Source organism: Arthrobacter sp. (assembly GCF_031179385.1).
Lineage (GTDB): Bacteria > Actinomycetota > Actinomycetes > Actinomycetales > Micrococcaceae > Arthrobacter_D.
In genome coordinates this window covers 1-100,671 of the sequence record NZ_JAPSHV010000002.1, presented here as the reverse complement: position 1 = coordinate 100,671, position 100,671 = coordinate 1, and the positions used below count along the sequence as shown (strand labels likewise).

The 100,671-nt window shown below is 64.1% G+C and carries 87 protein-coding genes, 4 tRNA genes and 1 riboswitch; of the genes, 28 read left to right on the top strand and 63 right to left on the bottom strand.

Going from position 1 to position 100,671, the window contains the following annotated elements; translation table 11 throughout:
- The 5 genes from RIF85_RS01010 to RIF85_RS00990 form a co-directional block, all read right to left on the bottom strand.
- Window positions 1–524, bottom strand: a 524-nt coding sequence (locus RIF85_RS01010; protein WP_309070034.1) for an LCP family protein, incomplete at its 3' end; no start/stop codon positions are given.
- Window positions 525–639: 115 nt separating this feature from the next.
- A complete protein-coding gene (gene era, locus RIF85_RS01005) occupies window positions 640–1,569 on the bottom strand; it encodes a GTPase Era (protein WP_309070033.1) in 930 nt (309 codons plus the stop codon).
- On the bottom strand, window positions 1,566–2,885 hold the full coding sequence (locus tag RIF85_RS01000; protein WP_309070032.1) for a hemolysin family protein: 1,320 nt from the start codon (window positions 2,883–2,885) through the stop codon (window positions 1,566–1,568). Before RIF85_RS01000 ends, era begins: the two co-directional genes overlap by 4 nt.
- Window positions 2,886–2,916: 31 nt before the next feature.
- Complete coding sequence (ybeY, locus tag RIF85_RS00995) at window positions 2,917–3,390, bottom strand: rRNA maturation RNase YbeY (protein ID WP_309070031.1); 474 nt, start codon at window positions 3,388–3,390, stop codon at window positions 2,917–2,919.
- Window positions 3,380–4,426, bottom strand: a complete 1,047-nt coding sequence (locus tag RIF85_RS00990) for a PhoH family protein (RefSeq protein ID WP_309070030.1) — start codon at window positions 4,424–4,426, stop codon at window positions 3,380–3,382. Before RIF85_RS00990 ends, ybeY begins: the two co-directional genes overlap by 11 nt.
- A gap of 374 nt (window positions 4,427–4,800) precedes the next feature.
- Between RIF85_RS00990 and RIF85_RS00985 the strand changes: the two genes are divergently transcribed.
- Complete coding sequence (locus RIF85_RS00985) at window positions 4,801–5,763, top strand: GerMN domain-containing protein (RefSeq protein WP_309070029.1); 963 nt, start codon at window positions 4,801–4,803, stop codon at window positions 5,761–5,763.
- A gap of 37 nt (window positions 5,764–5,800) precedes the next feature.
- Here the strand turns inward: RIF85_RS00985 and RIF85_RS00980 are convergent, their stop codons facing one another.
- From RIF85_RS00980 to hrcA, 3 genes are all read right to left on the bottom strand, one after another.
- On the bottom strand, window positions 5,801–6,556 hold the full coding sequence (locus RIF85_RS00980; protein WP_309070028.1) for a 16S rRNA (uracil(1498)-N(3))-methyltransferase: 756 nt from the start codon (window positions 6,554–6,556) through the stop codon (window positions 5,801–5,803).
- Window positions 6,557–6,569: 13 nt separating this feature from the next.
- Window positions 6,570–7,697, bottom strand: a complete 1,128-nt coding sequence (gene dnaJ, locus RIF85_RS00975) for a molecular chaperone DnaJ (protein WP_309070027.1) — start codon at window positions 7,695–7,697, stop codon at window positions 6,570–6,572.
- A 66-nt stretch (window positions 7,698–7,763) separates the two neighbouring features.
- Entirely contained in the window at window positions 7,764–8,780 is a 1,017-nt protein-coding gene (gene hrcA / locus RIF85_RS00970) for a heat-inducible transcriptional repressor HrcA (RefSeq protein ID WP_309070026.1), read from the bottom strand.
- Between the two features lie 145 nt (window positions 8,781–8,925).
- Between hrcA and RIF85_RS00965 the strand changes: the two genes are divergently transcribed.
- Both RIF85_RS00965 and RIF85_RS00960 read left to right on the top strand, forming a co-directional pair.
- Window positions 8,926–9,777, top strand: a complete 852-nt coding sequence (locus tag RIF85_RS00965; RefSeq protein ID WP_309070025.1) for a DUF3097 domain-containing protein — start codon at window positions 8,926–8,928, stop codon at window positions 9,775–9,777.
- Window positions 9,778–9,893: 116 nt separating this feature from the next.
- Window positions 9,894–10,325 carry a DUF4870 domain-containing protein gene (locus RIF85_RS00960; RefSeq protein WP_309070024.1) on the top strand — a complete coding sequence of 144 codons (432 nt, stop codon included), beginning with the start codon at window positions 9,894–9,896 and terminating at the stop codon, window positions 10,323–10,325.
- 4 nt (window positions 10,326–10,329) lie between these two features.
- Here RIF85_RS00960 and hemW read toward each other — a convergent pair whose 3' ends face one another.
- On the bottom strand, window positions 10,330–11,559 hold the full coding sequence (hemW, locus tag RIF85_RS00955; RefSeq protein WP_309070023.1) for a radical SAM family heme chaperone HemW: 1,230 nt from the start codon (window positions 11,557–11,559) through the stop codon (window positions 10,330–10,332).
- A 27-nt stretch (window positions 11,560–11,586) separates the two neighbouring features.
- A complete protein-coding gene (lepA, locus tag RIF85_RS00950; protein WP_309070022.1) occupies window positions 11,587–13,440 on the bottom strand; it encodes a translation elongation factor 4 in 1,854 nt (617 codons plus the stop codon).
- Between the two features lie 141 nt (window positions 13,441–13,581).
- Between lepA and RIF85_RS00945 the strand changes: the two genes are divergently transcribed.
- Window positions 13,582–14,124: a type II toxin-antitoxin system PemK/MazF family toxin gene (locus RIF85_RS00945; RefSeq protein ID WP_309070021.1), complete on the top strand. Its 543-nt coding sequence runs from the start codon at window positions 13,582–13,584 to the stop codon at window positions 14,122–14,124.
- Window positions 14,125–14,326: 202 nt separating this feature from the next.
- Window positions 14,327–14,590, top strand: coding sequence for a 30S ribosomal protein S20 (gene rpsT / locus RIF85_RS00940; RefSeq protein WP_309070020.1), 264 nt, complete (start codon window positions 14,327–14,329; stop codon window positions 14,588–14,590).
- A gap of 104 nt (window positions 14,591–14,694) precedes the next feature.
- On the opposite strand, the gene holA is transcribed toward rpsT, so the two are convergent.
- From holA to leuS, 5 genes are all read right to left on the bottom strand, one after another.
- Window positions 14,695–15,747 (bottom strand): DNA polymerase III subunit delta, encoded by a 1,053-nt coding sequence (gene holA, locus RIF85_RS00935; protein ID WP_375164372.1) that lies wholly within the window; start codon window positions 15,745–15,747, stop codon window positions 14,695–14,697.
- 21 nt (window positions 15,748–15,768) lie between these two features.
- Window positions 15,769–18,147 carry a ComEC/Rec2 family competence protein gene (locus RIF85_RS00930; protein WP_309070018.1) on the bottom strand — a complete coding sequence of 793 codons (2,379 nt, stop codon included), beginning with the start codon at window positions 18,145–18,147 and terminating at the stop codon, window positions 15,769–15,771.
- A gap of 223 nt (window positions 18,148–18,370) precedes the next feature.
- Window positions 18,371–19,246 carry a ComEA family DNA-binding protein gene (locus RIF85_RS00925; protein WP_309070017.1) on the bottom strand — a complete coding sequence of 292 codons (876 nt, stop codon included), beginning with the start codon at window positions 19,244–19,246 and terminating at the stop codon, window positions 18,371–18,373.
- Between the two features lie 94 nt (window positions 19,247–19,340).
- Complete coding sequence (locus RIF85_RS00920; RefSeq protein ID WP_309070016.1) at window positions 19,341–20,261, bottom strand: DegV family protein; 921 nt, start codon at window positions 20,259–20,261, stop codon at window positions 19,341–19,343.
- A gap of 22 nt (window positions 20,262–20,283) precedes the next feature.
- Window positions 20,284–22,830 carry a leucine--tRNA ligase gene (leuS, locus tag RIF85_RS00915; RefSeq protein ID WP_375164816.1) on the bottom strand — a complete coding sequence of 849 codons (2,547 nt, stop codon included), beginning with the start codon at window positions 22,828–22,830 and terminating at the stop codon, window positions 20,284–20,286.
- Window positions 22,831–23,145: 315 nt separating this feature from the next.
- Here leuS and RIF85_RS00910 point away from each other — a divergent pair, with 315 nt between their 5' ends.
- Entirely contained in the window at window positions 23,146–26,616 is a 3,471-nt protein-coding gene (locus RIF85_RS00910) for a bifunctional proline dehydrogenase/L-glutamate gamma-semialdehyde dehydrogenase (RefSeq protein ID WP_309070015.1), read from the top strand.
- 376 nt (window positions 26,617–26,992) lie between these two features.
- Here RIF85_RS00910 and glpK read toward each other — a convergent pair whose 3' ends face one another.
- From glpK to RIF85_RS00895, 3 genes are all read right to left on the bottom strand, one after another.
- Window positions 26,993–28,507, bottom strand: a complete 1,515-nt coding sequence (glpK, locus tag RIF85_RS00905) for a glycerol kinase GlpK (RefSeq protein ID WP_309070014.1) — start codon at window positions 28,505–28,507, stop codon at window positions 26,993–26,995.
- 76 nt (window positions 28,508–28,583) lie between these two features.
- Window positions 28,584–29,327 carry an MIP/aquaporin family protein gene (locus tag RIF85_RS00900; RefSeq protein WP_309070013.1) on the bottom strand — a complete coding sequence of 248 codons (744 nt, stop codon included), beginning with the start codon at window positions 29,325–29,327 and terminating at the stop codon, window positions 28,584–28,586.
- 134 nt (window positions 29,328–29,461) lie between these two features.
- On the bottom strand, window positions 29,462–31,177 hold the full coding sequence (locus RIF85_RS00895) for a glycerol-3-phosphate dehydrogenase/oxidase (RefSeq protein WP_309070043.1): 1,716 nt from the start codon (window positions 31,175–31,177) through the stop codon (window positions 29,462–29,464).
- A 234-nt stretch (window positions 31,178–31,411) separates the two neighbouring features.
- On the opposite strand from RIF85_RS00895, the gene RIF85_RS00890 reads away from it, so the two are divergent.
- The 4 genes from RIF85_RS00890 to RIF85_RS00875 are packed head-to-tail and all read left to right on the top strand — an operon-like array spanning window position 31,412 to window position 35,230.
- Window positions 31,412–32,323, top strand: a complete 912-nt coding sequence (locus tag RIF85_RS00890; RefSeq protein WP_309070042.1) for a sugar-binding domain-containing protein — start codon at window positions 31,412–31,414, stop codon at window positions 32,321–32,323.
- Window positions 32,324–32,380: 57 nt separating this feature from the next.
- Window positions 32,381–33,217, top strand: a complete 837-nt coding sequence (locus RIF85_RS00885; protein ID WP_309070012.1) for an aldo/keto reductase — start codon at window positions 32,381–32,383, stop codon at window positions 33,215–33,217.
- Complete coding sequence (locus RIF85_RS00880) at window positions 33,186–34,097, top strand: alpha/beta hydrolase (RefSeq protein ID WP_309070011.1); 912 nt, start codon at window positions 33,186–33,188, stop codon at window positions 34,095–34,097. Before RIF85_RS00885 ends, RIF85_RS00880 begins: the two co-directional genes overlap by 32 nt.
- Window positions 34,097–35,230, top strand: a complete 1,134-nt coding sequence (locus RIF85_RS00875; protein ID WP_309070010.1) for a glycosyltransferase family 1 protein — start codon at window positions 34,097–34,099, stop codon at window positions 35,228–35,230. The genes RIF85_RS00880 and RIF85_RS00875 overlap by 1 nt, the downstream gene beginning before the upstream one ends.
- On the opposite strand, the gene RIF85_RS00870 is transcribed toward RIF85_RS00875, so the two are convergent.
- The 13 genes from RIF85_RS00870 to pyrR all read right to left on the bottom strand — a co-directional run bounded on the left by RIF85_RS00870 (window position 35,202) and on the right by pyrR (window position 50,029).
- Window positions 35,202–37,286, bottom strand: a complete 2,085-nt coding sequence (locus tag RIF85_RS00870; protein ID WP_309070009.1) for a primosomal protein N' — start codon at window positions 37,284–37,286, stop codon at window positions 35,202–35,204. The two genes, RIF85_RS00875 and RIF85_RS00870, sit on opposite strands and share 29 nt — an antisense overlap.
- A 16-nt stretch (window positions 37,287–37,302) precedes the next feature.
- A complete protein-coding gene (gene metK, locus RIF85_RS00865; RefSeq protein WP_309070008.1) occupies window positions 37,303–38,517 on the bottom strand; it encodes a methionine adenosyltransferase in 1,215 nt (404 codons plus the stop codon).
- A gap of 96 nt (window positions 38,518–38,613) precedes the next feature.
- Window positions 38,614–39,849, bottom strand: a complete 1,236-nt coding sequence (coaBC, locus tag RIF85_RS00860; protein WP_309070007.1) for a bifunctional phosphopantothenoylcysteine decarboxylase/phosphopantothenate--cysteine ligase CoaBC — start codon at window positions 39,847–39,849, stop codon at window positions 38,614–38,616.
- 30 nt (window positions 39,850–39,879) lie between these two features.
- Window positions 39,880–40,140, bottom strand: coding sequence for a DNA-directed RNA polymerase subunit omega (gene rpoZ / locus RIF85_RS00855; protein ID WP_309070006.1), 261 nt, complete (start codon window positions 40,138–40,140; stop codon window positions 39,880–39,882).
- Window positions 40,141–40,186: 46 nt separating this feature from the next.
- Window positions 40,187–40,756 carry a guanylate kinase gene (gene gmk / locus RIF85_RS00850; RefSeq protein WP_309070005.1) on the bottom strand — a complete coding sequence of 190 codons (570 nt, stop codon included), beginning with the start codon at window positions 40,754–40,756 and terminating at the stop codon, window positions 40,187–40,189.
- Between the two features lie 14 nt (window positions 40,757–40,770).
- Window positions 40,771–41,106 (bottom strand): integration host factor, actinobacterial type, encoded by a 336-nt coding sequence (mihF, locus tag RIF85_RS00845; RefSeq protein ID WP_309070004.1) that lies wholly within the window; start codon window positions 41,104–41,106, stop codon window positions 40,771–40,773.
- Window positions 41,107–41,204: 98 nt separating this feature from the next.
- Complete coding sequence (gene pyrF, locus RIF85_RS00840) at window positions 41,205–42,065, bottom strand: orotidine-5'-phosphate decarboxylase (protein ID WP_309070041.1); 861 nt, start codon at window positions 42,063–42,065, stop codon at window positions 41,205–41,207.
- Window positions 42,062–45,373: a carbamoyl-phosphate synthase large subunit gene (carB, locus tag RIF85_RS00835; RefSeq protein ID WP_309070003.1), complete on the bottom strand. Its 3,312-nt coding sequence runs from the start codon at window positions 45,371–45,373 to the stop codon at window positions 42,062–42,064. The genes pyrF and carB overlap by 4 nt, the downstream gene beginning before the upstream one ends.
- Entirely contained in the window at window positions 45,374–46,612 is a 1,239-nt protein-coding gene (carA, locus tag RIF85_RS00830; RefSeq protein WP_309070002.1) for a glutamine-hydrolyzing carbamoyl-phosphate synthase small subunit, read from the bottom strand.
- Entirely contained in the window at window positions 46,609–47,139 is a 531-nt protein-coding gene (locus RIF85_RS00825) for a hypothetical protein (RefSeq protein ID WP_309070001.1), read from the bottom strand. Before RIF85_RS00825 ends, carA begins: the two co-directional genes overlap by 4 nt.
- Window positions 47,140–47,142: 3 nt before the next feature.
- Window positions 47,143–48,462, bottom strand: a complete 1,320-nt coding sequence (locus RIF85_RS00820; RefSeq protein WP_309070000.1) for a dihydroorotase — start codon at window positions 48,460–48,462, stop codon at window positions 47,143–47,145.
- The gene (locus RIF85_RS00815; protein WP_309069999.1) at window positions 48,459–49,457 is read right to left on the bottom strand and encodes an aspartate carbamoyltransferase catalytic subunit; all 999 of its coding nucleotides are present in this window, start codon (window positions 49,455–49,457) and stop codon (window positions 48,459–48,461) included. Before RIF85_RS00815 ends, RIF85_RS00820 begins: the two co-directional genes overlap by 4 nt.
- The gene (pyrR, locus tag RIF85_RS00810; RefSeq protein WP_309069998.1) at window positions 49,454–50,029 is read right to left on the bottom strand and encodes a bifunctional pyr operon transcriptional regulator/uracil phosphoribosyltransferase PyrR; all 576 of its coding nucleotides are present in this window, start codon (window positions 50,027–50,029) and stop codon (window positions 49,454–49,456) included. The genes RIF85_RS00815 and pyrR overlap by 4 nt, the downstream gene beginning before the upstream one ends.
- A 98-nt stretch (window positions 50,030–50,127) precedes the next feature.
- On the opposite strand from pyrR, the gene RIF85_RS00805 reads away from it, so the two are divergent.
- The gene (locus tag RIF85_RS00805) at window positions 50,128–51,396 is read left to right on the top strand and encodes a PrsW family intramembrane metalloprotease (RefSeq protein ID WP_309069997.1); all 1,269 of its coding nucleotides are present in this window, start codon (window positions 50,128–50,130) and stop codon (window positions 51,394–51,396) included.
- Between the two features lie 31 nt (window positions 51,397–51,427).
- Here the strand turns inward: RIF85_RS00805 and nusB are convergent, their stop codons facing one another.
- The 13 genes from nusB to RIF85_RS00740 all read right to left on the bottom strand — a co-directional run bounded on the left by nusB (window position 51,428) and on the right by RIF85_RS00740 (window position 63,963).
- A complete protein-coding gene (gene nusB, locus RIF85_RS00800; protein ID WP_309069996.1) occupies window positions 51,428–51,838 on the bottom strand; it encodes a transcription antitermination factor NusB in 411 nt (136 codons plus the stop codon).
- A complete protein-coding gene (gene efp / locus RIF85_RS00795; RefSeq protein ID WP_309069995.1) occupies window positions 51,835–52,398 on the bottom strand; it encodes an elongation factor P in 564 nt (187 codons plus the stop codon). Before efp ends, nusB begins: the two co-directional genes overlap by 4 nt.
- Before the next feature lie 122 nt (window positions 52,399–52,520).
- A complete protein-coding gene (aroB, locus tag RIF85_RS00790) occupies window positions 52,521–53,612 on the bottom strand; it encodes a 3-dehydroquinate synthase (RefSeq protein WP_309069994.1) in 1,092 nt (363 codons plus the stop codon).
- Entirely contained in the window at window positions 53,602–54,129 is a 528-nt protein-coding gene (locus RIF85_RS00785; RefSeq protein ID WP_309069993.1) for a shikimate kinase, read from the bottom strand. Before RIF85_RS00785 ends, aroB begins: the two co-directional genes overlap by 11 nt.
- Window positions 54,130–54,170: 41 nt before the next feature.
- The gene (gene aroC / locus RIF85_RS00780) at window positions 54,171–55,370 is read right to left on the bottom strand and encodes a chorismate synthase (protein ID WP_309070040.1); all 1,200 of its coding nucleotides are present in this window, start codon (window positions 55,368–55,370) and stop codon (window positions 54,171–54,173) included.
- A gap of 32 nt (window positions 55,371–55,402) precedes the next feature.
- Window positions 55,403–56,299: a shikimate dehydrogenase gene (locus RIF85_RS00775; protein WP_309069992.1), complete on the bottom strand. Its 897-nt coding sequence runs from the start codon at window positions 56,297–56,299 to the stop codon at window positions 55,403–55,405.
- Window positions 56,300–57,523, bottom strand: coding sequence for an endolytic transglycosylase MltG (gene mltG / locus RIF85_RS00770; protein WP_309069991.1), 1,224 nt, complete (start codon window positions 57,521–57,523; stop codon window positions 56,300–56,302). It abuts the gene before it with no gap.
- On the bottom strand, window positions 57,520–58,098 hold the full coding sequence (ruvX, locus tag RIF85_RS00765) for a Holliday junction resolvase RuvX (RefSeq protein ID WP_309069990.1): 579 nt from the start codon (window positions 58,096–58,098) through the stop codon (window positions 57,520–57,522). Before ruvX ends, mltG begins: the two co-directional genes overlap by 4 nt.
- Window positions 58,099–58,114: 16 nt before the next feature.
- Entirely contained in the window at window positions 58,115–60,793 is a 2,679-nt protein-coding gene (alaS, locus tag RIF85_RS00760) for an alanine--tRNA ligase (RefSeq protein WP_309069989.1), read from the bottom strand.
- Window positions 60,794–60,863: 70 nt separating this feature from the next.
- Window positions 60,864–61,091, bottom strand: a complete 228-nt coding sequence (locus RIF85_RS00755) for a DUF6167 family protein (protein ID WP_309069988.1) — start codon at window positions 61,089–61,091, stop codon at window positions 60,864–60,866.
- Between the two features lie 49 nt (window positions 61,092–61,140).
- Entirely contained in the window at window positions 61,141–61,515 is a 375-nt protein-coding gene (locus RIF85_RS00750) for a DUF948 domain-containing protein (protein WP_309069987.1), read from the bottom strand.
- A gap of 153 nt (window positions 61,516–61,668) precedes the next feature.
- Window positions 61,669–62,295: a 30S ribosomal protein S4 gene (gene rpsD, locus RIF85_RS00745; RefSeq protein ID WP_309069986.1), complete on the bottom strand. Its 627-nt coding sequence runs from the start codon at window positions 62,293–62,295 to the stop codon at window positions 61,669–61,671.
- Window positions 62,296–62,538: 243 nt separating this feature from the next.
- Window positions 62,539–63,963 (bottom strand): replication-associated recombination protein A, encoded by a 1,425-nt coding sequence (locus RIF85_RS00740; RefSeq protein WP_309069985.1) that lies wholly within the window; start codon window positions 63,961–63,963, stop codon window positions 62,539–62,541.
- A 56-nt stretch (window positions 63,964–64,019) separates the two neighbouring features.
- On the opposite strand from RIF85_RS00740, the gene RIF85_RS00735 reads away from it, so the two are divergent.
- Window positions 64,020–64,694: an acVLRF1 family peptidyl-tRNA hydrolase gene (locus RIF85_RS00735; RefSeq protein WP_309069984.1), complete on the top strand. Its 675-nt coding sequence runs from the start codon at window positions 64,020–64,022 to the stop codon at window positions 64,692–64,694.
- 33 nt (window positions 64,695–64,727) lie between these two features.
- Here RIF85_RS00735 and rpe read toward each other — a convergent pair whose 3' ends face one another.
- The 5 genes from rpe to RIF85_RS00710 form a co-directional block, all read right to left on the bottom strand.
- Window positions 64,728–65,381 carry a ribulose-phosphate 3-epimerase gene (rpe, locus tag RIF85_RS00730; RefSeq protein WP_309069983.1) on the bottom strand — a complete coding sequence of 218 codons (654 nt, stop codon included), beginning with the start codon at window positions 65,379–65,381 and terminating at the stop codon, window positions 64,728–64,730.
- Between the two features lie 36 nt (window positions 65,382–65,417).
- Window positions 65,418–66,917 (bottom strand): transcription antitermination factor NusB, encoded by a 1,500-nt coding sequence (locus tag RIF85_RS00725; protein ID WP_309069982.1) that lies wholly within the window; start codon window positions 66,915–66,917, stop codon window positions 65,418–65,420.
- Complete coding sequence (gene fmt / locus RIF85_RS00720) at window positions 66,914–67,831, bottom strand: methionyl-tRNA formyltransferase (protein WP_309069981.1); 918 nt, start codon at window positions 67,829–67,831, stop codon at window positions 66,914–66,916. Before fmt ends, RIF85_RS00725 begins: the two co-directional genes overlap by 4 nt.
- On the bottom strand, window positions 67,828–68,415 hold the full coding sequence (def, locus tag RIF85_RS00715; RefSeq protein ID WP_309069980.1) for a peptide deformylase: 588 nt from the start codon (window positions 68,413–68,415) through the stop codon (window positions 67,828–67,830). The genes fmt and def overlap by 4 nt, the downstream gene beginning before the upstream one ends.
- 118 nt (window positions 68,416–68,533) lie before the next feature.
- On the bottom strand, window positions 68,534–69,511 hold the full coding sequence (locus tag RIF85_RS00710; RefSeq protein ID WP_309069979.1) for a cytochrome: 978 nt from the start codon (window positions 69,509–69,511) through the stop codon (window positions 68,534–68,536).
- Window positions 69,512–69,722: 211 nt separating this feature from the next.
- Here RIF85_RS00710 and RIF85_RS00705 point away from each other — a divergent pair.
- From RIF85_RS00705 to RIF85_RS00690, 4 genes are all read left to right on the top strand, one after another.
- Window positions 69,723–69,796 (top strand) — tRNA-Gly (locus RIF85_RS00705).
- Window positions 69,797–69,850: 54 nt separating this feature from the next.
- Window positions 69,851–69,924 (top strand) — tRNA-Cys (locus tag RIF85_RS00700).
- 20 nt (window positions 69,925–69,944) lie between these two features.
- Window positions 69,945–70,016: transfer RNA gene (locus RIF85_RS00695), tRNA-Val, on the top strand.
- Window positions 70,017–70,047: 31 nt separating this feature from the next.
- Window positions 70,048–70,121: transfer RNA gene (locus RIF85_RS00690), tRNA-Gly, on the top strand.
- A gap of 64 nt (window positions 70,122–70,185) precedes the next feature.
- On the opposite strand, the gene RIF85_RS00685 is transcribed toward RIF85_RS00690, so the two are convergent.
- A complete protein-coding gene (locus RIF85_RS00685; RefSeq protein WP_309070039.1) occupies window positions 70,186–70,500 on the bottom strand; it encodes a multidrug efflux SMR transporter in 315 nt (104 codons plus the stop codon).
- Window positions 70,501–70,514: 14 nt separating this feature from the next.
- Window positions 70,515–70,577: riboswitch (guanidine-III (ykkC-III) riboswitch) on the bottom strand.
- Between the two features lie 439 nt (window positions 70,578–71,016).
- Window positions 71,017–72,051 (bottom strand): cell division protein ZapE, encoded by a 1,035-nt coding sequence (gene zapE, locus RIF85_RS00680; RefSeq protein WP_309069978.1) that lies wholly within the window; start codon window positions 72,049–72,051, stop codon window positions 71,017–71,019.
- A 213-nt stretch (window positions 72,052–72,264) separates the two neighbouring features.
- Here zapE and RIF85_RS00675 point away from each other — a divergent pair, with 213 nt between their 5' ends.
- Both RIF85_RS00675 and RIF85_RS00670 read left to right on the top strand, forming a co-directional pair.
- Window positions 72,265–73,176, top strand: a complete 912-nt coding sequence (locus RIF85_RS00675; protein WP_309069977.1) for a sulfurtransferase — start codon at window positions 72,265–72,267, stop codon at window positions 73,174–73,176.
- A 48-nt stretch (window positions 73,177–73,224) separates the two neighbouring features.
- Window positions 73,225–73,677, top strand: coding sequence for a SufE family protein (locus RIF85_RS00670; RefSeq protein ID WP_375164390.1), 453 nt, complete (start codon window positions 73,225–73,227; stop codon window positions 73,675–73,677).
- Here the strand turns inward: RIF85_RS00670 and RIF85_RS00665 are convergent.
- Window positions 73,663–74,904: an alpha/beta fold hydrolase gene (locus RIF85_RS00665; protein WP_309069975.1), complete on the bottom strand. Its 1,242-nt coding sequence runs from the start codon at window positions 74,902–74,904 to the stop codon at window positions 73,663–73,665. The genes RIF85_RS00670 and RIF85_RS00665 overlap by 15 nt on opposite strands.
- Window positions 74,905–75,010: 106 nt before the next feature.
- Between RIF85_RS00665 and RIF85_RS00660 the strand changes: the two genes are divergently transcribed.
- From RIF85_RS00660 to RIF85_RS00620, 9 genes are all read left to right on the top strand, one after another.
- Window positions 75,011–75,499 (top strand): hypothetical protein, encoded by a 489-nt coding sequence (locus RIF85_RS00660; protein ID WP_309069974.1) that lies wholly within the window; start codon window positions 75,011–75,013, stop codon window positions 75,497–75,499.
- A 14-nt stretch (window positions 75,500–75,513) separates the two neighbouring features.
- Complete coding sequence (msrB, locus tag RIF85_RS00655; RefSeq protein ID WP_309069973.1) at window positions 75,514–75,948, top strand: peptide-methionine (R)-S-oxide reductase MsrB; 435 nt, start codon at window positions 75,514–75,516, stop codon at window positions 75,946–75,948.
- 183 nt (window positions 75,949–76,131) lie between these two features.
- On the top strand, window positions 76,132–77,505 hold the full coding sequence (locus RIF85_RS00650) for a DUF6421 family protein (protein WP_375164815.1): 1,374 nt from the start codon (window positions 76,132–76,134) through the stop codon (window positions 77,503–77,505).
- Window positions 77,502–78,227: an SDR family NAD(P)-dependent oxidoreductase gene (locus tag RIF85_RS00645; protein WP_309069972.1), complete on the top strand. Its 726-nt coding sequence runs from the start codon at window positions 77,502–77,504 to the stop codon at window positions 78,225–78,227. Before RIF85_RS00650 ends, RIF85_RS00645 begins: the two co-directional genes overlap by 4 nt.
- Window positions 78,227–79,342 (top strand): low specificity L-threonine aldolase, encoded by a 1,116-nt coding sequence (locus RIF85_RS00640; protein ID WP_309069971.1) that lies wholly within the window; start codon window positions 78,227–78,229, stop codon window positions 79,340–79,342. The genes RIF85_RS00645 and RIF85_RS00640 overlap by 1 nt, the downstream gene beginning before the upstream one ends.
- Before the next feature lie 110 nt (window positions 79,343–79,452).
- On the top strand, window positions 79,453–80,085 hold the full coding sequence (locus RIF85_RS00635) for a DUF3000 domain-containing protein (protein ID WP_309070037.1): 633 nt from the start codon (window positions 79,453–79,455) through the stop codon (window positions 80,083–80,085).
- A 91-nt stretch (window positions 80,086–80,176) separates the two neighbouring features.
- Complete coding sequence (locus RIF85_RS00630; RefSeq protein WP_309069970.1) at window positions 80,177–81,469, top strand: ribonuclease D; 1,293 nt, start codon at window positions 80,177–80,179, stop codon at window positions 81,467–81,469.
- A gap of 78 nt (window positions 81,470–81,547) precedes the next feature.
- Window positions 81,548–82,795 (top strand): acetyl-CoA C-acyltransferase, encoded by a 1,248-nt coding sequence (locus RIF85_RS00625; RefSeq protein ID WP_309069969.1) that lies wholly within the window; start codon window positions 81,548–81,550, stop codon window positions 82,793–82,795.
- Window positions 82,792–84,903 carry a 3-hydroxyacyl-CoA dehydrogenase NAD-binding domain-containing protein gene (locus RIF85_RS00620; protein WP_309069968.1) on the top strand — a complete coding sequence of 704 codons (2,112 nt, stop codon included), beginning with the start codon at window positions 82,792–82,794 and terminating at the stop codon, window positions 84,901–84,903. The genes RIF85_RS00625 and RIF85_RS00620 overlap by 4 nt, the downstream gene beginning before the upstream one ends.
- A gap of 30 nt (window positions 84,904–84,933) precedes the next feature.
- Here the strand turns inward: RIF85_RS00620 and RIF85_RS00615 are convergent, their stop codons facing one another.
- From RIF85_RS00615 to RIF85_RS00590, 6 genes are all read right to left on the bottom strand, one after another.
- Window positions 84,934–85,896 carry an aldo/keto reductase gene (locus RIF85_RS00615; RefSeq protein WP_309070036.1) on the bottom strand — a complete coding sequence of 321 codons (963 nt, stop codon included), beginning with the start codon at window positions 85,894–85,896 and terminating at the stop codon, window positions 84,934–84,936.
- A gap of 60 nt (window positions 85,897–85,956) precedes the next feature.
- Window positions 85,957–86,373 carry a nucleoside-diphosphate kinase gene (gene ndk / locus RIF85_RS00610; RefSeq protein ID WP_309069967.1) on the bottom strand — a complete coding sequence of 139 codons (417 nt, stop codon included), beginning with the start codon at window positions 86,371–86,373 and terminating at the stop codon, window positions 85,957–85,959.
- Window positions 86,374–86,436: 63 nt separating this feature from the next.
- The gene (locus RIF85_RS00605; RefSeq protein ID WP_309069966.1) at window positions 86,437–86,892 is read right to left on the bottom strand and encodes a DUF4233 domain-containing protein; all 456 of its coding nucleotides are present in this window, start codon (window positions 86,890–86,892) and stop codon (window positions 86,437–86,439) included.
- Between the two features lie 9 nt (window positions 86,893–86,901).
- Window positions 86,902–88,293: a glutamate ligase domain-containing protein gene (locus RIF85_RS00600; protein ID WP_309069965.1), complete on the bottom strand. Its 1,392-nt coding sequence runs from the start codon at window positions 88,291–88,293 to the stop codon at window positions 86,902–86,904.
- Window positions 88,294–88,301: 8 nt separating this feature from the next.
- On the bottom strand, window positions 88,302–91,598 hold the full coding sequence (gene ileS / locus RIF85_RS00595) for an isoleucine--tRNA ligase (protein ID WP_309069964.1): 3,297 nt from the start codon (window positions 91,596–91,598) through the stop codon (window positions 88,302–88,304).
- Window positions 91,599–91,934: 336 nt separating this feature from the next.
- Window positions 91,935–92,690: an SDR family oxidoreductase gene (locus tag RIF85_RS00590; RefSeq protein ID WP_309069963.1), complete on the bottom strand. Its 756-nt coding sequence runs from the start codon at window positions 92,688–92,690 to the stop codon at window positions 91,935–91,937.
- Window positions 92,691–92,757: 67 nt separating this feature from the next.
- Between RIF85_RS00590 and valS the strand changes: the two genes are divergently transcribed.
- The gene (gene valS / locus RIF85_RS00585; RefSeq protein ID WP_309069962.1) at window positions 92,758–95,394 is read left to right on the top strand and encodes a valine--tRNA ligase; all 2,637 of its coding nucleotides are present in this window, start codon (window positions 92,758–92,760) and stop codon (window positions 95,392–95,394) included.
- Between the two features lie 88 nt (window positions 95,395–95,482).
- Here valS and RIF85_RS00580 read toward each other — a convergent pair whose 3' ends face one another.
- The 5 genes from RIF85_RS00580 to tig form a co-directional block, all read right to left on the bottom strand.
- Window positions 95,483–96,103, bottom strand: a complete 621-nt coding sequence (locus RIF85_RS00580; RefSeq protein WP_309069961.1) for a disulfide bond formation protein DsbA — start codon at window positions 96,101–96,103, stop codon at window positions 95,483–95,485.
- 127 nt (window positions 96,104–96,230) lie between these two features.
- A complete protein-coding gene (gene clpX, locus RIF85_RS00575) occupies window positions 96,231–97,523 on the bottom strand; it encodes an ATP-dependent Clp protease ATP-binding subunit ClpX (protein ID WP_309069960.1) in 1,293 nt (430 codons plus the stop codon).
- Window positions 97,524–97,710: 187 nt separating this feature from the next.
- Complete coding sequence (locus tag RIF85_RS00570) at window positions 97,711–98,385, bottom strand: ATP-dependent Clp protease proteolytic subunit (RefSeq protein ID WP_309069959.1); 675 nt, start codon at window positions 98,383–98,385, stop codon at window positions 97,711–97,713.
- A 43-nt stretch (window positions 98,386–98,428) separates the two neighbouring features.
- A complete protein-coding gene (locus RIF85_RS00565) occupies window positions 98,429–99,025 on the bottom strand; it encodes an ATP-dependent Clp protease proteolytic subunit (RefSeq protein ID WP_309070035.1) in 597 nt (198 codons plus the stop codon).
- Window positions 99,026–99,220: 195 nt separating this feature from the next.
- The gene (tig, locus tag RIF85_RS00560; protein ID WP_309069958.1) at window positions 99,221–100,651 is read right to left on the bottom strand and encodes a trigger factor; all 1,431 of its coding nucleotides are present in this window, start codon (window positions 100,649–100,651) and stop codon (window positions 99,221–99,223) included.
- Between the last annotated feature and the right edge of the window lie 20 nt (window positions 100,652–100,671).

The window sequence follows — 100,671 nt, the reverse complement described above, 5'->3', positions numbered from 1 at the left end:
ATGGCTGCAACGGTGCAACCCGGTCCACCGTTGGCCAGTGAACTGTTCAGCTGCCCCAACGCCATGGCATCGCTAGCGGCACCGGTCTCCGGGTTGTGGCACCCCGGCAGCGGCACCAGCAGGTCGCGCGGGAAGGAGACCATCGTTACGTTGCTGCGGTCTGCGGACATGGTCATGAGCATCATGACATCCGCCTGACCTTCGGCATCCTCCGGCTCCGTATCCCCGCCTTGACCCGTTCGGGTATCGCTGCCGATGATGAGGATCTGCACAGGGTCGCGGCTCAGGTCGACCGGCAGCTGCGTCTCGCCGTCCGTCGACAGATTGAGCGGCTCGGTAGCAACGTTCCCCTGAAGGCGAACCACCGAAAAAGCCACGAATCCTACGACCGCCACAAGCGCGGCGACGAGGGAGATCGCGACGATCTGCAGGACACGCGGACGTCCCCTGCCGAGGTGCCGGCCGCCCGTCCCCAGACGTATGCCATCCGGAGAGCCAGGACGCCCGCCGCCGGATTCACTCATGACCCTCGGCCCTTTCGAGTTGGTTCGATCTCTTGCCGCCCCCAGGGAGGCATCTGTAGGTCAACGAGCAGCGGTCGCCCGTAGTGCCCGAAAATACTGCAACCACTACGGACGGCTAAAAGCCGAGCTTAACGAGTTGCTTCGGGTCGCGCTGCCAGTCCTTCGCGATCTTCACGTGCAAGTCGAGGTATACCCTCGTGCCGAGCAGCGCTTCGATCCCCTTCCGTGCGGCCGTCCCAACCTCGCGCAGGCGCGCGCCTCCCTTGCCGATCACAATGGCCTTCTGTGAGGGGCGCTCGACATACAGGTTCACGCGCACATCAAGCAGTGGGTTGTCCTCCGGCCGGCCTTCGCGCGGAACGATCTCCTCAACAACGACGGCGAGAGAATGCGGGAGCTCATCGCGCACTCCCTCAAGGGCTGCTTCCCGGACGAGTTCGGCGACCATGACGGCCTCCGGCTCGTCGGTCAGCTCACCATCGGGGTACAGCGGCGGAGATTCCGGCATGTGGGTCGCGAAAACGTCGGCAACGGTGGACACCTGGTACCCGTCGACGGCGGACACAGGCACCACATCCGCCCAACCGTCCTCGCCAAGCACCTCGCGGCCGAGCTCAGCCACCGCAAGCAGTTGGCGTGCCAGCGCCTCCTTGCTGACGAGGTCAGCTTTTGTAACGACGGCGATAACGGGCTTGCGCTTGAGCTGCGCCAGTTGGGCTGAGATATAGCGGTCACCGGGACCGATCTGCTCATTGGCAGGAAGGCAGAATCCGATGGCGTCAACCTCGGCGAGAGTGTCGGCAACAAGATCGTTGAGGCGCTGTCCCAAAAGCGTGCGGGGCCGGTGCAGGCCCGGCGTGTCGACAAGGATGAGCTGGGCATCCTCACGGTGCACAATGCCGCGAATGGTGTGGCGCGTTGTCTGGGGTTTGGCCGAGGTGATGGCCACCTTGTGGCCGACGAGCGCATTGGTCAGGGTCGACTTGCCTGCATTGGGACGGCCTACCAGCGAGATGAATCCCGCGCGGTATTGCTGGGTGCTCATTTGTTATCCACCGTTTCCCTCGAACCTTCATTGAACTGGTCTGCGTGGTCGTCGCTTTCCGACTGCCGCTCGACCTTCCATGCGAGTAGATGCGAGACACGGTTACGCCGTCCTTCGACGCGTTCCGCGCGCAGAGCAATGTCGCCCACCCGCACTTCACTGCCGACGATCGGCACACGACCAAGCGTTTTTGCGAGCAGGCCACCGACAGTGTCCACCTCGTCATCCTCGAGATCTATGTCGAAGAGTTCGCCAAGGTCATCGATGCTCATCCGCGCGCTGACGCGGAACCCGCCCTCTGGAAGCTCCTCCATCTCGGGGACTTCCGAATCGTACTCGTCGACGATCTCGCCCACGATTTCCTCGATGAGGTCCTCGAGAGTCACGAGACCCGCCGTACCCCCGTACTCGTCAATGACAATCGCAACGTGGGTCGACTCACGCTGCAGTTCCTGCAGGAAGTCGCTGACCGGCTTGGACTCGGGAACGTACCGGACATCGCGGCAAACGTCATCGACAGGATCCTGATCATCGTGGTTCTGGGCGTTCAGTACCGCAACGACGTCCTTGAGGTACAAAATGCCCCGAACGTCGTCAGCGTTGTCCCCAATGACCGGCACACGGGAGTATCCCGAACGCAGGAACAGCGACATCGCCTGGCGAAGGGTCGATCCAGCTTCGATCGAGACCATGTCCGTACGGGGCACCATCACCGAGCGCACCTTGGTGTCACCGAGCTCGAAAACCGAGTGAATGAGTTCAGCTTCGCTGTCTTCGATCATCTCCGCCTCATTCGCCCGCGAGAGGAGCGCGCGGAATTCTTCCTCGGTGAAGAATGCAGCCTCGGCACGCGCCGAACCGGGAGAAAGTGCGCTTCCGACACCGACGAGCCAGCGAGGGATGGGTCCAAGCACGACCCGCAGCACACCTACGAGATGTGCGGTCACCGGTACGAGCGTCGCAGCGTGTGTCCTGCCGAGCTGGCGGGGTGAAACCCCCACGAGGACAAAACCCAGGCCCGCCATTGTGACGGTAGCCAGGAGCCCGGCAATCCAGATGTTGTCCAGCACGTCGGCGAACAGGAGCGCCACCGCTACAGCGGCAGCCATCTCGAACCAGACACGCCAGAACCGCAGCGCGTGCATATGCGACACGGGCGAGTCGAGGATGCGCTGGACGTACTTGCCTCTCGGCCCGTGGAGATGCGCTTCCGCTTCCTGGCGGGAAAGAAAACTGAAGGCCGCTTCAGCAGCGGTGACCAGCGCTGCAATCAGCACAAATACGATTGCCATCAGCGCCAGCAGGAAGACGATCATGGTCGGAACTGCTTCATCGCTCTGTGCGCGGTCACCGCGTGGTTTCCCGCGGGGCGGCACCGCCAAGGAAGTCGGCCAGAAGCTGCCGCTGGAGACCGAACATCTCTTTCTCCTCTTCGGGTTCCGCGTGGTCGAAACCCAGCAGGTGGAGCATGCCGTGTGTGGTGAGCAGGAGAAGCTCCTCATTCATGCTGTGCCCGGCGTTGTCCGCCTGAGTGCGGGCCACTTCAGGACAGAGGACGACGTCGCCGAGGATGCCTGACGCAGTTGGCCGCGCGGCGGTGCCGGGACGCAGCTCGTCCATGGGAAAGGACAAAACGTCCGTGGGTCCCGGCTCGTCCATCCATTCGATGTGGAGCTTCTCCATGGCCTCGATGTCGACCAGGATGATCGACAGCTCTGATTCGGGGTGCACGAAAAGACGCTCCAGCACGTGGCGACCGAGCCGGACCAGTGCCTCGTCGTCGACCTCGACTCCGGACTCGTTATTGACCTCAATGCTCATTGCGGCCAGCCTTTCCGGTATTCCGGCGGCCGTTCAGCGACGCGCGTTGCGACTCGTCCCATTTGCTGTAGGCGGAGACGATGTCGCCGACCAGACGATGCCTTACGACGTCGGTGGCATCCAGGCGGGAAAATGCGACGTCGTCGACACCCTGCAGGATCTCACTGACTACCCGGAGGCCCGAGCTGGTGCCGCCCGGCAGGTCAACCTGGGTCACGTCGCCCGTGACTACCATGCGCGATCCGAAACCAAGCCGCGTCAGGAACATCTTCATCTGCTCAGGCGTGGTGTTCTGCGCCTCGTCGAGAATGATGAACGCGTCATTCAAAGTCCGGCCACGCATGTAGGCAAGGGGTGCCACTTCGATGGTTCCGGCAGCCATGAGGCGGGGAATCGAGTCCGGATCCATCATGTCGTGGAGCGCGTCATAGAGCGGACGCAAGTAGGGGTCGATCTTGTCGTTGAGCGTGCCCGGCAGGAAGCCCAATCGTTCCCCGGCCTCCACTGCGGGACGGGTGAGGATGATTCGGTTGACTTCTTTGTGCTGCAAGGCCTGAACAGCCTTGGCCATTGCCAGGTAGGTCTTGCCTGTACCCGCCGGGCCGATGCCGAAGACGATGGTGTGCGCGTCGATCGCTTCGACATAATTCTTCTGGTTGACTGTCTTGGGCCGGATGGTGCGGCCGCGCGACGAGAGAATGTTCATTGACAGGATCTCGGCCGGCTTCGCTGCACCCTGCGTCTTCAGCATGAACAGCAGCTGCTCGAGCACCTGCGCGGTTACCGGCGTCTGGTTTGCAGCAAGAGTGCGTACCTCACCGATCAGGCGCTCGGTGCGCCCAACGTCGGTCGCGGGACCCGTGATGGACAGTTCATTGCCGCGGACGTGCAGCTTGACGCCGGGAAACGCCCCTTCGATCATGGCAAGGGCCTCGTCGTTGGCGCCCAGGGCCTGCACCATCTGGTCGGCGGAATCGAATTGAATGACCCGGCTGTCCAGGCCGGCGGCCCCCATACCCACTGCGGAATCGGTCATAGTAGCGGCCCTTGAGCCTTCCATCTCTCCTTGTGTATGCCGGATCTTCCGGTGATCTACTGGTCCAGGCCTGCGAATAAGCCTCCTACAAGCGTACCGCCGCAGCCCTGCCACCGCTTGCGTGATGCAGGCCGATCATTCCCGGGGGTCCGAAAGGGTGAAGATCTCAGGAACGCAACGGCCCGATATCAATCGCGTTTCAGTCAGGCGGCGATTCGGGAAAACCGCACAGTAGCGGCCAGCACCTATGCCAAGCTGGATTGTGCTGCTCGCTGCGGCACCGGATGCTTCCGCGGCATTGCCGATTGTTGAAACAACAGCGGTGCTGCACCTATGCATTTTCATAACTTTGGATGAGAGGAGACGCCGAACACATGGCCGCCACTCCTCCTTCCGGAAACCGAACTCCAGGCCGCCATTGGAAGGGATCCATCGTCGTTGCAGCGGCGCTCTGCCTCCAGGCCTGCACCATCGGAGGACCGGCAGAGCCCACCTCGGAGCTGGGGACAGAGGCGGAGTTGCTCCTGGAATCGACTGCCAGCATGCCCGAGTTGGACGTGCAGAGCCCGACAGCCACCGACTCCGACGAACTCCTTCCCGTCTACTGGTTGGGAAGTGCGAACGGACTCCTCTACCGCGAGTTCCTGCCCGGTGAGTCCTCCGGGGATCCGATCGCTGACGCAGTCTGGGCAATGACAAGTTCGGAACCGCTCGACGACGACTACTACAGCCCCTGGCTGGAAGCATCTGCGGTCAATACATCGATCTCGCCTGACAACGTCATCACCGTCGACATCTCGTCAGACTCATTCGCCGCTGGAATCGGTGCTGATGTTGCCGGACGTGCTGTGCAGCAGCTTGTGTACACCGCGACAGCCGCGGCAGCCAACTCAGGGCTGATCATCAGTGGCAGTCCCAGCAGCGTGCGGCTGCTGGTGGACGGGAAGGCCGGCTACAAGGCGTTCGGCCATATCGAGCTGGGGTCTGTTCTTCAACGCGACGTGAGTGCTATTGCTCCCGTTTGGATCATCAATCCGCAGGACAGTTCCCTCAAAAACGACCGGACGGTCATCGTCCAAGGGAGCACCACGACAACTGATCCGAGCCTCGATTGGCGGATCCGCCGGGTGAATGCAGGCGGTGTTTTCACGGAGGATGTGGTCGCTGGATCCGTTCCCGTCGAGGCGGGCACGGGTGCCGTCGGACTCTATGAATTCAGCGTCTCCCTGGAGGAGGGGACATACCTTGTCGAGGTGTACGAATCGACGGGAGCCGACCCGGGCGAAGGGCCTGCCGCTGACACCATTGCAGATGACAAGCTGGTCAGCATCCGCTGACCAGCTTCAACAGCAGTGGCCCTTTGCCAGCGGCCTATTACCAGCGGCCCAGGAGCTGATTCAGGACGGCAATCGCCGCAGGTCCGGCGGTCGAGGCTCGCAGGACGTTGGTTCCCAACTGCACGGGAACGGCCCCGTGTTCCTCGAACAGGGTCACCTCCTGCGGGCTCACACCCCCTTCGGGCCCCACGATCACCGCCACTGTTCCCGTGTGATCCTCGGACCGGCGGTTCCAATAGCTCGCAAGGGAAATTCGCCCTTCCTCATGCAGCAGGACCGGGTGCGCTACATCGGCGAGCCAACGCCCCAGGCCCCTGCTGTCCACTGTGTCGAGGACCTCGGGCACACGGGTACGCCGGCTTTGCTTCGACGCTGCACGGACGACGGATTCCCACTTCGCCTGCCCTTTCACTGCTTTGTCTGCGCGCCACCTCACGATGCTTCGGTCCGCTTGCCACGGAACGACCGCGTCGACGCCAAGCTCGGTTGCGGCCTCGACTGCCATCTCGGCCCGATCACCCTTGGCAAGAGCCTGCACCAGGACGATGCGGGTCGCCGGCAGCGGTTCGAAGGAAACCGTATCCACTGTCATGACGACGGCCGCGCCGGACACATCGACGACGGTACAGCCCAGGCGGTTTCCCTCGCCGTCCAAGAGGTCCACCGTCTCACCGGCCACCACGCGTTTCACGGTGGCTGCATGGTGCGCTTCCGTTCCTCGCAGTGTGATGCTGCCGCCGGCAACGGCGGCCTGAACCTCCGCAGGATCGCCGAAGTATGCCTGGTTGGTCATGGTTCTCTACCGGTCAGAGGTTGCCGAGGCGCTCGCGCAGCCGGGCGAAGACTCCTGATCCGCTGCTTGCCAGCTGCCCCTCGGTGAACTGCTCACCACGCATTTCCGCGAGGCGTCGAAGCAGCTCTTCCTGGGCTGCATCAAGGTTCCGTGGAGTTTCGACGCTCAGGTGCACGAGAAGGTCTCCCCTGCCGTATCCCCGCAGATGTGTGACGCCGAGGCCCTTGAGCGTGATCACTTCTCCGGATTGGGTTCCCGGTTTGATGGTCAGTTCCTGGTCCCCGTCGAAGCTGGTCATCGTCACGGTGGTGCCAAGCGCCGCCGCTGTCATTGGCACGCTCAGGGTCGCGTGCAGGTCATCTCCTTCGCGGAGGAAGGTGGGATCGCTGTTGACCCGGATCTCGACGTACAGATCACCCTGCGGTCCTCCTGCAGTGCCCGCTTCACCCTGTCCGGCAAGCTGGATCCGCGTACCGGTGGCTACACCTGCGGGAACCTTGATGGTAAGACTGCGGCGGGAACGGATGCGCCCGTCGCCATTGCATTCGTTGCACGGATGGGGAATGACGGTGCCGTAGCCCTGGCAAGTGCCGCAGGTCGCCGTCGTCATGACCTGGCCCAGGATCGACCGGACCGCGCGCTGCACCTGCCCGGAGCCACCACAGATATCGCAAGTCTTCGGAGATGTGCCCGGCTGGGTGCACGATCCGTCGCAGGTGGGGCACACCGCAGCGGAGTCCACCTCGATCTTCTTGTTGGTGCCGAAGACGGCGTCCTTGAGATCAATGCGGACGGCTATGAGTGCGTCCTGTCCGCGCTGGGTCCGCGACGGCGGACCGCTGGGGCCGCCGCCTCCGAAGAAGGTCTCGAAGATGTCCTGGAATGCGAATCCGGGGCCGGCATAACCGCCGCCGAAGCCGTTATCCGTTCCGTTCTCGTTTCCGGTGGTGTCATAGACGCGCCGCTTCTGCGGATCAGAGAGAACTTCATAGGCGCGGGTCACCAGCTTGAATTCCTCAGCTGCTTCCGGCCCGGAGTTGACGTCCGGATGAAGTTTGCGGGCCAGCTTCCGGTAAGCCTTCTTGATCTCTTCGCCACTGGCGTCGCGTGCAACACCTAGGACCTCGTAGTGATTACTCACTCCTGCACATCACTTCCTGTAATCTCACCGCGCGAGCGGCTCTGGTTCAAGGGGTCCGTCATCCGTTCATGACTCATCGAGGATGCGGGAAAGGTAACGGGCCACCGCCCTGACGGCGGCCATGGTGGTGGGGTAGTCCATTCTGGTGGGTCCGAGGACTCCCACCTTGGCAAGGGCGTCCGGCCCGTATCCCGTGGCGATCACCGAGGCCTCTGCAAGGCCACCGTACGGGTTTTCACGACCAATGCGGACGGAAACGCCGAGGGCATCCTGCTCCATTTCGGAGAGCAGCCGAAGCATGACCACCTGTTCCTCGAGGGCCTCCAGCACAGGGCCGATGGTCAACGGGAAGTCCAGTGTTGAGCGGGCAAGGTTGGCCGTTCCGGCCATGACGATCCGATCTTCCCGGTTCGCGGCGGAGAGATGTTCCAGGCCGTGCGCCAGTGCCTGGCCCAGCGACTGGAGTGCGGGCGGCAGCTCTGCCACACAGGACGCCAGTTCCGAGGGAAGCGACGGTAGGCGCACTCCCGACACTTTGGTCAGGAAGCGCTGACGCAGATCGGCCAATTCATTCTCATTTGCGTCGGCAGGGACGGGCACGACCCGCTGCTGCACCGCCCCGTTGGTGGAAATGAGCACCACCAGCACGCGACCAGGCGCGAGCAGTACCAGCTCGATGTGGCGGACGGACGCTGCGCCCAGATGTGGGTATTGAACGACGGCGACCTGATTGGTCAGCTGTGCGAGGAGCCTTACCGTGCGGTCCAGGACGTCGTCCAGGTCATCGGCACTTTCCAGAAGGGCACGGATGGCACGCTTCTCAGGCGCGGACAACGGCTTCACTTCAGCGATGCGGTCGACGAACAGCCGGTAACCCTTGTCAGTGGGAATGCGGCCGGAACTGGTGTGCGGGGCGGTAATGAGGCCTTCCTCTTCGAGGAGCGCCATATCATTGCGGATGGTGGCCGAGGACACGCCGAGCTGGTGCCGCTCAACCAGGGCCTTGGACCCTACCGGCTCACGGGAATGGACGTAATCCTCGACGATGGCACGCAGGACTTCAAGCCGCCTGGGCTCGCTCATATTCACCTCCGATATACCGCATTGCCCACTCAACGAGTTAGCACTCAACACGCCTAAGTGCCAAGTCTAATACGATCGCTGCGATTGTTAGCATTGGCACTGCCTGTTCCAGCGGGCAGGGATTTGCGGAAGCGAGCGAAATCACATGTCGTATCACCAGTGGGGCGCACAGGACATTTCCCGGCCCCGACGCGTCGTCCTTGAGAAGGTTGAGGCGCGTCCGGGCATCGTTTTAGAGGACGTTCAAAGCGGGTTCGTCGGCGAGATACTTCGTACTGAGAAGTCCGGCGGTATGCATGTCATGATCCTCGAGGACCGCCGCGGCAAACGGCGGACCTTTCCCCTGGGATTCGGTTTTCACCACGAGGGCTCCCCCGTCGAGATGGTTCCCGCGCTGCAGCGCACCGCAACGCCCCAGCGCACAGCCTCGGGCTCGGTCCGCGTCACCGGCCAGCGTGCCCGAACAGCCCGCGCGAGCAGAATCTGGGTCGAGGGCAAACACGATGCGGAGCTGGTCGAGAAGGTGTGGGGCGATGATCTGCGGGTTGAGGGCATCGTCGTCGAGCCCTTGCACGGGGTCGATGACCTGGCAGGGGCGGTCCGTGACTTCGCTCCCTCACCCGGAAGGCGCCTCGGTATCCTCGTTGATCACCTTCTGCCCGGAACCAAGGAAGCTCGAATCGCCGAACAGGCCATGAAAGTGAGCGGTGCAGCGCTCAATGTGTTGATTGTGGGGCACCCCTACGTCGATGTGTGGCAGGCAGTGAAACCGCGTGCTCTCGGATTGGAGGCGTGGCCCGTCATTCCCCGCGGAGAGGACTGGAAAACAGGGATACTGACGCGGCTGAACTGGCCGTGCTCCTCCCAGGCGGATATCGCCAACGGCTGGAAGCGCATTCTGAGCGGCGTAAACACCTACGCGGACCTCGAACCCTCTCTGCTGGCCCGGGTCGAAGAGGTCATCGACTTCCTTACCGCGCCGGGGCCGAACGCGTAGCCCCAGCATCGCTGTAAGTCGTGAGAACTGCACGGGCACGCTTCACCCAGTACCCTTAGACAGTAAGTTCTGCGCGGAATGCGCGGTGAAGCCCTATCAGTCCGAAGGAATTTTCGTTGTCCAACAGCGCTAATCGGCGCGGTGTCGCACAGACTCCTCCCGCCTCCCAGGACAGAACTACGGCCTTCCAGGGTGCCAGTCCAAGCGCTCCCGCGCTGACTCCCTCCGAGGATCGCCAGTGGGCGACCCTCGCCCATTTTCTCGGGATCCTGGGGTTTGTGCCGTCTCTGGTTATCTTCCTCATCTATCGGGACCGGGGGCCCTTCACGGAGCAGGAATCGAAGGAAGCCTTCAACTTCACTTTCCCGCCGAGCATCCTCGCAGCCGTATGCCTGCTGCTGTCCCTGCTCCCGGGCATTGGGGGGCTTTTCGCCGTCCTGAACGCCCTCATCTGGGTTACGCTCGCGGCCTTCTCGGTGGCAGCCGGCATCCATGTGAACCGCGGCAGGCCTTACCAGTACCCCTTCAATCTCCGGATCTTCCACTAGGACGTCAGTCCGGCAACAGGCGACGGACCACGCCATCGGCTAGTAGCCGCCCGCGATCACTCAGGATTACGGCGCCCTTGAACGCCGCCACAGGGTCGATGAGACCATCAGCTATCAGCCCTGCTACAGCCCTGCGTCCCGGGGATTGCAGGTTCTCCGTCGGGTAACCATCAGCAAGCCGGATGCGAAGCAGAACGTCCTCAACGTAGCGGGCGTCCTTGTCCAGAACTTCACGTCCGGCCGCGGGCGACTCGCCTGCCGCAAGTCTCTGAGCATAAGCGGCAGGATGCTTGACGTTCCACCAACGGGTCCCCCCGATATGTGAATGCGCGCCCGGCCCTGCTCCCCACCAGTCATGGCCTTTCCAGTACGCGATGTTGTGGCGGCACTGATCCTCACCGGAGCGGGCCCAGTTACTTACCTCGTACCACGCCATTCCGGCCGACTTGAGCAGGGTGTCGGCGAGTTCGTACTTGTCGGCGTGGTCGTCGTCGTCGACCATGGGCACCTGACTGCGCCGGATACGGCGGGCCAGCGCGGTGCCGTCCTCGATGATGAGGGCATAAGCGGACAGATGATCCGGTTCGAGGGCAAGCGCCGCTTCCAGGGACGTCCGCCAGTCCTGAAGGTCCTCGCCCGGTGTGCCGTAGATCAGATCCAGGCTCACCTTGAGCCCGGCAGCACGCGCCCACTCGACGGCAAGGGGGACCCGCGCCGGCGAGTGGGTTCGGTCCAGCACCGCGAGAACGTGGGGCACAGCGGATTGCATGCCGAATGACACGCGGGTGAAACCTGCACGCGCCAGTTCCTCGAGGGATTCAGGCGTGACGGAGTCGGGATTGGCCTCGATCGTCACCTCGGCTCCCGGTGCCAGGCCCCAGATGTCGACGGCGGTGCGGAGTACCCGTGCCAGGTCCGCCGAGGGCAGGAGCGTGGGTGTCCCTCCGCCGAAGAAGACTGTGCTCAGCGGGCGGTCGGCAACACCTGAAGCGGCAAGCGCTCCGGCCGCAAACTGGAGCTCCTGCTGCACCGTGAACGCGTAATTGGCCTGCGACGCTCCCCCACCGAGTTCAGCGGCGGTGTACGTGTTGAAATCGCAGTACCCGCAGCGAACAGCGCAGAAGGGGATGTGAACGTACAGGCCGAAATCACGCTCGGCGGAGCCGGCTGCCGCGGTGGGCGGCAGAGCGCCGTCGGATGGAGCGGGGTCGCCGAGAGGCAGCGCGCTAGGCATTGGCGCTCCGGAAACCAGATACTGCTGTCACTTCTTCGCTTTGTCCTTGGACTCATCCGACGACAACGCGGCAATGAACGCTTCCTGGGGGACTTCCACGCGCCCCACCATCTTCATGCGCTTCTTACCCTCTTTCTGCTTTTCGAGCAGTTTGCGCTTTCGGGTGATGTCACCGCCGTAGCACTTGGCCAAGACGTCCTTCCGGATAGCCCGGATGTTCTCCCTCGCGATGATGCGCGCGCCGATGGCCGCCTGAATGGGAACCTCAAACTGCTGACGCGGGATCAGTTCACGCAGTTTCCCCGTCATCATGACGCCGTAGGCATATGCCTTGTCCCGGTGGGTGATGGCGGAGAAGGCATCAACCTGCTCGCCTTGGAGCATGATGTCCACTTTGACCAGGTCGGCCACCTGGTCGCCGTCGGCCTTCCAATCCAGAGAGGCGTACCCGCGGGTCCTGGACTTCAGCATGTCGAAGAAGTCGAAGACGATCTCCGCCAGCGGGAGCCGGTACCGGATTTCCACCCGGTCTTCGGAGAGGTAATCCATTCCGCCCATGACACCACGCCTGCTCTGGCACAGTTCCATAATGGTGCCCACGAATTCGTTGGGCGCAAGGATGGTCGCCGAAACCATCGGCTCCCGGACTTCGGCGATCTTGCCGACGGGGTATTCGCTCGGGTTGGTGACGTGAACTACGTTCTTGTCCTCGAGCGTGACCTCGTATTCCACGTTCGGTGCCGTCGAGATCAGGCTGAGGTTGTACTCGCGTTCGAGTCGCTCACGGGTAATTTCCAGGTGAAGCAGGCCGAGGAAACCCACTCGGAAACCGAAGCCCAGAGCAGCGGAGGTCTCCGGTTCATAGACCAGGGCGGCATCATTGAGCATCAGCTTTTCCAGAGCGTCACGAAGCACTGGATAATCCGCCCCTTCGAGGGGGTACAGACCCGAGAAGACCATAGGCTTTGCGTCCGCGTAACCGGCCAGCGACTCCGTCGCGGGCTTCGCGAAATTGGTGACGGTGTCGCCGACCTTGGACTGGCGAACGTCCTTCACGCCGGTGATGAGATAGCCCACCTCACCTACGCCCAGGCCCTTGGACGGTGTGGGCTCCGGCGAGCTGACTCCGATCTCAAGGAGTTCGTGAGTAGCACGGGTGGACATCATCTGAATGCGTTCACGGGGGCTGAGCTGTCCATCGACGACCCGGACATACGTCACGACGCCCCGGTAGGTGTCATATACAGAATCAAAGATCATGGCCCGGGCAGGCGCGCTTGCGTCTCCGACGGGAGAGGGAAGATCCCTGACGATCTTGTCCAGCAACGCCTCTACGCCGACGCCTGTCTTGCCGGACACCAGCAACACATCCTCCGGATCCCCGCCGATCAGGTTGGCCAGTTCCGCAGCATACTTCTCCGGCTGGGCGGCCGGAAGGTCGATCTTGTTGAGCACCGGAATGATTGTGAGGTCGTTCTCCATGGCGAGGTACAGGTTCGCCAGTGTCTGGGCCTCAATCCCCTGGGCAGCATCAACCAGCAGGATTGCTCCCTCACACGCTGCAAGGGACCGCGACACCTCGTATGTGAAGTCAACGTGTCCAGGAGTGTCAATCATGTTGAGCGCATAGCTCACGCCGTCGAGTTCCCAGGGCAGCCTGACCGCCTGGGATTTGATGGTGATGCCGCGCTCCCGCTCAATGTCCATGCGGTCCAGATACTGTGCCTTCATATCGCGCTGCTCCACCACGCCGGTGAGCTGAAGCATGCGGTCCGCCAGTGTGGACTTGCCGTGGTCAATATGGGCGATGATGCAGAAGTTCCTGATGATCGCGGGATCCGTGGCAGCGGGCACCGGAGCGGTGCGGGCCATGGGAGACACTCGGTACCTCTTACTTTGTGGGACTGTTCGGGGAATTCCGTGCAGGGACGAGGACGCTGGGTCCGGACCCCTGGGAATGTGCAGCTTCCATTGTCCCATGGGGAACTCTCGAGCCCGCAATCTGGCGGGTACGCTGGCCCTATGGCTTCCCTTGGACCCTCCCTGATGCGTTTGGCCGGGGCCGCATTGAAGGCGCTGGCTGCCCGTTCGACGCATTCACCCCGTCCGGCCCGAAGCGGACATCCTGCCGGGCGTGACCGTGCTCCTCAGCGTGAGCCACTGCGGGACCGCCCACGGAAGAAAGCCGCACCCGCTTCGATTGGCGCTTACAACCCGCAGCCCGGTGACACTGCCGATCCCGGCGAAATCGTCTGGACGTGGGTGCCGTATGAGGACGATCCTCAGCAGGGCAAGGACCGGCCGGTGCTGGTCATCGGGCACGACGGCGCCACGCTGCTCGCACTCATGCTCACCTCACGAGACCGGAATAATGCCGAAAGCAGGCATGAAGGGTACGTGGATATCGGAAGCGGGCCCTGGGACAGCAAGGGCAGACCGAGTGAGGTGTACCTGGAGCGTCTGCTGAAGATCCGTCCTGAGGATGTCCGGCGCATCGGTGCAACCCTCGACCGCCCGCTCTTCGACCGCGTCATGTCCCGATTGGATGGATCACCCAATCAGTGACAGTCTCAGGTAGAGATGAGCGAACCGCCGATGACGGCTGGGGCGCGAGGGGGGCGCGAGTTCTGGTAGCCTATATAGCTGTGTGTCCGCGCAGGTCGACGGGCACTTCGGCTCGGTCGCCACGGTATCCCCACGCCGCTCAGTCTTAGGCCGCACCGAAAATCCCTCACGACCAGTCCGCAATACAAAGAGAGTCTTATACGTGGCAAATATCAAGTCCCAGAAGAAGCGCATTCTCACCAATGAGAAGGCTCGTCAGCGCAACAACTCGGTCAAGTCCGAGCTGAAGACCGCTATCCGCGCCGTCAACACCGCGGTGGAGTCCACCGACAAGGACGCCGCAGTGGCCGCGCTCGCCGTTGCCAGCCGCAAGCTGGATAAGGCTGTGAGCAAGGGTGTTCTTCACAAGAACAACGCAGCGAACCGCAAGTCGGGAATTGCCAAGCGGGTTAACAACCTCGGCTAATTGCCTTCAGAGCTTCATACGGTGATGGTCGGTCCCACGGGACCGGCCATCACCCTTTAACCGACGGGCACTTCGACCGGGGATCGGAAGGGGCAGGATCAGCGTCACCGGCCGGTTGCGGTTCCTCCCAGCGCGATAGCTGTGACCGCCCGCTCCACAGCGTAGATCGGATCGCGTGCCTCCCCCTTGACCTGGGCATCAGCCTCGGCCAGGACTTGGATGCAGTGATTGAGCCCCTCGGGTGACCAGCGCTGGGCTTCCCGCCTTGCCTGGTCTACCTGCCACGGTGCCATACCCAATTCTTTAGCGAGCTGTGCAGAGCTACCCCTGACTCCATAGACCTTCGCCACCGCTCGGAGTTTCATCGCGAGTGCGGCTAGCAGCGGCACGGGGTCTGCTCCGCTCGAGAGCGCGTGCCGGAGCATCGCCAATGCCTGTCCCCCGCGTCCTGCAAGGGCAGCATCGGCTACCTTGAAGCCGGTGGCTTCGATCCGGCCACCATAGTATTTCTCCACCGTTTCAGTGGAGATCACGCCATCCGAATCTGAGGCAAGCTGATGGCATGCTGCTGCCAGCTCCGACAGGCTCGATCCCACTGCGGCGACGAGGGCCCGCACCGCATCAGGTTCGATCCGGCGCCGCGCATTGCGGAACTCCGCGGTAGCGAAGTCGACCTTGTCAGAGTCCTTTTTCAGCGGCTGGCACTCAACGACGACAGCTTTCCCACTCTTCAGCGAGTCGAGCAGCTTTTTGCCGCGCGTACCACCCGCATGGTGCATGACCAGCACCACGTCCGGCGCCGGGTTGGAGACATACTCGAGCGCGTCCTGCAGGAACGCATCGTTCATCTGCGCCAGGCCGCGAGCTTCAATGATCTGCGTGCCGCCGAACAGCGACGGGCTCCCCAGCATGATCAACGATCCGGGCTCGTACTGCGCCGCATCCAGGCGGACGGTCTCGGCATCGGGTTCCGTCTCGCGCGTGCGCCGGCGCACCGACTCAAAGCCGCGGGCGGCAAGGTATTCCTCTGGACCGAGCAAGAGAACAACGGGAGCCGGACCGACGTCGCGCCAGCTCGAAGTAGCCGAACCTGCAGGGCTTGGGGACACGGACGGGGCTCCTGATCGACGAGGAATGGGCAGGGTCAACTCTGCCATGGGGGTGATGAGCATCCAAGCTCATCGTGACCCACGGACCTGAAGGGAATCACCGTCGGTCCTGATGAGTATGGTTCCGGCCAGGTCTGTCCTGGCGACATATGCGCCGGAGCCCTCCAGTGCCGCGAGCGTTTCCTGGTGGGGGTGCCCGTAATCGTTCCGGCGCCCGGCGGAGATGAGTGCAACGCGAGGGCTCAGGGACTCGATGATCGCCGTGCCGCCGTTCCTGGCGCCATGGTGCGCAACCTTTAGGACGTCAATTCCCTCGGCACTGAGCGCGGGCTGATCCCGGAGGAGGCGATTGGCCGCGTCTTCCTCAAGGTCGCCGGTGAACAGGATGCGAAGGTCGCTGGTTCCGGAGCGTCCATGCACCGTGGCCAGTACGACGGCGGAGGCATCGTTTTCGGATGCTGCAAAGTTTCCGGGTGCCGGCCACAGGACCGACCATTCCACATCTCCCGTAGTTCCTGCGGTTCCGGCGGTCGCGGGCGCGACCGTGGTTCCGGCGTGCGCGCTCACCTGCTGCACGCTCTCGGGCAGCGTCTCCTCAGTTGTGGAGTAGAGCAGCCGAGACACCGAGCGGTCCGCGAATACTCCTGCCACTCCGCCGTAGTGGTCCTCATGGAGGTGTGTGAGCACCAGCAGGTCCACAGTGTCCACCCGGAGATGATCAAGGCAGGCGTCCATGGGACCCGCTTCCGGGCCGGCGTCGAATACTATGGCGCTACCAGGCCCCGTCCGCACCGCCAGTCCGTCACCCTGGCCGACGTCGCATGCAGCGACCGTCCAATCTTCCGGCCCGTGGCCGCGCACACCATTCCACACCAGGATGCCCACGACGCCGGCGATACACCCGGCGGCGACCCAGGCTACTGGCGTCAGCTGCGGGATCAGCCTTCCTCCCCTCCTGCCGGACTTCATCGGGGGTGCCCCGCGCGCACGGATTCTCGCATGCGTGCTGTGGCACGTCGCGCGCACCCACGTGAGCATGTCCGGTCCCCGCACCACGACCGCCAGCACGACGGCGCTCCCCAGTGCAGACAGGAGCGCTCCCCCGGTGCCGGACGGCCATGGTATGGACGCGTGCGGGGCGGCGGCGAAGAACCTGGCGATCTGCGCCACCCCGGCGGCCGCCCACGCAGCGCCGAGGGCAAACGGCAGAGCCGCCCCTGGTGCCAGGGCCACCAGGACAACGGAGACCATGCCGGCGATGGTGATGAACGGCACAAGCGGTGACGCCGCGATATTCGCCGGCAGCGAGTACGTCGGCAGGCTCGGCTGGATGAGGGCCAGGACCGGCGAGCAGAAAAGCTGGGCAGCCAGGGGAACAGCGACGAGCTGGGCAACCGAGGGCGCCAGAAACGCTCCCAGCTGCGACGCCAGGAGAGGGCCGACCAGCACGAGCCCGCAGGTCGCCGCGACCGACAGGATGAACGCGTACTCCACGCTGAGCCAGGGGTCCACTGTGAGGAGGGCCGCTATCGACAGGAACAGCAGCGTCATCGACAGGCGTCCACGGCCCGTCAAGACAGCCAACACTCCGATGGCTCCCATGACAGCCGCCCTGAGAACGCTGGGCTCGGGCCTGACCAGCAGGACGAATCCTACGAGGGCTGTAATACCGGCAACCGCGGCTGTCCATCGCGGCAGCCTGCATGCCCGGCAGAGGATAAAAACGAACGCCAGCACGTAGCTGCAGTTAGCCCCGGAGACTGCCGTGAGATGAGTCAGCCCGGTCGCTTTCATCGTATCGACGAGTTGCTGGCTCACGGACGCCCGGGCTCCTATCACCATGCCCGGCATCAATCCGTCGTCGGGTGCTCCGGTGGAGGCGGAGAGCGCGAGAAAACGCTCCCTCAGCTCTTCGATGAGCGACTCCGCTCCGGGCTGCTCCGGGATCAGGTCAGGGCTGGTCGAGGCAATGAGCAGCGCCCCTGCCCGATCTCCCGGGTCTGTTGCCAGCGGCTTTCCTGCCGTACGCAGCTGATCCCCATGCTTGACGGAGCTCCATTCATTGCCGCCCAGCACTATTACGGGCGTATCTGCCGTGAACCGGAATCCCCCGGACGTGCCTTCGAGAAGGTCGGCTTCAAGGATCCAGCGGGGTGCGCCGTCCTGGGCATCGGCGGATATTTCCTGTGCATCAGAGGTGGCACGGAGGTTTACGGTGATGTGGGTCTGAGCCGCAATGGCAGCGGCCAGCGGGGCAGAGGAGCGATGTGCAACGTGCGCGGCTGTGGGGATGCTCACCATTGCGGCCGCTGCAAGGGCGACAAGCGGCATCAGTACAACCGGGCTGTTGTTTCGACTGCAGACGGCGATGGTGACGAACGTGAGGGCGCCGAGCGCAAGCATGAGGCCCAGCAGAAGGCCCGCCTGCGCGTCGAGCCTGATGGCCACGGCCGCAGCGGCCCATGCGCAGCCAGCGGCGGGTAGGAGTCGAAGGTCCCGAGCGGGACTCTTGGCGGCTTCGTGGCGGACCGGCCTGCGGCAGACAGTTACGCCGATGCGACGCCCGCCGTTCCGTTTCAGGGGTGCGGCTGGTACGGGCGGTGATGGTTTCCCAGCCGCGGCAGCCGACCGTACTAGATGCGCCCATCCTGCGGAAGTTGTACCGGGCATATCAGACTGTCACCAGGGGAAGCAATGACTCAAGCATCGCCGGTCCAATACCGGGAACCGCGTCAAGGTCCTCTGCACGCGCGAAGGGCCCGTGCTGGGCGCGCCATTCCACGATGCGCTCAGCCAGGACCGGCCCGACCCTGGGGAGTTCCTCGAGGTCAGTGGCGCCGGCCGTATTGAGGTTGACAAGCCCGCCGGCGGTTTCAGCGTCCGGTGCCGGAAGCGCGCCGACCGGCGGCGCCTCCCCCACGCGAGGAATCATGATCTGCTGCCCGTCCTGCACCACGGCGGCCAGATTGACAGCCGCCAGCTCAGCTTCGGGCACCGCGCCGCCCGCCTTCTCGAGTACTTCGAAAACCCTTGCACCCGCTGCGATTTCCACCACGCCGGGCGTCCGGACTGCACCGGCAACATGAACAACGACAGTTGCGGTCTGCGCGCCCTGTGCATGAGGCGTCGACGGCTTATCCGCCCGCTCAACGGCGGGAGCGGTGCCTTCCTCCGCGACGGGAACACCCGGCTCGGCGGCAGTACTTGAGGAGGCGGGGGGATCGATCGGGACAACCTCGCCGGGAGTCCGGTCAGCGCTCACAAACTGCCAGCCTCCGACCGCGAGGGCGCAGCCTGCCGCCAGCAACGCGGCCCGTCGCGTGGCTGCCCAACGTCTACCGCTTGGCGGTCGCCGGCGTGCCGCGGTGGCGTCCGGGTCAGGCGGACCACTGTCGCTGAGTTCGACGCTGTGCAGGTCCCCGTCGTCATCACCGTTGACCGCCTCGATCCCCGCCGGCTGTGACCCTGCACGCTTGAGGTTGAGGACGCGTTCCAACCGGTCCGAGCCCTGGAGATGCTCCCCCGTCGCCCAGCGGTGCCTTGCCATGCAACCAGCGTATGAACGCCCGGCTGGGCGGGGGTGGGGCAGCAATGGCTATGTGCGTAAGCCGCCCCTGGCCCAGCGGATGTGGAGCGGAAGATCAGGCTGGCGGCACCAGTGGGTCGGATATCGCGACCGCCAGAACGCCCAGCCCGGTGTGAGCGGCAAGCACCGCCGGCAACTGCGTCAGGACGGCTTCGGCCCCCTCAGGCACCCGCGCCGCAGCAGCTTCGGCTTCCGCCATGTTCCCGAAATAGTGGAATGCCGCGATGCCGCCGCGGGGACGCCGCCGAAGGTCTTCGATGACAAGTTCGTCAAGGCGCTGCTTGGCACGGGCTGCTGTCCGCACCCGCTCAAGGGGCTCAATGGCGCCGTCGCGAACGGTCAGGAGTGGCTTGACAGCGAGCAGGGAACCCAGGAAGCCTGCGGCAGCACCGATGCGGCCGCCGCGCCGCAACTGGTCCAGGCTGGGGAGGTAGAACAGCAGGCTGGTGCGCGAACAGGTAGCTGCGGCGCGCTCGGCCGCGCGGGAGGCGCTCGCGCCGCCCTGTAGTGCCCGGACGGCCGCCACCACCCCACAGCCCTGCGCCATTCCTACCGTTCCGCTGTCCACTACGTGTACCGGAACCGAGACTGATCGCGCTGCCCAGCGTGCCGCCTCTACCGTTCCCGACAACTTGCCGGAGAGGTGAATAGACACGATCTCGCTCGCACCTTCGCGCTCCAACCGGCGATAGACACTTTGGAAGTGGCCGGGCGCCGGGCGGGAGGTGCGTACCTCCCGTCCCTCGACCAGCGCCAGCGAAAGCGGCTTCAGGAGGCTGTCCGCGCCCTCGCCGTAGTGCCGGTCATCAATGATGACCGGCATCGGCACAATGGTCACGCCGGCGGCCGGACCATCGCCCGCAATCCATGACTGAGGGAACGCTGCGGCCGAATCCGTGACGACCGCCGTCGTCGTATCCGGCTCGCCGGCGCCTCCAACGCCGATACGTTCTGCACGGCGATCAAACCATGCCACGGTGGTCCTTCTTTCCCGGCCCTCAGGCCGGAACGATGTTCACCAGTTTGGGCGCCCGGACGATGACCGTCCGGATATCTCTGCCCGCAAGCGTGCGCTGCACCTGGGCGGTGCCGAGGGCCAGCTCACGCAGTTCGTCCTCGCTGATGTCAGCGGGAACTTCCAGCCTGTCGCGCACCTTTCCCTGTACCTGCACGACGGCGGTGACCGTGTCCTGGACGAGAAGCGACTCATCGACGGCGGGCCAACCCGCTGCCGCGACGGAAGCAGGGTGACCGAGCCGCTCCCACAGGTCCTCCGCGGTGTACGGTGCGAACAGGCTCAGGATGACGGCCGTAGCCTCTGCCGCTTCGCGGACAGCTGGGTCAGCGCCTCCGGCACCTGAGTCGATTGCCTTGCGGGTGGCGTTGACAAGTTCCATCACCTTGGCGATGACCACGTTGAACTTGTTGTTCTTCAACAGGTCTGCGGCATCGGCGAGCGTACGGTGCGTCACCGAACGCAGCGAACGGTCTCCAGACGCGGGGTCAACTCCCGGCTCGGACACGACGTCGGCGCCAAGGCGCCAGGCACGGGCGAGGAACTTCGCAGACCCCGACGGCGATACATCGGCCCAGTCGACGTCGTCCTCCGGCGGGGAGGCGAAGACCATGGTGAGACGAATGGCATCCACACCGTAACGGTCGAGCTGTTCACCGAGATTGACGCCGTTGCCCAGCGACTTGCTCATGGCCTTTCCGCCGTTGAGCACCTGACCCTGGTTGAGCAACGCCGCGAAGGGCTCAGTGAAGTTGACCAGCCCAAGGTCGAACAGGACCTTGGTGAAGAAGCGGCTGTAGAGCAGGTGCAGGATGGCGTGCTCGACGCCGCCGACATACTGGCCGACGGGAAGCCACTCGTTGACTTTCTGCGAGTCGAACGGAGCTTCTGTCGACTCCGGATCGACGAATCGCAGGTAGTACCAGGATGAGTCGACGAAGGTGTCCATCGTGTCGGTGTCCCGTGTGGCCGGCCCGGAGCACTGGGGGCACTCGACGTTGACCCAGTCAGTTGCGGCAGCCAGCGGCGAGGTGCCCTTCGGCGCCAGGTCTTCTCCCCGGAGATTACTGGGCAAACGGACGGGCAGTTGCTCGTCGGGTACGGGGACCTCTCCGCAGGAAGGGCAGTGGATGATGGGGATGGGTGTACCCCAGAATCGCTGACGCGACAGCAGCCAGTCCCTGAGCCGGTAGTTGACCGTGCGCTCGCCGGTGCCCTGTTCGGAGACCAGTTCGATCGCGCGCTGGATCGCCTGCTCCTTGCCCAGACCATTCAACTCGCCCGAGTTGACCAGCGTCCCTTCGCCGGTTGTGGCTTTGCCCGTCAGCGCCGGGTCTTCCTCCCCTGTGTCCACCACCATGCGAACCGGCAGGTTGAAGGCACGGGCGAAGTCGAGGTCGCGCTGGTCATGCGCGGGAACGGCCATGATGGCGCCCGTTCCGTAGTCCGCAAGGACGTAGTCGGCTGCCCACACAGGCAGCTTCTCGCCGTTGAGCGGGTTCACTGCGTAACGTCCCGTGAAGACACCGGTTTTCTCGCGCTCCGTCGACTGGCGCTCGATGTCGCTGAGCGCGTTCACGCTCTCGCGGTAGTCGGCCAGCGCGGACGCGTGCTCAGGCGTGACCAGGTCAGCAGCAAGATCCGCGTCTGCGGCGACAACGAAGAACGTTGCGCCGTGCAGGGTGTCCGGCCTGGTTGTGAAGACCGTGACATCGGCGGCAGGCAGGTCGCCGTCGGCCTCTATGGTGAAGGTGACGTGTGCGCCTTCCGATCGGCCGATCCAGTTCCGCTGCATTGCCAGCACGCGTTCAGGCCAGTGGCCGGCCAGGGGTTCCATGTCTTCGAGCAGCCGGTCGGCGTACTCGGTGATGCGGAAGTACCACTGGTTCAGGCTTTTCTTGGTGACGGGGCTTCCGCACCGCTCGCATGCCCCGTTGACCACCTGTTCGTTCGCGAGAACCGTCTGGTCCTTGGGGCACCAGTTGACGGGGTGGTCCTTGCGGTAGGCAAGACCCTTCTCGAAAAACCGCAGGAACAGCCACTGAGTCCAGCGGTAGTACTCCGGATCCGAGGTGTGCAGCCGGCGGGACCAGTCTGCACTGATCGCGTAACGCTTGAAGGACGCGGCCTGGGTATCGATATTCGCGTACGTCCACTCACTGGGGTGAGCGTTGTGCTTGATGGCCGCGTTCTCGGCGGGCAGCCCGAAGGAGTCCCAGCCGATGGGATGCAGAACGTCGTAACCGAGCTGGCGCCAGTACCGGGCGACGACGTCGCCCATCGCGAAAGCTTCCGCATGCCCCATGTGAAGGTCGCCGGACGGGTAAGGGAACATGTCCAGCACGTAGCGGCGTTCCCTGCTGCCGTCGTCCACGGGAGTGAAGGTGTCGAGCTTCTCCCATACCGGAAGCCACTTCGCCTCGATGTCCGCGAAACTGTAGGTGCCGGCGTCCGACTCTTCGGTTGTGGGGTTGATGCTCACTGTTACTTGCCCTGTCTGTTGATCACTGGTGACCGTCTTACCAGTCACGCCACCGCTCCCGGATGAACACTGCCGGCACCCGAATCAGCCCCGGACATACAAAAGCCCCTCAACTCAGGAGGGGCGGCCGCGCAGGGGTGCGCGGCTAGGTAAGGAGCAGTTGCGCGAACATGCTCCAACCTTAGCGCAGTTTGGTGCCGCCGCTGTTTTCCAGGCGTTACCATATTTCCACTGGGCGCACTTATCTGTTATTGCACCCAGCATGCCGAGGCGGAATGCGCCCGCGGCTGATCGGCCAGCCACCCCTTGAAGTGGACTGCTTCGCAGGTCCCCTGGCCCGTCGTCGTTAGGTAGACGAGAACAATGACACAAACCATCCCCACCGCAGAGCCATTGCCCCAAACCCTGGGCGATGATGCGGTTGCCCTAGTCCGGCGGTGGCTCCACCTGGACGAATCCGGCAGCACACCACCCCGTGCGTCCGGTTCGGGCACTACCCGCGGATCGAAGTCCGCGCAGCTCCTCGCCGAGGTCCTCAAGGACCAGAACGGGCTCGACTTCACGATCGGCTTCGTGGACCGGGTGATCCGCCCGGAGGATCCCGCCGTAGCGGCTCGGAATCTGTCCCGGCTTGCCCGGAAGGCGCCTTCCTTCCTGCCCTGGTACATGAAGGGTGCAGTGCGCCTAGGCGGCGTCATGGCCCCGATTCTGCCGCAGGTTGTGGTTCCCGTTGCGCAGCGGGTGCTGCGCGAGATGGTCGGCCACCTCATCGTCGACGCCCGTCCTGCGCAGCTGGGCAAGTCGATCGCCGCCTTGCGCGGAGAAGGCGTCAGGCTCAACATCAATCTCCTCGGCGAGGCCGTCCTCGGGGACAAGGAGGCGGACGCCCGGCTCAGTGGAACCAGGGAGCTGCTGGCGCGCGACGACGTCGACTACGTGTCCATCAAGGTTTCCTCCGTGGTCAGTACGCTCAACCTGTGGGACTTCGACGGAACGGTCGAGCGGGTCGTCGAGCGACTCCTTCCGCTGTATCACCTGGCTGCCTCATCGCCGGCTCCGAAGTTCATCAATCTCGACATGGAGGAATACCACGATCTTGACCTCACCGTCGCGGTATTCAAGCGGATTCTCGAGACACCCGAACTGCGCAACCTTGAGGCCGGCATCGTGCTCCAGGCCTACCTTCCGGACGCCCTGGCGACGCTGCAGGACCTCACCCGCTGGGCTCAGGACCGGCGCGCTGCCGGCGGGTCAGCCATCAAGGTGCGTCTGGTCAAGGGCGCGAACCTGGCGATGGAACTCGTCGATGCCGCCGTACACGGCTGGGAACCTGCCACGCTGCCCAGCAAGCAGGCGAGCGACACCAACTACAAGCGGTGCCTCGACTGGGCACTCCGCCCTGAGAACGCGGCCGCCGTGCGACTGGGTGTCGCCGGACACAACCTGTTCGACATTGCTTTGGCGAGGACCCTCGCCGTGGCCCGAGGTGTCGAGGACCGTATCGAGTTCGAGATGCTGCTCGGCATGGCAGAGGACCAGGCCGCCGAAGTCCGGAAGGACGTCGGGTCGCTGCTGCTCTACACCCCCGTGGTGAAGCCCGCCCAGTTCGACGTGGCTATCAGCTACCTGATCCGCCGGCTCGAGGAGAACGCGAGCCAGGAAAACTTCATGAGCGCCGTCTTCGAACTCACCAAGAGCGAGGAGCTCTTCGAGCGCGAGAAGTCCCGGTTCCTCGCTTCCCTCGAAGAACTCGACTTCACGGTTCCCGAGCCCAACCGTTCACAGACGCCGGACCGCTTCACGGCCACGGCTCCGGGGAACTTCCGGAATCAGTCCGATTCCGATCCCTCGCTTCCCGTCATCCGGGAATGGGCATCGGAGGTCCTGCAGCGGGTGCCGCATTCCACTCTCGGAATCGCACTGGTGGAGGCTTCCCGACTGGACACAGAGGACGACGTCGACGCCGCCATCCGGTCCGCACGCGCCGCACAGCGCGATTGGGGATCACGTTCGGGAGCAGAGCGGGCGACGGTCCTGCGAAGCGCCGCGGCCGAGCTTGCCGCCCGGCGCGGTGACCTGGTGGAAGTATCCGCCAGTGAAACCGGCAAGACAATCGCTGAATCCGATCCGGAAATCTCGGAAGCGATCGACTTCGCCAACTACTACGCACTGCTCGCAGAAGAACTCGACACGATCGAGGGAGCGCGCTTCGTGCCCGCCACGCTCACCGTCGCAACTCCGCCGTGGAACTTTCCCGTTGCCATTGCGGCCGGCTCCGCCCTTGCCCCGCTGGCGGCGGGCAGCGCCGTCATCCTCAAGCCGGCTCCGCAGGCAAAGCGTTGTGCTGCCGTGATGGTTCAGGCCCTCTGGGATGCCGGTGTTCCCCGGGAAGTTCTGAAGTTCGCCGATGTTGAGGAAGGTCCGGTCGGGCAGCACCTCATCTCGCATCCCGACGTCGACAGGGTGATCCTCACGGGTGCCTACGACACCGCGAAGCTGTTCCGGTCGTGGCGCAACGACCTCCCGCTGCTGGCCGAGACAAGCGGGAAGAACTCGCTCATCGTCACCCCCAGTTCCGACCTGGATCTGGCTGCGGCCGACGTCGTTCGGTCCGCTTTCGGGCACGCGGGGCAGAAATGTTCGGCAGCATCGCTGGCGATCCTGGTCGGCTCGGCAGGGACTTCGGCGCGCTTCCGCAACCAGCTGACCGATGCAGCCGCCTCGCTCCGGGTCGGTTACCCGGAGGATCCGGCAACGGAAGTGGGGCCGATCATCGAGCCGGCTGACGGAAAGCTCAAGGACGCCCTGACTACTCTCGGCGAGGGTGAATCGTGGCTTGTCGAGCCAAAGCAGCTGGACGACACCGGACGACTGTGGAGTCCGGGGGTGCGCACCGGGGTCAAGCCGGGCAGCTACTTCCACATGACGGAGTTCTTCGGACCGGTGCTGGGCATCATGCATGCCGAGTCGCTTGAGCAGGCCATAGAGTGGCAGAACGCCAGCGCGTACGGCCTGACCGGCGGTATCCACACCCTAAATCCCGACGAGGTGTCGCAGTGGCTCGAGTCGGTGGAGGCAGGCAACCTGTACGTGAACCGTGGGATCACCGGCGCCATCGTGCGGCGTCAGCCGTTCGGCGGGTGGAAGCAATCGGCCGTTGGACCCGGCGCCAAGGCCGGCGGACCGAACTATCTCATCCACCTCGGAAGCTGGGAGCGCGAGGAACTGCATCCCGGCAACGTCCACGCCCCGCTGAGTGAGCCCGTACGCGCACTCCTGCATGCAGCCGACGTGTCTGACGCCGAGCGCGGCTTCCTCGCCCGCTCGGCCGCAGATGACCAGCGTCACTGGGTGCGTACTTTCGGAGTCCATGAGGATGTCTCCGGCCTGCGCGTTGAGCGGAACGAGTTCCGCTACCTGCCGGCACCTGTGACAGTACGACTGAACGAAGCCGGGTCACTGGCCGACTTTCTGCGTGTCGTTGCGGCCGGACTGCGTAGCGGTGCGCCTATGTCGGTCTCGACGGCCGAACCGCTTGCGCCGGCGCTCGCCGCTGTGCTGTCGGCCAATGATGTGCGTCACCGCGTGGAGGACGACGCCGCGTGGCTGGCTGCCGCGCCGTCGGCGAAGCTCGGCAGGGTACGACTGGTCGGCGGCGGCTACTCCGAGCTATGCGCTGCAACGGACGGCGACCCGGACGTCGCAATCTACAGCGGTCCGGTGACGGAAGCAGGACGGATCGAGTTGCTGCCGTTCCTGCGCGAGCAGGCAGTGACCATCACGGCACACCGGTTCGGAAACCCGGACAACGTTTCAGGCGAAGTCCTCCGCTGAACCCGCACCGCTCCCTCAACCCATACCCATAACCAGTGGGCGTCTGAAGATCTCAGGCGCCCACTGGCGTTATTGGCCTGCCTCGCGGACACGGGCACGAAGGCTCGATGGAACTGGAAGGGTGCCCACCATCCGCAGAAGGTACCGGCGGCGCGAACCAGCGTTTGGGCGGCCACCGCGATGCCCCGGGGTGGTTGGGCATCGCGGAGCGGGCAGGGCCCGCGGTGGCCGTCCGAACGCGGGCTCACCGTCCGAACGCGAACACCGCCAGGACGCGGACACCCGCCGGGACGCACCCATGTCGTACGCAGCCAGTGCTGAACAGAGAAGGCGGAGCAGACAGCTCGTCCGCTCCGCCTCCTGCTTTTCTTAGCGACTACTTGATGTCCTCATCCACCCAGTCGAACGTCTTGGTGACGGCCTTCCTCCAGTTGCGCAGCTGCCGGTCGCGTTCGGCATCGTCCATGGTTGGAGTCCAGCGCTTGTCCTCGGACCAGTTTGCGGCCAGTTCGTCGGTGTCCTTCCAGAAGTCGACGGCCAGCCCGGCCGCGTAGGCAGCACCCAGCGCGGTGGTTTCGGTGACTTTCGGACGGATGACGGGGATACCGAGGATGTCCGCCTGGAACTGCATCAACGCGTCGTTGGCGACCATTCCGCCGTCGACCCGGAGATCTTCCATATTGACGCCGGAGTCAGCGTTGGCAGCGTCGAGTACTTCGCGTGTCTGGAACGCTGTCGCTTCGAGCGCCGCCCGCGCGATGTGTCCCTTGTTCACGAATCGCGTCAGGCCCACAATCGCACCGCGGGCATCGGATCGCCAGTACGGGGCAAAGAGACCCGAGAATGCCGGCACGATGTAGACGCCGCCGTTATCCTCGACAGTCTTGGCAAGCTGTTCGACCTCGGGAGCACTTTTGATGATGCCGAGGTTGTCACGAAGCCACTGAACAAGGGACCCGGTCACGGCGATCGAACCTTCGAGCGCATAGACGGGCCTCGCATCGCCGAGTTTGTAGCAGACCGTTGTGAGCAGTCCGTTCTTTGAGTGAACGATCTCCTCACCGGTGTTGACGATCATGAAGTTGCCGGTGCCGTAGGTGTTCTTCGCGCCGCCCTTCTCGAACGCCGCCTGGCCGAAGGTGGCTGCCTGCTGGTCGCCGAGGATCCCCGCCACGGGAACCTCACGGAGCAACTGGGAGCTGTGCACCTTTCCGTAGACCTCGGAGGAGGAACGAATTTCCGGCATCATCGATGCTGGAACACCGAACGTTTCCAGGATCGATGGGTCCCAGCTCAGCGTCTCAAGATCCATGAAGAGTGTCCGGGAGGCGTTGGTGACGTCGGTGATGTGCACACCGCCGTCAGTGCCGCCGGTGAGGTTCCAGGTCACCCAGGAGTCGGTGTTGCCGAAGAGCAGGTCGCCGGCCTCTGCCTTCTCCCGGGCACCGTCGACATTGTCAAGGATCCATTTGATCTTGGTTCCGGAGAAGTAGGTTGCCAGCGGCAGGCCAACCTGCTGCTTGAACCTTTCCACCCCTCCGTCCGCTGCGAGCTCGTCCACGATCGGCTGTGTGCGGGTGTCCTGCCAGACGATCGCGTTATACACGGGCTGGCCCGTGTTCTTGTCCCAGACCACCGCAGTTTCGCGCTGGTTGGTGATGCCCACCGCCGCGATGTCGTGGCGGGTCAAATTCGCCTTGGAGAGTGCGTTGCCGATGACCTCACGGGTGTTGTCCCAGATTTCGACCGGATTGTGCTCGACCCAGCCAGCCTTGGGAAAGATTTGCTCATGCTCTTTCTGCCCGGAGGAAACGATGTTTCCCTGGTGGTCGAAGATGATTGCGCGGCTTGAAGTGGTTCCCTGGTCAATGGCGATGACGTACTGCGGCATTGCTGCTCCTCATTGAGTGTGTTGCTGATATATGGGCGGAGTGGTCCGGAGTCCGGACCTCCGGTTCGTCGTATCTCTAGGCCGCAGACGGGAAGGTGATCAGCATGGCTGCCAGCCCTCCGAGCACGCCTCCGATGATCGGTCCGACTACCGGCACCCATGCGTAGCTCCAATCGCTGCTTCCCTTGCCCTTGATCGGTAGGAATGCGTGGGCAATACGCGGGCCGAGGTCGCGGTTGGGGTTGATGGCGTACCCGGTGGGTCCGCCGAGGGACGCTCCGATGCCGACGACGAGAAGTGCAACGGCAAGCGGGCCCAGTCCCGAGGGGGTTGAAGCGAACGCAAGGATGACGAACACGAGAACGAACGTACCGATGATCTCGGTCACCAGGTTCCACGCACTTGACCGAATAGCCGGGCCGGTTGAGAACACACCCAGCTTGTTCGCGGGGTCCGGTTCGAGATCGAAGTGCTGCTTGTAGGCCAGCCAGCAGCCCACAGCTCCGAGAATCGAGCCGAGCATCTGTGCGGCCAGATAGCCGAGGGCGTTGACGAAGTTCTTGTCGACGCCGGGGGCGAATTCCGCAACGTTGCCGTTGGCCCACAGACCCGCGGTCACCGCGAAGTTCAGGTGGGCCCCGGAAAGCGCGGCGACGTAAACGCCGGCAAAGACCGCGAGGCCCCAACCGAAGTTGACCATCAGGAACCCGCCGTTATTACCCTTGGTGCCCGCGAGCGCTACGTTGGCCACGACTCCCGTGCCAAGCAACAACAGCATGAATGTGCCGAATGTTTCGGCGACGAATACTTCCAGAGACATCTTTGACTCCTCCATTTATTCAACGGTGGGCCGTGTGGCCCCGGCGCCGTGATGGTCGCGGCACCGCGCTACTCCCCCGGCAAAGGCTGCCGTTGGTTCCCAGCTGTCGGTGGACTGCTGGAGGTTGCTCATACCTACGCAACCAAACTATTCACACTCACCTTGTGGTGTTCCTGCAATACCCGGCGCGTTTCTTCTACCTGATTCTTCCGCTCCGTGGCGGACCAGCCGAGGTGTTCGCCAAGAATGTCCGCAAACTCGTCGATCAGCTCAGCGCTCACGAGCCCGTTGAAGGCAAGCGCTGTGCGCCGGATGAGGACATCGGAGACATGCTGAACCTGTTCGTGCCGGATCATGTACTCCAGTTCCCTGGTGCTTACTTCATGTGTGGTCTGCAGGGGCGAATCGGCACCGGCCGCGAGGAACGCGGCGACGTCAGAGGCGCGGGTTCCGTAGCGGTCGAGCAGCTGCGCGACCCGTTCCGCCGGCAGGCCGGCCCCGTTGGACTCAATCCACGCGGCGACGTCGCCCGGTTCCTTTGGGAAGCCGAGGCCGCCGCCGATGGGCAGTGCGGAGGTCGAGACCGTCCTTGGCCTCTTCAGGAGAGCGAGGACCTCGTTCGCGAGATGTTCCGAGAGCGCCCGGAAGGTGGTCCACTTGCCGCCGACGAGGCTTAGTGCCGGCCGGCCGGCAGTCTCTCCGCGTTCGATGCGGTAATCGCGGGATACAAACCCGGGTTGCGTGTCATCGTGGCGCGGCAATGGCCGCACTCCCGAGAAGCTGTAGACGATACTGTCGCGGCCGACTTTGACCGTCGGGAACACGTGGTGGATCAGCTCGAAGAAGTAGTCAATCTCCGCCTCGGTGCAGACCGCCGGAGTGTCCATGTCTGTATCGATATCCGTCGTGCCGACGAGTACCCGGTCGCCCATGGGATAGATCAGGACGATGCGCCCGTCGGAGTGTTCGAAGAAGATTTCCCTGCCGGCGCAGGCGGCGAGCAGTTCGGGATGGTCGAGGACGATATGTGAGCCCTTTGTTCCACCCATGAAGCGGCTGGGCTGTCCCAGTGAACTGTTGGTGCCGTCGACCCACGCCCCCGTTGCATTGACGACGATATCCGCCTGGACCGGAAATACCTCGCCCGTCAGTTCGTCGCGGAGCACAACGCCCTTTGCGTCGCTTCCCACTGCGGTGACGTAGTTGATAGCGCGCGACCTGGGGTTGGCGTCGAGGCCGTCGCGGAGCACGTCGAGTGTCAGCCGTTCGGGGTTGTGAACGGAGGCATCGAAATAGGTGGCCGTGTACTTCACATCCGGACGAAGCTCCGGCAGCTGCGCCAGTGACGCTTTGCGCCCCAGGAACTTGTGTCGCGGCACGGCGGAACCCGCGCGGGAGAACGCGTCGTACAGGGTTAATCCCGCCTTGATGAGGACCGCGCCGCGCTCCCGTGGCGGCCCCTGCCGATGGCTCAGGAACCGCAGCGGTGCAGCCAGGATTCCGGAGAACGTGCTGAAGATCGGAATGGTCGTCTGCAGCGGCTTGACGTAGTGCGGCGCCAGTTTGAGCAGGGCATTGCGTTCGACGACGGACTCCCGGACCAGCCGGAACTCGCCATTCTCCAGGTAGCGGATGCCGCCGTGGATCATGTGCGAGGATGCGCCCGAGGCGCCCTGGCAGTAGTCGCCGCGCTCGATGAGCGTGACGTCAATGCCCTGGAGTGACAGGTCCCGGAACGTACCGACGCCGTTGATGCCGCCCCCGATAATCAGTACCGAAGTGCGGGGATTGTCCTTCAGTTCTTTCACGCTGTCACGGGCTGGACGGTTGGGATTGGCCGACGGCGTCATCACTCCGGTGCTGTTCCTCACGAGTGGCGGGGCTCCTTGACTAGTGGCGGGATCTTGGACCTGCACCCTATTCTTTGGAGGGTTGGGAATATTCGTCAATGCCCATGCACAAACGTGCACTTGACCCCGGAGAATCCAGTGAACACCGCAGCCAGAAGTGCACCTGAACGCGCAGATGCCCGAAATATCGACCCCACCCCTCCGCGGAGCCGGGATGCGCTGCGGGCAGCGCAGATGTACTACCTGCAGGACCTGACGATGAACGCCATTGCACGGGAACTTCGGACATCGAGGTCAACGGTGTCCCGGTTGCTGTCCATGGCGCGAGATACCGGCCTCGTACAGATTCAGATCAACAACCCCCTGGACAGGGCGCCTGCCCTCGAAAGGGAAGTACGGAGCCGCTTTGGAGTGGAAGCGCACGTCGTCCCGGTGACCGATCTCGTCAGTGATTCAGATGTTCTTGACCGGGTTGCGATTCAGGCTGCGCGTACGCTCGGCCCTCTCGTCGATTCCAACGCCATCATCGGAGTTGCCTGGGGTTCGACCATCAGTGCAGTGAGCCACCACTTGACGCGGAAGACCACGCATGACAGCACCATTGTGCAGTTGAACGGTGCCGGCAATACTCAAACGACCGGCATCACGTATGCCAGTGAGATCCTTCGTCGGTTTGGGGCGGCTTACGGCGCTCGGGTGGAGCAGTTTCCCGTCCCCGCCTTCTTCGACCATGCCGAGACCAAAACCGCCATGTGGGCAGAGCGCAGCGTCAAGCGCATCCTCGACCTGCAGGAGCGCATGACCATGGCAATCTTCGGTGTGGGGTCCACCGGATCAGGCATTCCGAGCCACGTCTATGCCGGCGGCTACCTCGACGAGGACGACCTCGCGATCCTTCGCGAGCACCATGTGGTGGGCGATGTGGCAACCGTATTCTTCCGGGCCGACGGCTCGCACAGCGACATCGTGCTGAACGAGCGCAGTACCGGCCCTGATCTGGAGATGCTCGGACAGGTGGGCCGCCGCATCTGTGTTGTTTCCGGCGAGTCCAAGATCAACGGTTTGCGGGGCGCTCTCGCGGCGGGCCTGGTCACCGACCTCATCCTCGATGAACGCTCTGCCCGGACTCTGGTTCGCCAGGGCTGAATCAACTCACACCTGATGCGACCGGATCCGTCTGCGCACCCTCGGTAGAGTCAGGGTATGCATAAACCGGGAAAGGTATCGATCTCCAACGGCGTCATGATGGACCGGTTGGGTTACGGGCTCTACAAGGTTCCCGCCGATGATGCCCACGGACTCTGCACCCTCGCGCTTGAGGCAGGCTACCGGCTGCTCGACACGGCGGCGATGTACGGCAATGAGGAGGGCGTGGGACGTGCCGTTCTCGACGCAGTCTCCGCCGGGTACGTTGAGCGGGGCGATGTATTCGTCACGTCGAAGGTGTGGAACGAGAACCACGGTTACCGTGCCACCCGCGAGGCGTTCGACGAGTCGATCCGCCGGCTCGGGCTCGACTACGTGGACCTCTACCTGATCCACTGGCCCTGCCCCGCGAAGGACCTCTATGTCGAATCGTGGCGGGCGCTCGAGGAGCTCTATGCCGGCGGGAGGGTGCGCGCCATCGGCGTGTCCAACTTCCAGCGCCATCACCTTGAGAAGCTTCTCTCCCAGACCGAGGTGGTGCCCGCAGTCAACCAGATCGAGCTCCATCCGTTCCTGCAGCAGCAGGGGCTGAGGGAGTTCAACGCTGAGCACGGCATCCTCACCCAGGCCTGGAGCCCGCTGGGCCGTGGTTCGCTGCTGACCAACACCACGATTACGCACATAGCGGCAAAGCATTCGCGGTCGCCGGCCCAGGTCATCCTGCGCTGGCACATGCAGATCGGTGTAGCCGCTGTTGTGAAGGCAAGCTCCCGCGGGCGTATCGAGGAGAACCTCCGCATCGACGACTTCACTCTCGATGCCGTGGACATGGCTGCGATCGAGCAGCTCAACTCGGACACCCGTGTCGGTTCACACCCGGACCTGGTCAACTGACGTGGTGCTCCTGATGCGCACGGGGACCGTGCGGACGCTCAACTTCGACGGAAAACTGCAGCGGTTCTGGGACTTTCCCGCAGTGCAGACGACCCCCGGCACGCGTTCGATCTTCATGGTGCATGGTTTTCGCGGCGACCATCACGGGCTGCTGCGCATCATCGAGGCGCTCCCAACCCACCGTGTCATAGCACCGGATCTACCCGGGTTCGGGCGCTCCGACCCGCTGGACGGGGAGCACGACGTCGAGGCCTACGCCGCGTTCGTCCGGAACAGTCTCGACCGCCTCGCCCTCGGGCCGGAGACCGTCCTCCTGGGTCATTCCTTCGGATCAATCATCGCCGCAAAGGCAGCAGCTGACGCTCCCGAAGCTTTCTCTGCTCTGGTGCTGATCAACCCCATCAGTGCGCCGGCACTTGAGGGTTCGAGCCGCGTTGCGACCCGCCTGGCTGCTCTGTATTACCGGGTGGGCGCCGCGCTGCCCGAAACGGCCGGGCACGCGCTGCTGAGCAATCGGATGATCGTCCGTGCCATGAGCGAGCTGATGGCCAAGACGCGCGACCGTCCCTTGCGCCGGTGGATCCATGGGCAACACCGCGCGTACTTCAGCGCCTTCGCCTCACGGGACGTCGTGCTGCAGGCATTCACCGCATCGATCAGCACAACCGTCCGGGACAGCGCCGCGCGCCTCCGGCTTCCCGTACTCCTGATCGCCGCGGCGAAAGACGACCTGGGAACGGTGCAGACCCAACAGGAACTTGCTTCGCTCATCCCCGATTCAAAGCTGGTGGTCCTTCCCGAGGTGGGGCACCTGATCCACTATGAGACACCCGAGGCCGCTGCGGAACACATCATCGACTTCCTGGGAAACAGAACCTGATGAGAATACTGATCGATGCCCGCTTCACGCGGACGGACCACCACGACGGAATCAGCCGGTACGGCGCCAGCCTCGTCGAAGCGCTCTCCCAGCGGGCTGATGTGACAATGCTGATTCACGACGACCGCCAGCTGGCACTCCTGCCCGAGGTGCCGCATGTGAAGATCAACAGCCCGTTCTCCCCCGCCGAGCTGTTCGTTGCCGCGCGCATCAACAGGCTTGAACCCGACGCGGTGTTCTGTCCCATGCAGACCATGGGCTCCTTCGGCCGTCGCTACCCGTTGGTGCTCACCCTGCACGACCTCATCTACTACCAGAACCGGACGCCCCCCAGGTTCCTGCCACTGCCCGTCCGGATACTCTGGCGGCTGTACCACCTTGCCTACTGGCCGCAGCGGTTGCTCCTGAATCGTGCCGACGTCGTTGCCACCATCTCGGAGACCACCCGGGCGCTGATGCAACAGCACCGGTTGACCCGGCGTCCGATCCGCATCGTCGGCAACGCGCCGCAGCCGGGTTCCAGGCCGCGCCCGCCGGGAGCGCAACCGGAGAAGTCACTGCTGTACATGGGATCGTTCATGCCCTACAAGAATGTCGAGACACTGCTGGCAGGGATGGCGGGTCTGCCGGACTACACCCTGCATCTCCTGAGCCGGATCACTCCCGAGCGGCAGCGCGAACTGGAAGCGCTGGTCCCGGCAGGTGCCGCCGTGGTCTTTCACAACGGCGTGACCGACGGCGAATACGAGCAGCTGCTGCGCTCCGGCACGGCCCTGGTGACGCTTTCACGAGCGGAAGGCTACGGACTCCCGGTCATTGAAGCGATGGCGCTTGGAACACCAGTGATAGCTGCGGATACGCCGATCTTCCGCGAGGTCGGAGGGAACGCGGCGCTGTATGTCGATCCGGACTCGCCTGAGGAGTTCGGCCGCGCTGTCCGCACGCTTGACGACCCGCTGCATTGGAGGGACGCTTCGGCGTCCGGCCGTGCCCAGGCGGATACCTACTCCTGGGAGACGTCAGCAGATTCTCTGATTGCCGCGCTCGAGGAAGCCGCCGAGCTCCATGCCAGGAGCCGTGCAACCAGCACTTCAAACCTAGGCGCTAGAGAACGTCGACGGCGTCGACCCTGACGTGCACGGGCTCTGTGGTGCGCCTGGCCGAGAGTGATACCCGGCGGGCGCGCAACGCGCTGACCACCTCCGCCGCGTCTCGGTAGCGGAAGAACAACAGGGTGCGGTGTGAGCCTGCCGCGGACTGCTGTCCCGGTTTCTGGACAGCCGGCGGCCCCGCTGGAGGACGCAGGGCCGTGGGACCCACGATCCTGCACGACGGCGGCAGGTGCAGTCCATCGATGAACGCTGCCAGTGCCTCCAATGACCCGCTCAGAGCCGCATAACGCACCGCCGGCGGCAACCCCAGCTCGGTGCGAAGCACCAGTTCACGTGTTGCCGCACCGGCTGGGTCCCAACGCACGAGGTGTCCGGCTGCGGCGTCGTCGTCGGCGGTGACGACCACGACCCCACCGGCCGACGCAGGCCTGGCGAGCACCGCCGCATTGAACCAGCGCTGCAGCGTGCTTTCCAGGGCGCGCAGCGATTCCCGTCCCAGCAGGGCGTTTCCGTCGAGCAGGAGTACGGCGGCATAGCCGGCGGCGGCCACCGGCTCGGCACCCGGCGTCGCGACCACCACGCGCGGGGAGTCGTCGACCTCATCGAGGATGTGATCGCCCGAAGAGGAGACTACAACTGCCCCCGGGAAGGCACGCCCCAGCTCCTCAGCGGTACGGGCCGCCCCACTCACTGTCGAGCGCAACCTGCCGCCCGAACAGTGCGGACAGCGCCAGGAATGCTCCGGCCTTCCGCACCAGCGGCAGGTGACCGCCGATCCGCGGCCCGACTGGGCCAGAGGCCCGGCACACTGGCGGCATCGTGCCGGCTCCCGGCAATCCTCGCAGGCCAGCGCCGGTGAGAAGCCCGTCCGTGCCACCTGGATCAGGACCGGCCCACGCTGCAGTCCATCCCTGGCTGCCCGCCAGGCGACCGGGGGTATGCGCACCTGGTGGGTGAGAGGTTCCCGCTCGGCATGATAGGTATCCGCTGAATGAAGCACCCTCGGAGCCAGCTGCCGGACAACAGCCCGGTCCGCCTGCATGGATTGCGCCCACCCGCTGTCCACCAGCCGCTGCGACTCGACACTCCGCGACGGTGCTGCGAAGAGCAGCGCGCAATCCTGAAGTTCGCTGCGCAGCAGGAGCACGTCGCGGGCATGGTGGTACGGTGCACGCGGTTCGCTGTGGGACTCGTCATTGTCGTCCCAGAGGATCACCAGCCCCAGATCCTTCACTGGAGCAAATGCCGCGGACCTCGTCCCCACGGCCACCCGGACCTGCCCATGCAAGAGCCTCAGGAAGTTGCGGTAACGAGGCGTCGGGCCGTCCTCGGCAGTCAGCCGGACGAAGGACTCCGTGCCGATGCGCTCCCCCAGCGCCCTTTCAACCCTCGCGAGATCGCGCTGGTCCGGCACGACGACGACGGCACCGCGTCCTGCCGCCCAGACGGCGTGGACGGCGTCGGCCAATTCAGCAGGCCAACCGTGTGGTCCATACCCGGCAACAGTGGTGAGCACGGCTCGTGGACTCTCACCCGCCGCGAGGCGCGACAGATAGGAGGCGCCGTTCAAGTACCGGACCAGCAGCGGAGACCTGTCTGGTTCGTCTGGACCACGCTGAGCGGCGCCCCTGGCCGGATCCGAAGGGAAGTCCTTCTCCACGCGCGCCACGCGCGGAGGCACCGCTGAGCGGAGGACATCACTGGTGGAACCGGCGTAACGGGCTGCGACGGCCGCTGCCAGCGCCACGACCTCCGGGCTGGCGACCGGCTGCCCGGACACCACCTTGCCCAACGGCAGCAGGCGGGCGGGACTGTCAGATTCCGCGAGCCGTTCCACTAGGAATGCCGCATGTTCCCGCCCGGCGAACCGCACCTTGACGCGGGCACCGGGGACGGCGTCGTCGTCGTACTCAGCGGGCACAAGGTAATCGAACGGCCGGTCCAGGTGCGGCAGCGGCGAGTCGATGATGACGCGGGCGACCGGGAGCTTCGAAGCAACCGGCGACTTCCCGCGGGGAGCCGCCGGTGCGGAAAAGCCCTGCAGCAGTGAAAGCTGCTGCCCCTCTTCGGAACTCATCGGCTCGGGACGGTTCCTAGGCGTTGAAGTAGCTCTTGAGTTCGTCAGTGCGGTCGGTGAGTTCCCAGTTGAAACCCTCGCCCTCGCGTCCGAAGTGCCCGTGTGCGGCGGTCTTCTGATAGATCGGGCGCAGCAGGTCCAGGGAGTTGATGATGGCCAGGGGGCGGAGATCGAAGATCTCATTGATCGCCGATCCGATGGCAGCGGGATCGACCTGTTCCGTGCCGAAGGTCTCGACGTAAATCCCAACGGGGTGCGCCATTCCGATGGCGTAGGCGATCTGGATCTCCGCGCGGCGGGCAAGTCCCGAAGCCACAACGTTCTTGGCCACCCAGCGCATCGCGTATGCGGCTGACCGGTCCACCTTCGAGGGATCCTTGCCGCTGAAGGCACCGCCGCCGTGGCGAGCCATTCCCCCGTACGTGTCGACGATGATCTTCCGTCCGGTCAGACCGGCGTCACCCACGGGTCCGCCGATCACGAATTCGCCGCCAGGGTTCAGGATGTGACGGACGTTCGAGACGTCCAGGTGCGAGGTGGCCAGAACCGGCGTGATGACGTGTTCCACCAGGTCGGCGCGCAGCGTCTCGAGGTCGACCTCCTGTGCGTGCTGCGACGAGATCACGACCGAGTCGACGCTGACGGGCTTGTCGCCGTCGTAGCCCACGGTGACCTGCGTCTTGCCGTCGGGCCGCAGATAGGGCAGCGTGCCGTCCTTCCGGACGTCCGTGAGCTGCTCTGACAACCGGTGCGCCAGCCAGATCGGCGTAGGCATCAGAACCGGCGTCTCATCGCTGGCATAGCCGAACATGATGCCCTGGTCACCGGCGCCCTGGGCATCGTACGGATCAGTGCTGGTGCCCTCGCGGCTCTCAAGGGAGGTGAAAACGCCTGAAGCGATCTCGGGCGACTGCTGGCCGATGGATACTGATACGCCGCAGCGCGCACCGTCGAAACCATTCGCCGAGGAGTCATAACCAATGCCGAGGATGGTCTTGCGGACGATCTCGGGGATCTCCACATAGGCTTCCGTGGTCACTTCGCCGGCCACATGGACCAGTCCTGTAGTGACGAGGGTCTCCACCGCCACGCGGGAGCGTGGATCCGCTTCCAGCAACGCATCGAGGATGCCGTCACTGATCTGGTCGCAGATCTTGTCCGGATGGCCCTCCGTCACCGATTCCGAGGTGAACAATCGCAAGGAAGGGCTAGGCGTATGGGGTGAATTCACGTGATCACTCTACTTGGTCAGGCGATGTAACTGGCGGGTTGTGTGACCGGGTGCTACGGCGGAAGCACTCCCCCGATGGTCACGCCGAAGGAGGTTTCAGGCGGGCTTTCCCGCTGCGCTCAGGGCTTCGGCGACTCGTTGCACGACGACCTGGGCCACGCTGACTTTCGTTCCCTTGACCGTTTCCGGCTCGGCACCGCCGGCATCCAGAAGGGTTATCTCGGTCGAGTCCTGACCGAAGACCAGCGAGCGGCCGACACGGTTCAAGACGAGCAGGTCACAGCCCTTGCGTTGAAGCTTTCGCAGCCCGTGCGCGAGCGGGGTGGCGTCCTCATCTCCGGTTTCCGCCGCGAACCCTACAATCACTGCCGGCGAGCCGAGGGTGCGCCGCTGCTGCACGGTTTCCACCAGGATGTCCGGGTTGCGGGTAAGCGTGATGACCGGGTTCTCGCCGTCGTCGCGCTTCTTGACCTTGGTCTCGGAGACCGACTCAGGCCGGAAATCGGCAACGGCAGCCGCCATGATGAGGGCGTCCGAGTGCTGGGCGAGCTTCAGGGTCGCTTCCCGCAGTTCTTCAGCGGTCTCGACGAGTGTCAGCTCGACTCCCGCCGGTGGCGGTACATCCATATGGGCCGCGATGAAATGGACCGTCGCGCCCGCTTCCAAGGCGGCTGCGGCCAGCGCCACGCCCTGCTTTCCCGATGACCTGTTCCCGAGGAACCGGACCGGGTCCAGCGGCTCGCGTGTGCCGCCCGCCGTGATGGTGAGCGTGCGTCCTGCCAGTGGGCGGGCGCCAGGCGCGGCCTGCCCGGAGAAGACCTTGAGCGCTGCGGCATAGATGATTTCGGGATCGGGCAGTCTTCCCGGCCCGGTATCAGTCCCCGTGAGACGCCCAACGGCCGGTTCAAGCACGACGGCGCCGCGTCGCCTCAGGGTCTCGACATTCGCCGCAGTGGCCGGGTGCTGCCACATCTCGGTATGCATGGCAGGCGCGAAAACCACCGGGGCGCGCGTCACCAGAAGGGAGCCTGTGAGCAGGTCATCCGCCATTCCGGCGGCTGCCCTGGCCAGCAGATCCGCGGTGGCCGGCGCGATGACCACCAGGTCCGCCTCCTGGCCAAGACGCACATGGCGGACCTGGTCGACGGCCTCGAACACACTGTTGCTGACGGGGTTTCCCGAGAGCGCCTCCCAGGTGGCAGTGCCCACGAACCGCTGGGCCGCTTCGGTGGGTATGACCGTTACGTTGTGGCCGGCCTCAGTGAACAAACGCAGGAGGGACGCCACCTTGTAGGCGGCGATCCCTCCTCCAACTCCCAGGATGATACGCACGTCGGTACCTTTGACTGACCGGCGGCGCGCTTACTCCGACGCTTCGGCGGGAGCAGCGACGAGCATGCCCTCGTTGATCTCGCGCAGTGCGATGGACAGCGGCTTCTCGTTCAGCTTGGTTTCCACCAGCGGACCAACATACTCGAAAAGGCCCTCATGGAGCTGCGAGTAGTAAGCGTTGATCTGGCGTGCGCGCTTGGCACCGTAGATCACGAGGGCGTACTTCGAGTCCGACGCTTCCAGCAGGGAGTCGATCGGCGGGTTGATGATGCCTTCGGGGTGAGTAGACACAAAATCTCCAATAGTCGCTGGGCCGTAGAGCTGGTGCGCGTGCTTTTCAGTGCGAGTGCGCGGTCAGGCCCATCAATGAAACAAGCTCATCTGCTGCGCGCTGAACGTCGTCATTGACCACGGTGTGGTCGAATTCCGGTTCGGCAGCAAGTTCCAGTTTAGCGGTTGCAAGGCGCTGCTGCTGTTCCTCGGGTGTTTCGGTGCCCCGACCGATCAATCGTCGCACCATTTCCTCCCAGCTGGGAGGCGCCAGGAAGACGAAGTTGGCATCCGGCATACTCTCCTTCACCTGACGCGCGCCCTGCAGATCGATCTCCAGCAATACGGTCTTACCGGCGTCCATGGCGGCTTTCACCGTGCGCCGGAGCGTGCCGTAGCGGTTCCGCCCGTGGACGACTGCCCACTCCAGCATCTGCCCGGTCGCCACAAGGTCGTCGAACTCCTCGGGTGAGACGAAGTGGTAGTGCACACCGTCTGTCTCACCCGGCCGGGGAGGACGCGTCGTGGCCGAAACGGACAACTCCACTTCGGGGTAGTTGTCACGGATGTAAGTGGAAACGGTGCCTTTGCCCACAGCCGTGGGGCCCGCGAGTACGGTCAGCCGCGGCTGATTCACGAATACTTCCTTCTCTAGTGGCGATTGTTCACCGGATGGTGCGTCAAGTGCTCAACGAGAGCCTTGCGCTGGTGGATGCCGAGGCCCCGCACCCTGCGGGTGGCTGCGATTCCCACGGCGTCCATGATGCCTGCAGCCCTTTTCTCCCCCACCCCGGGCAAGGCTTTCAACAGGTCCAGCACCCGGAGGCGGCCGATCGCTTCCTCCTGGCCTGAACCATTGATCACCTCGGCCACCGTAATCTCACCGGACTTCAGCCGGGACTTCAGCTCCGCCCGGACAGCCCGCGCCGCCGTCGCTTTTTCCCGCGCCAGTGTTCGTTCGCTATCGGTGAGAGGCTTGAGGCTCACTCGGGCTCCCTAGGCAGTTGAACCGTCGGTCGAACACCGGCAGTCACGGGTCTGGAGATTGGGCTTGCACTGAACCTATCTGCTCGGCTGACCGAAAATCAATCCGTCCCGGAACCGGTGCCGCGGGACAGGTCCACCGCTCGTTGGGTGGCGGCTGCCGCCTTGCGAAGACCCTCCACTGTGGGACCCGCGCTCAGGATTTCCCTGCTCGAGTTCGGGAGGACAAGGCCCGTTGCACCCCGGAAAGTGTCACGAAGCTCACGCTGCCCAGCCCCCTGTGCTCCCACTCCGGGCGCAAGAATCGGACCGTTGAGCGTGGAGAGGTCCAGTCCAAGGCGACGCACGGCCTCCCCGGCAGTGGCACCGATCACCAGTCCTACTGAGCCGGGTGCGCCGTCGCGGTTCTCTGCTGCGGCTGCCTCGACGATCCGTCGGGCGACCGAGTCCTCCCCTCCCACGTGCTGTACCGATGCGCCCTCCGGATTTGAGGTCAGAGCAAGGACGAACACGCCGCGGTTGGTTTCCCGGGCCGCGTCCAACGCAGGACGCAACGACTCGAAGCCCAGGTACGGACTCAGCGTGAGCGCGTCCGCCGCGAGGGCGGATCCATCGCGCAACCAGGCATCAGCGTAGCCTGCCATCGTGGAACCGATGTCGCCCCGCTTGGCGTCGGCGATCGTCAGCACGCCGGCCTCCGCGCTGCGGGACAACAACCGCTCCAACGCGGCCATACCCTGCGAACCGAGGCGCTCGAAAAGGGCGACCTGCGGCTTGATGACCGCCACCTGTCCCGCGACGGCCTCAAGGACCGTCGCGGAAAAGCGCTCGACGCCGTCCGGCGTATCGGGAAGCCCCCACGCACTCAGCAGCGCTGGGTGCGGGTCGACGCCCACACAGAGATTCCCGAGACGTTCGACGGCGGCCGCCAGTCGCTGCCCGAAGGTCGCCGTCACCGTCAGGCTCCGACCGGGTCCGGCACAGTTTCGCCGCGGACGGCGCGGGCGTGGTCCTGCAAACTGGTCACGGACCACTGGTAGGTACGAAGCGCCTCGATTGCCTGCACCGCGGCATTGAACTCCGCAACGGTGGTGATGCACGGGATGCCGATCGAGGTCGCTGCGGCGCGCAGCTGGTACCCGTCGCTGCGCGCTTCCCCGCCCGAAGGTGTGTTGAAGACCATATCGATCTCCCCTGCCACCACCAGGTCCGCGATCGTGCCCTCGCCTTCGGCGCTGCTGCCTTCGGCAACCTTGCGGACGGGCGTTGCCTGGATGCCGTTGCGGCGCAGGACGTCGGCGGTGCCGCCCGTTGAGACGATCTCGAAACCGAGGTCCGAGAGCCGCTTGACGCCCATGATGATCGAGCGCTTGTCGCGGTTGGCGACGGAGACAAAGACCTTGCCCTGGGTCGGCAGCGCGTTGTTGGCAGCAGCCTGGCTCTTCGCGAATGCCGTGTCGAAGTGCTTGTCGATGCCCATGACTTCACCCGTGGACCGCATCTCGGGGCCGAGCAGCGAATCGACCACTGTCCCCTCGGGTGTGCGGAATCGGCTGAACGGCAGCACAGCTTCCTTCACGGACACCGGGGCGGACAGCGGCAGGCGTGAACCGTCACCGGTTTCGGGCAGCATCTTGTACGCACTGCGGAGCTGGTGGATAGTGACGCCGGTTCCGATGAGGGCTGCCGCCTTGGCCATCTGCACACCTGTCGCCTTGGAGACGAACGGTACGGTGCGTGAAGCACGCGGATTCGCCTCGAGCACATAGAGCACATCGGAAGCCAGCGCGAACTGGATGTTGATCAGGCCGCGGACACCGACGCCCTCGGCGATCGCGTGGGTTGCCACGCGTACCCGCTCCAGGACATCGGTACCCAGGGTGATCGGCGGCAGGACGCAGGCGGAGTCGCCGGAGTGGATACCGGCTTCCTCGATGTGCTCCATGATGCCGCCCAGATACAGATCCTTACCGTCATAGAGCGCATCAACGTCGATCTCAACTGCGTCTTCAAGGAATCTGTCGATCAGAACCGGGTGGTCCGGTGTGATCTCGGTGGCGTTGAGGATGTAGCGCGACAGGTGCGCCTCGTCGTACACGATCTCCATGCCGCGCCCGCCCAGAACATACGAGGGGCGGACCAGGACCGGGTAACCGATCTCGTCCGCGATTGCGCGTGCGTCCTCGAAGGAAACCGCTGTGCCGTTCTTCGGGGCGATGAGTCCGGCTTCGGCCAGTACCCGTGCAAACTCTCCGCGGTGTTCCGCGAGATCGATAGCCTCCGGCGAGGTGCCGAGGATCGGGATCCCTGCGTCAGCGAGCTCCTGTGCCAGCTTCAGAGGGGTCTGCCCGCCGAGCTGGACGAAGACGCCCATGACGCCGCCGGTGCGCTCCTCGGCAGCGATGACCTCGAGCACATCCTCCAGGGTGAGCGGCTCGAAGTACAGCCGGGTGGAGACGTCGTAGTCCGTGGACACCGTCTCGGGGTTGCAGTTGACCATGACCGTCTCGTAACCCGCCTTGCGCAGCGCCATGGTGGCGTGCACGCAGGAGTAATCGAACTCGATGCCCTGCCCGATGCGGTTGGGGCCGGAGCCGAGGATGATGATGGACGGCTTTGCGTGCAGGCCCACTTCGTCCTCCTCGTCGTAGGAGGAGTAGTGGTACGGCGTGTAAGCAGCGAATTCCGCCGCACAGGTGTCCACCGTCTTGAAGACCGGCCTGATATCGAGTGCATGACGCACCCCTCGAATCACTGCCTCAGGGGTGTGCGTGAGCAGGCCGATCTGCTCATCCGAGAAGCCGTGGCGCTTGGCCAGCCGCAGGGTCTCGGGCTTCAGTCCCGTCGAGCGGACGGTTTCCGCAACCTCATTGAGCAGGACCAGCTGATCCAGGAACCAGGGGTCGATTCCGGTGGCCTTGTAGAGCTCGTCGACGCTCGCACCGCCCAGCAGCGCGCGCTGGACCTGGGACAGGCGTTCCGTGGTCGGGCGCTTTGCGGCTTCGACGAGTTCAGGCACATCGAACTCGCTGACGCGGTCGAAGCGGAGCTGGGAGCCCTTCTGTTCAAGGGACCGCAGCGCCTTCTGCAGCGCCTCGGTGAAGTTCCGGCCCATGGCCATCGCTTCGCCGACGGACTTCATGGTGGTGGTCAGGGTGTCATCCGCTGCGGGGAACTTCTCGAACGCGAACCTCGGCACCTTGACGACGACGTAGTCCAGGGTCGGCTCGAAGGATGCCGGGGTCTGGCGGGTGATGTCGTTCGGAATCTCGTCCAGGGTGTAGCCCAGGGAAAGCTTCGTGGCGATCTTCGCGATCGCAAAACCGGTCGCCTTCGACGCCAGTGCCGAGGAGCGGGATACCCGGGGGTTCATCTCGATGACCACTACCCGCCCGGTATCCGGTTCCACCGCGAACTGGATGTTGCAGCCGCCGGTATCGACGCCCACCTCGCGGATGACCGCAATCGAGATGTCACGCAGCCGCTGGTACTCGCGGTCGGTCAGCGTCAGCGCGGGAGCCACCGTGATGGAGTCTCCGGTGTGGACACCGACCGGGTCGAAGTTCTCGATGGAACAGACGACGACGACGTTGTCCTTCTTGTCGCGCATCATCTCCAGCTCGTATTCCTTCCACCCGAGAATGCTCTCCTCAAGCAGGACTTCGCTGGTGGGGCTGTACTGAAGGCCCTGGCCGACGATTCGTCGCAGGTCGTCCTCGTTGTAGGCCAGACCGGAGCCCAGCCCGCCCATGGTGAAGGAGGGCCGGACCACCATGGGGTAACCGAGGTCTCCCGCAGCGGCGAAGGCTTCGTCCAGCGAGTGGATGATGGCCGAGCGGGCAGACTCCGCCCCGCAGCGCTCGACGACGCCCTTGAACTTCTCGCGGTCCTCGCCAAGTTCAATCGCCGCGATGTTCGCGCCGATGAGTTCAACGCCGTACTTCTCGAGTACGCCGTTCTTGTCGAGCGCGATTGCGGTGTTGAGAGCCGTCTGGCCGCCCAGGGTGGGAAGGATCGCGTCCGGCCGCTCCTTGGCGATGATCTTCTCGACCACCTCCGGGGTGATCGGCTCGACGTAGGTTGCGTCAGCGAACTCAGGGTCCGTCATGATGGTGGCCGGATTGGAGTTGACCAGGATGACCCTGATTCCCTCCTCTTTCAGCACGCGCAGAGCCTGGGTGCCTGAGTAGTCGAACTCGGCCGCCTGGCCGATGACGATGGGTCCCGATCCGATGACCAGGACGGAGGTGAGGTCGGTTCTGCGGGGCATCTAGTTTTCTTCCTGCGCGGGGGTGGGTGCTTTGGAGACCTCGGAAGCATCAAGCTCGTCGGAGCCCGAGCGGGCAGCCTCAGCCATGAAGTCGATGAACCTGTCGAACAGGTACGCGGAGTCGTGCGGACCGGCGGCCGCCTCCGGGTGGTACTGAACCGAGAAGGCCGGCAGGTCCAGGCACGCGAGTCCCTCAACGACGTCGTCGTTGAGGCAGACGTGGCTCACCTCGACACGTCCGAAGCGCTCCTCGGGAGCGATAACCGGGCCGTCCAGCGGCGCGTCGACGGCGAAACCGTGGTTCTGGCTGGTGATTTCCACCTTGCCCGTGCGGCGGTCGAGAACCGGCTGGTTGATTCCCCGGTGCCCGTAGCGGAGCTTGTACGTCCCGAAGCCGAGCGCACGGCCGAGGATCTGGTTCCCGAAGCAGATGCCGAAGAACGGGGTCTTCGCATCGAGGACCTGGCGCAGCAGCGACACCTGGGCGTCCGCCGTGGAGGGATCTCCAGGCCCGTTCGACATGAAGACGCCGTCGGCACCCACGGCTACGACGTCGTCGTACGTTGCAGTGGCAGGCATCACGACGGTCCGCACGCCGCGCTGGGCGAAGTGCTTGGGCGTCATGGCCTTGATGCCGAGGTCCAGCGCGGCAACGGTGAAGCGGGGCTCTCCCTCCCAGCCGTGGTCGGAAGGTTCGACGACGTAGCGGGAGTCCACGCTCACTTCCTCCGCGAGCCGCGAGCCTTCCATGCTGTGTTGCCCGTTGACTGTGGCCAGCAGGTCGGCGTCGCTGCGGGCGGCGTCGGAGCCGGAGAAGATTCCTGCCTTCATGGCGCCGCGCTCCCGCAGGTGCCGGGTGATCGCGCGGGTGTCGACACCCTGAATTCCCACAACGCCCTGCTCGGCGAGTTCGTCATCGAGGCTCTTTTCAGAGCGCCAGTTCGAGGGACGCCGGGCCGGGTCACGGACGATGTAGCCGGCGACCCAGATCTGGCGGGACTCGGCGTCGTCGCGGTTCACACCGGTGTTGCCGATGTGCGGCGCTGTCTGGACCACCAATTGCCGCGCGTAGGACGGGTCGGTGATCGTTTCCTGGTACCCGGTCATCCCGGTGGCGAAGACGGCCTCGCCAAGGGCGGTGCCCTGAGCGCCGTAGCTCTGCCCACGGAAAGTCCGCCCGTCCTCGAGGACCAAAACCGCCGCGGCACCGGCTCCTGTTACTCCCGCGTGTGTTGTCACTGTACTTCCTTGCTTGTGGGGTTGGTCAGGGGGTCGGTGTCCTCGATCAGCTCACTGATCGCTGCCAGGAGCTGCGGTTTGTCCGCCGCGTACCTGGTCCGGAAACCCGTATCGAAAGTGTGCGAGTCCATCGTCCAGGACACGACCACCAGTCCGTCCTTCTCGACGAATTTTCCGGCCATGCCCCGCTCCAGACGCACACCGGTCAGGTTCTGCCTGGCGATGTACACCTCTGTGTCTCCGGAGCGGTCGAACAGCAGACCGTGTGAATAGACGGCCGCAGTTGCGGTGGCCTTGTTTCCCAGTCCGTGCGCTGTGACCCGGTCCAGCCAGTCCCCGCCTGTGGTGGTGACGACGTACTGGCCTTCGGCCGCGTAAACCGGTGCTCCCCGGTCCTCCGGGGCATCCGCGGGCGCACTGAGCGTCTGCTGGCGCTTGAGGCGGTTTCTCCAGCCCACTGCCATCAGCCCCGCCAGCAGCACGATGGCGGCCAAGGATATGGCGACGGCTGTTATTGCTACGTCCACGCTTCAGTCCCCTTGTGCATCGGGATGCGGTGTGTTGAGCCGCCCTTCCAGCACCGTGGGATGCCCGGCGAAGAAGGTTGCGACGACGGCGCCCGGCAGTTCGAGGCCGGCGAAGGGACTGTTGCGGCCCTTGGTAGCCATTTTATGGGGATCGACCGTCCACCTGGCTGCAGGATCCACCAGTGTGAGATTTGCCATCTCACCGGCTGCCAGCGGCCTGCCCTGGGTCTGAACCCGTCCGATCTGAGCGGGAAGGATGGACGTCGCCTCCGCGAAGCGCGCCCAGTCCATCAGCCCGGTCTCGATCATGGCGTGCTGGACTACCGAGAGTGCGGTCTCAAGGCCGGTCATCCCCATCGCGGCCTGCGCCCATTCGCATTCCTTGTGCTCGGACGGGTGCGGCGCGTGGTCGGTTCCGACCACGTCGATCGTCCCGTCGGCCAGGGCCTCACGGAGCGCAGTGACGTCCTCGTTCGTCCGTAGCGGCGGGTTCACCTTGTAGACCGGATTCCAGGAACGGACCAGTTCGTCGGTGAGCAGCAGATGGTGGGGCGTGACCTCAGCTGTCACGTTGACCCCGCGCTGCTTCGCCCAGCGGATGATCTCAACCGAACCGGCCGTTGACACATGGCACACATGGAGGCGCGAGCCCACATGCTGAGCCAGCAGGACGTCCCTGGCGATAATGCTCTCCTCAGCCACGGCCGGCCATCCCGCCAGGCCCAGGACAGCAGACACTGCGCCCTCGTTCATCTGGGCGCCCTCGGTGAGGCGGGGCTCCTGCGCGTGCTGGGCGACCACGCCGTCGAACGCTTTCACGTACTCGAGCGCGCGGCGCATGAGTACCGGATCGGACACGCAGATGCCGTCGTCGGAGAAGACCCGCACACCCGCCCTGGACTGCGCCATCGCGCCGAGTTCGGCGAGCCGCTCCCCCGCGAGGCCAACGGTGACGGCGCCCACCGGACGGACATCGACCCAGCCGGCCCGCCGGCCGAGTGCGTAGACCTGTTCCACCACGCCCGCGGTATCAGCCACCGGCATGCTGTTGGCCATGGCGTGCACAGACGTGTAACCGCCCATCGCCGCCGCGCGTGTGCCGGTCTCCACTGTTTCGGCATCCTCACGCCCCGGCTCGCGGAGGTGCGTGTGGATGTCCACCATGCCGGGCAGGAGGACCAGCCCGTCAGCGTCGACCACGACGGCACCGGCCGATGAAAGGGATCGTCCCCGCTCAGCGATACGCCCGTCCGCGACGAGCACGTCGACGCCGGTTTCACCAGCGGCCGTGGTGGCGCCCTTGATCAGGTAGGTGGTCGTCATACTGTTGCCTCCTGGGCGGGGGTCGGCTGCGTTGAGTCATCGCCTGAAAGCAGCAGGTACAGCACGGCCATGCGGACCGATACGCCGTTGCGTACCTGGGCCAGGACCGTCGAACGGGGGGAGTCGGCTGCGGCCGACGAGATTTCGAGGCCCCGGTTCATGGGGCCGGGGTGCATGATGATGGTGTCCTTGCCTGCGGATACTTCCAGCGCAGCCAGGCGATCGTCGTCGAAACCCCAGGTGCGGGCATACTCGCGGGCGGAGGGGAAAAAGGCTGCATTCATCCGTTCGCCCTGGACCCGGAGCATCATGATGGCGTGCGGGCCTGTGGCGAGCACCTCATCAAGGTCGAAGCTGACCCTGCAGGGCCAGTCCGCAATCCCGACGGGCAAAAGGGTCGGCGGGGCGACGAGCGTCACTTCAGCACCGAGGGTGGTCAGCAGCCACAGGTTGGATCGGGCCACGCGGGAGTGAAGGACGTCCCCGACGATAGCGATGCGAAGGCCCCGCAGGTCCTCACCGAGGGAGGCCCTGCCCGCAATCTGCGACCAGTGCCGGCGGAGCGTGAATGCGTCCAGCAGCGCCTGTGTCGGGTGCTCATGGGTGCCGTCACCGGCGTTGACCACAGCAGCGTCGATCCAGTCCGAGGCCGCGAGCCTCGCCGGTGCGCCCGACGCCCAGTGCCGGATGACCACGGCATCGGCGCTCATTGCCTCAAGGGTTTGTGCCGTGTCCTTGAGTGATTCGCCCTTGGACACAGACGAGCCCTTGGCTGCGAAGTTAATCACGTCGGCTGACAGGCGCTTGGCCGCGGCCTCGAAAGAGATACGGGTCCGCGTCGAATCCTCGAAGAACAGGTTGACAACGGTCCGCCCGCGCAGAGCGGGAAGCTTCTTTACTTCCCGCTCGCCGACCAAGGCCATCTCTTCAGCCGTGTCGAGGATCCGGATGGCGTCCGCGGCCGAGAGGTTCTCGGTGGACAGGAGGTGCTTCATGCCGGACCTTCAATCACTACTTCGTCGACCGAGTCCACCTCAGTGATCCTTACCCGAACCTTTTCCGCGGATGAGGTGGGCAGGTTCTTCCCGACGTGATCCGCGCGGATCGGCAGCTCACGGTGCCCGCGGTCGACCAGTACCGCCAGACGGACGACGCGGGGCCGCCCGATGTCAACGATGGCATCCAGCGCTGCACGGATGGTGCGCCCGGAATAGAGCACGTCATCCACCAGCACGACCACCTTGTCATCGATACCGGCGGGAGGCAGTTTTGTGGGACCCGGGGGCCGGGTGGGGTGCTTACGCAGGTCGTCCCGGAACATCGTGACGTCGAGCCGTCCGACCATCGCGTCCGGGTTCACTGCGGGATCTGTGCGCGCTATCTTGCGCGCCAGACGCTGCGCGAGGGGGAATCCGCGGCGCGGAATTCCCAGCAGCACCAGATCCTGGGAGCCCTTGTTGGCTTCGAGGATCTCGTGGGCGATACGGGTCAAGGCCCGATCTATGTCAGCTTCTCCGAGGACCGTGCGGAACACGAATCCTCCGGATTCAGGGCTGGGTACACTCAAGGAACGCGTCCTCCTTCTCCGCCTCACAGGACGGCCTTTAAAGGGTTGGCTGCGCGTTCAAAACTACCACAGGCGTCCGGTCCACCTATCCTGTGTGGATGAGTATGAACTCGGGGAACTTCCAGCGCCGCTCGGGCCTGCAGGCTCAACCAGGGCAGCGGCCCCCGCTGGGGATGTGGCAGCAGGTGCACACGGGGCCGTCGGTCCCACCCGCTCCACACCCTGCCGCCGGGCTCGCAGCGCCTGGGAGGAAGCGCTCCTCCCCTGCAGGCGCCGCCGTCGTCAACGCACTTCTGCTCATCTGCGCGGGCCTCGTGCTCGCCGGAGTCGCAGCGCTGGTAACAGCACAGCTTGGCACCTCGGCCCTGATTCTGTGCGCGGCACTGGCGCTCGTGCCGCTGGCAATTTGCCTTGCGGGCATCCGCTGGGTCGATCGGTGGGATCCGGAGCCCCGGGGTGCGCTCGTGTTCGCCTTTCTCTGGGGTGCGGGGATGTCCGTTGCCGTGACGCTTCTGCTTGGTCCAACCGTCACACTGCTTCTGACGGAGGGGCTGGACGGCGCGACCGCGGACGTCGTCGGTCCTGTCTTTCAGGCTCCGCTGGTCGAAGAGGTGGCGAAAGGACTGGGTGTCCTCATTCTGGTGGCATCCCGCCGCAGCCATTTCGACGGGCCGGTGGACGGGATCGTTTACGCCGGTACGGTGGCCGCAGGTTTCGCCTTCACCGAGAACATCCTGTATTTCGGGTCAGCGCTGGCAGATCCGGCGGGACTGGGCGGGCTGATCACCGTCTTCGTGATGCGCGGACTCTTCTCACCTTTCGCACACGTCATGTTTACCGGTGCGCTGGGCCTGGTACTCGGCATAGCGGTTGCGAAAGGCCGCACCAGGGGCAGGCTGGCGCTAGCGTTCATTCTCGGCCTTGTACCCGCAATCGCCGGGCACATGTTGTGGAACGGAGGCCTCGTGGTGTTGTTCACCGACTTTTTCTCGTTCTACTTCCTCGTTCAGGTGCCGCTGTTCCTCGCGGTGATCGCCGTGGTGATAGGACTGCAGCGGGCAGAACGCGCGGTGACCTATCAGCGACTGGCCGAATACGCCGGTTCGGGCTGGCTCACCGGCCAGGAAGTGGACATGGTTGCCTCCGCGAGGGGTCGCTCGTCAGCTCTCGCATGGGCTCGGCGCATCGGGGCCGGACCCGCGATGAAGCGTTTCGTCAGAACCGGCGTACGGCTCGCTTTCGTGCGTCAACGGCTTCGCGCCGGACATTCAGCTGCGGCGGATCCGCAGCTCGAAGCGGATCTGCTCCATGAACTGAACGCCGCCCGCCGGCAGATCATTGCAGCAGCGTCCGGGCGCCGGTTCTGAACCAGCGGCGCACGGACGCAGTGGGTGCCGACTACGCGAGCAGTGTCGGCTTGAGCTGCTGCAGCCTGCCGAGCAGGCCATTGATGAAGGCGGGCGACTCGTCAGTTGAGAGCATGGTCGCCAGTTGGACGGCCTCACTGACGGCAACCGTATCCGGGACATCCTCGTTGTACAGCAGTTCCCAGGAGCCGACGCGGAGAATCATGCGGTCCACGGCCGGCATCCGGTCCAGCGTCCACCCCTGTGAGTAGGTGCTGAGGAATTCGTCGATCTGGGTGCCGTGGGCCATGACGCCCTCAATGATCTCCACCGAGTACTCGTTAATGACCGTATCTGTCTTCTCACGGCGACCCTGAAGTGCTTCGATCGGCGAGACGGAACGCTGCTCGGCCTCGAACAGAATATCCAGAGCCCTACGCCGTGCTTTGCTACGGGCGCTCACTCGTTGACGCGTCCCAGGTACTCACCGGTGCGGGTGTCAACCTTCACCTTGGTGCCGGTCTCGAGGAACAGCGGCACCTGGATCTCGTACCCGGTTTCCACGGTGGCCGGCTTGGTGCCTCCGGTGGAGCGGTCGCCCTGCAGGCCCCGCTCGGTGTAGGTGATTTCGAGGACAACCGACGGCGGCAGCTCGAGATAGAGCGGTGAACCCTCGTGCATCGCGATTGTTGCCATCTGGCTCTCGAGCATGAAGTTCTCGGCGCTGCCTACGGTTGCACCCGGGACCGTGATCTGGTCATAGTCCGTGGTGTCCATGAACACGAAGTCGTCGCCGTCCTTGTACAGGTACTGGTAGTCGCGGCGGTCCACCGTGGCGGTCTCGATTTTGAGCCCGGCGTTGAACGTCTTGTCGACAACCTTCCCCGAAAGGATGTTGCGTAGCTTGGTGCGGACGAAGGCGCCGCCCTTGCCTGGCTTGACGTGCTGGAATTCAAGCACGTTCCAGAGGTTTCCCTCGAGCTTGAGGACGGTGCCATTCTTGATGTCGTTCGTGGTGGCCACGGGTTCTCTTTCGTCGATTGACTGATGGTTGGCTTTGCGTCGCAGCAGGCGCAGCGCACGACTGCTCGGGATCTGCCCGCCAAAAGACCAGAGTCCAGTCTACCCTGCCGGACGAACCGGATTCAGGAAGCGATCTCCTGGTATGCGGCGAAGAGGAGCGACGTGTCCGGTACCTCGAGGATCCCCGGGCGGGCGACGTCGTCGAGCACAACGAAGCGAAGCAGATCGCCGCGGGCCTTCTTGTCGCGCCGCATTCCATCCAACAGCGCTGCCCAACGGTCCTTGCGGTAGGTCACCGGAAGCCCCAGCGACTCCAGAATCGCGCGGTGTCTGTCCGCGGTCGCGTCGTCCAGCCGTCCAACCATACGGGAGAGCTCCGCCGCGAAAACCAGCCCTACCGAGACAGCAGCGCCGTGGCGCCAGGAGTACCGTTCCGCCAGTTCGATGGCGTGGGCAAGAGTGTGTCCATAGTTGAGGAACTCTCGTCGCCCCGATTCCTTGAGATCCTCGGACACTACGGCGGCCTTGACTGCGATTGACCGTTCCACGAGCTCGCGGACGACCTCGCTGTTGGAGTTCCTCACAGCTTCCGGATCCGACTCGATCAGTTCGAGGATTCGCGGGTCGGCGATGAAACCGCACTTCACCACCTCAGCCATGCCCGTGATGAGTTCGTTGGCCGGCAGGGTCTGGAGCGCATCGAGATCGGCAAGCACGCCTGCCGGCGGATGGAAAGCCCCGACGAGGTTCTTGCCCTCGGCGGTGTTGATCCCCGTCTTGCCACCCACTGCGGCGTCGACCATGCCGAGCAGCGTAGTGGGCAGGTGGACCACCTTGACGCCGCGCAGCCAGGTTGCAGCAACGAAACCGGCGACGTCGGTCACCGCGCCTCCCCCGACAGCCACTATTGCGTCTGACCGGGTGAAATCGTTCTGGCCGAGGACCTGCCAGCAGAACGCTGCCACCTGGATGTGCTTGCCCTCTTCGGCGTCAGGGATCTCGGCGGTGACGGCGGTGAACCCATCACCGTCCAGTTGCTCCCGCACAGTGTCTCCGGTGGAGCGCAGAGCCCGGGGGTGAATCACGAGAACGCGCCGGACGCGTTCACCCAGCAGCGGCGATAGCCGGTCGAGCAGTCCCCGCCCCACAACGACGTCGTAGTTTTCCGACGGGGCGCTGCCCGTGACGCGGATTGCAGTAGGTTCAGCGGTCATTGCCGAGAGTCCCTTCCTCTGTGAACTTAGTGCGGCGCAGCTGCGCCTCGAGGCGGTCAACGACGATATCGGGGGTAGCATCCCGGGTGTCGATCACGGCGTCCGCCAGCGCTTCGTAAATTGGGCGCCGTTCCCGGTCGAGACGGGCCCAGGTTTCGCCGGCGTTGCCGGCCAGGAGCGGTCTGCCGGTGTCACCGGCCAGGCGCGGCAGAACCGTCGCCAGGTCGGCGTCCAGGAACACCACGAAGGCCGATTGCAGGAGGCGCTGCGTTGCGCTGTGGAGTACTGCTCCCCCGCCGAGGGAGATGACTGTACCTCGTCCCGCCTCTTTTTCAGCCTCCGACAGGACCTGCGAAACGATATCGGCCTCAATGCGGCGGAACTCGGGTTCACCCCGGCTGGCGAAAATCTCAGGAATTGGTCCGTGCCGGTCGACGATCTCCGCGTCCGTATCGATGAACCGCCAACCGTGCCGGACAGCGATGCGCCGACCGACGGTCGACTTGCCGGTGGCCATCAGACCGATGAGTACCAGCGGTCGATCAGCCGCCGGCAACATCAGGACGTAACCGAGTTCAGCGCCGCCGGGATGTTCTCGAGATAGGAGTTGAGATTGCGCTTCGTCTCCTCAACGGAGTCGCCGCCGAACTTCTCGGTGACTGCTTCCGCGAGAACCAGGGCGACCATGGCCTCGGCAACCACTCCCGCCGCGGGGACAGCACAGACGTCCGAGCGCTGGTGGTGTGCCTTGGCGGCGTCGCCCGTGGTGACGTCGATGGTCTGGAGTGCCCGGGGCACGGTGGCGATTGGTTTCATGGCAGCACGCACCCGCAGAACGTCACCGATGCTCATGCCGCCTTCGATGCCGCCTGCGCGGTTGGTGGCGCGTCCGATGCGTCCGCTGTCCTCGCGGACAATCTCGTCATGGGCTGCGGAACCGCGCCGACGCGCGGTCTCGAAGCCGTCACCGACCTCCACGCCCTTGATCGCCTGGATTCCCATGAGTGCACCGGCGAGGCGGGCGTCCAGCCTGCGGTCCCAGTGAACGTAGCTTCCCAGTCCCGGAGGGAGACCGTAGGCGAGGACCTCGACAACGCCGCCGAGTGTCTCACCCTCCTTGTGGGCTGCATCGACTTCGGCGACCATGGCGGTGGAGGTGTCGCGGTCGAAGCAGCGCAGCGGATCTTCGTCCAGCGCCAGCACGTCTCGGGGCCCGGGCAGCTCGGAGCCTTCCGGAACCGCGACGGAGGCGACGGCGACGGTATGGCTGACGAGTTCGATACCGAGAGCGGACAGGAACTGCGCCGCAACGGTACCGAGGGCTACCCGCGCCGCTGTTTCCCTGGCGCTTGCGCGTTCGAGCACCGGCCGCGCCTCATCGAAGCCGTACTTCTGCATCCCGGTGAAGTCAGCGTGCCCCGGGCGAGGCCTTGTCAACGGTGCGTTGCGGGCCGAGTTCTCGAGGATGGCGGCGTCCACCGGATCAGCGGACATGACCTGCTCCCACTTTGGCCATTCCGTGTTTCCCACCTCGACGGCAACGGGGCCGCCCTGGGTCAGACCATGCCGGACGCCGCCGATGATTCGTACCTGGTCCTGTTCAAACTTCATCCGGGCACCACGGCCGTATCCCAGACGCCGACGAGCCAAAGCCGCCTGAATGGACTCGCTCGCAATCTCGACGCCAGCGGGCATTCCCTCAATGATTCCAACCAGAGCAGGGCCGTGGGATTCCCCGGCCGTCAACCAACGCAACATAACGTCCATCCTGCCACGGTCAGCGGGGCCTGCTAGCGCCGGGGAGCCTCCACCGCGTCACACATCACATTTATGACAGCGGCCTCGTCCCTGAAGACGTCTCCAGTGAAGAGCTTCACCTGCGCAACCGCCTGGTAGAGCAGCATCTCAAGCCCGGGAACGATGGCGCCGCCACGCGATGACCACGCGCTTGCGAGTGCACTCGGCCACGGGTCGTAGGCCACGTCCAGCAGCACGCGTGGCGCTGCCTGGGCGGACTCGCCCATCGAGTCGGGCATACGCTGCAGTGCGGCGGCCAGGCCGTCTGCTCCATGCGGCGGCAGTGTCGAAATGACAAGCGGCGCAACCACGCACAGGTCGGCGGCGGCGTCGAAATCCTGCAGTTGCACGGCGGTGTTCAAACGCTCACCCAGAGCGATCAGCGGCTGCGCCTTGTGGGTGGACCTGACGCAGACATCCACCAGCTCGACTCCCATGCGAGCCAGCGCAGCGACAGCCGCCGAAGCGGTGCCGCCACCACCGAGTACCAGGGCTTGCCGCGGGGATCCAGCGCCGGCGTGCCGGACGGCTCGAACTATGCCCTCGACATCGGTGTTGTGGCCGACCAGGCGGCGATGAGCGCCCTCCCCGACGGGAAGCACAGTATTGATGACGCCCAGGTCAGCGACTCCGGGCGCCAGCTCATCCATATACGTCAGCGCCGCCGCCTTGTGCGGCATTGTCACGGACAATCCACGCCATGTGGAATCTGCCCGCAGCTCGCGCATGATGCCCTCGAGCGCGTCCGGCGGTGTTTCGATGGCCGAGTAGTCGCACGCGAATTCGAGGTAGGAGTAGGCAGCACCGTGCAGCCGCGGGGATTTTGAATGGGCAATGGGATGACCGATGACGCCGGCCCGATACGGGGCCGGCGCCTCGTCAGGCACCACCTATTCGCACCTTCCGGCGTTGTCGGCACACCATGCCTGGTACTCCTGAACGTACTGCGCATGTTCGGCGAGAGTTTCCGAGAACTTCGTCTCGCCCGAGTCCAGATTGACAGTGACCCAGTAGTAATACGGGACGTCAGCCGGGTTGACCGCCGCCTCGATCGCTTCCGCGCTCGGGGAGCCGATCGGGCCCACGGGCAGACCTTCGTTCGCGTACGTGTTGTACGGGTTCGATTTGTCGGCTTTTTCCTCGTCCGTCAGGTTGTAGCTCTTGCGGTTCAGGCCGTAGGTGACCGTCGCATCGGACTGGATCAGGCCGTTGGTCTCCGTGTTGTCCGGGCCCAAACGGTTCATGATCGACCCGGCAACCTGCGCGTAGTCGGCCTGGCCTGCCTCCGCCTGAACGATGCTGGCGATAGTCAGGATCCGATACTGCTCAGCGGTATCAGTCACGCCTGCTTCCTCAAGAGCCGCATGGGTGTTGTCCACCATCTGCTGGATCACCTCGGTGGCACTGATCTCCAGGTCAAACCTGTACTCGCCGGGGTAGAGGTAGCCCTCAAGGGTCGGCGACTGTTCCGGAATGCCGAACTGGGTGGGATCCTTAGCCAGGGCGTCGAATTCTTCCCGAGGGATCCCGGTCGATTCGGCGAGGATGTCAAAAACTTCGTTTTGCCTCAGATCGCGGGCGACGGCGGCGTAGTGAACTCCCGCGCCTCCCTCGGCCAGCAGCGCCTGTGCTGCTTCCTCGGCACTCATCTGGTACTTCATCTCGTAGTCACCGGGCTGGATGACCCGGCCGTCAGCAACCGAGGAGAGCGCCTTGAGGAATTCCTCCGAGCTGGCCACGATGTCCTGCTGCTCGAGGCCGTTGCCGACGATCAGGGGCCCCGCGCCCGCATCGACGGTAAAGGTCACTGATCCGGTTCCGGGACCGGCGTAATCCGTCACCTCACCAACGCCGAGGAGGCTCCGCAGGAACATCGCAACGGCAACCACCACGCCGATGAAACCCAGGACAACGACCAGCATGACGATGGTCCTGCGCCTGCGACGGCGCTGGCGCGCCTTGGACGGTCTACGGGTTCGGCGGGATGGAAGGTCCGCCTCGAAGAATTGTTCCACCGGCTCCGGATGCACTGGATAGTGGTCTTCGAAGTAGTCGTCCGGGTGCTGCTCGGCGCCGTGATCAGCTGCCGGGAAAGGAGGATGACGATGGCTCACTGCTCCTCTTTCCTCCCACTGTAGGTTTGCGAAATGTCTAACTCCTCGGATGAGGCCGGCGACGGGTGGTCAAGATTCCGCCGCCGATGTTGAACGACCGGCTCCCCCACATCCCGCTCAAGGTTCCGTTGCATGTCGATGGCGTGTTGGAGTATCTCCACGGCTGCCACCTGATCTACCACCTTACGGTGTTCCCGACTGTTCAATCCAGCCTGACGAAGTGATCGATGGGCCGAAACTGAAGTCAGCCGCTCGTCGATCAACCGCACGGGTACGTCCAGTCCCGCATCCACGAGGGTGTCAACGAGTGCCGCAGCGTAATCCCGAGCCATGGCCGTAGAGGCGGATTCGGTACCGCTTAGGTTGCGGGGCAACCCGACGAATACCTCAACGGCTGCGAGCTCCTGAATGTTCCGGAGCAACAGACGCAGGTCACGGTTCTTCCGCGTATCGCGGTTGAGCGTGCACACCGGCGTGGCGATAAGCCCGTCCCTGTCGCTTGCCGAAACCCCGACGCGGACCATGCCGACATCGACGCCGATCTTCACTCCGCGGGGGTAGTTCTCCGAAACCACGGGACTGGAGCTCCGGCTACCGTGCCGAGACTGCAGCACGGATGGAATCCAGAGCCGCAGGTACCTTCGCCGGATCCGACCCGCCGCCCTGCGCCATGTCATCCTTACCGCCACCGCCGCCGCCGAGAATGCCCGCCGCGGTGCGCACCAAGGCTCCCGCCTTGACGCCCGCGCCGCGTGCCTCGTCATTGGTGACCACGAGGACCACCGGGCGATCCTTGCTGACTCCGGCTACAGCAACAACGGCGGCACCCGAGCCCAACCGTCCACGCAGGTCGAGCGCGAGGTTGCGGAGGTCATCAGCACTGCCCACGGTGCCGGCGTCGTGCGTGATCAGCCTGACTCCGTCAACATCCTGGACCGTGTTGACCAGGGCCGCCGCGGCGTTGGAAAGCTGCTCCTTGCGCAGGCGCTCCAATTCCTTTTCTGCGGCCTTCAACCGGTTGAGGGTTGCGCTGAGACGCTCGGGCAACTGGGGAGCGGGCACCTTCAGCATGTCGGACAGCTCCGTAACCAGCGCACGTTCGGCTGCCGCATGCCGGAAAGCGTCCATGCCGACGAGGGCCTCGACACGGCGGTTGCCGGAACCGACCGACTGCTCGCCCAGAAGGGTCAGCGTACCGATGAGCGACGTCGACTCGACATGTGTGCCGCCGCACAGCTCGCGCGACCAGGCACCGTCAATCTCGACGACGCGCACCCGGTCTCCGTAGGCCTCGCCGAATAGTGCGGTTGCGCCCAGAGCCTTGGCGTCATCGAGGCCCATCACCTTTGTCTCGACGGTGTGGTTGCTGCGGATCGCAAGATTCGATACTTCCTCGATCTCAGACCGCGCCGCGGAGCTGATGCCCTCGCCCCAGGAGAAGTCGAAGCGGAGGTAACCGGCCTTGTTGAACGAACCGCGCTGCAGCGCCTCGGGACCCAGAACCTGGTGAAGTGCCGCGTGCACGATGTGCGTTCCGGAGTGGGCCTGCTCCCCCGCGTGGCGGCGCTGACGGTCGACGGCGGCTGTCACCAGCGCGTCCTGGGTGATCTCTCCCTCCCTCACAAGGGCACGGTGCACGCTGAGGCCCTTGATAGGCCGCTGAACGTCGGTGACCTCGACCGAGAAGCCGTTTCCGGTGATCAGCCCGACGTCGGCAGCCTGTCCGCCCGCTTCAGCATAGAAGGGCGTGCGATCCAGAATGAGCTCGATTTCCTCGCCCTGCCGAGCCACGGGCACCGACGCACCGTTGCTGATGATGCCGCGCACCACCGCTTCGGTGGTCAGTTCGTCGTAACCGGTGAAGACAGTTTCGCCTGTTGCCAGCAGTTCGTTGAACACCGTCATGTCTGCATGGCCGGCCTTCTTGCCGCGTGCATCGGCCTGCGCGCGCTGGCGCTGCTCGAGCATCAGGGCGCGGAAACCGTCCGCATCAACCTTTACTCCGGCTTCTTCAGCCATTTCAAGCGTGAGATCGATGGGGAATCCGTAGGTGTCGTGAAGGCTGAAGGCCTCATCGCCGGACAGTGCACGCCCTGCGGTCTTGGACTCCCGCACGGCTTCCTCGAGTCGCGCGGTTCCGGAAGCGATGGTGCGCAGGAACGCCTTCTCTTCTCCGTAGGCGATGCGGCTGATGCGTTCGAAGTCGCGCTCGACCTCCGGGTAGACGCCCTTCATCGCGTCGCGGGAGACGGGCAGGAGGTCGGGCAGGCACGCCTTCTCGACGCCGAGGAGGCGCATAGCGCGTACGGCACGGCGGATCAGGCGGCGGAGGACATAGCCGCGACCTTCGTTGGAAGGAGTCACGCCGTCCGTGATCAGCATCAGGGCAGAGCGCACGTGGTCAGCCACGACCCGCATCCGTACATCGTCCTGGTGGTGAGGGTCGTCGTCGGATTCTGCACTGGTGTATTCGCGACCCGAGAGTTCCGCGGCCTTGTCCAGGACGGGACGGACCTGGTCGGTCTCGTACATGTTCTCAACGCCCTGGAGGACCATCGCGAGTCGCTCCAGGCCGAGGCCCGTGTCGATGTTCTTTTGCGGCAGCTCACCTGCAACGTCGAAGTCGTCCTTGCTGCGCACTGCTGACAGCCGGTACTGCATGAAGACGAGGTTCCAGATTTCGATGTAGCGGTCTTCGTCTGCCTCCGGCCCGCCGTCCTTGCCGTATTGAGCACCACGGTCGTAGAAGATCTCGGAGCACGGTCCGCCCGGACCCGGCTGCCCGGTATTCCAGTAGTTGTCCTTCTTGCCGAACTTCTGGATTCGCTCAACGGGGAAACCGACCTCGTCGCGCCAGATGGCCAGTGCCTCGTCGTCGTCCTGGTAGACAGTGACCCACAGCCGGTCAGCAGGCAGACCGAAACCGCCGTCCTCGACACTGCTGGTCAGGAGCTCCCACGCCATCCGGATTGCGTTCTGCTTGAAATAGTCTCCGAAGGAGAAGTTTCCGCACATCTGGAAGAAGGTGCCGTGACGCGCGGTCTTTCCGACCTCTTCAATATCGGCGGTGCGGATGCACTTCTGGATGCTGGTTGCGCGGCTGTAGGGGGGCACTTCCCGAGCCGTCAGATACGGAATGAACGGGACCATACCGGCGACGGTGAACAGCAGCGACGGATCGCTGGAAACGAGCGAGGCAGACGGCACGCGGGTGTGCCCCTGCCCTTCGAAGTAGTCAAGCCAGCGACGGGCGATCTCTTGCGACTTCATGGGGATCCTTCGGTGTTGCGTGCGAACGGTGCGCAGAGGCGGTGTCTTTGGGGGCGGGCGTGATCTGCCGTCACGGACGGGGCTCTGAGTCGATTCCCAGGGCGGTGCGCAGGTCCGTCTCACGTTCCTGCATTCCCTGGCGGAGTGCGTCAGCGAAGTCGGCGACGCTGTCGGTGAGCTGCGCGACGGCGCGGTTGAGCCCCTCAGGACCGACAGCCGACCTCATCGCGGCGACCTTGCGTACAGCTACTACACCGATGGCAGCGCCTGCCGCGAGCCAGAAAACCCTCTTGATCATCAAGAAATCCTCGTCTGTTGTGCGTGCGTCTTGGACGGGCAGCCGGAGTTCAGCGACTACGACGGCGGGAAGCCGGCTTGCGCCGGGAAGCCAGCGCGCTGCGCACGCCATAGGAGAAAGCCGCCACCTTGATCAGCGGCGAGCCCACTGTTGCGGCGACGAGCGAGGAGAGTGCGGAAATATTGGCGGATGCGTCCGAAACGTTCGACGTGATGCCATCGACGTGCTTCAGCTGTTGGTGGGTCGTAGTCACTGTGCTGGTGACCTCGTCGATCAGTGGGGTCGTGCCCTCGCTGACGGATCGGATGGCCTGGCGGAGTTCGTCGAAGACTTTTCCGAGCTTCCACACCGGAATGGCGAGCAGCGCAACCAGCACTGCAAAAACTCCGGCGGCAATGAGCCCGGCGATTTCTCCACCTGACATTCGTGAACAACTCCTTAACCTTCGCGCTGTGGACGGACGGGCGCCCGCAATCCCCTATGTACCTTACCTACTCAAGAGCCCGCGGCGTGCGCCGCGGGCTCTTGAATAACTGATGTTCAGTTGTACTGCCGAAACGCCGTAAACGGCGCTGAATCAGCGTGCGTAGTATTCGACCACGAGCTGCTCTTCACAGGTCACGGGGACCTCGGAGCGCTTGGGGCGGCGAACCAGACGTGCCTGGAGCTTCTCGAGCTGAACGTCGAGGTAGCCGGGAACGGCGGGAAGAACATCGCGGTGGGCACCTGCGGCGGCAACCTGCAGCGGAACCATGGTCTCGCTGCGGCTGTGCACGTGGATGAGCTGGCCTTCGCTGACGCGGAAGGACGGGCGGTCCACGCGTGCACCGTCAACCATGATGTGGCGGTGAACCACGAGCTGACGCGCCTGGGCGATGGTGCGTGCGAAACCAGCGCGCAGCACGAGAGCGTCGAGACGCATCTCGAGCAGTTCGATCAGGTTTTCACCGGTCAGACCGGCGGTACGGCGGGCTTCTTCGAAGACACGGGTCATCTGTGCTTCACGGATGCCGTACTGTGCGCGCAGACGCTGCTTCTCGCGCAGGCGTACTGCGTAGTCACTGTCCTGCTTGCGACGCGAACGGCCGTGCTGACCGGGTGCGTACGGACGACGCTCCAGGTACTTTTCAGCCTTGGGGGTCAGAGCAATGCCGAGGGCCCGCGAGATGCGGACCTTGCGGCGGGCACGTGTGTTGTTAGCCACGTTTACCTTTCACTGTTTTGCGGCAAAGCAGATCCTGGCGGCAATGTGCCGCCGGATCTCTTTCTTGTGTCGCTGGCCTCCACGTTCGGAGAGCCGGAAGGGGCCGCTTTCCGGTACTACAGTTCGCGGGTCTGCACCTTGTCCGCCGCTGCCGCCGAAGGATCGGCGGAGCCGATCCGGGCAATTGAAGGGCGGGCATGGGTGAGCCGCGACTTGCCAGTCAACGAACAATCCTAGCAGTGCTCAGCCGTTCCGAATAATGGCGCGCAGTTTCTCGAGCCGTCCGGCCACAGCCCGCTCGGCGCCCCTGTCCGTGGGTATGTAGTAATCCGTTCCCACGAGGTCATCGGGCGCGTACTGCTGGGCGGCGATGCCGTGGGGTTCATCGTGCGAATAGACGTACCCCTTGCCGTGACCCAGCTGACTGGCCCCGGGGTAGTGCGCGTCACGAAGATGCGCGGGGATGCCCTGCCCCTTGCCTGCGCGCACGTCCGCGATGGCGCGGTTGATCCCGTTGTAGGCGGCGTTCGACTTGGGTGAGGTGGCGATGTGAACCACTGCCTCGGCGAGGATGATCCGACCTTCCGGCATACCGATCAGCTGCACCGCCTGTGCAGCTGCCACAGCAGTTTGCAGGGCGGTGGGATCAGCCATGCCAACGTCCTCGGCAGCAGAGATCATCAGCCTGCGCGCGACGAAACGAGGGTCTTCACCTGATTCGAGCATGCGCGCCAGATAGTGTAATGCGGCGTCCACATCGGACCCGCGCAGCGACTTGATGAACGCGCTCACCACGTCGTAATGCTGATCGCCCGCGCGGTCGTAGCGCAGGGCGGCGACGTCGACGGCTTTTTCGGCGTGCTCCAGGGTGATGCGCACGACTCCTCGTCCGTCCCCATCAAGCGGATGATCTTCCTCCGGCTCTTTGGACTGCTCCTCGGACTGCGCTACTCCGGCAGCGGCCTCGAGTGCCGTCAACCCACGGCGGGCATCGCCGGCAGCGAGCCGGACGAGGTGGTCCAGGGCATCATCGTCAATTGCGACCTCCCCGCTGAGTCCCCGCGGGTCATCCACCGCCCGCTGGAGCAGGGATCTGATGTCATTCTCGGTCAGGGGCTTGAGCGTCTGCAGTAATGAGCGAGAAAGCAGAGGGGATACCACCGAGAACGAAGGATTCTCCGTGGTGGCCGCAATCAGCACCACCCACCCGTTCTCCACTCCCGGCAGGAGAGCGTCCTGCTGTGCCTTGTTGAACCGATGGATCTCATCGAGGAAGAGCACCGTTGTGATGCGGTGCAGATCACGATTGGACAGCGCCTCATCCATCACCCTGCGCACATCCTTGACACCCGCAGTGATAGCGGAAAGCTCAACGAATTTGCGGCCCGGGCCCCTTGCAATAACATGCGCCAGTGTTGTCTTCCCGGTCCCTGGCGGACCCCAGAGAATGACCGACGTCGGAGCCCCCGTCCGTGCCGCCGGCTCACCACCGGCCAGCGTGCGCAAGGGCGATCCGGCGCCCAGGAGATGCTGCTGACCCACGATCTCATCCACCGTTCGCGGCCGCATGCGCACCGGCAGGGGGCTTCGGAGACGGTTCCGCTCACTTCGACCGGCACTGACGGACTCGTCAAAGCCGTCCGCATCAAGGCTGAATAGGTCATTCACACAGCCAAGGCTACTGTGATCCACTGACAGCTTCGGCCAGCAATCAGGGAGGCAGAGTGCAGGACAACCGCTCGGTTCTGGTCCCGCCCGAGCGGCTGACGGGATGGGTCCGCCGCTTCGGTGAGCGAAACGGGCCATTCCACACCACCCGTAGCCCAGCTCTGCCCGGAACATTCGTCCTCGAAGCGGAAAACGGATGTACGGCCTTGGTTGCTGCACCCCTGACGACCGATACTGGCGGGCTCACTGTGGGTGATATGGTCCCCTGCGAGACCGAGACGGCCGTGAGCGAAGTGGTTCACCGCGCCCTGGCGCCGCGGACGGTGGGCCTGATCCTGATACGGCGTGGTGGTTACGGCGTCGGCGTCGCCCGCGACGGCGCCCTCATCTCCTCCAAGAACGGCACACGCTACGTCCAGTCCAGAACTGCCGCCGGCGGGTGGTCACAGCAACGGTTCGCGCGTCGCAGGGAGAACCAGGCGGACTTTCTGGTCAGCACGACGGCCCAGCGTGCGGCGGCACTCTTCGCAGACAATCCGCCGGACTGTCTGCAGCCTGGCGGAGATGCCAAGCTCTTCTCGGAATGCCTCGCCGACGGCGCCTTGGTGCGCTACCGCCCGCTCCCCCGCCTCCCGCTGTTGCCGGTTCCCGATCCGCGGCAGGACGTGCTTCGCCGGGCTGCGGCGGACACGCAAGCCGTGCGAATTACCCTGACGAACATTCCCGACTGATGCCGTGACAGACAGCACCCTCGCCTACCCGAATCAGGACGCCGCCCGCCTCAGGGCTGCTATGGCGGCGGCTGGGTCATCAGCGCCGTAGACCGAAGAACCGGCGACGAAAACCGTCGCTCCAGCTTCGGCTGCACGGACGATGGTCTCTTCCGTGATACCGCCGTCCACCTGAATCGCGACGGGAAGATCCGCTCCACGAACGGCCTCGGCGGCGCGCCGAATCTTCGGAAGGGTCACGTCCAGGAAGGACTGCCCCCCGAACCCGGGCTCCACGGTCATGATCAGGAGCATGTCCAGTTCGCCAAGCATGTCGAGGTAGGGCTCGACGGCGGTCGCCGGTCGAAGTGCCATGCCTGCCCGTGCTCCAACCGAACGCAATTCGCGCGCCAGGCGGATGGGCGCCTGAGCCGCTTCTGCATGGAAGGTCACGGAGGCGGCACCCACGGCGGCGTATTCGGGCGCCCATCGGTCGGCGTCGTTAATCATGAGGTGTATGTCCAGGGGCACTGGAGCGACTGCCTGAATCCGCTTCACCACCGGAAGTCCAAGGGTCAGATTCGGAACGAAGCTGTTGTCCATCACGTCCACGTGAACTGCGTCGGCCGTGGCGATGCGTTCGAGTTCCGACTGTAGATTCACGAAATCCGCGGACAGGATGCTCGGGTGGATACAGCAGGTGCTCATACTCGGCCTTTCAGTAGGGACGGCGTCCGTGGGATGTCAGTCCGCGTTTCGCTGGATCAGGGCGAGGAACATCGCGTCCGTGCCGTGGATGTGCGGCCACAGCTGCGCGGTTTTTTCGTGTCCTGCGCCAAGCGGACTGCTCCTGCTCACGCTGTCAAGAACTTCCCCAGCGTCGAGAAGATCGAAACCTTTCCTGCCGCGCAGTGCGTCCTGAACGACGGCGGTGGTCTCGGCGGGGTGCGGTGAACAGGTGACGTACGCCACGACGCCGCCCGGGCGGACCGTGTCAAGGGCTTCAGCCAGCAGAGCGCGCTGCAGCGGTCCCAGTTCCGCAAGATCCGAGGGCTTGCGGCGCCAGCGGGCTTCGGGCCTGCGGCGTAGCGCACCCAGTCCCGTGCACGGCGCGTCAACGAGGATGCGGTCGAACCCGTCCGGGTAAGCCTCCCCGATAGTGCGGCCGTCACCCACGCGAACGGTCCATACAGCCGGGTCAACAGCCGCAAGTGCCTGACGGACCAGCGCGGCGCGATGCTCTGCAGGCTCATTTGCGACGAGGCTGTGGCCGCGTTGGGCAGCTATGGCAGCGAGCAGGGCCGACTTTCCTCCGGGTCCGGCGCAGAGGTCCAGCCATTCCTCATTAACCGTTGATGGGGCGTCGAGCTCGACGGCGGCCAGCGCGCGCGCGACGATCTGGGAGCCGGCGTCCTGCACCCTCACCTCGCCGGAGCGCACGGACTCGAGCCGCCCTACATCACCGGCGGCGAACAGTGCGGAGTCATCCACGAGCTCTCCGGGACGGGCGCCTGCCGCAAGAGCTTCGTCGAGCGATCCAATACCGGGCAACGCGACAAGGTTGACGATCGGAGCAGCGTTGTCTGCCTGCAGCAAGTCATCGATTTCGGCAACGGGGCGCCCGTGCCCTACAAGGCTCTGCCTCATGGTGCGGACTATCCACTCGGGGTGGCTGTGCCGCAGGGAGCTGGCCCGGACGGGATCCTCAACACCCTCGGTGAGGACCTCGATCCACTCGCTGAAGGATTTGCGTGACACCTTTCGAAGCACCGCATTGGTCAGGGAGGAAGGCCCCGCACCAATCACTGCCCGCACCAGGCCCACTGTCTGGTCAAGGGCGGCGTGCGGAGGCACCCGCATGGCCATCAGCTGGTGGACTCCCAGGCGCAGGGCGTCGAGAACGGCCGGGTCAAGCTGCTCGAGCGGGCGGTCGACGCACAACGCAAGGATTGCGTCGTAGGTGCCCTGGCCTCGCAGCGCGCCATAGGCCAGTTCTGTGGCGAACCCGGCATCCTGGCGGCCAAGGCGGTGCTTGCGGATACTGCTGGGCAGTACCAGGTTGGCGTAGGCATCATCAACTGCAACAGCTCGAAGAACCTCAAAGGCTGCCAGCCGCGCAGGATCGGCCCGCCTGGTGCGTTCGGAGGGCGCTGTGGCCGAGAACTTGCGGGCGCCCGACCTATTGCGCTCCCGTCCCCGCTCATTGCGCCGACTCTGACCGCCGGGATGATGTTCAGGTGTCATTCGAATTCCAGATCCTCTCGACGTGCACCGCGGAACCACTCGGGGGCGGCGAGCATGGTGCGTCCCGCTGGTTGAACCAGCGTCAGTTCGACGGCGTGTGATCCGGTCCCTGTCAGCACCGCTCCATCCCTATCGAGAACGACGCCGGGCGGAACGTCTGAAACGTCGGGGCGGAGCCGAACCGGGCCGAGCTTGAACCGCTGCCCGCCCAGCACCGTCCATGCCCCTGGCTCCGGCGTGACGCCGCTGATCCGACGCTTGATGGCAAGCGCGGGGTCGGTCCACCGAATCCGCCCATCAGGGCTTGCGAGCTTAGGAGCCAGCGACACCTCGCCCTGCTGTGGGACAGCATGGGCGCGTCCCTGCTCAAGGGCCGACAGGGTCTGTGCCAGGAGCACAGCGCCGCTTTCCGACAGCCGGTCGAGCAAGGTTCCGCTGGTGTCCTCAGGGCGGACGGTCTCCGTCAATGTGCCGAAGACGGGTCCGGTATCCAGGCCCTCCTCGAGAAGGAACGTTGAGGCGCCGGTGATGTCATCACCGTTGATCAGCGCGTGCTGGACGGGGGCCGCACCCCGCCAGGCGGGAAGCAGTGAGAAGTGCAGATTGATCCAACCGTGTCTTGGAACCCGCAACGCGGCAGCGGGAACGAGTCCCCCGTAGGCAACAATGGCCGCGGCCTCCAGGTCCAGCGCCGCGAGCCGCGAGATAACGGGCCCGTCGATGCGGTTCGCCTTGATGACCTCCAGGCCGAGTTTGCTTGCTGCCTCGGCGACCGGGCTCGGCGTCAGGACCTTCTTCCGACCAACCGGAGCGTCTTCGCGGGTAAGGACAGCAGCCACCTCGTGTCCCGCGCGGCGGAGTTCGGCAAGGGAGGGCACTGCAACCTTCGGCGTGCCGGCGAATAGTACTCTCATGCGCCGGTCCTCCGCCGGCCGCTCGAAGGCCCACCGATGCCGAACACCGAACCCACACTTGAGGATCGCTTGGTGAGGGTGTCCGTGGTGACCGCGTTGTACTGGGAGTGCCGGATGGCACGCATGGCGGCCCGGCGATCGTCCCCCTGAAGCCGGTCGATGTAGAGGCGCCCATCGAGGTGGTCGCTCTCGTGCTGAAAGCAGCGGGCCAGCATTCCCTCCGCCTCTAGCTGCATCGGCTGGCCCGTGACATCGAACCCCCGAAGCTGGACAAGCTCAGCGCGGGGTAACGCGAATCCGATCCCGGGAACGGAGAGGCAGCCTTCCTGATCGTCATTCTGCACGCCTTCGGCGCTGAGAAGCTCAGGATTGACAACGTGACCTTCCGCCCCGTCAACCGCGTAGGTGAAGACGCGCAGACCGACCCCTACCTGCGGCGCCGCCAGGCCCGCACCCCGAACGCTGTGCATGGTCTCGAGCATGTTCTGAACCAACCGGGCCAACTCGTGACCATACTCGGTTACCTCTACTGCGGGTGTCCGTAGCACGGGGTCCCCGATCATCCTGATACTCAGAACCGCCATCCGGTCGTGTGTCCTCACCTGTCGGTCGTTGAATGTGTACGGGAGGTCCGGTCGGCGCAATTCAACATCCGACGAAACTCCCAAAATGCTTGGTCAAGTCTAGGTCAGGCTGCTCGCGTCAGCTGCTTATCGCTGTGACCGGTGCATCCGCCGGAGGCACGTAACCCTGTTGGGCAACTCCAGGCGCCTGTGAGGTTGTAACGGTTCCCGCGGGTCGTGCGGCCCCTGAGCCGGTGGACGTGCCGGCTTCGAGGCGCGGGGGCGGCGGCACAGCCAGCAGCGGTTGACCTGCGTCAGCTGCATTCCCCCCAGCTTCCCAGGCGCGCCGGAGGGCGCAGAACTTGAACCAGTGCTCTTTGAGTACTTGCGGATTGGCCCGGTGCGCCCGCACCTCGGTCTGCCCGATAGCGACCCCGAGCAGGATTGGGTCATTCCCGTACTTCCATGCTTCCCAGGAGCCGCTTCGGGGATCCACGAGAGATTCCTGTGCTTTCATGCCGGCGACGAGTTGCATGACCACCTTTTCATCGAGCGGCTTCACCATGCCGTCGCGGTCTGTAGCGCGGGTTTTGAAGTCGATGATGCACAGGCGCCCCGCGATCGTTGCCACGAGATCGAGCGTTCCCGCGTAACCAAGTTCCGAGTTCCAGACGGTGATCTCAGGCGCTATGGGCCTTACCTGGTACAGATCCCACCACTCGTCGAAACGGGCCGCGAATCCTTCCTCGCCGTGCTGCGCCAGCTCTGCGCGGGCCTCGTCAGCGCGATGTTCTCGGCCCAGATCGCGTAGGGCAACCTGTTCGCAATAGAAGTGAACCCGTGTACCTCGCTGTGCTGCGTCGTCGCGGTAACGCTCAGCAGCCTTCGAAGCGTCCTGGATCACGGCACGCATCTCGCTTGGATTGCCGAGCGACGACGGCAGGCGGGGGTCCTGGGCAAGAGCACTCGCTGCCATATACCCGAACCATCCCCCCAGCGAGGCGCTTTGGGACTGCGAGATGACGGTGGTGATCGAGGGGACCAGGGGTGGCTCCGAAACGGATCTGGAATACATGCGCCCGCGTTCTGTGGCGTGCGCGAGGAGCGGCTCGGTCATATATCCAGTGTGTCACCCCCGTCTGACACTTCTTCCGCCCGACAGACCTTAGGTGCCCGACGGCGCCTTATATAGCATCGGTGCGATATCTGCCGGAGGCGCTCCGCACGACCCTCAATTGGACGAACCCCTGTTCCTCCGATATTGTTTTTACTCGTTGGAAAGACGCCGAAGGGAATAGGGAAACCCTAAATCCTCGGCCATTTTCTCTGCGGACGTAGCTCAGCTGGCTAGAGCACCACCTTGCCAAGGTGGATGTCGCGGGTTCGAATCCCGTCGTCCGCTCGCAAGTCACTGTATTCGCTGGCTTCGGCCAGGGATCCCGCTTTAGTGGGGCACGGTGGGGTGGCCGAGAGGCGAGGCAGCGGCCTGCAAAGCCGTATACGCGGGTTCGAATCCCGTCCCCACCTCCATACGGTGAACTGCAAGACCTGGGCGATTGGCGCAGCGGTAGCGCGCTTCCCTGACACGGAAGAGGTCACTGGTTCGATCCCAGTATCGCCCACGCAAGGCGCCTCCTTGAGAGGCGCCTTTTCGCGGACGTAGCTCAGCTGGCTAGAGCACCACCTTGCCAAGGTGGATGTCGCGGGTTCGAATCCCGTCGTCCGCTCTGACCATCTAAAACAAGGCGGCTCCATCCTCATGGATGGAGCCGCCTTGTTTTCCCGAAGGCGCTAGTGGAGAACCTTCAGTCCGATCACGCATCCGACGATTCCGAGCACCAACAGAACCTTCAGCAGCGACGCAGCTTCGCCGTCGAAAAGCATTGCGTAGGTGACAGTCAAGGCTGCGCCGATACCCACCCACACGGCATACGACGTTCCCGTCGGCAGAGTACGCATCGCCCAAGCCAGACCCGCCATGCTCAGAACCAGTCCGATCACAAAGACGACCGTGGGACCGAGCCTGCTGAACCCCTCAGACTTCCCGAGAGCTGTAGCCCACACTGCCTCAAGCACTCCCGAAACCACCAGTACAACCCACGCCATGGTCAACCGCTCCTTCAACGCCGTCTTTTCGCTCACCGGGTACGGCGCACCTCGTCCGGGTGCCAGTTCGGCCCGCTCAGGGTGTCACACTGCCATGCGGGCGGCAAGATGAATCATGCTGAGGGCGAAAGCCCGAACTCTTTCCCTTCGTAAAAAGCCTCCTTATGATGGTGGATGCGGTGGAACAACGGGTTCCACATGAAAGAAGGGAGGTGCCTGTGTCTGTATCAGACGGGCTCAAAGGCAGGGCTGGAGAGTTGAAGGACAAGGCAGCCGAAATGGGCCGGAACTCGGGAAAGATCTCTCCCGTTTAGCCCAGGGCCTCCTCGACGGTCGACATCGTTGAGAGTCAGGACGGCATCCGACTCCCCGACACTTCGGCCCGACAACAGCCTTTAGCACGACAAGGAGGCGCCGACCCTGCCGCGAGGCAGCGTCGGCGCCTTTGTCATACCCTCAGGTTCTCTGACTTGCCCGCAGGCCCTCCTGGCGCATCTGCAGCACGGAAAGGCCGAGTCAGCCCTGGGTTTCGGCGCCCTGACGTGCCAGGGCGGTCAGGCGGGAAACGGCACGGTAGTACTTCTTCATGTGTCCACCCGTCATCATCTCCTGCGTGAAGAGATCACTCAGGGGTGCCCCGCTGGCGAGGATAGGAACATCACGGTCATAGAGGCGATCCGCAAGCACGACGAACCGCAGCGCCACGGCCTGCTCGGTGATGGTCTGTACCTCGTGCCAGGCAACGGCGTCGATGCCGTCAATAAGCTGGCGGTAGCGGCTGGGGTGGACGCCGGCGAGGTGCTTGATCAGGTCGGTGAAGTGGTCTTCGGCCACGGTGACGTCGTCCGGGAAGTGGCGTGCCTGGCGGCGAACCTGTTGCTCCGACAGCGGGGCCGGAGCTTCAGGAAGGCCGCGGTGGCGGTAGTCCTCGCCGTCGATACGAATGACCTCGAACTGGTCCGCCAAAACCTGAATTTCCCGCTGAAAATCGACCGCAGCGAATCTGCCCTCGCCGAGAGATCCCGGAAGCGTATTGGATGTCGCGGCGAGCTTGACGCCCGCGTCAGCAAGTTCACGCATGAGCCGTGACATCAACACCGTATCGCCCGGATCATCCAATTCGAACTCGTCGATGCAGACGAGTTGGTAGGTACTCAATGCATCGACCGTGCGTCTGAAGGACAAAGCGCCCACAAGGTTGGTGTATTCGACGAAGGTGCCGAAGGCCTTCTTGCCGGAGGCGGCGTGCCACAGCGAAGCGAGCAGGTGCGTCTTGCCGACACCGAATCCGCCGTCCATATAAATACCGGCTCGGCTCTGCTCACGTTGTCCACCGAAGAACTTGCGCAGCCCACTCGGCTTGGGTGCATTGACTGTCGAGGCGAAGTGCCGAAGCTCCTTCACGGCCGCGGACTGGGACGGCTGCTGGGGGTCAGGCCGGTACGAGTCGAAGGACACGGTCCCGAAACGCTGTGAGGGGAAAAAACCGTCCAAAAGTTCGTCCACCGAAACCTGCGGCGATCGTTGGGTCAGATGCTCAATGGTGGCCACAGATGAATGCGTCTTTCGTCGGCGATCGAGGAAGCAGGCCGTCAGAAGCCGTGCTAGGAAAGGATACGTCAGTAGCCGGGCAGCCACGGGTATCTCCGGTGTTCACGGTGCCGTCATTATGGCGTCCTGTGACTACGGCGGAAGGAATCAGCTGAGCCCGTGGTTACGCTAGGTGGGAAAGAGCAATCGTCAATGCAGGAAGGCTTCCCACGGATGAGTGTTGCAACAGACCCCCATGACAAGTTTGCAGAGTACGCGCACCCCGAGCGGCTTGTTTCAACCCAGTGGCTCGCGGACAACCTCGGCACTCCCGGACTCGTGGTCGTTGAGTCCGACGAAGATGTCCTGCTCTACGAGACCGGGCATATCGCAGGTGCCGTCAAGATCGACTGGCACACCGACCTGAATGACGAGGTCACCCGCGACTACGTTGACGGTGAAGGTTTCGCACGTCTCATGTCGGCCAAGGGCATCTCCCGTGACAGCACTGTTGTTATTTACGGTGACAAGTCCAACTGGTGGGCCGCTTACGCACTGTGGGTCTTCACCCTGTTCGGACACGAGGACGTGCGGCTGCTCGACGGCGGGCGGGACAAGTGGATCGCCGAGGGCCGTCCCGTCACGACTGAGGTGCCGCAGCCACAGCCCACCGACTACCCGGTGGTCGAGCGCAATGATGCTCCCATCCGTGCCTATCTGACCGATGTCCTTGATCACTTCGGGAACCCGCTGATCGACGTCCGCTCCGCCGACGAGTACACCGGGGCGCGAACGCACATGCCCGCATACCCCGAGGAGGGCGCACTTCGCGGCGGACACATACCTTCAGCGGTGTCCGTCCCCTGGGCCCGGGCAGCAGCAGAGGACGGAACCTTCCGCACGCGGGATGAGCTGGATGCGATCTACCGCGGCGAAGCAGGTTTGAAGGAAGGCGACGACGTTGTTGCCTACTGCCGCATTGGAGAGCGTTCGAGCCATACCTGGTTTGTGCTCCAGCACCTCCTCGGGTTCGAGAATGTCCGCAACTACGACGGATCCTGGACTGAGTGGGGCAACGTCGTTCGCGTGCCGATCGTTAAGGGCACTGAACCAGGTGTAGCGCCAGTAGCCGCCGGGCGGAGATAGTTAACGGAATGAAGGCGCCCCGGGCACTTGCCCGGGGCAATCGTGAGGATGACAGTGGAAACCACAGCTTTACCCCAACAGCTCGCCGAGATCGTGGACGATTTCCAGGCTCTGTCCGAACCGGACCGGCTCCAGCTGCTCCTTGAGTTTTCCCGCGGTCTTCCTCCGCTGCCGGCGCATCTTCTGGATCACCCGGAGCTCCTTGAGCAGGTTGTGGAGTGCCAGAGCCCGCTCTTTCTCACACTGGACATCGCCGACGACAGCGAAAGGTCCGTCTCTCTGTTCTTTTCCGCCCCGCCGGAAGCACCGACAACGCGCGGATTCGCCGGCGTTCTCCAGGAAGGCCTGGACGGGCTGCCGGCGGCGCAGATCCTCGCCGTGCCCGACGACGTGCCGGAGCGCCTGGGGCTGACACGGGCCATCACGCCGCTGCGCATGCGAGGCATGGCCGCCATGCTGGGGCGTATCAAGCGCAAGATCCGGGAATCAGGGGCGGCTTAGCGTCCGCTTCGGCTCCGTCCGTCCGAAAACCTGACGCCGCAGCCAGTCGGCTGTGACGGCGTGCCAGCGGTCAGGGTCGACGTTCCATTCCTTGGTATGCCTGGCTCGATAAAACCGCTCGAAGGTGACGAAGGTCGGATTGCGTTCAGCCAGTTCGGCAGACGGTCCCACCGGCACGAACTCATCATCCTCGCTGTGAAGGATCAGCGTCGGCACCGTCACCTGGTCCGCCCGCGAGACCCAGTCCATACTCTTCAGGTCCAGTGGCGTTGACAGGCCGGTGACTACGCGTCCGAAGCTGTTCGAGATCAGCCATTGCCCTAGTCTGCCCGCCGGAGCAGGAATGCGGTTCAGTTCAGCCTGGTGCGTGAGAACGTTCATCCAGTCAATCACCGGTCCATCCAGAACCAGCGCGCGGATCCGCGTGCGATACCGGGACATGTCAGCTGCCTGGAGGCAAATGGCACCGCCCATGGACCAGCCGAAGAGCACAACGTCCTGAGCGCCGTTTTCGAATGCGTACTCAAGCGCTGATTCGACATCCTGCCACTCGGTGATGCCCAACCCGTACCTGCCGTCGGCAGCGAAGGGGGCTTCGCCGTCGTTCCGGTACGACACCAGCAGGCTGGTCATGCCGAGTTCCCGCGCGGTGCGCACCGCGCGCAACCCCTCCGAGCGCTGTACTCCCCTGCCATGCACCATGATGGCCCAGGTGTCGGAAGGGGTTTCTGCACGCACCAGCCAGGCGGGAGCATTACCGCCGGCGACCGGCACATCGACGCTCTCGTCCGCGAAGCCCAGAGCTGAAGGCGAAGGATAAACAGCCCCGCTCCACCAACCGCGAACCGCTGAACGGATATCACCCGCGTAGACGGTTTCAACCTCGCGCTGCACGGTGCCCTCCCGCGGCACGAACGACCGGATTGCTCCGATCCGGGCGTGGCCACGCCCGCCGTCGAAGTAGAGACTGTACGTGCCCTCTATCGTGGTGTCTTCGTTGGCCGGCAGGATCACTTCCAGACCGTCGCCGGTCTGCACCACGGCCAGGATCTCGAGGTTCTCATCCCGCCTGCGGGGAGTTACTACCTCCTTGGCGAAGTGCGCCGCCAGCGCAGACGTGGCTCCAGCGACAACGGAACTGACAGCGGCACCGGTTCCGATTCCAAGGACGGCCCAGCGAAGCCATGCCTGACGGTCCACGGCAGCCGGAGGAGTGGTGAATGGCATGGTCCTATTCTTGCCCACGGAAACAGCACCGGCGGAAACGGTCCGTCACGTGGAGTGTCGCCTGTCCTCTATAGCTGCGGGACGAGCCGGGGTCTAGGGTTGGGACATGGAGGAAACGATCGTCGTGCTCGCTGAAGTGCCGCTCACCGAGGCGGATGCCTCTCATCTCTCCGCCCTGGTTGACGGCGGTGACGCCGTCTATACCGTGCTGATACCGGAAGACCGTCACACGAACGTGCTCGGGGAGTTTCTCCACCATTTGAGCCTCTTCGAGATCAGCGAGGCCTTCCACGGACTGTCCCACCGGCCCTCCGACGACGAGGTTCGCGTGACGGCCGACCAGGCCCTGCAGAGATCGCTCCTTGCGCTTCGAAACGCCGGGCTGAAGGCGGACGGGCTGACTGCACGGGGCAACGCCGTCGAAGAAATGGTCAGCACGGTCAGGCAGAGCGGAGCCCGTCAGGCCGTCGTCATCACGCGCCCGCATGCTGTGGCGGACACACTCCATCGGGACTGGGCAAACCGCGCGCAGGACCAGCTTGGCGTTCCTGTCCTTCATCTGTATGCCGGGTCGGGATTTATCGGGGACTCCTAGGCGTTGAGGCAACTATGAGCACATCAGAATCAGCATCCTCCACCGACAACACCCCCATCGAGAAGACTGACGAGGAATGGCGCCGGGAACTGACGCCTGAGGAGTACTACGTGCTGCGGCAGGCCGGAACCGAGCGGCCCTTCACCGGCGAGTACCACGACACCCATGTCAAGGGCGTCTACCAGTGCCGGGCATGCGGCCACGAACTCTTCACGAGCAACGAAAAGTTCGATTCCCACTGTGGTTGGCCTTCATTCTGGGCACCGCTGGCCGAGGACAAGGTTCGGTACATCAAGGACCGAACCCTCGGAATGGAGCGCGTTGAGGTCCGCTGTGCCCGCTGTGATTCCCACCTGGGCCATGTTTTCGAGGGCGAGGGCTACGGCACGCCGACCGACCAGCGCTACTGCATCAACTCCGTATCGATGAGGCTCATCCCCCAGGACTGAAGTCAGTCCTAGAGTCCGGCCCCGCCGTGACGGGAAGCATCCTCAAGGTCTCCTGCATCTCCAGCTGCATCGCGGGTACGCCAGAATAAGAGTTTCTTATCAGTGCTCCGTTTGAGGATCAGTTCAGCTGTTCTGTTGTTACGCTCGGGAGCAACAGAACAGCCACCCCTTCAAGGAGGAAAAGTGACCCAGACCCTCGACGCCGAAGTCCGCTTGCACGACGCCCATCCCGAGCGGCTTCCTGCCTGGGAAGCGCTCAAGAGCGCGGCAATTCGTCTGCAGAGCCTGCAGGCGAAGGACGGTTCAATAGCTGACCGGGCAGAGGTTGCTGTTGCCTGCGGGCACGTTGACACCATCATCGAGTCCCTCAATGAGCTCGGTCCGCTCTTCCCTCACGACGCGACCTACCACGAAGCTCTGATCCGCGACCTTGAGGGGTGGAAGGCCGGCGGCCTTCAGGTGCCTGATTTCCTTGATTCGCTGATCGAGTTCCAGCCCCAGCTCGACCGCGTCCATGGACGGCGGCACCTTGTCGTCTTTCCGATGTACACCCAGAATGGGAGCTCCAACCGTTTCGTCGAAGCGGTGTTGATCGAGGTCCTCTGGCCGGACTTCATTGCGGAACTCGAGACCGGAGATTACTCGAACAAGCTCTTTGTTCCCATCCGCTTCCTTGACTTCACCCCCGGCTACGACACCAACTCGGCAGTGCTCTTTCCCGAGACCGTTGCGGTACGGCAGACACCCAAGTTCACATGGGGAGCCATCTTCGCTGATCGGGAGGCGGCACGTTTCCGCCGGGTGGTGACGGCCGCCTCCGACATCACTCAGCTTGAGCTGCCCGACGAGGCCCGGGAGCTCATCGAGAATCAGCAGTTGGCTGAGGAAACCTTCGTGATGTGGGACCTCATTCATGACCGCACCCACATGCGCGGGGATCTTCCCTTTGACCCGTTCATGATCAAGCAGCGCATGCCGTACTTCCTGTACTCGCTCGAAGAGCTGCGGTGTGATCTCACGGCTTTCGCAGAGTCGGTCAAGATAGCAGCCGACGACGATGCCTCCGATGAGGCCCGCCGCCACGCCCGCCTGGTGCAGTACGCCGTCATCTTCGACCGCATCTTCCGTTTCTCGATCACAGGCAGCCGGGTACGGAACTACGACGGCCTCGGTGGCCAGTTGCTGTTCGCCTGGCTGCACCAGAACCATGTCCTGCACTGGACCGATACGAAACTGACCATCGACTGGGAGGAAGTTCCCGGCGTCGTCATTGCACTGGGCGAGAAGATCCAGCAGCTGTACTGGCGGTCGATCGACCGGCCAAAGATCGCCCACTGGCTTGCGGCGTACGAACTGGTATCCGAAACTGTCACCCCGCATCCGGCATCGGTCTGGGCGAAGGGTGCTGACGCGCTGCCCCTGGACGGTCCTCCACGCGGGCTCACGGACGCCGTCCTTGATGACGAATTCCCTCTGTCGATGTTCTTCGAGGCCCTGGATAGGAAGATGAAGGACGTCATCGAATCCACCGCGGGAATCACAGGAGCCACTGCGTGACAGAATCACCCGATCTCTCCGGCCTCCACATCCTTGTTGCCGGAGCCACCAGTCAGGCAGGCATAGCGACGGCCGAGGCGTTCACCTCAGCCGGCGCCCATGTCATCGCAGTGGGATCCGATACCGGGCGCCTGCAGCGCTCGCTCGGACACATTCCGTCCCTCGATATGCGCACCTGCGACCTCACGGACTTTCATGCAGTCCAGTCGCTCGCCGGTGACCTCCACGCCGACGGCACCAGGGTGGACGGCCTGATGCACCTGGTGGGTGGATGGCGGGGAGGGACAGGGATTGCCGGGCAATCGGACGAGGACTACGAGTTCCTTCACCGTTCCGTTCTCACCACTCTGCGGAACACATCTCGGGTGTTCGTCGCCGATCTGGCCGCATCGGCCCGTGGGAGGCTCGCAATCGTGTCGGCCACGGCAGTCGACGCACCGGGTGCGGACAGCGCGTCGTACGCGGCGGTCAAGGCCGCCGCCGAGACATGGGTGCGTGCAGTGGCACAGGAGTTCACCGGTGTCGGAACAACCACCGGTACCCGGGCGGCCGCTTCCATACTGGTCGTGAAAGCACTTCTGGACGAGAAGATGCGGGCCGAACGCCCCGACCGCCGCTTCCCCGGCTATACGCATGTCTCGGACCTCGCTGCGACCATGACCGGCCTCTTCGCACGTGAGGCGGGGACCATCAACGGTCAGCGCCTCAGCCTGGCCGGCTGATGTGCCCCAAACCGTTCGCCCCGATACGAGATACTGGATCCGTGACTGACACCATCTCTGCTACCGCCCGTCTCCATGACCCCAACGTGCGCGGCTTCGCGTCGGACAACTACTCCGGCGTGCACCCCGAGGTGCTCGCCGCGCTTGCCGCCGCCAATGGGGGCCACCAGGTCGCCTATGGGGAGGACGTCTATACCCAGCGCCTGCAGGAGCTGATGCAACAGCAATTCGGTGAGGGAACCGTCGCCTATCCTGTGTTCAACGGAACGGGCGCCAATGTCCTGAGCCTGCAGTCCCTGCTCCCCCGCTGGGGCGCAGTCATCTGCGCCAAGACGGCACACATCAATGTGGATGAGAACGGGGCTCCGGAGCGCATCGGCGGGATGAAGCTCCTGGCGGTGCCGACTCCCGATGGAAAGCTGACGCCGGAACTGATCGACCTGGAAGCCTGGGGTTGGGGGGATGAGCACCGGGCGCAACCGCTCGCGGTGTCGATCACGCAGACTACCGAACTCGGGACGCTGTACACGCCCGAGGAGGTACGCGCCATTGCCGACCACGTGCATGCCCGCGGGATGCACCTGCACATGGACGGAGCGCGCATCGCCAACGCCGCCGCTGCCCTGGACATGCCGCTGCGCAGCTTCACGCGTGATGCCGGCGTCGACATCCTCTCTTTCGGCGGGACCAAGAACGGGATCATGTTCGGCGAATGCGTGGTTGTACTCAATCCTGCAGCAGCAACGGGTCTTGAGTACCTCCGCAAGATGAACATGCAACTCGCATCCAAGATGCGCTTTGTCTCGGCGCAGCTGGTTGCCCTGCTCGAAGACGGCCTCTGGCTTCGCTCGGCCACGCACGCCAATGCCATGGCGGCTCGACTCACAGCCGCCGTCTCCACTATTGACGGCGTGCAACTCACGCAGCCGACGACGGCGAACGCCGTCTTCGCCATCCTGCCGCCTGAGGCTGCCGACAGGGTCCGCGAACAGTTCCGCTTCTACGACTGGGATCAGGCAACCGGCGAGGTCCGGTGGATGTGCACTTTCGACACCACGGAAGAGGACGTCGATGCGTTCGCGGACGCGATCCGCCGCGAGGTCGGCCGGTCCTGACGGCCCGGCCGCTGTATTTTTGCATCCGGCGTGCAGGAACGGAATCCTTTCCTGCGGCGTGGCTGATGAGGCCAACGCTGCCTGGGGTTTAACCTGCGAGGGTGAGCGCTATTGGTGACCTCTCGCAGGTTCCTCCTGAATTCCTGAATGCACTGGCCGGTCTGCGGCGGGCGAAATGCCGTAACGAGCTTCGCCTCGACGAAATACCGGCTCCCTCCCGACTTGCACCTTTCGCAGTCGCCCTCGGAGCCGAGGTACTTCAGGATGCCCAGCCAGGCCCGCTTCCTGTCCATGGACCCGCCAGGGCAGCCCTCCAACACGATGATCGCGCCGAAGAGCTTGCAACCGGACGCTTCATCCTGTTGTACGACCCCGAGGGATCCGAAGTCTGGGACGGTACTTTCCGGATAGTCACCTATATCCGTGCCCAGCTCGAGCCCGACATGGGAAACGACGCGCTCCTCGGATCCGTGGCGTGGACCTGGCTGGTTGAAGCACTCCAGAATCACGACGCCGGATACAGGTCGGCGGGGGGCACCGCAACCCGAATACTGTCCGAAAGCTACGGTTCCCTTGCCGACCGGGTCGACACGATCGACATCGAATTGCGCGCGTCCTGGACTCCTGACTCCGGCAGTGTCCAGAAGCATCTGGAAGCCTGGGCTGACATGGTGTGCACCTTCGCGGGACTTCCTCCCCTCCCGGACGGCGTGGCGGCGCTCCCTAACAGGCGCCGCAACTGATCCCCGGGGCGGGCCACCGACAACGACTCCCGCCGCACGGGCGGTGCAATCCGCCGGAGCGCCGGTGCCGCCCGGTTAGACTTGCATCATCATGACCGTGCACTCCGAGCCTGACAGCCGAACCCCCGACTCCGGCAATACCACCCCAGGCTCAGTCGCCGTGCTGCCACTGCTGGACGAGCCCAAGGACGGCGTTCCTTTCGTTATTGACACGCCGGCAGGGCTTGAGCGGGCGGCGAGGGCGCTTGCCGCCGGAACAGGACCGGCCGGAGTGGATGCGGAACGCGCCTCCGGATTCCGGTATGGGCAGCGTGCCTTCCTCGTCCAGATCCGCAGGGAAGGCGCCGGGACCTGGCTCATCGACCCGGAACCCTTCGGCGATCTGCGCAGCATCAATGACGCCCTCTCAGGGGTGGAGTGGATCCTGCACGCCGCCTCCCAGGACCTCCCTTGCCTCTCGGAACTAGGCATGTGGCCGGACAAATTGTTCGACACGGAGCTGGCAGCCCGGCTCGCCGGCTTCCCGCGCGTAGGACTGGCTGCGGTCATCGAACGCCTGCTCGGCTTCACGCTGGCCAAGGAGCATTCCGCAGCGGATTGGTCGCAGCGCCCGTTGCCTGAGCCCTGGCTTCGTTACGCAGCCCTGGACGTCGAGGTGCTCGTCGAGCTGCGCGACCGCCTGGTGGAAGTACTCGAGCAGGACGGCAAGCTCCGCATCGCCGAGGAAGAGTTCGAGTACATTCGCTCCTCGCCGCCTGCACCGCCGAAAACAGATCCTTGGCGCCGCACGTCCGGCGTCCATCAGGTGCGCGACCGTCGGCAGCTGGCGGCTGTCCGGGAACTCTGGCAGGAACGCGAATCTCTGGCGCAGAAGCGGGACGTCGCTCCGGGCCGCCTGATTCCCGACGCAGCGATTGTGGCTGCAGCGAAAGCAATGCCGCAGACTGTCCCGCAGTTGCTGGCCGTCAATGGCTTCCACGGACGGGCGGCGCAACGTGAGGCGCCGCGTTGGCTGCGGTGCATCGCCCTTGCCCGCGCTTCGCGGGACCTCCCCGAACTGCAGCTTCCGACCAATGCGCCGCCTCCTCCGCGGGTATGGCCGGAAAAAGACCCTGCCGCTGCCGCTCGCCTCCAAACCGCCAAACCACGAGTCGCGGCCGTGGCCGACAAACTCAACATGCCGGTGGAGAACCTTCTTACGCCCGACTACCTGCGACGGTTGGCGTGGCGCCCACCCACGCCGACCGATCTTGACACCATTTCCGCGGCGCTCGCCGACCTCGGAGCTCGTCCGTGGCAGATCGAGCATGTCGCAGCGGTCATCACGGTTGCTTTCCTGGATCCGGACCCTCTGCAGCCGAAGCAGGCGCGGCCTTCAACCTAGTGCACCGGACTTGTTGCAGCGTGATGTTACCCGCGAGTAACATAGGGGCCTGATCCACCAACTCAACGAGGAGCGATTGTGCCCAAACCAGCCACAGCAACGCGGCAACAGATCAGGGACGTTGTTTTCGTCGACGGTGTCAGAACCCCATTCGGGAAGGCTGGAGAAAAGGGGATACACGCGGGCACCCGGGCTGACGACCTCGTGGTCAAATGCATTCGGGAGCTTCTGCGACGCAACCCCTCCCTGCCGCCCGAGCGGATCGACGACGTCGCCGTCGCTGCCACAACCCAGACGGGTGATCAGGGACTCACCATCGGGCGGACCGCCGCTCTCCTGGCCGGGCTCCCCCGCACCGTGCCCGGGTTCGCCATCGACCGCATGTGCGCCGGGGCGATGACCGCTGTCACCACCACCGCATCCGGGATCGCGTTCGGCGCATATGACATTGTGGTCGCTGGCGGCGTCGAGCATATGGGCAACCACCCAATGGGTTCGGATGCCGATCCCAACCCCCGGTTCCTCGCCGAGCGCATTGTGGACCCAGCGGCCTTGAACATGGGGAATACGGCGGAGAACCTCCACGACCGCTTCCCTGCCATCACGAAGGAGCGCGCCGACTCATACGCCGTGGCCAGCCAGGCGAAGGTTGCGGACGCGTATGAGCGCAACCAAATCCAGCCGGACCTTGTCCCGGTTGCGGGAAGGAAGCCCGGATCGGGCTGGACTGTGAACCAGCAGGACGAGCCGCCGCGCCCAGGCACCACGCTCGAGGACCTGGCATCACTCCGGACGCCATTCCGCCCGCACGGCAGAGTCACCGCAGGCAATGCTGCGGGGCTCAACGACGGCGCCACCGCTGCACTGCTCGCCTCCGCTGATGCGGCGGCAGAGCTGAACCTTCCGGTGAAGATGCGCCTGGTCGCCTATGCTTTTGCCGGCGTCGAACCGGAGGTCATGGGAATTGGACCCGTACCGTCCACCGAGAAGGCCCTGAGGCAGGCCGGGCTGACCATCGATGACATCGGCCTGTTCGAAATCAATGAAGCGTTCGCCGTGCAGGTCCTGTCATTCCTTGATCACTTCGGCATTGACGACGACGATCCGCGGGTCAACCGCTACGGCGGCGCGATTGCCTTCGGACATCCGCTGGCGAGCTCCGGGGTACGCCTCATGACGCAACTGGCGCGGCAGTTCGAGGAAGACCCCCAGGTCCGGTACGGCATCACCACCATGTGCGTAGGACTCGGCATGGGTGGAACGGTCATTTGGGAAAACCCGCATCACGCAGACTATTCAGGGAATACGACGGAGGACGCAGCATGAGTTTCGATCGGTTCGAGGAACTGGCCGCCCTGGTGCCTGACGAGGTCATCACCCACTCGCTTGTCGAGGATGTGCAGTTGCCCGGCGGGTCCGGCATCATGGCCCTGATCACCCTCGACAACGGGCTGGATCACAGCCGGCCGACCACTCTGGGACCCAGCACGCTCATCGAGTTCGGGCGCACACTCGAGAACCTGAAAGTACGCGCGGCGGGTGGTGAGATCGCCGCCGTCGGCGTGACCGGGAAACCCTACTTCCTTGCGGCCGGGGCAGACCTGTCGACGGTCAAGTCACTGAAAAGCGCCCATCACGGAACGCTGATGGCGGAACTGGGACATTCGGCGTACAACCTGCTGGGCTCACTGGGGGTCCCGAGTTTCGCCTTCATCAACGGCGTCGCCTTGGGGGGAGGGCTCGAAATTGCTCTCGCTGCCGACTTCCGCACGGTGTCCGCAGGAGCCAACGGAATCGGCCTTCCAGAGGCGTTCATCGGGCTGGTTCCCGGTTGGGGCGGCGTCTACAGACTCCCCCGCCTGACCGGTCCCCGCACCGCTGTGAAGATCATGATCGAAAACCCGCTGAGCAACAACCGCACGTTTGATGGACGGACCGCCCACGGGGCGGGAATCGCCGATGCCCTGTTTGAACCCGCCGATTTCCTGGAGCAGTCCATTCGCTGGGCTGCGGAGGTTCTGCGGGACTCGTCCGGCATCGCTGACCGCCGCGCTGCGCTGTCGCGGTACGACGACGGTGAGTGGGCGGCCGCAGTCGCAGCTGGCCGCGCTTTCGTTGAGGCGAAAACGTCCAACGCTGCTCCTGCGCCGGGAAAGGTGCTGGACCTGTTCGAAGCGGCCAGGACCCGATCCCAGGCGGAGTCTGCCGCAGCGGAGTGTGAAGCGCTGACCGAGTTGATGCTCACGCCGCAATTCCACGACACCGTGTATGCCTTCCTCGAACTGGTACAGAAACGGGCCAAACGTCCGGCCGGCGCGCCGGATCGTTCACTTGCCCGCCCCGTGACAAAGGTAGGGGTAGTCGGCGCCGGCCTGATGGCGAGCCAGCTTGCCCTGCTCTTTGCACGGCAGTTGAGCGTTCCCGTTGTTCTCACCGATATCGATCAGCAACGCGTGGACAAGGGCGTTGGATGGGTGCACGCCGAAGTGGACAGGATGCTGGCCAAAAAGCGGCTGTCCGCGGATAAGGCGAACCGTGTCAAGTCGCTCGTCACCGGTTCCGTCTCGAAGGACGCCTTCGCGGACGCCGACTTTGTGATTGAGGCCGTCTTCGAAGAGCTCAGCGTCAAGAAGTCTGTCTTCGCGGAGGTTGAAGAGGTGGTCTCCGCGGAGTGCATCCTGGCGACCAACACCTCGTCACTTTCCGTCGCAGCCATGGCCGAGGACCTCCAGCACCCCGAGCGCGTGGTGGGTTTCCACTTCTTCAACCCGGTAGCTGCCATGCCGCTCCTTGAGATCGTCAAGGCGCCGCGCACTTCCGACGAGGTTCTGGCTACGGCGTTCGCCGCAGCGAAAGAGCTCAAGAAGAACGCGGTCCTTGTGAAGGATGCTCCTGCGTTCGTCGTGAACCGGGTTCTGGGACGCATGTTCGGCGAAATCACGGCAGCCTTCGACGAGGGTACAGACGCAGCAACAGCCGATCAGGCGCTGCGGCCTCTCGGTCTGCCGATGACGCCGTTCAAGCTGCTTGCGCTGGTGGGGCTGCCGGTGGGTCAGCATGTGCAGGAATCCCTGCATGATGCCTTCGGGGAACGCTTCTACCTCTCCAAGAATCAGCAGATTCTCATCGACGCCGGAAAGAAGGGACTCTGGGAACAGGACGACGCCGGCAACGATGTAGTGCCCGAGTCCACTCTCGCGCTGCTCACCTTCGGTTCCTCGCCCTCATCAAGCGAGGAGGTCCTGCGCCGCACGCAGGACGCGCTCGCGGATGAGATCGGGCGCATGCTGGCGGAAGGGGTCGTGTCAGGGCCGGAAGATATCGATCTGTGCATGATTCTCGGTGCCGGCTGGCCCATGCACCTCGGCGGCATCACGCCCTACCTCGACAGGGTGGGAGCATCCGAGCGGGTGAATGGACGCACCTTCCACTGAACGCCGCCATGGTCCCATCTTCCCGGCCGGTTACCGCCGCGCCGGGAAGATGTGTTCGAGTTCCGTGCAGTCAGCGTCGGACGGTACCCAGCGGACCGCTTCGGCATTCTGACGTACCTGCTCGGGCCTTGTTGCTCCGGCGATGACACTTGCCACCGTCGGCCGGCTCGCGAGCCAGGAAAACGCAACATCCAGTTCAGTCAATGAGCGAGCGCGGGCGTAGGCACTGAAGTCCGCCAACTGATCCCAGTCGGCCTGGTCCAACAGATTGGTCCGGGTGTGCGTCAGACGGCTGCCTTCCGGTGCCTTCCCGGCACCGTACTTCCCGGTGAGGAGCCCGTTGGCCAGCGGAAAATAGGGAAGCAGCCCGAGACCATAGGATCGGGCAGCTGGAATGACCTCACGCTCGACGGACCGCTCCAGCAAGTTGTAGTGGTTCTGGGCCGAAATGAAGCGCGTAGTGCCCAGCTGACGGGCTACATACTCAGCCTCCGCAACCTGCCATCCGGCGAAGTTGGAGTGCCCGATGTACCGGACCTTGCCGCTCTGCACGAGCTGGTCCAGAGCAGCGAGGGTCTCGTCAATCGGCGTCGCCGGGTCCGGAGCATGGTATTGGTAGAGGTCGATCCAGTCCGTATTCAGCCGCTTGAGTGACGCTTCGACAGCTTTCAGGATGTAGCGTCGTGAACCCCGTGCACCCCAGTCCGGACCGTTGACTCCTTTGAGATCGAGCCCGAACTTGGTTGCAACGATGACATCGTCGCGGTTCCGGCCGAGCGACCGCCCGAGCAGTTCCTCGCTGATCCCCGGCGACCGTCCGTAGGAGTCTGCAACGTCGAACAGCGTGATGCCCACGTCGAGAGCCGCGCTCACGACGGCTGCTGCGCCGCGCTGTGATTCGGAAGCAGTTCCGGGCCGGCCCAGGTTATTGCAACCCAGGCCGACCACCGAAACGCTCAATCCTGACGTGCCAAGTCTGCGGTATTCCATCATGGCCCCCACGCTACCAATCAGCACGGGACTCCATGGGTCTCCCCCGCTAGGATCCGCCGATCAGCTGAACCAGATGGAGATTTCCTTCTCCGCCGATTCCGGCGAATCAGAGCCGTGCACGAGGTTCTGCTGGACCTTGAGACCCCAGTCCCGCCCGAAGTCTCCTCGGATCGTCCCGGGAGCCGCCGTCGTCGGCTCCGTTGTTCCGGCGAGCGAGCGGAATCCCTCGATCACACGTTCTCCTTCGAAGACAGCGGCAGCGACCGGTCCGCTCAACATGAACTCGACGAGCGGCTCATAAAAGGGCTTGCCCACGTGCTCAGCGTAGTGGGCTTCAAGGATTTCCCGGGTAGCGTTCACCAGCTTGAGGTCGACGAGCTTGTAACCCTTCGCCTCAACCCTGGACAGGATTGTTCCCGTCAAACCGCGGGCAACGCCGTCGGGCTTGATCAGGATCAGGGTCTGCTCAGCACTCATTTTTTCTTCCTTCAATCGAGTCAGGTTCGGCCGGGCACCCGGCCATGTCCACCGTTGACTCTACTAAAGGGATTGCGTGCCCTCACCGCCGGATGGGTTTGCCTGCTCCCATTCAGCCTGCTGCCGGTCACGCTCCGCGTTCTCGCGGTCCAGCCGGGCACCCGTCCGGATGCCGTACAGCCAGGTCAGGGCGAAGAGAATGCCGACGAGGAACATCATCGGCTCGACAATCCCCGTCGCAAGAATCAGCACCTGTAGCACCCAGCCGAGCAACATTCCGTACGGCTTCGTCAGGAACGCACAGGCCACGATGAGCACAGCGCTGAGCGCAAGACCGACGCCGAGTATGACCCCTATCGGAATCGTGTCGGAGCGCAAACCAAAGACCACGAGGGTAGCGAACAGCACCACGAAGGCTTCCAGCAGGAGCACGGTCGACGCGAACATCACCTTGATGGAACGCCGCTTCTTCGGCATCCCCGGACGCCATTCACGCTGCGCTTTTGTCTGGCGAGCCATGTGATCCCCTTACTTGCCCAAGAGTGTGCGGGCTTCGCCCACCACCGTGATCGAACCCGTTACCAAAACACCGCCGCCGCCGAGTTCGCTGCCCTCCTCGGCCGTCATGACCGCCCACTCCAGGGCGTCGTCGAGGCGATCCGCAACGTGGATATGCCCATCAGCGAAGCCTGCGCTCAACGCCAGCTGCCGGAGTTCCTCTGCAGGAATCGCCCTCGGCGAGGTGGACTGCGTCAGGCACACATCCTCAAGCACACCGCTGAGTTCCTCGTGAAGTTCACTCAGGATCGCGCCGGCGTCCTTGTCCTGCAGGACGCCGATCACGAGGACGAGTTTGTTGAACTCGAAGGCTTCAGCAATCGCCTTGGCTGACGCTCGTGCGCCGGCGGCGTTGTGCGCGGCGTCCACGAGGATGCTCGGGGCCGTGCGAACCAGTTCCAGCCGGCCCGGTGAGGTGACGGCACCCAGTCCATCGCGCACGACGTCGATATCCAGTTCCCTGCTTCCTCCGCCGAGGAAGGCTTCGACGGCGGCAACGGCGACAGCGGCGTTCTGCGCCTGGTGCTCACCGTGGAGCGGCAGAAGGACCTCCTCGTAGCGGCCTGCGATGCCTGCCAGAGTGATCTGCTGCCCGCCGACGGCAATGCGTCGGTCCTCAACGCCGAACTCGACACCCTCGAAACGGAACTCAACGCCTGTGTCACGCGCCTTTTCCAGCAGCACCTGCGCAGCGTCCGCGGGCTGCGCGGCGCTGATGAGGAACCCCCCGGGCTTGATGATCCCGGATTTCTCGATGGCGATTTCCCCCGGGGTGTCCCCCAGGAGGTCAGTATGGTCAAGGGAGATCGGAGTGACCACTGAGACCGCGCCGTCACCGACGTTCGTCGCGTCGGTGATTCCCCCTAGCCCAACTTCGATCACCGCAACGTCCACCGGCTCGTCAGCGAATACCGCGAACGCGAGAATCGTGACGCATTCGAAGTAGGTCAGCCGCGGCTCACCGGCGGCATCAAGTTCAGCATCGACGATCTCAAGATACGGCCGGATCTCGTCCCACACCCGCACGAAGGTCTCATCGGCAACGGGTTCCCCGTCGATACTGATCCGTTCCGTGACCCGGGACAGATGCGGACTGGTGTATCGCCCGGTACGCAGATCATGCGCCCGCAGAAGCCCCTCAATCATCCGTGCGGTTGACGTCTTGCCGTTGGTGCCCGTGATGTGGATGATCGGAACCGCCCTATTGGGCTCGCCCAGGATCTCCATAGCCCGAAACAACGGAGCCATCCGCGGCTCCATCTTGTTCTCGGGCGCGCGGCTCAACAGCTCCGCGTACACGCTCTCCACTGAGAACTGGTCAATTCCCTGTCCGGAGCCGGCGTTGTTTCCAGCGTCACTCATATCCGCGTTCATGCCTGGCGCTCCACTTTCACCGAAACTCCGTCTGACTGCCCAGCCGCAGCCACGACGAGTTCGAGTTCATCCGTCAATGTTTCCTGCTTGACCAGTTCCGCATGCGCTTCAAGCGCCGAGAGCGTGTCCGCGTCGGCCTCCACCGTGGTGACCACCCGGTCACTGATGTGGAAGTCGGCATCCCGGCGTGCCTGCTGGATGGATCGGATGATGTCACGGGCAGTGCCCTCCGCCGCCAACTCCGACGTGACCTCCGTGTTCAGCACGAGGAAACCTCCGCCGGGCAGGACGGCGACGGCCGCGCTGGCGCCGGCTGCGCCGTCGCTGTCGACCACGGTTTCCAGCGTGTATTCGCTGGGCTCCAGAGCGAGGCCGCCGGCGGTGACAGCACCGGCGTCGTCCACCGACCAGTCGCCCGACTTCGCCGCCTTGATGGCGGTCTGGACATTCTTGCCCAGGCGCGGCCCGGCGGCCCGCGCGTTCACCACGAGCTTCTGCGAGATTCCGAACTCTTCCGGGGAGGCATCGGCGGAATCGATCAGGCGCACGGATTTGATGTTCAGTTCGTCCGCGATGATGGCGCGGTACTGTCCCTCCAGCTCCGCCGCGGAAGGTGCCACTACCGTCAGCTCGGAGAGCGGCAGGCGTACGCGAAGGTTTGCCGCCTTTCGCAGGCTCGATCCCGTTGAGCAGATCTGCCGGGTCCGTTCCATCCGCTCCACCAGTTCCGGCGCAGCAGCAAACGACGACGACGCCGCCCAGTCGGTCAGGTGCACGGAGCGCCCGCCTGTCAGGCCGCGCCAGATCTCCTCGGTGACCAGGGGCAGGAGCGGCGCAGCAACGCGGCTGACAGCTTCCAGGCAGGTGAAGAGGACGTCGAAGGCGTCCGTATCTTCATCGAAGAACCGCTGCCGTCCGCGACGGACATACCAGTTGGTGAGGGTGTCCAAGTACCGGCGCAGCGCCTCGCACGCATCGCTGATGTTGAACGCGTCGAGCGAGTTCGTCATGTCCTCCACCAGGTTTCCGGTGTACGCGAGGATGTAGCGGTCCAGCGGGTCTGCGAGGGTTTCTGCGGCTTCGGCCGTCACCGCCTTCGCCTCGTAGCCGGCACCGCCCGCGGCAGCGTTCGTATACAGCCGGAAGAAGTGCCAGACGTTCCAGAGCGGAAGGATGACCTGGCGGACACCGTCCCGAATGCCCTGCTCGGTGACAACGAGATTGCCGCCGCGGAGGATGGGCGAAGCCATCAGGAACCAGCGCATTGCGTCCGAGCCGTCGCGGTCGAGGACTTCAGAAACATCGGGGTAGTTCTGCAGGCTCTTGGACATTTTCTGGCCGTCGGAGCCAAGGACGATTCCATGGCTGATGACGTTCTTGAACGTGGGCCGGTCGAACAGCGCAGTCGCCAGGATGTGGAGCGTGTAAAACCAACCGCGGGTTTGGCCGATGTACTCGACGATGAAGTCCGCCGGGTTGTGCGACTCGAACCAGTCCTCGTTCTGCATCGGATAGTGAACCTGGGCGTACGGCATCGACCCGGAGTCGAACCAGACGTCCAGAACATCGGCCACCCGTCTCATGGTCGACTGGCCTTGTTCAGGCGTACGCGGATCGTCCGGGTTCGGGCGGGTCAGCTCGTCGATGAACGGCCGGTGGAGGTCGACCTCACCGGATGCGTTGCGCGGCAGGCGTCCAAAGTCCCTCTCGATCTCAGCGAGGGAGCCGTACACGTCGGTGCGGGGATAGTTCGGATCATCCGACACCCACACGGGTATGGGGCTGCCCCAGTAACGGTTGCGGCTGATCGACCAGTCGCGCGCGTTCTCGAGCCATTTGCCGAACTGCCCGTCCTTCACATTGTCCGGGATCCAGTTGATCTGCTGGTTCAGCTCGACCATGCGGTCCTTGATCTTCGTCACCTCGACGAACCAGGAGGATACCGCCCGGTAGATCAACGGGTTGCGGCAGCGCCAGCAATGCGGGTAGCTGTGCACGTAACTGGCCTGGCGCATCAGCCGGCCGCCGTCACGCAGCACGCGGGTGATGGTCTTGTTGGCGTCGAAGACCTGGACTCCGACGATGTCCGCCAGGGGTCCGTTCTCGAACATCCGCAGGAAACGGGCGCCCTCGTCCACGGAGAGGATCACCTGGATACCGGCGTCCTCACAGATTTTTTGGTCCTCTTCGCCGTAGGCCGGCGACTGGTGCACGATTCCGGTTCCGTCCGTCGTCGTGACGTAGTCAGCCACCAGGAACCGGAAGGCGTTCCGGTAGCCGCCGCGTTCAGGATCGGTGAGGTAATCCCAGAGCGGCTCGTACTCGAGGCCTCCGAGTTCGGTGCCGCGGTGTGTGCCCGTGACGGCGGCGCGCGCGTCCTCAGCAGACGGGTAGCCGAAGTCCTTCGCGTAACCGGACAGCAGCTCCTCCGCGATCAGGAAGCGGCGTCCGGCGAGGTCACCGGCCCCGGGCAGCAGCGCGTAATGGATGTCGGGCCCGACGGCGAGGGCAGCGTTGGTGGGCAGGGTCCACGGTGTGGTGGTCCAGGCGAGCGCCTCGACTCCGGCAAGCTCCTGTGACAACGGTGAATCACCGGCGAGAATCGGGAAGGTCACCGTGACGGTCTGGTCCTGGCGGTCCTGGTAGACGTCGTCGTCCATGCGCAGCTCATGGTTGGAGAGCGGCGTCTCGTCCTTCCAGCAGTACGGCAGCACCCGGTAACCGTTGTACGTCAGGCCTTTGGCGTGCAGGGTCTTGAAGGCCCAGAGCACCGACTCCATGTATTCGACGTTGAGGGTCTTGTAGTCGTTCTCGAAGTCCACCCAGCGCGCCTGGCGCGTGACATAGTCACGCCACTCCCCCGCGTACTTCATCACAGAGGCACGACAGGCGTCATTGAACTTGTCGATACCCATGGCTTCGATCTGCTTCTTGTCGCTCATCCCGAGCTGCTTCATCGCCTCGAGTTCGGCGGGCAGTCCGTGGGTGTCCCACCCGAAGCGGCGCTCAACGCGGCGACCGCGCTGGGTCTGGTATCGCCCGACGAGGTCCTTGGCGTATCCGGTCAGCAGGTGCCCGTAGTGCGGCAGGCCGTTGGCGAAGGGCGGACCGTCGTAGAAGACGAACTCGTTCGTTCCGTTCTCACCGGCGTCGCGCTGGTCGATCGACGCCTGAAAGGTGCCGTCCTCGTCCCAGTAGGTGAGAACCCGTTCCTCGAGCTCTGGGAACCGGGGCGAAGCGGAGCCGGAAACCGCCGGATCAGCGGCGGAGGCCTTGGGATAGATCTGTGACATGTGGTGTGTCCTGAAGCTGCGGATATTCGGCGGGCAGGGGCGGTCTTTCTGCAAGGACGAACATCACGCCGGCGCCTTGGCTCCGGCCGCGAATCCGCGGTACCACCTCGCTTGCCCGCACCCGCCTCCCGAATACGGAAGGGCCGGTACTGGCCGCTTCATGTCTGCTGTGACGGGCTTACCCGTCCGGTTCTACTGATCCGCCGCTGCGAACGTTCTTCCGGAAGCTCACCGGTGATGGCCGGGTCTGCGCTGTTGCCCCAATTCTAGCCCGCCGGCTCCGGATAGGGCGAACGACGCCGGGGATCACCCAGGTCAGCTCCATAAGGAGCGCGTTCAGCTCGTGCGGATCACCTTGTGTGCCGCCGCCTGGGCCAACGGACGCACAACGATCTGATCCAGGTTCACGTGATGGGGAACGGAAACGGCGTAGGACACAACATCGGCCACATCTTCGGCCGAGAGCGGCTTCTCGACACCCGCGTACACCTTCTCCGCCGCAGCTTCGTCTCCCAACCGTCTCAGGGAGAACTCCTCGGTATGGACCATGCCCGGCAGGATCTCGACCACCCGGACATTGTGTTCGACCTCCTCGAGGCGCAGCGCCTGAGTCAGCGCGTGCTGGGCTGCCTTGGCGGCGTTGTAACCGGCGCCGCCTTCATAGGCAACCAGTGCCGCGGTCGAGGTCAGGTTCAGCACCGTGCCGTTCTTGTTCTCCCTCAGCATCGGCAGGAATGCGCGGACCAGCTTCATGGTGCCGAGCACGTTTGCCTCGTACATCCATTCCCAGTCCTCGGTTCGCGCGTCCGCGACCCAGTCGGTCCCACGGGCGCCGCCGGCGATGTTGATGAGGGTGTCGATGCCGCCGCCTTCGGTGACTTCGCCCACCAGGCGGGCAACGCCGTCGTCGTCGGTGATGTCGAGTGCCACGGGAAGCGCGCCTGTTTCCTCTGCCAGGCGGGCCAACCGGTCCTGCCGGCGGGCCACGGCCCAAACCTTCCAGCCGTCCGCGGCCAGGCGCCGAACGGTGGCCTCGCCGATTCCCGAGCTCGCTCCTGTTACAACTGCTGCCCTGTTCTGTGCCGAAGTCATGACCTCAAACTAGCCCACCGGATGCACCCGTCGCAGGTCGGGACAGCCAGCGTGAAACAATCGATTCATGGCACACACACACGAGGGTACAGACACGCCCACACCCGCCCCCATCAACGTTCCCGACAAGCCCGCCCTTGAAGGGCTTGAAGCCGCACTGAATGAGCGCTGGCGCGCCGAAGGAACGTACACCTTCAATCCGGAGACCACGCGCGGGGATGTCTACTCCATTGACACCCCGCCTCCCACCGCGTCCGGTTCGCTGCACGTTGGTCACGTTTTCTCCTACACCCAGACGGACGTCATCGCCCGCTACCAGCGCATGACCGGCAAGAACGTCTTCTACCCCATGGGCTGGGACGACAACGGCCTGCCCACCGAGCGCCGCGTACAGAATTACTACGGCGTGCGCTGTGACCCGTCCGTGCCATACAACGCCGGTTACCGGCCTCCCGCGCAGCCCGCAAAGAATCAGCGCGACTTCGACGTCGTTTCCCGCCGGAACTTCATCGAACTGTGCGAGGAGCTTGCGGTTGAGGACGAGAAGGTGTTCGAGCACCTCTTCCAGTCCCTCGGCCTGTCCGTGGACTGGAGCCTGACGTACCGCACTATCGACTCGACCTCGCGTGCGGTATCGCAGCGGGCCTTCCTGGCGAACCTCAAGCAGGGCGATGCCTACCTCGCGGAAGCACCCACGCTATGGGACGTGACCTTCCGCACCGCCGTAGCCCAGGCCGAGCTTGAGGACCGCGAGGTTCCGGGTGCCTACTACCGCTATCCATTCGAGGCCGTGGACGGCACGCTGATCCACATCGAGACCACCCGCCCGGAACTTCTCGCTGCCTGCGTCGCCCTTGTGGCTCATCCTGACGACGAGCGGTACCAGCCCTACTTCGGCAAGACCGTCACCTCCCCCCTGTTCGGCGTCGAGGTCGAGGTCAAGGCGCATCCCCTCGCCAAGCCGGAGAAGGGCGCCGGCATCGCGATGGTCTGCACCTTCGGCGACCTCACGGACGTGACCTGGTGGCGGGAACTCGAGCTGCCCACGCGGGCAATCGTCGGCCGCGACGGCCGCATCCTGGCGGAAACACCGGATTGGATTACGACGACGGCGGGCCGGGACAACTACGCGCGCATCGCCGGCAAGACAGTTTTCTCGGCGAAAGAGGCCGTGGCTGACATGCTTGCTGAGGCCGGTCTGCTGGACGGCGAGCCGAAGAAGATCACCCACCCGGTGAATTTCTTCGAAAAGGGCGACAAGCCGCTCGAAGTGGTCACCAGCCGCCAGTGGTACATCCGCAACGGCGGAAGGGACGCGGATCGCCGGGAAGGGCTTATTGCCCGCGGACGCGAGATCGATTTCCACCCCTCCTTCATGCGCAGCCGTTTCGAGAACTGGATCGAGGGCCTCAACGGTGACTGGCTGATCTCGCGCCAGCGGTTCTTCGGCGTGCCTTTCCCCGTCTGGTACGCGCTCGACGAGGCCGGGACACCGGACTACGGGAACCCGATCCTTCCGTCCGATGACATGCTTCCCGTGGATCCCGCGGCCGAACCGGCACCGGGCTTCGACGAGTCCCAGCGCGACCAACCGGGTGGTTTCATGGGCGACCCGGATGTCCTGGACACCTGGGCGACGTCGTCGCTTTCGCCGCAGATCATCGGCGGCTGGTCGCGGGACGAGGATCTCTTCGGCAAGGTGTACCCCTTCGACCTGCGTCCGCAGGGGCACGACATCATCCGGACCTGGATGTTTTCGTCAGTCGTGCGCGCAGATTCCCTGCTGGATTCGGCGCCGTGGAAGCACGCCGCAATCTCCGGCTGGATCCTGGACCCGGACCGCAAAAAGATGTCGAAGTCCAAGGGCAACGTCGTGGTGCCCACCGATGCCCTTGACCAGTTCGGTTCCGATGCGGTGCGTTACTGGGCAGCATCCGCCAAGCTCGGAGCGGACACGGCGTATGAAATTGCACAGATGAAGATCGGCCGCCGGCTGGCTATCAAGCTGCTCAACGCCTCAAAGTTCGTGCTCAACCTCGGCGCGACGGAGGCCGACATCGTCGGCGAGGATGCTGCGGCGGTCACCAACCCGCTTGACCGTTCCTTGCTGGCGTCGCTGGACGAGGTGGTGCAGCAGGCCACCGCATCATTCGAAAAGTACGATTACGCGCGAGCCCTGCAGCTGACCGAGACGTTCTTCTGGTCGTTCACGGACGATTACGTGGAACTTGTCAAGGACCGCGCGTACGGAAGCGCAGGTGAGGCGGAGAAGGCATCAGTTCTCGCTGCATTGGCCACTACTCTTGACCGCCTGCTGCGGCTCTTCGCCCCCATCCTGCCCTTCGCAACGGAGGAGGTCTGGAGCTGGTGGCGTCACGGGTCGGTGCACCGTGCGGCATGGCCCGCTTCCGGCGCTCTCACCGCAACGGCCCTGGACGCGGACACCGGCATGCTCGCGACCGTCGGTGCTGCACTCGGTGGGCTTCGCAAGGCGAAGTCGGAAGCGAAGGTCAAACAGCGTACCGAGGTACTCTCCGCTGTCATCAGCGGCTCTGAGGCGCAGGTACGCCGGCTTGAAGCCGCGCGTTCCGATCTCAGCGCGGCGGGCAACGCGGCCGACCTTGAACTGCGTGTGCACCAAGGCGACCTATCGGTGAGCGACGTCCGCCTGGCTCCCGCAGAACCACCGGCACAGCCTTCCTGACCCGCGCTTCAGCTGATAACAGCGAAACCCCTCCGGTTGTTACCGGAGGGGTTTCGCTGTTATCCGTGCAATTTGGCTCCAGCCCGGTCTAGTCGAAGCTGGGGCTGGAGGTGCGGGAGCGCTTCAGCTCGAAAAATTCAGGGAAACCGGCCATCATCACAGCGCCGTCAAAGATCCGACCGGCTTCTTCTCCCCGGGGGATGCGCGTCAGCACAGGACCGAAGAATGCGGTGCCGTCGAAGGCCACGACCGGAGTGCCGACTTCGTCTCCTACCTTGTCGATCCCCTCCTGGTGGGACGCCCGCAGCTGCGAGTCGAATTCATCGGTGGTCGCATACTGCGCCAACGAGGCAGGAAGCCCCGTTTCTTCCAGCGCTTCGCGGATGACGACCCCATAGTCCTTGTTGCCGCCAGCATGAATTCGGCGGCCCATGGCGTCGTAGAGCTTCTTGATGTTGTCGGGGCCGTGCAGTTCGGACGCCGCGATGATTACGCGGACGGGAGCCCACGCCTCTTTCATGCCTGCCTTGTAATCCTCCGGCAGATCTCGACCTTCATTGAGAACGGACAGGCTCATCACATGCCAATCGACCGAAACGCTGCGGACCTTCTCGACCTCGCCCATCCAGCGGGAGGTAATCCACGCGAACGGGCAGACCGGGTCGAACCAGAAGTCGGCCTTCTTCGCAGTGTCGGTAGCAGCAGTCATGAACAGAACTCCTTGGTTGATTGGAATGAGGGTGTACGGGCGGTCACGATGACGCGCCCTCCTACCCTGCCAACCTGACCCCGGCGGCCGGTATTCCCGCGGCGAGTGCCGTCCTGGCTAGTCGCGACTAGGCGGACTTGTTGCGCCGCTTGGCGACGACGTCGTGCGAAATAAGGGTCGGCTCGGCGGACTTGTCGACCACGGCAGCGCTGATGACAACTGTGGCAATGTCCTCACGACTGGGAAGGTCGAACATCACGGGAAGCAGTACTTCCTCCATGATGGCACGGAGGCCACGTGCGCCTGTTCCCCGCTCCAGGGCTTGATCAGCGATCGCTTCGAGGGCCTGTGGCTCGAAGACCAGTTCAACGCCGTCCAGGGCGAACATCTTCTGGTACTGCTTGATCAGCGCGTTCTTCGGTTCGGTGAGGATCTGCATCAGGGCCGGACGGTCAAGGTGGGTCACCGTGGTGATTACCGGAAGGCGTCCAATGAATTCCGGGATCAGTCCGAACTTCAGCAGGTCCTCGGGCATGACGTCACCGTAACTTGCTTCTTCGTTCTTCAACGAGCTCAACGGTGCGCCGAAGCCGATACCCTTGCGTCCTGCCCGCGACCCGATGATCTCTTCCAGTCCAGCGAAGGCCCCCGCCACGATGAAGAGAACGTTTGTGGTGTCGATCTGGATGAATTCCTGGTGGGGGTGCTTGCGTCCGCCCTGCGGCGGCACTGAGGCGACTGTGCCTTCGAGGATCTTGAGCAGAGCCTGCTGAACGCCCTCACCGGATACGTCCCGCGTAATGGAAGGGTTCTCGCTCTTGCGGGAGATCTTGTCGATCTCATCGATGTAGATGATTCCCTGCTCGGCCTTCTTGACGTCATAGTCTGCGGCCTGGATGAGCTTGAGAAGGATGTTCTCGACATCCTCGCCGACGTAACCGGCCTCCGTGAGGGCAGTTGCGTCGGCGACCGCGAAAGGCACGTTGAGGCGTCGGGCCAAGGTTTGGGCGAGGTACGTCTTGCCGCAACCCGTGGGTCCGATCAGCAGGATGTTGGACTTTGCAATCTCTACATCTTCGGCCGGCGAAGCGTCTGAGAGATTGGCGGATGCGCGGGGCGTATGTCCGGACTGGATGCGCTTGTAATGGTTATAGACGGCGACTGCCAGTGAACGCTTGGCCGGCTCCTGGCCAATTACGTACTCCTGCAGGAAATCAAAGATTTCGCGCGGCTTCGGCAGCTCGAAGGTACCGAGGTCGGCTACTTCAGAGAGCTCTTCCTCGATGATTTCGTTGCACAGTTCAATGCATTCGTCACAGATGTAGACGCCCGGGCCCGCAATGAGCTTTCGGACCTGCTTCTGGCTTTTGCCACAGAAAGAGCACTTGAGTAGATCGGTGCTCTCACCAATGCGAGCCATGTGTCAGTCCCCTTACGTGGTACTGGTGTGTTCCGCCGAAGTCTTCGGCCGCTACCAACTGATGTCTGATGGGACGGTCTCCATGCGTCGACTAAGTTCCACTCTAGGCCACTTGGTGGCCCGAATCAGCAATATAGCGCCCGTGGTCTTCCTCTATTACCGAACACCACGGGCGCTACACAACCCGCTACGGCTTGTTGATCTTCGGCGGGGTGATCTTGCGTGAGGTCAGCACCTCATCGACAAGGCCATAGGCCTTGGCATCCTCCGCGGTCAGAATCTTGTCCCGCTCAATGTCAACGTTGACCTGCTCGGAAGTCTTCCCGCTGTGCAGCGCCAGCGTATCCTCGAGCCAGGCGCGCATACGCATAACCTCGTTAGCCTGAATCTCAAGGTCCGAGGCCTGACCGCCCTGGCCGCCGCCAAGCGCCGGCTGGTGGATCAGCACACGGGCGTTGGGCAGCGCCAGCCGCTTGCCGGGCGCTCCGGCAGCAAGCAGTACGGCCGCCGCACTCGCAGCCTGGCCCAGGCAGACTGTCTGGATCTCGGGACGGATGAACTGCATGGTGTCGTAGATTGCAGTCATGGCCGTGAAGGAGCCGCCCGGGGAGTTGATGTACAGCGTGATGTCCCGCTCCGGGTCGGTCGATTCAAGGACAAGCAGCTGCGCCATGACGTCATCTGCGGAGGCGTCGTCGACCTGGACGCCCAGGAAGATGATGCGGTCCTCAAAGAGTTTGGTGTACGGATCCTGGCGCTTGAAACCGTAGGGCGTGCGCTCCTCGAACTGGGGAAGGACGTAGCGGTTGCTCGGCAGCTGGGGGGCCCGGCCGCCGGCCGCGGCAGAGAAATCGTGATTCATGGTGCCTCCTGTGTGGCAGGTCAGTGAAAGTGGGCTGTACGGGTCAGTCGCGGTTTGTTCCGCCGCCGCCGGAGACGGAACCCGCATGAGCGGAAATCTTGTCGAAGAACCCGTACTCGAGGGCCTCCTGCGCGGTGAACCACTTGTCGCGGTCGTTGTCCTTGAGGATGGTCTCCACAGACTGTCCGGTCTGCTCCGCCGTCAGTTCGGCCATGACCCGCTTCATGTGCAGGATCAGTTCCGCCTGGATCTTGATGTCCGAAGCGGTACCGCCGATTCCGCCGGAGGGCTGGTGCATCAGGATGCGTGCGTGCGGGGTGGCGTAACGCTTCCCCTTGGTTCCGGACGACAGCAGGAACTGCCCCATGGACGCCGCGAGCCCGGTAGCGACGGTGACCACGTCGTTCGGTATGAACTGCATGGTGTCGTAGATAGCCATGCCCGCGGTGACGGACCCGCCGGGCGAGTTGATGTAGAGGAAGATGTCCTTCTCGGGATCCTCTGCGGAGAGCAGGAGCAGCTGCGAGCAGATGGCGTTCGCATTCTCATCCCGCACCTCTGAGCCGAGCCAGATGATGCGCTCCCGCAAGAGACGGTTGTAGATGTAGTCGTCACGGCTGGCAGGATCAACGGTTGCCATGGTCGGTGTGGTGTATTCGGGTGCCATTGCTGATTGACCTCTCACTCAGGTTTTTCTCTCACTGGACACTAACCTGTTTGGTTGATGTTTTGCTCCCGCGCCCTCAACTGTTCGCTGACGGCGTTAGGAGGCGGATCCCTTAACTGCAGATGCCGCCAGCACGGGGCTGACGGCATCTGATGAAGCGTTGGAAGACTAGGCCTTGGTAGGCTCTGCGTTCGCATCCTCAGTGTCCTCGACGGGGGCATCGGAATCGACGGCACTTGCGCCGGACGTTTCAGCAGCTGCATCCTCGACCGGTGCGCCTTCTCCCCCAGCCTGATCGGCTTCCCCTGCCGGACGCACGAAGTCGGACAGATCCACAGTCTCGCCATTCGTGTCAGTCACAACAGCGAGCTCCAGCACCTTGGCGAGAGCCTTGCGGCGGCGTACTTCGCCGACGATCATCGGAACCTGGCCACTCTGATCCAGCATCTGGGCAAACTGGTTCGGATCCATGCCGTACTGGCTGGCTGAAGTGACGATGTAGTCGATCAGCTCGTTCTGGCTGACGCCGATTTCTTCCTTTTCAGCAACAGCATCAAGGACGATCTCATTGCGGAAGGCCTGCTGGGTGTTCTCACGGATTTCAGCGCGGTGCTCTTCCGTGTCGTGGTCAGCTCCGGCCGAGTGGCTGCTCTCGGAGTTGAAGTGCTGCTCGAGCTGCTCCTCAACAACGGATTCCGGCACCGGAACCTCGACGAGCTCGAGGAGCTTCTCCAGGACCTTGTCGCGGGCCTCGACGCCCTGCTCGACGAGCTTGTCCTCGGCGGATCGCTTCGCCAGGTCGGCGCGCAGCTCATCGATGGTGTCGAATTCGCTGGCCAGCTGGGCGAAGTCATCATTGGCGTCAGGGAGCTCGCGCTCCTTCACTGCCTTCACGACGACGGTTACCTCTGCAGCCTTGCCGGTGTGCTCACCACCGGCGAGGGTGGTCTCAAAGGTCGAGGATTCCTCCGCGCTCAGGCCGGTGACTGCTTCGTCCATGCCCTCGAGCATGGTGCCGGAACCAACCTGGTAGGAGATGTCGGCAGCGGAATCCACTTCCTCGCCGTCGATCTTCGCAGTCAGGTCAAGGGTGAGGAAGTCACCGTCAGTCGACGGACGGTCCACTTCCTTCAGGGTGCCGAAACGGCCGCGAAGTTCGTCGAGTGCCTTCACAACGTCCTCATCGGACGCTTTGGCAGCCTCAACCGTTACCTCCAGGCCGGAGTATTCGGGAAGCTCGATCTCCGGACGGACGTCCAGTTCGACGGTGAAGAGAAGCTGGCCGTCCTGCGCGGACGGATCCGGAACCTCAGTGATCTCAACCTCGGGCCGGCTCAAGGGACGGATCTTCGTCTCCTGAACGGCGCTCTGGTAAAAACCGTTCAGCCCATCGTTGATCGCGGTCTCGATGACGTAACCGCGGCCGACGCGCTGGTCGATCAACTTGTTGGGGACCTTGCCCTTGCGGAAACCCGGAACCTGCACCTGGCTTGCGATGGTCTTGTAGGCAGCTTCGATGTTCGGCTTGAGTTCCTCGAAAGGGACCTCCACGTTGAGCTTCACTCGCGTGGGAGTGAGGTTTTCGACAGCGCTCTTCACAGCCTAGTACTCCTGAATGA

Coding starts and splice junctions, on each gene's coding strand:
- era (WP_309070033.1), bottom strand. CDS start 1,569: ATGAGCACCCAGCAATACCGCGCGGGATTCATCTCGCTGGTAGGCCGT.
- RIF85_RS01000 (WP_309070032.1), bottom strand. CDS start 2,885: ATGATCGTCTTCCTGCTGGCGCTGATGGCAATCGTATTTGTGCTGATT.
- ybeY (WP_309070031.1), bottom strand. CDS start 3,390: ATGAGCATTGAGGTCAATAACGAGTCCGGAGTCGAGGTCGACGACGAG.
- RIF85_RS00990 (WP_309070030.1), bottom strand. CDS start 4,426: ATGACCGATTCCGCAGTGGGTATGGGGGCCGCCGGCCTGGACAGCCGG.
- RIF85_RS00985 (WP_309070029.1), top strand. CDS start 4,801: ATGGCCGCCACTCCTCCTTCCGGAAACCGAACTCCAGGCCGCCATTGG.
- RIF85_RS00980 (WP_309070028.1), bottom strand. CDS start 6,556: ATGACCAACCAGGCATACTTCGGCGATCCTGCGGAGGTTCAGGCCGCC.
- hrcA (WP_309070026.1), bottom strand. CDS start 8,780: ATGAGCGAGCCCAGGCGGCTTGAAGTCCTGCGTGCCATCGTCGAGGAT.
- RIF85_RS00965 (WP_309070025.1), top strand. CDS start 8,926: ATGTCGTATCACCAGTGGGGCGCACAGGACATTTCCCGGCCCCGACGC.
- hemW (WP_309070023.1), bottom strand. CDS start 11,559: ATGCCTAGCGCGCTGCCTCTCGGCGACCCCGCTCCATCCGACGGCGCT.
- RIF85_RS00945 (WP_309070021.1), top strand. CDS start 13,582: ATGGCTTCCCTTGGACCCTCCCTGATGCGTTTGGCCGGGGCCGCATTG.
- holA (WP_375164372.1), bottom strand. CDS start 15,747: ATGGCAGAGTTGACCCTGCCCATTCCTCGTCGATCAGGAGCCCCGTCC.
- RIF85_RS00925 (WP_309070017.1), bottom strand. CDS start 19,246: ATGGCAAGGCACCGCTGGGCGACGGGGGAGCATCTCCAGGGCTCGGAC.
- RIF85_RS00910 (WP_309070015.1), top strand. CDS start 23,146: ATGACACAAACCATCCCCACCGCAGAGCCATTGCCCCAAACCCTGGGC.
- glpK (WP_309070014.1), bottom strand. CDS start 28,507: ATGCCGCAGTACGTCATCGCCATTGACCAGGGAACCACTTCAAGCCGC.
- RIF85_RS00900 (WP_309070013.1), bottom strand. CDS start 29,327: ATGTCTCTGGAAGTATTCGTCGCCGAAACATTCGGCACATTCATGCTG.
- RIF85_RS00895 (WP_309070043.1), bottom strand. CDS start 31,177: ATGACGCCGTCGGCCAATCCCAACCGTCCAGCCCGTGACAGCGTGAAA.
- RIF85_RS00890 (WP_309070042.1), top strand. CDS start 31,412: ATGTACTACCTGCAGGACCTGACGATGAACGCCATTGCACGGGAACTT.
- RIF85_RS00885 (WP_309070012.1), top strand. CDS start 32,381: ATGCATAAACCGGGAAAGGTATCGATCTCCAACGGCGTCATGATGGAC.
- RIF85_RS00875 (WP_309070010.1), top strand. CDS start 34,097: ATGAGAATACTGATCGATGCCCGCTTCACGCGGACGGACCACCACGAC.
- RIF85_RS00870 (WP_309070009.1), bottom strand. CDS start 37,286: ATGAGTTCCGAAGAGGGGCAGCAGCTTTCACTGCTGCAGGGCTTTTCC.
- carB (WP_309070003.1), bottom strand. CDS start 45,373: ATGCCCCGCAGAACCGACCTCACCTCCGTCCTGGTCATCGGATCGGGA.
- RIF85_RS00820 (WP_309070000.1), bottom strand. CDS start 48,462: ATGACGACCACCTACCTGATCAAGGGCGCCACCACGGCCGCTGGTGAA.
- RIF85_RS00815 (WP_309069999.1), bottom strand. CDS start 49,457: ATGAAGCACCTCCTGTCCACCGAGAACCTCTCGGCCGCGGACGCCATC.
- RIF85_RS00805 (WP_309069997.1), top strand. CDS start 50,128: ATGAGTATGAACTCGGGGAACTTCCAGCGCCGCTCGGGCCTGCAGGCT.
- aroB (WP_309069994.1), bottom strand. CDS start 53,612: ATGACCGCTGAACCTACTGCAATCCGCGTCACGGGCAGCGCCCCGTCG.
- RIF85_RS00785 (WP_309069993.1), bottom strand. CDS start 54,129: ATGGCCACCGGCAAGTCGACCGTCGGTCGGCGCATCGCTGTCCGGCAC.
- aroC (WP_309070040.1), bottom strand. CDS start 55,370: ATGTTGCGTTGGTTGACGGCCGGGGAATCCCACGGCCCTGCTCTGGTT.
- alaS (WP_309069989.1), bottom strand. CDS start 60,793: ATGAAGTCGCAAGAGATCGCCCGTCGCTGGCTTGACTACTTCGAAGGG.
- RIF85_RS00755 (WP_309069988.1), bottom strand. CDS start 61,091: ATGATCAAGAGGGTTTTCTGGCTCGCGGCAGGCGCTGCCATCGGTGTA.
- RIF85_RS00750 (WP_309069987.1), bottom strand. CDS start 61,515: ATGTCAGGTGGAGAAATCGCCGGGCTCATTGCCGCCGGAGTTTTTGCA.
- rpe (WP_309069983.1), bottom strand. CDS start 65,381: ATGAGCACCTGCTGTATCCACCCGAGCATCCTGTCCGCGGATTTCGTG.
- RIF85_RS00725 (WP_309069982.1), bottom strand. CDS start 66,917: ATGACACCTGAACATCATCCCGGCGGTCAGAGTCGGCGCAATGAGCGG.
- fmt (WP_309069981.1), bottom strand. CDS start 67,831: ATGAGAGTACTATTCGCCGGCACGCCGAAGGTTGCAGTGCCCTCCCTT.
- def (WP_309069980.1), bottom strand. CDS start 68,415: ATGGCGGTTCTGAGTATCAGGATGATCGGGGACCCCGTGCTACGGACA.
- RIF85_RS00710 (WP_309069979.1), bottom strand. CDS start 69,511: ATGACCGAGCCGCTCCTCGCGCACGCCACAGAACGCGGGCGCATGTAT.
- RIF85_RS00685 (WP_309070039.1), bottom strand. CDS start 70,500: ATGGCGTGGGTTGTACTGGTGGTTTCGGGAGTGCTTGAGGCAGTGTGG.
- RIF85_RS00675 (WP_309069977.1), top strand. CDS start 72,265: ATGAGTGTTGCAACAGACCCCCATGACAAGTTTGCAGAGTACGCGCAC.
- RIF85_RS00670 (WP_375164390.1), top strand. CDS start 73,225: ATGACAGTGGAAACCACAGCTTTACCCCAACAGCTCGCCGAGATCGTG.
- RIF85_RS00665 (WP_309069975.1), bottom strand. CDS start 74,904: ATGCCATTCACCACTCCTCCGGCTGCCGTGGACCGTCAGGCATGGCTT.
- RIF85_RS00660 (WP_309069974.1), top strand. CDS start 75,011: ATGGAGGAAACGATCGTCGTGCTCGCTGAAGTGCCGCTCACCGAGGCG.
- msrB (WP_309069973.1), top strand. CDS start 75,514: ATGAGCACATCAGAATCAGCATCCTCCACCGACAACACCCCCATCGAG.
- RIF85_RS00640 (WP_309069971.1), top strand. CDS start 78,227: ATGTGCCCCAAACCGTTCGCCCCGATACGAGATACTGGATCCGTGACT.
- RIF85_RS00630 (WP_309069970.1), top strand. CDS start 80,177: ATGACCGTGCACTCCGAGCCTGACAGCCGAACCCCCGACTCCGGCAAT.
- RIF85_RS00620 (WP_309069968.1), top strand. CDS start 82,792: ATGAGTTTCGATCGGTTCGAGGAACTGGCCGCCCTGGTGCCTGACGAG.
- RIF85_RS00615 (WP_309070036.1), bottom strand. CDS start 85,896: ATGATGGAATACCGCAGACTTGGCACGTCAGGATTGAGCGTTTCGGTG.
- ndk (WP_309069967.1), bottom strand. CDS start 86,373: ATGAGTGCTGAGCAGACCCTGATCCTGATCAAGCCCGACGGCGTTGCC.
- RIF85_RS00605 (WP_309069966.1), bottom strand. CDS start 86,892: ATGGCTCGCCAGACAAAAGCGCAGCGTGAATGGCGTCCGGGGATGCCG.
- RIF85_RS00600 (WP_309069965.1), bottom strand. CDS start 88,293: ATGAGTGACGCTGGAAACAACGCCGGCTCCGGACAGGGAATTGACCAG.
- ileS (WP_309069964.1), bottom strand. CDS start 91,598: ATGTCACAGATCTATCCCAAGGCCTCCGCCGCTGATCCGGCGGTTTCC.
- RIF85_RS00590 (WP_309069963.1), bottom strand. CDS start 92,690: ATGACTTCGGCACAGAACAGGGCAGCAGTTGTAACAGGAGCGAGCTCG.
- valS (WP_309069962.1), top strand. CDS start 92,758: ATGGCACACACACACGAGGGTACAGACACGCCCACACCCGCCCCCATC.
- RIF85_RS00580 (WP_309069961.1), bottom strand. CDS start 96,103: ATGACTGCTGCTACCGACACTGCGAAGAAGGCCGACTTCTGGTTCGAC.
- clpX (WP_309069960.1), bottom strand. CDS start 97,523: ATGGCTCGCATTGGTGAGAGCACCGATCTACTCAAGTGCTCTTTCTGT.
- RIF85_RS00570 (WP_309069959.1), bottom strand. CDS start 98,385: ATGAATCACGATTTCTCTGCCGCGGCCGGCGGCCGGGCCCCCCAGCTG.
- RIF85_RS00565 (WP_309070035.1), bottom strand. CDS start 99,025: ATGGCAACCGTTGATCCTGCCAGCCGTGACGACTACATCTACAACCGT.